84 protein-coding genes, 1 tRNA gene, 1 other RNA gene and 2 pseudogenes (1 of these 88 running past the window's edge) are annotated in these 88,709 nt (G+C 41.3%); 36 read left to right on the plus strand and 52 right to left on the minus strand.

Going from position 1 to position 88,709, the window contains the following annotated elements; all coding sequences use genetic code 11:
* Window positions 1-176 carry the end of a fimbrial protein gene (locus LG003_RS02585; protein WP_262980099.1) on the plus strand. The gene continues 817 nt to the left of window position 1, outside the view, so only the last 176 of its 993 coding nucleotides appear in the window; the start codon falls outside the window, past its left edge; it ends in the stop codon at window positions 174-176.
* A 158-nt stretch (window positions 177-334) separates the two neighbouring features.
* On the opposite strand, the gene LG003_RS02590 is transcribed toward LG003_RS02585, so the two are convergent.
* Window positions 335-562: a CcdB family protein gene (locus LG003_RS02590; protein WP_240000673.1), complete on the minus strand. Its 228-nt coding sequence runs from the start codon at window positions 560-562 to the stop codon at window positions 335-337.
* Window positions 537-785, minus strand: a complete 249-nt coding sequence (locus LG003_RS02595; protein WP_262980100.1) for a type II toxin-antitoxin system CcdA family antitoxin — start codon at window positions 783-785, stop codon at window positions 537-539. Before LG003_RS02595 ends, LG003_RS02590 begins: the two co-directional genes overlap by 26 nt.
* Window positions 786-1,083: 298 nt before the next feature.
* Between LG003_RS02595 and LG003_RS02600 the strand changes: the two genes are divergently transcribed.
* The 4 genes from LG003_RS02600 (at window position 1,084) to LG003_RS02615 (ending at window position 2,774) form a co-directional block, all read left to right on the plus strand.
* Window positions 1,084-1,446, plus strand: a complete 363-nt coding sequence (locus LG003_RS02600; RefSeq protein WP_262980101.1) for a DUF2778 domain-containing protein — start codon at window positions 1,084-1,086, stop codon at window positions 1,444-1,446.
* The gene (locus LG003_RS02605; protein ID WP_112876019.1) at window positions 1,443-1,970 is read left to right on the plus strand and encodes a hypothetical protein; all 528 of its coding nucleotides are present in this window, start codon (window positions 1,443-1,445) and stop codon (window positions 1,968-1,970) included. The genes LG003_RS02600 and LG003_RS02605 overlap by 4 nt, the downstream gene beginning before the upstream one ends.
* Before the next feature lie 2 nt (window positions 1,971-1,972).
* Window positions 1,973-2,458, plus strand: coding sequence for a type VI secretion system tube protein TssD (tssD, locus tag LG003_RS02610; RefSeq protein WP_112876020.1), 486 nt, complete (start codon window positions 1,973-1,975; stop codon window positions 2,456-2,458).
* A gap of 178 nt (window positions 2,459-2,636) precedes the next feature.
* Entirely contained in the window at window positions 2,637-2,774 is a 138-nt protein-coding gene (locus tag LG003_RS02615; RefSeq protein WP_158537745.1) for a hypothetical protein, read from the plus strand.
* A gap of 141 nt (window positions 2,775-2,915) precedes the next feature.
* On the opposite strand, the pseudogene hrpA reads toward LG003_RS02615, so the two are convergent.
* Window positions 2,916-6,647, minus strand: a pseudogene (hrpA, locus tag LG003_RS02620) (ATP-dependent RNA helicase HrpA); the annotation flags it as partial.
* Between the two features lie 429 nt (window positions 6,648-7,076).
* Here hrpA and LG003_RS02625 point away from each other — a divergent pair.
* Entirely contained in the window at window positions 7,077-7,679 is a 603-nt protein-coding gene (locus LG003_RS02625; protein ID WP_262980102.1) for an FMN-dependent NADH-azoreductase, read from the plus strand.
* A gap of 78 nt (window positions 7,680-7,757) precedes the next feature.
* On the opposite strand, the gene LG003_RS02630 is transcribed toward LG003_RS02625, so the two are convergent.
* The 3 genes from LG003_RS02630 to LG003_RS02640 are packed head-to-tail and all read right to left on the minus strand — an operon-like array spanning window position 7,758 to window position 10,915.
* Window positions 7,758-8,084 (minus strand): YdbL family protein, encoded by a 327-nt coding sequence (locus LG003_RS02630; protein ID WP_112876023.1) that lies wholly within the window; start codon window positions 8,082-8,084, stop codon window positions 7,758-7,760.
* 9 nt (window positions 8,085-8,093) lie between these two features.
* Window positions 8,094-8,291 (minus strand): YnbE family lipoprotein, encoded by a 198-nt coding sequence (locus LG003_RS02635; protein ID WP_112876024.1) that lies wholly within the window; start codon window positions 8,289-8,291, stop codon window positions 8,094-8,096.
* Window positions 8,288-10,915, minus strand: a complete 2,628-nt coding sequence (locus LG003_RS02640; RefSeq protein ID WP_262980103.1) for a YdbH family protein — start codon at window positions 10,913-10,915, stop codon at window positions 8,288-8,290. Before LG003_RS02640 ends, LG003_RS02635 begins: the two co-directional genes overlap by 4 nt.
* A 365-nt stretch (window positions 10,916-11,280) precedes the next feature.
* Between LG003_RS02640 and LG003_RS02645 the strand changes: the two genes are divergently transcribed.
* From LG003_RS02645 to LG003_RS02655, 3 genes are all read left to right on the plus strand, one after another.
* Window positions 11,281-12,285 carry a 2-hydroxyacid dehydrogenase gene (locus tag LG003_RS02645; protein ID WP_262980104.1) on the plus strand — a complete coding sequence of 335 codons (1,005 nt, stop codon included), beginning with the start codon at window positions 11,281-11,283 and terminating at the stop codon, window positions 12,283-12,285.
* Between the two features lie 21 nt (window positions 12,286-12,306).
* Window positions 12,307-12,720, plus strand: coding sequence for a heat shock protein HslJ (gene hslJ / locus LG003_RS02650; protein ID WP_112876026.1), 414 nt, complete (start codon window positions 12,307-12,309; stop codon window positions 12,718-12,720).
* A 323-nt stretch (window positions 12,721-13,043) separates the two neighbouring features.
* Window positions 13,044-13,664, plus strand: a complete 621-nt coding sequence (locus tag LG003_RS02655) for a hypothetical protein (RefSeq protein WP_112876027.1) — start codon at window positions 13,044-13,046, stop codon at window positions 13,662-13,664.
* A 69-nt stretch (window positions 13,665-13,733) separates the two neighbouring features.
* Here LG003_RS02655 and LG003_RS02660 read toward each other — a convergent pair whose 3' ends face one another.
* The 4 genes from LG003_RS02660 to LG003_RS02675 all read right to left on the minus strand — a co-directional run bounded on the left by LG003_RS02660 (window position 13,734) and on the right by LG003_RS02675 (window position 16,175).
* Entirely contained in the window at window positions 13,734-14,375 is a 642-nt protein-coding gene (locus LG003_RS02660) for a hypothetical protein (RefSeq protein WP_112876028.1), read from the minus strand.
* 189 nt (window positions 14,376-14,564) lie between these two features.
* Window positions 14,565-14,996, minus strand: coding sequence for a YcgN family cysteine cluster protein (locus LG003_RS02665; RefSeq protein ID WP_112876029.1), 432 nt, complete (start codon window positions 14,994-14,996; stop codon window positions 14,565-14,567).
* Window positions 14,997-15,019: 23 nt separating this feature from the next.
* On the minus strand, window positions 15,020-15,676 hold the full coding sequence (locus LG003_RS02670; protein WP_262980105.1) for a fumarylacetoacetate hydrolase family protein: 657 nt from the start codon (window positions 15,674-15,676) through the stop codon (window positions 15,020-15,022).
* Between the two features lie 226 nt (window positions 15,677-15,902).
* Window positions 15,903-16,175 carry a YcgL domain-containing protein gene (locus tag LG003_RS02675; RefSeq protein WP_112876032.1) on the minus strand — a complete coding sequence of 91 codons (273 nt, stop codon included), beginning with the start codon at window positions 16,173-16,175 and terminating at the stop codon, window positions 15,903-15,905.
* A gap of 144 nt (window positions 16,176-16,319) precedes the next feature.
* Here LG003_RS02675 and minC point away from each other — a divergent pair, with 144 nt between their 5' ends.
* The 3 genes from minC to minE are packed head-to-tail and all read left to right on the plus strand — an operon-like array spanning window position 16,320 to window position 18,112.
* Window positions 16,320-17,003: a septum site-determining protein MinC gene (gene minC, locus LG003_RS02680; protein ID WP_112876033.1), complete on the plus strand. Its 684-nt coding sequence runs from the start codon at window positions 16,320-16,322 to the stop codon at window positions 17,001-17,003.
* A gap of 23 nt (window positions 17,004-17,026) precedes the next feature.
* Entirely contained in the window at window positions 17,027-17,839 is an 813-nt protein-coding gene (gene minD, locus LG003_RS02685; protein ID WP_112876034.1) for a septum site-determining protein MinD, read from the plus strand.
* Between the two features lie 3 nt (window positions 17,840-17,842).
* A complete protein-coding gene (minE, locus tag LG003_RS02690; protein WP_112876035.1) occupies window positions 17,843-18,112 on the plus strand; it encodes a cell division topological specificity factor MinE in 270 nt (89 codons plus the stop codon).
* A 142-nt stretch (window positions 18,113-18,254) separates the two neighbouring features.
* Here minE and rnd read toward each other — a convergent pair whose 3' ends face one another.
* Window positions 18,255-19,382, minus strand: a complete 1,128-nt coding sequence (gene rnd / locus LG003_RS02695) for a ribonuclease D (protein WP_112876036.1) — start codon at window positions 19,380-19,382, stop codon at window positions 18,255-18,257.
* Between the two features lie 90 nt (window positions 19,383-19,472).
* Entirely contained in the window at window positions 19,473-21,161 is a 1,689-nt protein-coding gene (gene fadD, locus LG003_RS02700; protein WP_112876037.1) for a long-chain-fatty-acid--CoA ligase FadD, read from the minus strand.
* Between the two features lie 353 nt (window positions 21,162-21,514).
* Between fadD and LG003_RS02705 the strand changes: the two genes are divergently transcribed.
* Window positions 21,515-22,048, plus strand: coding sequence for a GNAT family N-acetyltransferase (locus LG003_RS02705; protein WP_112876038.1), 534 nt, complete (start codon window positions 21,515-21,517; stop codon window positions 22,046-22,048).
* 97 nt (window positions 22,049-22,145) lie between these two features.
* On the opposite strand, the gene LG003_RS02710 is transcribed toward LG003_RS02705, so the two are convergent.
* The 4 genes from LG003_RS02710 to LG003_RS02725 all read right to left on the minus strand — a co-directional run bounded on the left by LG003_RS02710 (window position 22,146) and on the right by LG003_RS02725 (window position 25,856).
* Window positions 22,146-22,727: a Slp family lipoprotein gene (locus tag LG003_RS02710; protein ID WP_112876039.1), complete on the minus strand. Its 582-nt coding sequence runs from the start codon at window positions 22,725-22,727 to the stop codon at window positions 22,146-22,148.
* Between the two features lie 95 nt (window positions 22,728-22,822).
* The gene (tsaB, locus tag LG003_RS02715) at window positions 22,823-23,518 is read right to left on the minus strand and encodes a tRNA (adenosine(37)-N6)-threonylcarbamoyltransferase complex dimerization subunit type 1 TsaB (RefSeq protein WP_262980106.1); all 696 of its coding nucleotides are present in this window, start codon (window positions 23,516-23,518) and stop codon (window positions 22,823-22,825) included.
* Between the two features lie 99 nt (window positions 23,519-23,617).
* Window positions 23,618-23,836: a hypothetical protein gene (locus LG003_RS02720; protein WP_262980107.1), complete on the minus strand. Its 219-nt coding sequence runs from the start codon at window positions 23,834-23,836 to the stop codon at window positions 23,618-23,620.
* A gap of 88 nt (window positions 23,837-23,924) precedes the next feature.
* Entirely contained in the window at window positions 23,925-25,856 is a 1,932-nt protein-coding gene (locus tag LG003_RS02725) for an ATP-dependent DNA helicase (protein WP_262980108.1), read from the minus strand.
* 99 nt (window positions 25,857-25,955) lie between these two features.
* On the opposite strand from LG003_RS02725, the gene LG003_RS02730 reads away from it, so the two are divergent.
* From LG003_RS02730 to LG003_RS02745, 4 genes are all read left to right on the plus strand, one after another.
* Window positions 25,956-26,300, plus strand: a complete 345-nt coding sequence (locus tag LG003_RS02730; protein WP_262980109.1) for a RidA family protein — start codon at window positions 25,956-25,958, stop codon at window positions 26,298-26,300.
* Between the two features lie 274 nt (window positions 26,301-26,574).
* Window positions 26,575-26,907, plus strand: a complete 333-nt coding sequence (locus LG003_RS02735; RefSeq protein WP_112876043.1) for a helix-turn-helix transcriptional regulator — start codon at window positions 26,575-26,577, stop codon at window positions 26,905-26,907.
* 266 nt (window positions 26,908-27,173) lie between these two features.
* Window positions 27,174-28,130 carry a type II toxin-antitoxin system HipA family toxin gene (locus LG003_RS02740; RefSeq protein WP_262980110.1) on the plus strand — a complete coding sequence of 319 codons (957 nt, stop codon included), beginning with the start codon at window positions 27,174-27,176 and terminating at the stop codon, window positions 28,128-28,130.
* A gap of 361 nt (window positions 28,131-28,491) precedes the next feature.
* Window positions 28,492-28,728 carry a hypothetical protein gene (locus LG003_RS02745; RefSeq protein WP_112876045.1) on the plus strand — a complete coding sequence of 79 codons (237 nt, stop codon included), beginning with the start codon at window positions 28,492-28,494 and terminating at the stop codon, window positions 28,726-28,728.
* Window positions 28,729-28,808: 80 nt separating this feature from the next.
* Here LG003_RS02745 and mdtI read toward each other — a convergent pair whose 3' ends face one another.
* The 3 genes from mdtI to zwf form a co-directional block, all read right to left on the minus strand.
* Window positions 28,809-29,141: a multidrug/spermidine efflux SMR transporter subunit MdtI gene (mdtI, locus tag LG003_RS02750; protein WP_049581746.1), complete on the minus strand. Its 333-nt coding sequence runs from the start codon at window positions 29,139-29,141 to the stop codon at window positions 28,809-28,811.
* Window position 29,142: 1 nt separating this feature from the next.
* The gene (mdtJ, locus tag LG003_RS02755) at window positions 29,143-29,559 is read right to left on the minus strand and encodes a multidrug/spermidine efflux SMR transporter subunit MdtJ (protein WP_088373063.1); all 417 of its coding nucleotides are present in this window, start codon (window positions 29,557-29,559) and stop codon (window positions 29,143-29,145) included.
* A 498-nt stretch (window positions 29,560-30,057) separates the two neighbouring features.
* Window positions 30,058-31,533, minus strand: a complete 1,476-nt coding sequence (gene zwf, locus LG003_RS02760; RefSeq protein WP_112876046.1) for a glucose-6-phosphate dehydrogenase — start codon at window positions 31,531-31,533, stop codon at window positions 30,058-30,060.
* A 344-nt stretch (window positions 31,534-31,877) separates the two neighbouring features.
* Here zwf and LG003_RS02765 point away from each other — a divergent pair, with 344 nt between their 5' ends.
* The 4 genes from LG003_RS02765 (at window position 31,878) to pyk (ending at window position 37,445) form a co-directional block, all read left to right on the plus strand.
* Window positions 31,878-32,738: a MurR/RpiR family transcriptional regulator gene (locus tag LG003_RS02765; protein WP_112876047.1), complete on the plus strand. Its 861-nt coding sequence runs from the start codon at window positions 31,878-31,880 to the stop codon at window positions 32,736-32,738.
* Between the two features lie 488 nt (window positions 32,739-33,226).
* Complete coding sequence (locus LG003_RS02770) at window positions 33,227-34,129, plus strand: phage tail protein (RefSeq protein WP_262980111.1); 903 nt, start codon at window positions 33,227-33,229, stop codon at window positions 34,127-34,129.
* 264 nt (window positions 34,130-34,393) lie between these two features.
* Window positions 34,394-35,410, plus strand: a complete 1,017-nt coding sequence (locus LG003_RS02775) for a tail fiber protein (protein ID WP_262980112.1) — start codon at window positions 34,394-34,396, stop codon at window positions 35,408-35,410.
* 592 nt (window positions 35,411-36,002) lie between these two features.
* Window positions 36,003-37,445, plus strand: a complete 1,443-nt coding sequence (gene pyk / locus LG003_RS02780) for a pyruvate kinase (RefSeq protein WP_262980113.1) — start codon at window positions 36,003-36,005, stop codon at window positions 37,443-37,445.
* A gap of 283 nt (window positions 37,446-37,728) precedes the next feature.
* On the opposite strand, the gene lpxM is transcribed toward pyk, so the two are convergent.
* From lpxM to znuA, 3 genes are all read right to left on the minus strand, one after another.
* Window positions 37,729-38,697 carry a lauroyl-Kdo(2)-lipid IV(A) myristoyltransferase gene (gene lpxM, locus LG003_RS02785; RefSeq protein ID WP_262980114.1) on the minus strand — a complete coding sequence of 323 codons (969 nt, stop codon included), beginning with the start codon at window positions 38,695-38,697 and terminating at the stop codon, window positions 37,729-37,731.
* A gap of 157 nt (window positions 38,698-38,854) precedes the next feature.
* Window positions 38,855-40,162, minus strand: a complete 1,308-nt coding sequence (mepM, locus tag LG003_RS02790) for a murein DD-endopeptidase MepM (protein WP_112876052.1) — start codon at window positions 40,160-40,162, stop codon at window positions 38,855-38,857.
* 20 nt (window positions 40,163-40,182) lie between these two features.
* Window positions 40,183-41,130, minus strand: a complete 948-nt coding sequence (gene znuA, locus LG003_RS02795) for a zinc ABC transporter substrate-binding protein ZnuA (protein WP_112876053.1) — start codon at window positions 41,128-41,130, stop codon at window positions 40,183-40,185.
* A gap of 76 nt (window positions 41,131-41,206) precedes the next feature.
* On the opposite strand from znuA, the gene znuC reads away from it, so the two are divergent.
* Window positions 41,207-41,965, plus strand: a complete 759-nt coding sequence (gene znuC / locus LG003_RS02800; RefSeq protein ID WP_262980115.1) for a zinc ABC transporter ATP-binding protein ZnuC — start codon at window positions 41,207-41,209, stop codon at window positions 41,963-41,965.
* The gene (znuB, locus tag LG003_RS02805; protein ID WP_112876055.1) at window positions 41,962-42,747 is read left to right on the plus strand and encodes a zinc ABC transporter permease subunit ZnuB; all 786 of its coding nucleotides are present in this window, start codon (window positions 41,962-41,964) and stop codon (window positions 42,745-42,747) included. Before znuC ends, znuB begins: the two co-directional genes overlap by 4 nt.
* Window positions 42,748-42,840: 93 nt before the next feature.
* On the opposite strand, the gene ruvB is transcribed toward znuB, so the two are convergent.
* The 6 genes from ruvB to aspS form a co-directional block, all read right to left on the minus strand.
* Window positions 42,841-43,848, minus strand: coding sequence for a Holliday junction branch migration DNA helicase RuvB (gene ruvB, locus LG003_RS02810; protein ID WP_112876056.1), 1,008 nt, complete (start codon window positions 43,846-43,848; stop codon window positions 42,841-42,843).
* Window positions 43,849-43,864: 16 nt separating this feature from the next.
* Entirely contained in the window at window positions 43,865-44,482 is a 618-nt protein-coding gene (ruvA, locus tag LG003_RS02815; RefSeq protein ID WP_112876057.1) for a Holliday junction branch migration protein RuvA, read from the minus strand.
* A 79-nt stretch (window positions 44,483-44,561) separates the two neighbouring features.
* Window positions 44,562-45,083, minus strand: coding sequence for a crossover junction endodeoxyribonuclease RuvC (gene ruvC / locus LG003_RS02820; protein ID WP_112876058.1), 522 nt, complete (start codon window positions 45,081-45,083; stop codon window positions 44,562-44,564).
* 111 nt (window positions 45,084-45,194) lie between these two features.
* On the minus strand, window positions 45,195-45,938 hold the full coding sequence (locus tag LG003_RS02825) for a YebC/PmpR family DNA-binding transcriptional regulator (protein ID WP_036806426.1): 744 nt from the start codon (window positions 45,936-45,938) through the stop codon (window positions 45,195-45,197).
* 29 nt (window positions 45,939-45,967) lie between these two features.
* Window positions 45,968-46,405 carry a dihydroneopterin triphosphate diphosphatase gene (gene nudB / locus LG003_RS02830; protein ID WP_112876059.1) on the minus strand — a complete coding sequence of 146 codons (438 nt, stop codon included), beginning with the start codon at window positions 46,403-46,405 and terminating at the stop codon, window positions 45,968-45,970.
* Window positions 46,405-48,177 (minus strand): aspartate--tRNA ligase, encoded by a 1,773-nt coding sequence (gene aspS / locus LG003_RS02835; protein WP_262980116.1) that lies wholly within the window; start codon window positions 48,175-48,177, stop codon window positions 46,405-46,407. Before aspS ends, nudB begins: the two co-directional genes overlap by 1 nt.
* Window positions 48,178-48,453: 276 nt before the next feature.
* Here aspS and LG003_RS02840 point away from each other — a divergent pair, with 276 nt between their 5' ends.
* From LG003_RS02840 to cmoB, 3 genes are all read left to right on the plus strand, one after another.
* Window positions 48,454-48,849, plus strand: coding sequence for an MAPEG family protein (locus LG003_RS02840; RefSeq protein ID WP_112876061.1), 396 nt, complete (start codon window positions 48,454-48,456; stop codon window positions 48,847-48,849).
* Window positions 48,850-48,984: 135 nt separating this feature from the next.
* The gene (cmoA, locus tag LG003_RS02845) at window positions 48,985-49,743 is read left to right on the plus strand and encodes a carboxy-S-adenosyl-L-methionine synthase CmoA (protein ID WP_112876062.1); all 759 of its coding nucleotides are present in this window, start codon (window positions 48,985-48,987) and stop codon (window positions 49,741-49,743) included.
* The gene (gene cmoB, locus LG003_RS02850; protein WP_112876063.1) at window positions 49,740-50,711 is read left to right on the plus strand and encodes a tRNA 5-methoxyuridine(34)/uridine 5-oxyacetic acid(34) synthase CmoB; all 972 of its coding nucleotides are present in this window, start codon (window positions 49,740-49,742) and stop codon (window positions 50,709-50,711) included. Before cmoA ends, cmoB begins: the two co-directional genes overlap by 4 nt.
* A 38-nt stretch (window positions 50,712-50,749) precedes the next feature.
* Here cmoB and cutC read toward each other — a convergent pair whose 3' ends face one another.
* Window positions 50,750-51,496, minus strand: coding sequence for a copper homeostasis protein CutC (gene cutC / locus LG003_RS02855; protein ID WP_262980117.1), 747 nt, complete (start codon window positions 51,494-51,496; stop codon window positions 50,750-50,752).
* 137 nt (window positions 51,497-51,633) lie between these two features.
* On the minus strand, window positions 51,634-52,218 hold the full coding sequence (locus LG003_RS02860; protein WP_112876065.1) for a VOC family protein: 585 nt from the start codon (window positions 52,216-52,218) through the stop codon (window positions 51,634-51,636).
* Window positions 52,219-52,866: 648 nt separating this feature from the next.
* Here LG003_RS02860 and LG003_RS02870 point away from each other — a divergent pair.
* Window positions 52,867-53,244 (plus strand): LecA/PA-IL family lectin, encoded by a 378-nt coding sequence (locus tag LG003_RS02870; protein ID WP_262980118.1) that lies wholly within the window; start codon window positions 52,867-52,869, stop codon window positions 53,242-53,244.
* Window positions 53,245-53,642: 398 nt separating this feature from the next.
* On the opposite strand, the gene LG003_RS02875 is transcribed toward LG003_RS02870, so the two are convergent.
* Window positions 53,643-54,221: a YceI family protein gene (locus LG003_RS02875; protein ID WP_112876067.1), complete on the minus strand. Its 579-nt coding sequence runs from the start codon at window positions 54,219-54,221 to the stop codon at window positions 53,643-53,645.
* A 26-nt stretch (window positions 54,222-54,247) separates the two neighbouring features.
* A complete protein-coding gene (locus LG003_RS02880) occupies window positions 54,248-54,802 on the minus strand; it encodes a cytochrome b (RefSeq protein WP_262980119.1) in 555 nt (184 codons plus the stop codon).
* Between the two features lie 545 nt (window positions 54,803-55,347).
* Here LG003_RS02880 and LG003_RS02885 point away from each other — a divergent pair.
* Window positions 55,348-56,085 carry a cyclase family protein gene (locus tag LG003_RS02885; RefSeq protein WP_112876069.1) on the plus strand — a complete coding sequence of 246 codons (738 nt, stop codon included), beginning with the start codon at window positions 55,348-55,350 and terminating at the stop codon, window positions 56,083-56,085.
* A 352-nt stretch (window positions 56,086-56,437) separates the two neighbouring features.
* The gene (argS, locus tag LG003_RS02890; RefSeq protein WP_112876070.1) at window positions 56,438-58,168 is read left to right on the plus strand and encodes an arginine--tRNA ligase; all 1,731 of its coding nucleotides are present in this window, start codon (window positions 56,438-56,440) and stop codon (window positions 58,166-58,168) included.
* Between the two features lie 219 nt (window positions 58,169-58,387).
* On the opposite strand, the gene LG003_RS02895 is transcribed toward argS, so the two are convergent.
* The 7 genes and pseudogenes from LG003_RS02895 to rimJ all read right to left on the minus strand — a co-directional run bounded on the left by LG003_RS02895 (window position 58,388) and on the right by rimJ (window position 68,677).
* Window positions 58,388-62,656, minus strand: a complete 4,269-nt coding sequence (locus LG003_RS02895; protein ID WP_262980120.1) for an amino acid adenylation domain-containing protein — start codon at window positions 62,654-62,656, stop codon at window positions 58,388-58,390.
* A 6-nt stretch (window positions 62,657-62,662) separates the two neighbouring features.
* Window positions 62,663-62,851 carry a hypothetical protein gene (locus LG003_RS02900; RefSeq protein ID WP_262980121.1) on the minus strand — a complete coding sequence of 63 codons (189 nt, stop codon included), beginning with the start codon at window positions 62,849-62,851 and terminating at the stop codon, window positions 62,663-62,665.
* A gap of 14 nt (window positions 62,852-62,865) precedes the next feature.
* Window positions 62,866-63,834 carry a diiron oxygenase gene (locus LG003_RS02905; protein ID WP_112876073.1) on the minus strand — a complete coding sequence of 323 codons (969 nt, stop codon included), beginning with the start codon at window positions 63,832-63,834 and terminating at the stop codon, window positions 62,866-62,868.
* A 360-nt stretch (window positions 63,835-64,194) separates the two neighbouring features.
* Window positions 64,195-64,443, minus strand: coding sequence for a hypothetical protein (locus tag LG003_RS02910; protein ID WP_112876074.1), 249 nt, complete (start codon window positions 64,441-64,443; stop codon window positions 64,195-64,197).
* A 681-nt stretch (window positions 64,444-65,124) separates the two neighbouring features.
* Complete coding sequence (murJ, locus tag LG003_RS02915; RefSeq protein WP_112876075.1) at window positions 65,125-66,663, minus strand: murein biosynthesis integral membrane protein MurJ; 1,539 nt, start codon at window positions 66,661-66,663, stop codon at window positions 65,125-65,127.
* A gap of 514 nt (window positions 66,664-67,177) precedes the next feature.
* Window positions 67,178-67,564: pseudogene (locus LG003_RS02920) on the minus strand (hypothetical protein); the annotation flags it as partial.
* 528 nt (window positions 67,565-68,092) lie between these two features.
* On the minus strand, window positions 68,093-68,677 hold the full coding sequence (rimJ, locus tag LG003_RS02925) for a ribosomal protein S5-alanine N-acetyltransferase (RefSeq protein ID WP_112876076.1): 585 nt from the start codon (window positions 68,675-68,677) through the stop codon (window positions 68,093-68,095).
* Between the two features lie 187 nt (window positions 68,678-68,864).
* On the opposite strand from rimJ, the gene mdtH reads away from it, so the two are divergent.
* Window positions 68,865-70,070: a multidrug efflux MFS transporter MdtH gene (gene mdtH, locus LG003_RS02930; RefSeq protein ID WP_112876077.1), complete on the plus strand. Its 1,206-nt coding sequence runs from the start codon at window positions 68,865-68,867 to the stop codon at window positions 70,068-70,070.
* 37 nt (window positions 70,071-70,107) lie between these two features.
* Window positions 70,108-70,671: a lipoprotein gene (locus LG003_RS02935; RefSeq protein ID WP_262980122.1), complete on the plus strand. Its 564-nt coding sequence runs from the start codon at window positions 70,108-70,110 to the stop codon at window positions 70,669-70,671.
* A 65-nt stretch (window positions 70,672-70,736) separates the two neighbouring features.
* On the opposite strand, the gene LG003_RS02940 is transcribed toward LG003_RS02935, so the two are convergent.
* Window positions 70,737-71,276, minus strand: a complete 540-nt coding sequence (locus tag LG003_RS02940) for a TorD/DmsD family molecular chaperone (protein WP_262980123.1) — start codon at window positions 71,274-71,276, stop codon at window positions 70,737-70,739.
* A gap of 72 nt (window positions 71,277-71,348) precedes the next feature.
* Window positions 71,349-72,290: a glyoxylate/hydroxypyruvate reductase GhrA gene (ghrA, locus tag LG003_RS02945; protein ID WP_262980124.1), complete on the minus strand. Its 942-nt coding sequence runs from the start codon at window positions 72,288-72,290 to the stop codon at window positions 71,349-71,351.
* A 323-nt stretch (window positions 72,291-72,613) separates the two neighbouring features.
* Here ghrA and LG003_RS02950 point away from each other — a divergent pair.
* From LG003_RS02950 to mazF, 4 genes are all read left to right on the plus strand, one after another.
* Window positions 72,614-72,703, plus strand: a tRNA-Ser gene (locus LG003_RS02950).
* A 48-nt stretch (window positions 72,704-72,751) separates the two neighbouring features.
* Window positions 72,752-72,875, plus strand: a non-coding RNA gene (locus LG003_RS02955) — RtT sRNA.
* A gap of 342 nt (window positions 72,876-73,217) precedes the next feature.
* Entirely contained in the window at window positions 73,218-73,463 is a 246-nt protein-coding gene (locus LG003_RS02960; protein ID WP_112876081.1) for an AbrB/MazE/SpoVT family DNA-binding domain-containing protein, read from the plus strand.
* On the plus strand, window positions 73,464-73,796 hold the full coding sequence (mazF, locus tag LG003_RS02965; protein WP_205068643.1) for an endoribonuclease MazF: 333 nt from the start codon (window positions 73,464-73,466) through the stop codon (window positions 73,794-73,796). It abuts the gene before it with no gap.
* A 360-nt stretch (window positions 73,797-74,156) separates the two neighbouring features.
* On the opposite strand, the gene luxE is transcribed toward mazF, so the two are convergent.
* The 9 genes from luxE to LG003_RS03010 form a co-directional block, all read right to left on the minus strand.
* Complete coding sequence (gene luxE, locus LG003_RS02970) at window positions 74,157-75,269, minus strand: long-chain-fatty-acid--protein ligase LuxE (protein ID WP_262980125.1); 1,113 nt, start codon at window positions 75,267-75,269, stop codon at window positions 74,157-74,159.
* Between the two features lie 62 nt (window positions 75,270-75,331).
* Complete coding sequence (gene luxB / locus LG003_RS02975) at window positions 75,332-76,306, minus strand: luciferase subunit beta (RefSeq protein WP_112876083.1); 975 nt, start codon at window positions 76,304-76,306, stop codon at window positions 75,332-75,334.
* A 14-nt stretch (window positions 76,307-76,320) separates the two neighbouring features.
* The gene (gene luxA / locus LG003_RS02980; protein ID WP_112876084.1) at window positions 76,321-77,403 is read right to left on the minus strand and encodes a luciferase subunit alpha; all 1,083 of its coding nucleotides are present in this window, start codon (window positions 77,401-77,403) and stop codon (window positions 76,321-76,323) included.
* Between the two features lie 182 nt (window positions 77,404-77,585).
* Window positions 77,586-78,509, minus strand: coding sequence for an acyl transferase (locus LG003_RS02985; RefSeq protein ID WP_112876085.1), 924 nt, complete (start codon window positions 78,507-78,509; stop codon window positions 77,586-77,588).
* Window positions 78,510-78,521: 12 nt separating this feature from the next.
* The gene (luxC, locus tag LG003_RS02990) at window positions 78,522-79,964 is read right to left on the minus strand and encodes a long-chain-fatty-acyl-CoA reductase LuxC (protein WP_112876086.1); all 1,443 of its coding nucleotides are present in this window, start codon (window positions 79,962-79,964) and stop codon (window positions 78,522-78,524) included.
* Between the two features lie 542 nt (window positions 79,965-80,506).
* Entirely contained in the window at window positions 80,507-80,971 is a 465-nt protein-coding gene (locus tag LG003_RS02995) for a type II toxin-antitoxin system PemK/MazF family toxin (RefSeq protein WP_240000676.1), read from the minus strand.
* Window positions 80,943-81,227 (minus strand): hypothetical protein, encoded by a 285-nt coding sequence (locus LG003_RS03000; protein ID WP_112876088.1) that lies wholly within the window; start codon window positions 81,225-81,227, stop codon window positions 80,943-80,945. Before LG003_RS03000 ends, LG003_RS02995 begins: the two co-directional genes overlap by 29 nt.
* Window positions 81,228-81,739: 512 nt before the next feature.
* Window positions 81,740-83,491, minus strand: a complete 1,752-nt coding sequence (locus LG003_RS03005) for a carbamoyltransferase family protein (RefSeq protein ID WP_262980126.1) — start codon at window positions 83,489-83,491, stop codon at window positions 81,740-81,742.
* Between the two features lie 485 nt (window positions 83,492-83,976).
* On the minus strand, window positions 83,977-84,669 hold the full coding sequence (locus LG003_RS03010) for an SDR family NAD(P)-dependent oxidoreductase (RefSeq protein WP_112876090.1): 693 nt from the start codon (window positions 84,667-84,669) through the stop codon (window positions 83,977-83,979).
* Window positions 84,670-85,368: 699 nt separating this feature from the next.
* Here LG003_RS03010 and dauA point away from each other — a divergent pair.
* Window positions 85,369-87,084: a C4-dicarboxylic acid transporter DauA gene (gene dauA / locus LG003_RS03015; protein WP_262980127.1), complete on the plus strand. Its 1,716-nt coding sequence runs from the start codon at window positions 85,369-85,371 to the stop codon at window positions 87,082-87,084.
* 149 nt (window positions 87,085-87,233) lie between these two features.
* Here dauA and kdsA read toward each other — a convergent pair whose 3' ends face one another.
* Together kdsA and LG003_RS03025 are read right to left on the minus strand one after the other, a co-directional pair.
* Window positions 87,234-88,088, minus strand: a complete 855-nt coding sequence (gene kdsA / locus LG003_RS03020; RefSeq protein WP_262980128.1) for a 3-deoxy-8-phosphooctulonate synthase — start codon at window positions 88,086-88,088, stop codon at window positions 87,234-87,236.
* Window positions 88,089-88,204: 116 nt separating this feature from the next.
* Window positions 88,205-88,709, minus strand: a 505-nt coding sequence (locus LG003_RS03025) for a tetratricopeptide repeat protein (RefSeq protein WP_262980129.1), incomplete at its 5' end; no start/stop codon positions are given.

Consider the following 88,709-nt stretch of genomic DNA (forward strand, 5'->3'; position numbering starts at 1 on the left):
TGCAAATTCTTTATAACAACCAACCTGTTATTATTCATTCACAAATAAATATTGGCAACAGCTATTCAGGTGGGAAGTTATCTATTCCTTTACACGCCCGCTATTTTCAGACCGATCGCAATATTACCCCCGGCCAAGCAAATGTAACCGCAACAATGACATTAACTTATCAGTAATAAATTTATCTGCATCAGTTATAGAAAGTTTATTTCTTGGCTGATGCGCTGTTATTTTATTATTTTCACCTGAAAAAATTTTGAGAAAATTCAGCAGATTATGCCCACTAATTCACATGTTATGTGTTAGTAATAATAGCATCAATTGCTGAGAGAATTTATCCTCGTGAAATGACAACATTACATATAAAATCTTTTTTCTTTATTTTATTAGGGTCAAGGAATGTAATAACCGGAGTAAATACACAATATTTATCACCATTGATATCAACTACCGGCGTAATACGTTTACGAGTTAGCTCCATTTCTCCTGTTGAAGTCAGTGGAACAATTAATTTTGTTGAAAAGTTACGATAAACATCAAAGGCCCCCAAAAAATTCATCATCCGTAATTATCCCTGCACGCTCCAAAAATGCGTTGATTGCCTGCATATCTTGTTTATCTTCTTTCTGACCGCGCTTTTTAGCTTCTACAGCCTGTGTCAGAAGCCCATCCAACATAGACAATAAGTTCATATTTAAGCTACGAGCCGCATCCACCAGATCAGCAGTGAGGTATACATTAGTATTTTTCTTGGTTCCAGCCCGTGTAGCAATTGTAGACCTCATAGTATTACACCCTATACGCAAAATTATGAGCGTAATTATAATCTAATGAACCTGCAAGAGATAAGAGATTCTCAATATAGAATTGAACTTCTTTCTCCAATAGAGCAAATTTATCTTATACAATTCTTTTATCGTTCATACCTACTTACCAAAATCAATAATCATTAAAATTACTCTTAACTCATTATCTTAAATACTTATATTTACAAAAATATTACTATTTTTACAAAATTATGCTTTTAAAAATGTTTATTAAGTTTAAAGTTAAATTTCTTAATATTTACTAATGGAAACAAGTATGACGTGGAAATATTCACAAAGCACTGGCGAGCTAACACATAACGGCTCTTTTATTGCAAAAGGTTATAGCGGTCACGGAACAGGGATAAATAACCCATCTATGGAACAGGTTGAAGGTGAAGGACCAATTCCCCGCGGTTATTACAGAATCAACGGTTACTCTAACTCAATAACCAGGGTCACCGTAATATTAGACCCTATTATGGGAACTAATACGTTTGGACGCTCTCTTTTCAGAACACATGGTGATAGACGGGATGGCACATACCGGCAAGCATCACATGGTTGCATCATTATAAATGGCTCTAATCTCAGAAAAGAGATAGCCAACTCTAGCGATACAATCCTGGTGGTCGAATGAAAAAACTGGTTTTGCTTTTAATACTGGTATCATTTAGCTCATTGGCCGTGGATCATCATATTACGGCTAAAAATCCATATCCGAATTTAACGCCAAAGCAATTGACCCTACAAATAAAACAGCAAGGTGCAAGAGCAGTAATTGCAAATATGCCAGAAGGAGACAACGGAGAATGGGATTATATAACAGATCATATTGCAAGTGGAGATATAGCGTGGCTCAAAGTAGCTCCTTTACTTGCAAAGGGAAGTGATGCCCATTCATCAGAAATGCTATCAACAGCGTTAGCTACTGCATTACCGAAAAACGTAAACGGAGTATTATCTATTCTTGATGATTCCAATGTTTCAATTAGCACTGACTCTGTCTGCTCACTGCCTTTTTATCAAGGAACAGAAGCAGAATTAAATCAGTATGTTGTTGATAGTATTCGTGTACTGTACAAAAGTAAAAGTGGTGAAAAATGCTTACAAAAGCTTATTTCTGCCACCGGTAATTCAAAATCGTTTTCTGAAGGAGATTAATAATGGCTATTCCTCTATATATGTATATAAAAGACGACGGTGGAGCAGATATTAAAGGTTCCGTTGATATCTATGGTAGAGAAGGCAGTATTGAGATTTTAGGTCTTCATCATAGCGTCAGTACCGCCACTGATGATAATACAGGAAAATTAACTGGAACGAGGAAACACCTTCCATTTATGATTGAGAAAGAAATTGATTCGTCATCCCCATATCTTTATAAGGCATTAACTACGGGGCAAACACTAAAATCAGCAGAGCTTAAATGGTATAAAATAGACGATCATGGTCAAGAAAAGGAATATTTTAATACCTTAATGGAAAATGTGAAAATAGTGAATATTGTTCCCGTTATGCTGGATATCAAGGATACATCAAAAGAGAAATTCAATCATATGGAAATCATTGAGCTTCGCTACGAAAAAATTACCTGGAAAAACAATGATGGAAATATAGTCCATTCTGATAGTTGGAATGAAAGGATATAACTACTTATCCCTATAACCGATAACATTAACAGGCTTGTATAATACAGGAAATCAGGGTATTGGAATTCCCAAATATCATTCTTGAAATGATATTTTTCGAAGGGTATCTTTACAATGATCAGAACAAAGATGATTATATTAAAGAATCCAGAGTATGAAGATTTAGGAGGAGGCGATTATGTTGTTAAAACGTGCTACAGCAACCAAGAAGAAGGCAACTCAGGCTGACTACGCTCGTAACCGCAAAAATAAAACCGCTATGGTTAATGCTTTCGTTGAGGCTAACAAAACCAAACATACGGAAAGTACCTGCTAACCAGTTCATTCGTTTCAGTCTAAGTAAAAAGCCACCTTTAGAATAGGTGACTTTCAGTTTGACGATTTAACTGACCGATAAAAAACTGCATCACAAATGTAAAACTTGATACGCAGTTTAGAATATGCTCTTCCTCTTTAATCAAGAAGCAATTTGCTCCATCGTTTGTAAAATTCTCTTATCAGAAACTGGATATGGCGTACCCAATTGCTGAGCAAACAAGCTGATCCGCAGTTCTTCAATCATCCAACGAATCTCTTGCACCTCAGGCAACTGTTTCTGTTGCAGTGATAATTTCGCCAGCCATTGTTGCCACTGTTGCTGAACATTTTCGACTCGCCCCATTTGCGCTCTATCTCTGTGCGGATCAATCGCCAATTTTTCAAGACGGCGCTCAATGCCTTGCAGATAACGCAGGACATCCGGCAAACGTTTCCAACCATTAGTGGTGACAAATCCTTTGAAAACCAGACCAGAAAGCTGCTCTTTGATATCCGATAATGCCAAGGCAAATGAAATATCCACTCTCCCCTTGAGACGTTTATTGATAGCAAAAATAGTGGTGAGTATCTGTTCCACCTGCTTGGCTATTTCCACAACAGTATCATTCAACTCAGCCCGAACCTTGTCCTGTAGCTGAATAAAATTCTGTTCATTCCAAGCCGGCCCACCATTCCCTGCCATCAATTTATCCACACCACATGAGATACAATCGTCAATCAAATCCAATACCTTGCCATAAGGGTTAAAATAGAGTCCCAATTTGGATTTATTCGGCAATTTCTCATGTAAGTATTTAATTGGTGAAGGAATATTGAGCAACAACAGACGACGGGTACCTTCCCACATGGCAATTTGTTGCTCCGGTTCGGTTTCAAACAATTTGATACCGATACTCTCTTTTTCATCCACCAGCGCTGGAAATGCTTTAACAGAGTAACCACCACGTTTCTGTTCATACCGTCCCGGTAATTCTCCGAAACTCCAAATATGCAGCCCACTCTGTTCAATCCCATCATCGGCAACAGAGGAAAGTGTCTCCTGAACTTTCTCTTTCAAGCGTAATTTCAGCGCAGATAAATCTTTACTTTCAGCGATAGTCCGGTTCTTCTCTCCTACCACTCGAAATGTCATTTTGAGGTGATCGGGTACTTGCTCTAACTGCCAATCATCACGTGACACCGTAACACCAGTCATCCGCCGTAACTCTTTCTCAAAGCTATCTAATAAGGTCGATTGTGGTTGAGGTACCCGCTCCATAAATGCCTGAGCATAGTTTGGTGCAGGGACAAAATTACGACGAACCGGTTTCGGCAATGATTTAATCAGCGCAACAACCAGATCATAACGAATACCGGGGATCTGCCAATCAAACCCTTCATCCTTAACCTGATTCAACACCGGCAGCGGAATATGAACTGTCACACCATCAGCTTGCGTGCCCGGTTCAAACTGGTAACTAAGCCGTAATTTCAATGCCCCCTGATACCAGTAATTAGGGTAATTCAGCGCACTGATTTTATCGGCATCGCCTTTGATCAACATATTTTTTTCAAAATTAAGCAAGTCCGGTTGCTCTTTACTTGTCTTCAACCACCAGCGATCAAAATGGCGAGCAGAAACCACATTCTGAGGTATCCGTTGATCATAGAAACTAAACAAGGTTTCATCATCCACCAAAATGTCGCGACGACGGGATTTATGTTCTAGCTCCTCAATTTCCTCACGTAATTTCAGATTCGCTCGGAAAAATGCATGTCGAGTTTGCCAATCGCCTTCCACCAGCGCATGGCGGATAAACAACTCACGGCAGAGCATTGGGTCAATTTTGCTGTAATTAACCAGACGACTAGCCACAATTGGCAAACCATATAAAGTGACTTTTTCCCTAGACATTACCGCACCCTGAGATTTCTGCCAGTGCGGCTCGCTATAATGATACTTCACCAGATGCCCGGCTAACGGTTCAACCCATTCAGGTTCGATTCGCGCAGCAATACGCCCCCACAAGCGACTGGTTTCAACCAATTCCGCCGCCATTGACCATTTAGGTGGCTTCTTGAATAAACCAGAACCAGGAAAAATAGCAAAACGGGCATTACGCGCACCGGTATATTCCTGTTTATCTGTATCTTTTTGGCCGATATGAGATAACAGCCCAGAAAGTAACGCAGTATGAATACCACGGTAATCTGCATCCTGACTATTTACCGACAGACCAATTTCTTTCACAACTTGTCGTAACTGGGTATATATATCCTGCCACTCTCTGACTCTCAGGTAGTTAAGATAATCTTGACGGCAAAGTTTGCGAAATTGCGAAGAGGAGAGTGCCTTTTGATGCTCTTTCAAAAAATCCCATAATTTCAGAAATGCAATAAAATCGGAGTCTTTATCAGCAAATCGACGGTGTTTCTCATCAGAAGCCTGCTGTTTCTCCAGTGGCCTCTCTCTTGGGTCCTGAATAGATAGCGCAGAAGTGATAACCATCACTTCACGTACACAACCATGATGACGAGCTTCCAATACCATACGCGCCAGCCGAGGATCAACCGGGAGCTGAGCAAGCTGTCGCCCTATTGATGTAAGACAGTAATTAGCCTTAACCGTTGTGCTCTGGTCAATAGCCCCAAGCTCTTCCAAAAGCCGAACACCATCCTGAATATTACGTTTATCAGGCGGTTGCACAAATGGAAATGCACTGACATCCCCAAGACCAATTGCCGTCATTTGCAGAATGACCGATGCCAAGTTAGTACGCAGGATTTCTGGATCAGTAAACTCTGGCCGAGAAAGGAAATCGTCTTCTGAATACAGCCGGATACAGATCCCGTCAGATACACGTCCGCAACGCCCTTTCCGCTGATTAGCCGACGCCTGTGATATGGGTTCAATCGGCAATCTCTGTACTTTCGTGCGATAACTGTAACGGCTGATACGTGCATACCCGGTATCAATCACATATTTAATTCCCGGTACCGTCAACGAGGTTTCTGCCACGTTAGTTGCCAGCACAATTCTCCGCCCCGTATGTGATTGGAAAATTCGATTCTGATCGCTGTTAGAAAGACGCGCAAATAATGGCAGTACGTCGGTATGACGCAGATTCTGTTTATTCAGCGCATCTGCTGTATCACGAATCTCCCTCTCTCCACTCATAAAGATCAGGATATCTCCAGGCCCTTCACGGTTGAGCTCATCAACAGCATCAATAATTGCCTCAAGCTGATCCCGCTCTCCATCATTATCTTCCCCCATGACAGGACGATAACGCACTTCTACCGGATAGGTTCGACCAGAAACTTCGATAATTGGCGCATGATTAAAATGACGAGAAAAGCGCTCAGGATCGATAGTCGCGGAGGTAATGATCACTTTCAAATCGGGACGTTTTGGCAGTAATTGGCGCAAATAACCCAGAATAAAATCAATATTCAGACTGCGTTCATGCGCCTCATCGATAATGAGCGTGTCATACTGTTTAAGTAACCTGTCATTTTGCAGTTCCGCCAGCAAAATACCATCGGTCATCAGTTTAACTAACGTGTTATCGCCCACATGATCACTAAAACGGACTTTATAACCAACAGCAGAACCCACTGAGGTTTCCAATTCTTCCGCCAGACGATTGGCAACCGCACGAGCAGCCAATCGACGGGGTTGAGTATGACCGATAAAGCCTTTTATTCCCCGGCCTAGTTCAAGACAAATTTTCGGGATCTGTGTTGTTTTACCCGAACCGGTTTCACCAGCAATAATGACAACCTGATGGTCACGAATAGCTTTGTAGATATCATCTTTCTTCTGGCTGACGGGCAAGTTTTCTGGATATTTGATCGTTGGACAAGCAGCCTGACGGTTAATGATTTTCTGAGACTCTTTCACTTATATTGATCCTTGTAACTTCTTAACTTTACTGATTAGCCAGCTTTTATTGATGACATAGTTCTTATTGGCAACACATTTTTATTAACAACATATAGTAGCACATCCCATCTATTGGCAATAATTTCGGCGGATATTTCCCCGCTACGCTATATCAACATAGGTAAAAGTTTTTCAATAAATTTGAATGCTAAGCTCTAAATATTGCTCTATTACCAGAAGATAATAACTCATAGAATCACTATACCCGTTATCTTTCAAGTTGCCTCTTTGTTGGCGGCACTCACTCACCCCGGTCACATAGTTACCTATGCTCCCGGGGATTCGCTCCTTTGCCGTCGCGATGCATCTTGAAATCCATAGGGTATATATCGTGATTAACAAGTAAATTACCAAGAGTTAATTTAAGGAATAAACATGAGTAAAGTTCTGGTTCTTAAATCCAGCATTATGGCGCAGCATTCACATACTAACCAAATGGCAGATTTCTTCATTGAAAAGTGGCAAACCAATCATGCTGATGACCGCATTAAGATACGTGATCTGGCCGCGCAACCCATTCCTGTTCTGGATAATGAACTGGTTCATGCATTACGCCCAAGTGGCAATGAAATGACTGTTCGCCAAAAAGAGGCGTTAGCATTATCTGACGAACTGATTGCGGAATTGCAGGATAATGACATTATTGTTATCACTGCGCCTATGTACAACTTCCACATTCCAACCCAACTGAAAAACTATTTTGACCTGATAGCCCGTGCTGGAGTGACTTTCCGTTATACCGAGAATGGCCCTGAAGGTCTGCTAAAAGGCAAACGAGTAATCATCCTGACCAGCCGGGGCGGCATCCATAAAGACGGCTCCAGTGATCTGTTAGTGCCTTATTTGCGTCTGTTCCTGAGTTTCATTGGGCTCACTGATATAGAGTTCGTATTTACCGAAGGTGTAGCATTAGGCCCTGATGCCGCAAATCAAGCGCAACAAACCGCCCGTGAAGTTTTGCAAGCAATAGCTTCCTGATAGCCACGTTTTTGTCCATAATTCATACATTGCCTATATTTTTATATTGTTGTCTTTTGCGCGTCATTCGACGCGCTTTTATTTCTTCAACCACTTACCATTAATACCAAGCACATACTCACCAAGTTCAGCTCTGTTCACCAATTTTTCGCCAGTAAGTTTAGCCACTTGCTTTGTAGAAATATTATTGCCAGCCGCAATTTCTGCGTATTTTTTCTCACGGGCTCGATTAATTTCTGCCACCAAAGCTTGTGCCTGACTATCTGTTTTCACTATAGCCAGATAACCACTGAAAGTTTCACCGACCAACCCTTTCTGCTTTGCCTCATTCAGGGTCATTCCTACAACGGAAGAGCTGAACAATACACTAGCCAATAACAATATTCCCGTACCTGTTCTCTTCATAATGCCCCCCTAGAATAAACCCGTGTTATTCTTAAGCATCTCTTCAACTTGCCTGTCTACTTTTATCTGAATTTCATGCTCAATTTTGACATTCATATTAATATTAATGGGCTTCTCCGGTGTTGCTACTTCAAGGCGTATACAACCTGACAGCATTAAAGACCCCATTGATAGTAAGAACAGCTTCATTCCAGTTTGTTTTGTCATTTATCACTCCCATTTAATACAGATATATTCTGCTGTAGCCAATCTTCAAGATTGTTGCCAAACCGTAAGCTACGCCATAAGTGAAAGATATTTTCTTCATGATGGTAATTCAGCTTGACTTGCCGTCTTTTATCCCTTAATGAATTAACACCTTGAATTTCGGCACTAAGTGTCAGAATCCCTAAATTATCAAGATTGACTTGCGCCCGTAAGCGACTGATTTCTAAATAGCGTAACCAATCCATAGCGGCACCGGCGGAAATATTATCTTTGTTAATGGAATCTATCGTGTCTTTATCCAGACGTAAGGTCATATGGTCGATATTGGTAATCTGACCTTGCTGAACTATCCAACGCTCATTATTAATAAACAACGGTAATTTTCCGCTGATTTTGCCAGACATCGCAAATTGTTTAACTTTCAACACGGTCAAAAAGCGACTTAGCTCCAATTTATCAAGCGTCAAAATGGCAGGATGCTGCTGAGGAAACCTTAATCTATCTAGGTTAATATGCCCATCCAACATACCTACATTCACATTAGTCAGTTCCAGCGGTTTTTGTTCCGATGGCGGATAAAATCCCTGCAAATCCGCCGTTAAGTTACGCATTTCAAACAGGTTATTTATTGTTTTCACTCGTAACTGAACCGGCGATTTAATACCAAATTGCCAGATACTATCTCTCAGTCGCCACGGTAAGATAAAATCAAGTCCACTGATTCCACCATCTTTAAGCCACATGCTGCCATTTTTTACCGCCCAGTGACCACCCGCAACAAAACCTTGCCCTTGTGTGGCAGAAAAAGCAGCCTGTGCATAAAGCTCACCTGCACGCAAGTTTATCCCTAAATCTTTAGGTATCAACGGCTGAAATGCGAGTAAGGATTGAATAGGCCAACGCGCTTCACCACGCAATCTGACGCCATCCCAACGACTGTAAAAAGGGATAGGACCAATATTTCTTGATGAAAGATCACCATTAACAATAAAGTTGTTCGGGCTTTCCCCTATCAATTTTGCTGTCAGTTCAGTGGGAGGCAAAAAGCCACCAGACCGAAACGATATTTTCTTCGTTGCCAGTCGTAACTCACCATTAAAGGCGAGAGATTTCTCTGAACGTTGCCATTCCAATGACTTTGTTAATTGTAAACGCGGCGTATCTACCCGGATCATGCCGTGTTTAATAACATTAAAGCCGGTAGTCATTTCGTTGACGCTGATCAATGTGTCACGCCAGCATCCTTTTCCGGCAATATCCCATTTAGCCTGTAGCGGCGGCAAATAACCATTCCCCCAATAGTTCCAACGCCAATAGCCTTTATCCGGCATAAAATCCTCAGCATGACCATCAAGATGCAAACGGAATTTTCCCCAGTCACGATGTTGTGCGTTAACAATTGCCTGTAACCGGCCAGTAAAACCTTCACGTGTCAGATAAGCTCCCGCTAACGGTGACCGGGCATCTTTAACAATAAACTCATCAGACAAACGCCCCCAAGCCCGAAACAACGAACCTGACTGGAAAGTCATTTTCAGATTAACCAACGGACCATTAATTATCGCAGGCAATGACATAGCCATAATCATATCCTGCACATTAATCTGACCTGTTAATTGAAAAGGAAGTTGCGTATTTAATGAGTTTATCCGGCCCGGTTTTATCGTTAATACAATATTCGCTTTACCACGTTCACCCTGAGTGACCAAATTTATACGGCCACTAATTAGCAGGTTATCCAACCCTTGTTGCCAATGAGCAATCTTAATATTCACGCCACCCGCAAGAGGTTGCCCCGCCCCAGTCCACCGCCATTTACCATCAGTAATATCAAGCTGTTCTTGGTTAAACTGCCAAGGTAATTCAGCCAAAGATAGTGTCGCCCCCTCTTCTCTGATAATAAGCTTGCCGGATTTCCCTCGCCAACCTAACTTGATATTTAGCGGGTGCGCATATTGCCTGGCAATAATTTTACCTTTTACTTCACCATGAGGAGGTAGTTTGTCCACATTAAGAGGTAAAGTCATTTCACCATTAAGGCTGATTTCCTGTTCTGGTAATTTAATTGCCAGTTGGTCAATAACTAGCGATTCCTTACCATAAATATGCGCTGACAATTTAACCTTCTTCCCCTGATAACTTAGTTTTTGCCCCTGAGAAGAGGAATTGAATTTTAGTCTTCCAGCAAAATCTTGCCAGGGATGAAAAGAAAGATTTTCCACGGACAAACTTCCTTGTGGAATATGAGCTAAAATATCAGCAACAGACAATGGAGCAAGACCTTGTGTAGATTCAGGTAACTGATTTAGGCAATTGATATCCCCACTAATATCTGCGGCATTTAATTGCCAATGATAACTGTTATCTATCTCTGAATATGGGTAACTAACAGATAATCGCGATACACGAATAAGCCTGCAATCCTTCACCTGCAATGAAATATCAGCCAGTTGCAAAACTCCATTTTTCCATTCTGGTTGTTTCAATGAAACCGTCATACCTGGAGGTAACCAATGACCGGTAACCTTAGGTAACCAATGAGGAATCGAAAACCATCCCGCCGCCATCAGTAATACCAACAGAATAGGTATGGTAATGAATATTTTTAACCCTTTGGTTATCAAATCCTTGCCTCTCCTTATTAAGCCTTAGATCGGTTACTTCTATACCCGTTATCTTTCAAGTTGCCTCTTTGTTGGCTGCGCTCGCTCACCCCGGTCACATAGTTACCTATGCTCCCGGGGATTCTCTCCCTTGCCGTCGCGATCCATCTTGAAATCCATAGGGTATATTGTTATTCCATAATTTAGCAGACACACCTTAAACTAAGACATTGATTATTAAGAAAATTATGTTGAACATATAGGGGAACAACAAGCAATACACTTATAGAGTTAATTAATTTATTGTTTATTTAACCCTTTACGTCAGCAATAATTTAAGCCCAAAACAATTTATTAGCTACTTAAATTATAGCGGAGATAATTCCATGAAATTAGTCGTTTACAGTACCAAACAGTATGACCATAAACATCTGGAGCAGGTCAATAAAAAGCTCGGATTTGGTTATGATTTCGAGTTTTTCGATTTCCCTCTTAGTTCAAAAACTGCCAAAAATGCTATTGGTGCAGATGCTGTTTGTATTTTCGTCAACGATAATGCTGACCGTAAAGTGCTCGAAGAATTGGCTGAAATGGATATAAAAATCCTCGCATTACGTTGCGCAGGTTTTAATAATGTCGATCTAGATGCAGCTGAAGAATTGGGTATTCAGGTTGTACGGGTTCCAGCCTATTCCCCTGAAGCTGTTGCTGAACATACCGTCGGATTAATGTTGTGCTTAAACCGCCGTATCCACCGAGCTTATCAACGTACCCGTGACGCCAATTTCTCTCTTGAAGGCTTAATTGGCTTCAATATGCACAACCGCACAGCAGGAATTATCGGAACCGGCAAGATTGGTATTGCTACCCTACGTATTCTTAAGGGATTTGGTATGCGTCTGCTAGCTCATGATCCCTACCCCAATCAAGCTGTTTTGAATCTCGGTGCTCAATATGTCGATCTGGATACGCTGTATGCTCAATCCGACGTCATATCTCTTCATTGCCCGTTAACACTAGAAAACCATCATCTGCTGAATGAAGTTGCTTTCAGCAAAATGAAAAACGGCGTAATGATCATCAATACCAGCCGAGGGACTCTAATTGATTCCATCGCAGCCATTGGCGCATTAAAACAACAAAAAATTGGCGCTCTGGGTATGGACGTTTACGAGAATGAACGCGATCTCTTCTTTGAAGATAAATCTAATGACGTAATTCAGGATGATATTTTTCGTCGCTTGTCTTCATGTCATAACGTGCTGTTTACCGGTCATCAGGCATTTCTGACAGAAGAAGCCTTAACCAGTATCAGTGAAACTACGCTGAGAAATATCCAGCAATTAATCAACGGGAAAAATTGCCCAAATATTGTTAGTAAGTACCCTTAAAATAATATATAGGAGATAAACATGAAAAAAATACTACCTTTGGCAACAGCAACTTTATTGTTAGCCACATTCCAAGCGTCTGCGGTAGAAAACGTGTCAGTTGATGATTTACAACGTCACAAATTTGTTCTGGTGAGCGTTAATGGCGAAGGCGTGAAAAATCAAGATGGTCGCGTACCAACCATTCAATTCGGGGAAAAAATGCACGTTTCTGGTTCCATGTGTAATCTCTTTATGGGTCAAGGTAAACTGAAAAATGGTGTACTGACCGTTAAAAACCTGGCCAGCACTCAGATGCTTTGCTCTGATGAAAAATTGAATAGATGGGATTACCTAATTGGTCAAGTGTTAGAAGATGGCGTTAAAGTGAAGTTGAAAGATCAAAAATTGACACTATCTCACCCCGACAATACATTGGTTTATAAAGTTCAGTAATCAAAAAAATCATTTATAAAGTTAGCATTAAACATTTAGCAGAGTGAAATTTCTTGAATGGACTCAAGATTAAACTCTGTTTATCCAAATGTTTTATGTTTTAGGTGCCGGAAATTATTCTCCGGCACTTCCAGATATAATACCTAAGCAATAAATTTACCGCCGACATTAAACTTTTAAACATTATAGGAGAACCAAAATAGACATAAATAAATATAGATAACATCACTTATTTTTAACTTATTCCCTCCAACTTAAATAAAGAGTTTTACACTTTTTACATTTAATAGATAGTTTACTAACTAAATAAAAGGAAATAATTTATGTCCAATATTGTACTGACTGATATTCAATTTATCGACCTCATGAACGAAATGCGCCAACACGCAAAACGGATGTTAAATGATTCTAAAATTGAACCATTTATGCCATCGACACCTGAACTCCAAGCATATGCAAATACGCTTGGGGAACAATATGAAAGTATAGATATTACCGAAAATAAGGAAATAGATGGTATTATTAATGAATTGAAAGATTCTGTGAAATCTGGTGCTAATTCAACAACAAACGTTTCTAAGGCAAGTGTAACTGATAGCACACAGAAATATCAGAAAGCGATTACCGCTGATCCAGACAACGCAGACCAAGACTGGATCGATAACATGAACAAATCTCGTCAAAGAACCAAAGATGAGAACAACAGACAAATTGATACAAGTTACGATAAAGCCATTCAATTCGGGTTACAATTTCCTAACTCTAGAGCAGCAATACAAAGTTTTATGGAAAAAACTAATGCATTCTTCTCCAGTTTATTTGGCAGACTTTCAAATTTTATACTTGATGCAGCCAGGCAACTCTCTGAATGGATAAGCAGAGCGTGGGAATCAATTAAATCGTTCTATGATAAAATTAATGTTTGGATTTCCGGTGCTTTGTAATTAATTGATAATGGTTCGAGTTAGTTCGAACCATTATATTCACCTCAGATATAACCTGGAAAAAATTAATTACTTATTAGGCAGTTTGATCCTGGAAATAATTGCCAGTCTATCCATATAATATTCCACATTACCCCACAACCAACACTGCTCTTTACTAACATCATCTTCAGCTAAAATATTTCTTAATTCACAAGTCATAACGTCATAGCCGTAAACATGAAGCCCAAACTGTAACGCCTCATACATTCTGGCTTGCCAAAAAGAGGTGCCTTCTATTATTTGACTCATATTTGAAGCAACAACATCATAGGTTTTAATCAGATAGTGGAAAAAGATTTTAGCGGCCAAATCACTTAATGCCGCTTTATGTTGTGGCTTCCTCGTTCGCCACACAAGTATCTGCGAAGCGAGGCGACAGTTAAGCACCAAGTCACTTAATATAATAACTTTGTTGTAATAAACTACTTCTTTTGTTTCGTCACTAAGTAGCGCTAATTCAAAATAGGGCTCATCTATATCATCCAAATCTAGCCTGTTATCAACCCTGATCAACCGGTAACCAGGTGGAAAAATGAGTTCATCCACATCATGCACAATATTAGTACCAGAGGAATCAAGAGCATCATACAGAACACGATTGAACTCTAACTCACTCAATTGGATGAAATCATTGGTAATCTTTTCTATGTTTCCCACATGTATTGGCATACTTTATGCCTCCTATAATAGACCACAGGTTCAATTACCTAATGGTAATAGTATAGATGCAATTATATACAATCAACCTTTAGTTCATTTTTGGTGGATATACCCACTGGTTAACTTAGCTCTAGAGCAAGCTCCCAACTTGGGAAACACAGAAAATAACTTATTAAATTACAGTTAGTTAAATCATTATCAAGGTTTATTAATAATATGGTCTTCCCATTCCACAACATCAATTTCCCGTACAGCGATATGCCTAACAGAAATTCTTTCGCTATGCATTGCTGATTTCGAACCTTTAATCAGAGGATGCCACGGTAATAATGGCTTCCCTTCTTCAAGCAAACGATATGCACAAGTTATTGGTAACCATGCAAAAGTCGGCAAATTATGACGGGTTAATTTGATACAATCCGGTTCATATCTGAAACGATCTTCGTAATTTTTGCATTGGCACGTTTTTATATTGAGTTGATTGCAAGCAACATTAGTAAAATAAATTTCATCGGTATCATCATCCATCAATTTATGTAAGCAACACTGCCCACAACCATCACATAATGACTCCCATTCTTCATCCGTCATCTGATCTAAGGTTTTTACCTGCCAGAAAGGCTGAGACATAACTCTACTATTCCTTATATTATTCAAATCACCCTGGTAGTGAGTGAATTATCATTCAGAGTAACCTTTAACACATCACCGGGTTTCAGTGCTCCAACACCTTCCGGTGTACCAGTGAGAATGACATCTCCCGGCCGCAAAGTGAAAAAGTGCGACATATGGCTGATCAGGGGAACAATGGGTGTCAACATATCGTTACTATTACCGTTCTGCCGTAGCTCATTATTGACTGTCAGTGAAAACTGGACATTCCGCGGATCACCAAAATGACTTATTCGAATAAACCCAGATATCGGGCAAGAGCCATCGAACGCCTTACTTTTTTCCCACGGTTGACCCGCTTTCTTGAATTTAGATTGCAAATCACGCAAGGTGAGATCCAATGCAACAGCAAAACCCGCGATAGCGGCGCCAACTCGCTCTTCATTTGCTTGTTTCAACGGCGTACCAATCAGTACAGCCAGTTCAACTTCATGATGAACAACACCAAAATCCTTTGGAATTGCAATTGGCTGATGTATATCACACAGTGCAGTTTCCGGCTTAATAAAAATGACTGGCTCTTCCGCTGGCTGAGACCCCATCTCTTTAATATGTTTAGCGTAATTACTACCAACGCAAACCACTTTATTGACAGGAAGATCCAGTAATGCCCCCAGCCAGTCTCTGTGTTGATACATATTCGTTTCTCACTCTGGTTTATTAGGCAACATACCCATAATTATAGCACTTATTGCCCATCTTATCGGCCACCACGCCAAAACTGATCGCAAAATAAGGAAACCTTTCCTTTGAGAGGCAAACCAGATTGTTTCCCTTATAAAAGCACAACTCATTGTGAATATTGTGGTGGTTAATAAAACCGCGCCGACGGTTAATTTTGCTCATCAAGCCCCTGGATTCTTCTTATTTTTCCATCTGGTTCAGATGTGCATTCATTAAGTTTTCAACCGGAGGGGGGATTTGTAGGTAAAAACCCTGTTCAATTAACGATATTTTTACCTTTTCGATATCAGCACCAGCCAAGTTTTTTCTGTCTACCAGAGAGATCGTCATTGTATATTGGGGCTGTCCAAAACTTTTCAGTAACTCTTCGGGAACGCGAGAGAAATTATCTCTTTTTTCAACATAAAGATATGTTTGCTCCCTTTTCGGACTTCTGTAGATCGCACAAATCATTATAATAAACTCTTTTAAATTCAGGTCACAACTTGCTTGAATAATTCAGTAATTATAACATGTTTATTGTATTTCTAAATATCGTATCCCAGAGGGTATTCTGGGGGGATCTCAAATTTGCTGAATCTGAGTCAGGCAGGATAGATGTCACAGTCGCCAATTGAGCTAAAAGGCAGTAATTTTACGCTTTCGGTTGTTCATTTACACAATGACCAACCAGAAATCATTCTACAGGCCCTACAGGAAAAAGTGGAACAAGCACCGGATTTCCTGAAAAATGCGCCTGTTGTCATTAATATCTCCGCTCTGCCGGCAAGCGCTGATCTGAAAGCACTGCATTACGCTATTGATTCAGCAGGATTCCGTATTGTCGGAATAAGTGGTTGTCGTGATGAGCAACAACGCAGGGCGGTAATAAAAGCATCCTTACCACTACTAAGTGAAGGAAAAAAACAAAAAACCTCGGCAAAGGAAGATAAACCGGCCGAACCCGCAATTAAAAAAACCCGTGTAATTAATTTACCTGTTCGCTCAGGTCAAAGGATTTATGCCCAAGGCAGTGATCTTATTGTTACCAGTAATGTAAGCGCCGGTGCCGAATTGATTGCAGACGGCAATATTCACATCTACGGTATGATGCGTGGTCGGGCATTAGCCGGTGCATCCGGTGATCAGGAGTGCCTGGTTTTTTGCACCCATTTAAATGCTGAACTTGTCTCTATCGCAGGGCAATATTGGCTCGGCGATAAAATCCCAACTGAATTAGCAGGAAAAGCCGCAAAACTTAGCCTGGTAAATAATGAATTAACTATTGAACCTTTAATCTAGCCCTTTTAATAAGGAATCACTTCATGGCACGCATTATTGTTGTTACATCAGGTAAAGGTGGCGTTGGCAAAACCACTTCAAGCGCGGCCATTGCTACCGGCCTTGCTCAAAGAGGTAAAAAGACCGTCGTTATCGATTTTGACATCGGCCTGCGTAACCTCGATCTGATTATGGGATGTGAACGCCGCGTAGTTTATGACTTCGTGAACGTTATCCAAGGAGACGTCTCGCTTAATCAGGCATTAATTAAAGATAAACGTACCGAGAATCTTTATATCCTACCAGCATCGCAAACCCGCGATAAAGACGCTCTCACTACTGAAGGCGTTGAGCAAGTTTTAGTTGATCTGGATAAACAAGGTTTCGAGTTTATTATCTGCGACTCCCCAGCAGGGATTGAAAGTGGCGCGTTGATAGCACTCTATTTTGCTGACGAAGCCATTATCACAACAAATCCTGAGGTCTCTTCCGTACGTGATTCAGACCGTATTCTGGGTATCCTGGCCTCAAAATCTCGACGAGCTGAACGGGGTGAAGATCCCATTAAAGAACATCTGCTATTAACCCGCTATAACCCAGGCCGTGTAAGTCGTGGTGATATGCTAAGTATGGAAGACGTTCTGGAAATTTTATGCATTCCTTTAATCGGTGTTATTCCGGAAGATCAATCTGTACTGCGTTCATCTAACCAAGGGGAACCGGTCATTCTGGATACAGAATCTGATGCAGGAAAAGCGTATACAGATACTGTTGAACGTTTATTAGGGGAAGAACGTCCTTTCCGCTTCATTGAAGAAGAGAAAAAAGGCTTCTTAAAACGCCTGTTTGGGGGATAAAACATGGCCTTGCTAGATTTCTTTCTGTCGAGAAAAAAAACGACAGCAAATATCGCTAAAGAACGGCTGCAAATCATCGTGGCAGAGCGTCGCCGCGGTGATTCTGAACCTGCTTATCTGCCTGATATGAAACGGGATATCTTGGCAGTAATCTGTAAGTATATACAGGTCGATCCAGATATGCTCTCTGTACAATTTGAGCAGAAAGGTGATGATATTTCCGTCCTAGAGCTGAATATAACATTACCTGAGGTAGAAGAACCTCAAAAATAACGCGGGTAAACAGTGCTGTTTTATCACTACCGCCATCAAAGTAACCACAAACGAATTATGTGGCAATCTGAGATGGGGAACCCCTAACCGGGAACCCCTTCTCATGCTTTAGACTGGCGTCAGGCTAAGGCTCTGATATGGGTTAATCAGGATAGTTCGCCAGAATCTCTGAGACTGGCTCAGCCAGCAACTCTCCCCGCCACCCACTAAGCAGTTCAGGTTTGCCATTTAATTGTTTCAATTTCCAGTGAACACTGAGTAATTGATTAATCTGACGACGAGATGCCAATAATTCAGAATTAAATCTATGCTGCTCACTTACCTGATGGATCAGCGCTTTAATATCCTTAAATGCTTTACGATAACCAGGTTGATCAATCAGGTTCGTCATTGGCGGCGGGCATTCACTTTCTGGAATATTTCCACTTTCAGCAACCATTGCCAATAGGCGACGACCATGACAACGAATCTCCTGCCCACTTAGCCCTAACGCATCCAACTCTGCCAAAGAAGTTGGCATATAACGCGCTACCTGCCATAGGTTTTCTTCACGAATGACGAAGTTCACGGCTAAATCGCGTTCTCTGGCCTGACTCAAACGCCATGCGGCCAGTTTTTTCAAACACGCAAGCTGTTGGGGACGTAATTGACAGATATTACCTATCTGTTTATAAGCACATTCCGGCGCCAAGATCTCTTTACGGCGTCGACAGATAAGTTGACACTCACCCGTCGCAGCCTCCATATATCCAGCCTGCTCTGTTGCAGTCATTAGGATATCCGCTAAAGGCAACAGATAATAAACATCTGCTGCTGCATATTCGCACTGTTTTTCACTTAACGGACGGGCAAGCCAATCAGTGCGGGATTCGCTTTTATCCAGCTCGACATGGATATATTCAGCCACCAGCGCGGCAAAGCCACATGAAAGCGGGTGCCCAATAAAAGCCGCCAAGACCTGAGTATCAATCATCGGTTCCGGCAAGCATTGAAAAGCATTCAGAAAAACTTCCAAATCTTCACTGCCAGCATGTAACAGCTTTAATATTTGAGGATGAGTAATTAACTCACGGAAAGGTTGCCAGTTGGTGATATTAAGTGGATCAATCAGAGAAAGTTGTTCGCCATCATACAGTTGTATCAAACCTAATTGTGGGTAATACGTCCGTGTGCGTACAAATTCAGTATCCAATGCTACTTTTGAGTATTTTTTTGCCCCTTCGCAAACTTGTTGCAACTGAGCATCTGTGGTGATCAACTGATAATTCAAAACATAGTTCTCTTAGCCATTCATGGAATAAGCACGACAACGCCGGCTAATACCGGCGTTGTCGTGCTTATCAATATTATGAAGAGGATCTCAGGCTATAGCTACATTCCTGACCTTTTCCTCTTCATCACGCAGTTCCCTACGAAGAATCTTACCTACATTAGACTTAGGTAATTCATCCCGGAACTCAATGATCTTTGGTACTTTATACCCTGTTAGATAACGACGACAATGGGTTTTAAGTTCATCCTCGGTCAAACTAGGATCTATCCGAACCACAAATACTTTGACAGTTTCACCGGAACTTTCGCTTGATACCCCTATTGCTGCTGACTCTAGCACTTTAGGGTGAGCTGATACAACATCTTCAACTTCATTAGGATACACATTGAAACCAGAAACCAAAATCATATCTTTTTTACGATCTACGATACGAATGAAACCTTGTTCATTAACATTCGCAATATCACCCGTTGCTACCCAACCATCTTTCAACACTTCTTCTGTTGCATCAGGACGATTCCAATAACCAACCATCACCTGTGGGCCACGTATCCACAATTCTCCCTGCTGGCCCATCTCTACCTCATTACCATCATCACCCATAAGTTTGATTTCCGTTGAAGAGACCGGGAAACCAATACTGCCAGTGTAATGTTTCGAATTATAAGGATTACAGGAAACCAAAGGTGAACATTCTGTTAGACCATAACCTTCAAGCAGGTTGGTGCCTGTCACTTTTGCCCATTTCTCAGCAACCGCTTTCTGTACCGGCATACCACCACCAACAACCAGACGCAGCGTAGAAAAATCAAGCTTCTTAAATTCTTCATTATTCAACCAGGCGTTAAACAATGTATTTACCCCGGTGACAGAAGTGAACGGATAACGACCTAATTCTTTAGCTGTACCCGTAATATCACGCGGGTTAGTGATCAGAAGATTGCACCCACCCAAGTAAATAAGTAACAAGCAATTTACCATTAACGCAAATATGTGATAGAGAGGCAACGCCGTAACAATCAGCTCTTGGCCTACACGTAATAATGGAGAATAAACCGCTTTTGCCTGTTCAAGATTTGCCAAAATATTACGGTGAGTCAGCATAGCCCCCTTAGCTACGCCAGTGGTGCCACCAGTATATTGCAGAAAAGCCAAATCATTACCGTTAATTTCTGGTTTTACATATTGCATGCGATAACCTTTCTGTATCGCACAACGAAATGAAATGGCATCAGGCAGATTATACTTCGGTACCAGCCGTTTAATATATTTCACCGCAAAATCAACCAACGTACCTTTAGGACGAGATAGTTGGTCCCCCATACGCGTCAAAATAACATGCTTAACTTTAGTATTAAAAACGATCTTTTCCAATGTATGGGCAAAATTGGAGACGATCACAATAGCGGAAGTGCCGCTGTCATTAAGCTGATGTTCAAGCTCACGTGGCGTATACAGCGGGTTTACATTTACGACAATCATACCTGCACGTAGAACACCAAACAGTGCAACGGGATATTGCAGCAGGTTTGGCATCATCAGCGCAACGCGATCTCCTTTACTTAATCCCAAGCCATTTTGCAAATATGCTGCAAATGCCCGACTACGCTCTTCCAACTTACGAAAGGTCATAATCTCACCCATATTGATAAATGCAGGTTGATCCGCATAGTGCGCTACGGCATTTTCAAACATTTCAACCAATGATGCATAACGATCCGGGTCAATTTCCGCAGGAACATCCGCCGGATAATGTTTTAGCCAGACTTTCTCCAAGGTAGTACTCCTGAAATTTTAATTGCTATGTTATCACTCGCCTAATAAATAACGCACGCTTTGATTTAACAAATTATTAACTCAGCGTACCAGTTTAAAAAAGAAACATTGTTCAGGTTGAGATACACATCACTAATTTCACGTTAATCCTGATACATAAAAACAAAGAGAATTGTGTTGTCTGTAAATTATTTTTATTTATCAGTATATTATTGCCACAATTAATATTTAACTTTGTAGCTATTGACTATACATTGACCTACTTATTTTTTGCTTAAGATAGCATTTTTGAAATAGCATTTATTGCTTTCGTCTATTCCAATGCATTATTAAAAAACCAATGGTAATAAAAAATGATTATAAATAACATTACGGTCAGAAGGGCAACCTATAAAGATAGTGCTACTATCAGCGACATAGAGCGCCAAGCTGCGTCCCTTTTTCCAGAAGAACTCTTACCAAAAGTACTCGGCGATCAAACCCTACCCGCGTATGAAATTGAATCAAGTATTCAGGAACAACGGCTTTGGGTCGCTGAAAGTGATCAAAAACTGGTTGGATTTGCGCTAATCCGCCGTTTAAATCAATTGATGCTGCTAGCTGAGATTGATGTGTTACCGAAATATCATGACCAAGGTATTGCCAGTACCCTGCTTAGCTTAATCATTGAGCAATTAGAACAAAACAAAGAAACCGCACTTTACCTCACAACTTTTCGTGATTTTCTACCAAGCCGCAAATTATATGACAAATTTGGTTTTGTCATACTGCATTCGAATGATATTCCTAATGAACTACAGAAAATTCTAGTAGAAGAGATGACTGCGGGTTTGGGTGCAAGAATTGCGATGAAATTAACGATCAATCCAAAGATAGATAGGAAATAACAGATAAATTACCGCCACATATTATTGCGGCGGCTCAAACTGGAAAGAAAGTTACAATGTCACAAAGTGTATATCAACAATCCCGATTAAAATAACTCTATCTGGTCAAAATAGTCTCAACAAGTGTGGAGTCGGGGTAATACCAATTCCATCCCCAACCTGAATAATATGGATAGCCATAATAATTCCAAGGCCCCGGGCCATAAGGCATCAATACTCGCTGAACAACTTTCCAGCGTTGATAACCCATCGCATTAATCACAACATAAGCATAATCCGCACAACCAATTTTTCCCTTTTTCAATCCCACTATCGGACCTACGACAGTGACGTAATTTCCTTTAAAATCGTCAGGATCAAGGAAATCATTAACATAAACATAGATACGGCCAAGGGAAGGCTCATCTAATTCTGGACTGGCATCCGATGCTAATGGCAATGACGATATTTCCAGACGAGTACGGTGATTTTCATTTACTACACCAAGTACCTTGCCGCCGAATCGCCCTTCCTGCCCGATAAACAGCTCAGGCGTACTCTTAACAGAAAGCAGATCTTGAACAGGCGTTGGTGACGTTCCTTTTATTGAATCAGGAACGGTGATACAGCCTGTAAGCATTACAGCACCTAATAAGATTAGCGCGTTAATACTCGTCCGGTAGTTTATTACTCTTAACATAACCACCTTCTCCTGAAAATTGTCCCAATCATGATGTTTAAAATAACTCTGTCTATTTGATACTTTCTTTTACTACAAGTTTCATCAATAGATACTTAACGGCCCGGTAATTTTTTCCAAGTAACTTCATTACGCAAGTATACCGGTTCAGCATGTTCTACGGCCGTCACTTCACCGTTTTGCCACATTTGTATCGCCAGAGGTAACATATCTTCAGCATGAGGTAATGTGATACTACTATCAGTTAACGTTAAATGACTTGCCATCAACTGAGGATAAGCCTGCCAGCCAGTACCAGCAACCACCCAATCGCCACTTAATGAAGCCATGAATGCCTGTACCTGTTCCGGTTTCAACACTGCTTCTGTTTCACTTCCTTGCCATTCACCTTGCTGATTACGGATATATTGCCCCCAATAAACTTCTCCCATCCGGGCATCAATGGCGGTTAATACCTGAGTTGCACCTAGCAGACGAAAAACACCTTGAGCCATTGCATTGAGCGTTGACACACCAATCACCGGCAGTTCAGCCCCCAAAGCCAAGCCCTGAGCAATACCAACACCAATACGCACACCAGTAAAACTCCCCGGCCCACGGCCAAAAGCTAGAGCATCAAGCTGCTGTAAACTAATCCCCGCTTCTGCCAGAACAGATTGAACCATAGGTAAAATACGTTGCGTGTGTTCACGTGGAGAGATTTCAAACTGCGCCAAAACGGCACCATCATTCCAAAGAGCAACAGAACAAGCTTCCGTTGCAGTATCAATAGCCAGAATTCGTACAGGCATGCCTTAAGCACCTCGGCAAGAAATATAATCCAAAATAAGGTGCTATTTTATCATAGCCTAGTCGATTTTACTCAGTTGGCAACCATACTCCATCACTTCCTAGCGTGATCTACTGTTACAAATATCGCGGGCAAAAACAGGCTGTGACAAATGCTCACGAAGAGAATGTATTTCCTCTGGAGATAATGATTCTATGGGAGTCAAACAAGCAGCATCAAACTCACGCATAGTTTGCTTACTGACATCCTCTATTTCGCTTAGTGCCTCCATCGTTTCGTGAATTGCAGCAAACTCATCACTACGATACTTTTTAACCATATTTAATCCCCCCGAAAAATGATCTTTTTCAATTAGCCTGGCTAATTGTTCATCCGATAACCCTAGAACGAGACCATATTTTCTACACTTAACCTTTTTTACCAGAAATGTTAGGAGATTGCCGAGCTTGAAGGAAAGCGACTGCTTTCGTTAAATCTCGGGTCCGTGGTGAAGGTGGCAAACTATTCAAAAACACTTCACCATATGGACGCATCACTAAACGATTATCACAAATGACAACGACGCCATAATCATCAATATCACGAATAAGCCGCCCGACACCTTGTTTCAGACTAATCACCGCATCCGGCAACTGAACTTCATTAAATGCATCACCACCTCTAAGTTGGCAATCTTCAATACGGGCTTTTAGCAGTGGATCATCCGGTGCCGTAAAGGGCAATTTATCGATAATGACACAGGAAAGCACCTCACCGCGCACATCGACACCTTCCCAAAAACTGCTGGTTGCCACCAATAAAGCGTTGCCGGCGGCAATAAATTGCGAAAGTAGCTGACCTTTGCTGGTTTCACCTTGAACCAAAACCGGCAATGTCATGTTGGCACGGAACGATTCAGCCAGACTGCGCATCATCTGGTGTGAAGTACATAAAAAGAAACATCGACCTTTATTGGCTTCAATGAGTGGTTTGAGCATCTCTGCCAACCATTTTGCACTACCAAGCTGATTTGGTGATGGTAGATGACGGGGAACACAAAGTAGCGTCTGGCTTTGATAATCAAATGGACTTGGCAGTAATAACGTTTTCGCCTCTTTTAAACCTAGTCGTTCAGTGAAATGGGAAAGTTGCTCGTTAACAGAGAGTGTCGCTGAGGTGAACACCCAACAACCGGATTGCTCATTAATTATCTCATTAAATTTATCGGCAACAGACAGCGGTGTAAGTGCTAAAAGAAAATGACGACCATAACTTTCAAACCAATAGCTATAACCGGGGATAGTCACCTCTTTCAAGCGTTTAAGACGATTACGATAAATTGTTGCCCTTTCAAATGCCGCATCCAACATGACTGAACGCCCTAAAGATAATTTTATCACGTCATAACAAAGCTCAAGCGCATCATCAAGCAATACTAATGCTCGCTGGACTTGCGGATTTTGCAATAACTCCCGCAAATTACCCCGATAACCATTCTCTCCCAACGCTAGCCGGAAATCTTGTGTACTCTGACTCAGACGATCTGCGCTCTTTTGTAACTGAACTTGATCTCGGACTTCCGTGCGATACGCCATAGTGATGTCTCTTGAGAGATCCATCAGTTGGCGGCTACTTAATTGCTGACCAAAATATTGACTAGCGATATCAGGGACTTGATGTGCCTCATCAAATATCTTGACTTCTGCTTGCGGGATCAACTCACCAAATCCCGTTTCTTTCACCACCATATCCGCCATAAACAGATGATGGTTAACAACGATAACATCTGCCTCCATTGCCCGACGGCGGGCTTTGAGTACAAAGCATTCCTGATAACGTGGGCAATCACTGCCAAGGCAGTTATCGTTCGTACTGGTGACCAACGGCCAAACCTGGCTATCTTCCGCCACTTGGTGACAAGTACTGATATCACCCTCTTCAGTTTGTGACGACCAGCCTCTTAGCCGAACAATATCTGACAGAATTTCTGCTTCCAATTGCCCGCCCCCAAAAGAGTGCTGCTCCAACCGTTCCAAGCACAGATAATTCGCACGACCTTTCAACAACGCCAATTTACCGGTGAAATTAATTGCTTCAGCGACTGTCGGTAAATCACGATTATAGAGCTGATCCTGTAATGCTTTAGAACCTGTGGAAATGATAACTTTCTGCCCAGAACGCAACGCGGGTGCTAAATAGGCAAATGTCTTACCTGTTCCCGTGCCTGCTTCTACGACCAATCGTTGATGGTTTTTAATCGCACACTCAATAGCCACTGCCATTTCTCTTTGAGCATCACGGGGTTTAAAACCTGTTATTGCTTTAGCAAGGGCACCATTTTTCGCAAAATCGTCTGACACAAACCGTCTCTTTCAATAGAATGGATGGAGATTATGCCAATAGTATGTTCTGATCACCACCCAAAATCAGGCAGATAATCATTCACAGGAAGAGTATCCATGACAATTGAACGTATTGATCCACAGGATCGCTGGTCTGAAGCGGTAGTTTACAATAAAACCATTTACTACACCGCCGTACCAGAAAATCTGGATGGTGATATTACTGAGCAAACAGCGAATACGTTGGCCGCTATTGATATCATGTTACAGCGTCTCGGTTCTAATAAAAGCAAAATTATCGACGCCACTATTTTTCTGGCGGATAGAAAAGAGTTTGCTGGCATGAATGCCGCCTGGGATGCATGGGTTGTTGCAGGAAGCGCACCTGTACGCTGCACAGTTGAAGCTAAACTAATGAATCCCAAATACAAAGTCGAGATAAAAGTTATCGCAGGTATTTAATATTAATTTGGGGATATTCTCTATCGCCTGCATTTATATTTTAATTATATGGAGGTTATTAAGAATATCCCAATAGGTGTTATTAATGTAAATAAGATATAATTTTATCCGTTAATTTAGTTGCAATAACATTTTAAAATAAAATATTAATCGATATTTTCATGAACTACATTATCCATTGTTCCAAGTGGAATATTATAAACCCAACGCTTCTAACCTTCCTCCTATGCCTTGAACTATAAGATGACCATTATAATGGTCATAAGGAGGGAGTATGCTAAAACATAGAGCCTATTCAAAATTCTCTAAAGAAGCAGTCATGTTACTCGGAGAACAAATCAAGTTAGGTAGAAAACGGCGCCATTGGTCAGAAAAGAATTTGGCAGAACGTGCTGGTATATCCAGAACCACACTGCAAAAAATTGAAAGCGGAGATATGGGTTGCTCTATAGGATTAGCATTTGAGCTAGCTAACCTTGTAGGTATCAACTTGTTTGATAGTGATAAGCTTCCTATCTCAGCACGTATAGAACAAACGAGAGATAAGCTAGTTTTGTTACCACAACGTATTCAGGAAGAAGAGAGAGAAATGTACGATGATTTCTAACAACAAAGAAGCTTATGTCTGGATATGGTTACCAGAACAAACTAAGCCAGTGATCTAACAATACCTGGCTGTATCCGCGACGCTTCTCCTGATGCGTGGGGTCGCAGAGTTATAATCAACAAAAAATTAGGACTAAAAGGAGCGGATACAGAAACTACTATACCCGTCATCTTTCAAGTTGCCTCTTTGTTGGCTGCACTCGCTCACCCCGGTCACATAGTTACCTATGCTCCCGGGGATTCACTCCCTTGCCGTCGCGATGCATCTTGAAATCCATAGGGTATATATTAAATGAAATAACTTACCTTCTTGAATCAGGATCTGACCGCATAGGTGCTTTAGATTTTCAACTATCTCCATCCGAATATACTCCACGATCTATAAAAAATGTCAGTTTAGAAGAATTAGTTCAATCTGCAGAACGAGTTGAAAATGGTCTATTATTAACGCCAGAATTAGACCAAGCACTTTTTCACGGTAGTTCAATCGGCGGGGCACGGCCTAAAGCACTAATTGAGGATAAAGGAAGAAAATATGTCGCTAAATTTTCTTCAAGTAGTGATCTTTACAGTGTAGTTAAAGCAGAGTTTATTGCCATGAAACTTGCTAAGCAAGTTGGTATTGATGTTGCACCAGTAAAATTAACAACATCCTCAAATAAAAATGTACTATTAATTGAAAGATTTGATCGAGAACATACCCAAAATGGTTGGTTACGGAAATCAATGGTCTCTGCTCTAACCCTATTTAATTTGGATGATATGATGGCTAGATATGCTAGTTATGAAAAATTTGCCGAGATTATACGATATCGTTTCACTAATCCTCAAAAAACATTAGAAGAATTATTTTCACGGTTAGTTTTTAATATATTGTGTGGTAACACAGATGATCACGCTCGAAATCATGCTGCATTTTGGGATGGAAAAAATTTAAGTTTAACCCCTGCTTATGATATATGTCCTCAAGGTAGATCGGGTAATGAAGCATCTCAAGCAATGCTAATAGTCGGAAATAAAAATCTAAGTCAATTACAAATTTGTTTGGAAACTGCGCATAACTTTAATATTTCAGAGAAAAAAGCAAAAGAAATCTTTAATAAACAAATATCAATAATCCAAGATAATTGGAACAGTATCTGTGAAGAAGCTGAATTAAGTGAAATAGATAAAAAGTTGCTCTGGCATAGACAATTTTTAAATCCATTTTCTATAGCTTTTTGAGAATTTTAGGAGCCTGTATATAAACTTATTATAAATCAATCTTACAGGCTAAAACACCTACTTTAGTAATGACCCATTTTAGGAATAATTTTAAATTAGACTATTTTTAATTCGTAGATAAAACTTCGATGATTAAGTGTAATAAAATAGTTTCCAATATTGCTTATCACAAATCGCGTTAATTTCATCTGACAGAGTTAACTCACCAAATGGATTTTCGACTATTTACCTTTTCAATGTTGAATTATACTTATACGTCGTCCATACTTTCTAATAAGCACATCAGTGTCTGGCCACTGTTTAGTGAATATAAACATGGCCTAATCTTCAATAACTTTTATCACTTGGTATGGAGCATGCTATGGATGTTTGTTCAGGTTGTCATGATTCCCTTCATGATTCCGTTGTTGCGGAAGTAGAAGGCAAGATCTATAAAAGTTGCCCATGTTGTTCCGCCTCAATGGGTCAACACGTTTTTTATCGCTATGAAGACTTCGGTATGAGGGATATGGGTGATGGCCGCTATATTGTTCATTCTTGGTGTCCTGGTTGTCGTTTGAAAGATGGTAATAAACCAGACATATGTTTTACCTGCTAGAAAGTCGTTTTACTCATATCTGCTGGTGACTATGCAAAATAGTTGCATGCCAGCAGATAATGATTGGATTACGCTACGGCTTAAGCCATCTTGATTATCACCATGCCCAACAGCAACAAGGCAATTCCACCCCAACCTTTACAATTCAAACGCTGATTAAACATAATCCAACCAGCAGCAACCGTCGCGATAATACCGAAAGCACCCCATAAGGCATAAGCAACAGAAAGCTCAATTCCCTTCACTGCCTGAGCAAGCGCACTGAACGCCCCAAGGACGGTAATAAGCGAGAGAATACCCATCCAAGGACGTCTAAAACCATTAGAAAGTTTCAGTAAAATATTCGCTAAAATATCCAAAGCGACAGCAAGGAATAAGAACGCCGCATGCCACCATTCAAATTGTTGCAACATGTTATGCCTCCTTTATTTTACTGTTTTTGGTTGTTGCGACACTGACAGCCTTATTTGCCATCTGTTTTACTACCTCTGCCGATTTTTTCACTGCCGCTTTTCTAGTGCCGGATTTAATCAACATAATTCCTGTTATCAGCAGAGCCAAACCACCTACTTTCATCAATGACAGTGATTCATCAAACCACATGACACTAAAAACAGTAATAAATAGAATGCCAACCCCTTCCCACAACGCATACGCAACGCCCAGTGCAACTTTTTTCACCGCCATTGCCAGCAAAATATAGGATGCGGCGATCATAATGTACATAACAGCCATGCCAACTACACCACCAGAAACGCTGGCATGTTTCATTGATAAGGTACCGATAACTTCGGTAACAATTGCCATTGCAAGGAATAACCAATAAATCATTTTCTTTCTCCTGACTACGCAAATACGCACATCAAGACGCAAGCTAATAAATGATCTAACCCACCTATGCATAAGATGAGAAATAATAACCTGACGTTTTGACGAAACAGAAATACCGGTTGAAAACCGGTCAACAGGAGTCAGACGCTATAATGAACTGCACCAGTAATGCTCACTGGATAAAATGGCAGAAAGGAAAAGCATGTGAGTGGAACTTTGAAACTTGACGCTTTTGGCGCTGTTCATGATATCTCATTCTTTCATCGCACCGATATTCTGCACGATATACTAAGAATCCTCATAAATAATGTTAATATTCCTATTACTTCTACCATACGAAATAATAGAAAGCAACCTCTCAATTTTACTTATTTTTTTATCTGATAAACAGAGTTGAATCAAAAAACAACATTGATATCAACACAAGCAGATACCTTGTTGATAATAACCCAAGCCGCTTACAACGCGGCTTGAGCTTCAACGGATAAGGTTTGCCAATTACTCAAACTCATTCCACGAACGACCATCGCGAGTGATCATAGCAACAGAAGCAACCGGCCCCCACGTCCCCGCCTGATAAGGCTTAGGCGCATCATTATCCGCCGCCCATGCATTCATAATAGAATCAACCCATTTCCAAGCTTCTTCCACCTCATCACGACGAACGAATAGCGCCTGAATACCCCGCATAGCTTCCAGCAACAATCTCTCATAAGCATCTGCCAATGGAATATGGTTAAACGTTTCAGAGAAACTGAGATCCAATTTAGTCGTTTGCAAACGATGCTTGTGTTCCAGCCCCGGGGCTTTGTTCAGCACTTCAATATCAATACCTTCATCCGGTTGCAGACGAATCGTCAGCTTGTTTTGTGGCAGTTGTTGATAAGATTCAGAGAACAAATTCAGCGCCGGCTTTTTGAAATAAACTACCACCTCGGAACATTTCGTTGGCAGACGTTTACCCGTTCTCAGATAGAAAGGAACCCCGGCCCAACGCCAGTCGTCAATATCGACGCGGATAGAGACAAAAGTTTCCGTCCGGCTGGACTGGTTCGCCCCCTCTTCTTCCAGATACCCCGGTACCTTATGCCCCTGAACAAAACCAGCGGTGTATTGACCACGCACTGTTTTCTCCCGCACATTCGTGTGATCAATACGGCGCAGAGAACGCAATACTTTTACTTTTTCATCTCGGATACGGTCTGTTGTCAGATCTGCCGGAGGAGACATCGCAATCATGGTCAATATTTGCAACAAGTGATTCTGAATCATATCGCGCATTTGCCCAGCTTGGTCAAAATAACCCCAACGGCCTTCAATACCGACTTCTTCAGCTACCGTAATTTGCACATGATCAATTGTCCGGTGATCCCAATTATTCACAAACAGAGAATTGGCAAACCGTAGCGCTAATAGATTCAATACAGTTTCTTTACCCAGATAATGATCGATACGATAAACCTGACGCTCATTGAAATATTTTGCCACTTCATCATTAATAGCTTTGGATGATTCAAGATCGGTGCCTAAAGGTTTTTCCATCACAACCCGGTTTGGCTCTTTATTTAACCCGGCAAGGCCCAACCCATGACAAACCGAACCAAAAGTGCTCGGTGGCATTGCAAAATAATGGATTGCAGGCTGGTGTTCCTGATTAAGAATTGCCTTCAGTTTAGCAAAGTCTTCCTTTTGATTAACATCCAGATTGCAGAACGCCAAACGTTCACTCAATGTCTTCCATAACTCTGGATCTAATTTTTCCGGCAAGAACGTATTTAAAGCTTCTTCAACAACCTTGGTATACGCCTTTTTATCCCAATCAGCCCGGCCAACACCGATAATCCGGGTTTCTGGGTGGATATAACCCGCTTTCTCAAGCTGATAAAGGGAAGGCAATAATTTCCGGCGTGCCAAATCCCCTTTAGCGCCAAAAATGACTAAATCACAAGCCTGAGCTGTAGAAGTAACCGCCATATGTCTCTCCTCGTTGCGGGATATTGTAATTTTGTTACAGCATTAACCAATAATGTACTCTTTTGACCATAGCGCGTAAACAGCGATAACGAATGACCATTACTTCGCGTTAACAATATGTTTCACCACTGATAAAAATGTGATAATTTTATGTAATTTTACAACGCTTATGAAAGATAATTACCAATATGAAAGTTAGACACTAGTCATACTTTTATGAAAAACATTAAATTATTGTGACTTCCTACTGCCAGCTTCAATTTGCTAATAGTATATTTTCATAAAATTTATTATAGATTTCTCCTCTGAATGAAATCGTCAAAAATCACAGGTAACTGCGTTTTATGAATACACTGGAACGAGTCCAAAACAGTATCGAATTCTTGAGTAAGTCAGAAAAAAAAGTGGCGCAGATAATCCTGGCTTCACCGCAAACTGCGATCCATGCCAGTATCGCAACGCTGGCGAAAATGGCGGAAGTCAGTGAGCCCACGGTTAATCGTTTTTGTCGCCGTCTGGATACTAAAGGTTTTCCCGATTTTAAACTCCATCTAGCCCAAAGTCTTGCCAATGGTACGCCTTACGTAAATCGCAATGTTGAAGAGAGCGATACAGTTAGTGCCTACACCAATAAGATATTTGAATCGGTAATGGCAACTCTGGATACCGTGAAAAACAATCTGGATATTACGTCTATTAACCGAGCTGTTGACTTACTAACACAAGCCCGGAAAATCTCATTTTTTGGTTTAGGGGCTTCTGCGGCCGTCGCCCATGACGCAATGAATAAATTTTTCCGGTTCAATATTCCGGTTATCTATTTTGATGACATTGTGATGCAACGGATGAGCTGTATTAACAGTGCCGAAGGTGATGTCGTCGTACTCATCTCCCATACCGGCAGAACTAAAAGTTTGGTTGAAGCAGCACAACTTGCGCGAGAAAATGATGCGACAGTTATCGCAATTACCTCCCAAGATTCTCCCCTCGCCCACGAAGCAACGCTCGCCATTCTTCTGGACGTCCCGGAAGATACAGACATTTATATGCCAATGGTCTCAAGAATCGCTCAATTAACTGTTATTGATGTTTTAGCTACGGGTTTTACCCTGCGCCGTGGTTCAAAATTCAGAGATAACTTGAAAAGAGTCAAAGAAGCGCTGCGGAATTCACGCCTTAATAAAATTGACTTTCCCTCAACCTGAAAGTAATCCTCTTGTTGTTAGGCTGACTCGCAGCAATCGCGTAGTCAGCAATCGTTTATGGATCATTGAGTGCCAGTAAATAATCTACATTGGTCAATATATGAGAAGAATCATATAATTATGGCAAGAAAATCCTATATCACTTAGTTAACTCAATAAAATAATGATAGTTTAAAAAATCAAAAATCAAACCAGAGGGTTATTATAAATAATTCCGAAAAAATCGAAACCGGAAGAAATAGAAAACAGTAATAGCAAAATAACTTTCAGATGTTGAATATAAATTACTTAAATATTTATCCAATCACACAGTTTCGCATTTTTATTCCTATCCATTATACAAAAACAATTAACCCTTTAACTTATAAGAATACTTTATCATGCTTTTTCCGAGCTAAACTACTATTAACATATATTGCGGAAAATGAATTTTACAATAATTCAATATGCTGCTTATAAAATCACATTATTCAATTTTAGGAAAATATATGATTCACCAGAATGATTTTAAAGCTTTTTCTATCAGTAATAATGCTAATGTAATCAGTCAAGAAGCCTATGAAAAAAACCGAAGTTTGAAAACTGGGTTTCCTCCAGGTGATATTACTATTCATTTGCTAAACAAAGTATTACGCCAATCGTCAACCATATCCTCTGTCGTCGCTAATTTTATCGCGACACAATCTGACAATGATATTCTGGATGACGGTGATATCGCTAAACTCATTACCCAATTAAATAGCGCGTTAGAACAAAAAATTACAACAACAGTACCAAGTGCCTCACTAACACAACAAGGCGTTATTCAACTCACAGACAATACAGGTAACAGTAATACCCTTGCGGCAACGCAGAAGCTTGTTTCTGATGTTAATCAGAATGCGAATAACCGGCTGGCAAAAGACCAAAACGGTGCCGACATTCCTGATAAAGATGCTTTTGTGAGAAACCTCAGTTTGTTTGAAAAATTGATCCCGGTAGGGGTACCACTTCCCTGGCCGACTACCACCCCACCAGAAGGATGGGCACAATGTAACGGCGCTCCTTTTGATAAAACAAAATATCCGAAATTAGCGCAAGCCTACCCTAATGGGATATTACCCGATTTACGTGGTGAATTTATTCGTGGTTGGGATAGTTGGCGTGGTATTGATAACGGACGTAATATATTGAGTTTTCAATATGATGCATTCAAAAGACATAATCATAATATTAATACCACTAACAGCGATAAAACCTCTCTTGAATATACAGACCCCATGCGTGGCAGTATGACTGGTGGTTCAAACGAACGAGGTAGCTTAGGGGAAAATAAATCCATTGGGATGAATGGTGATAATGAAACACGTCCAAGAAATGTAGCATTTAATTACATTATAAGGACCGCCTAATGAGTAAATCCGTACTGGACAAAAATAATATAGCCATCAGCATTTTTTCAGATATTGAATATAAACGGCTTAGATATTTATTTGATCACACAATTTCGGATTTTTATTTCTATCCATTATACAAAAACAATTAACTTCCTAAGTTACAAGGACAATTTATCATAATTTTTCCAAGCTAAACTATCATTAAAATATATTTATGGAAATTACTCCTATAATAATCTAATACCTTGATTATAAAATAATTTAATTTTAGGTGGAAACATGAACCCAAAAAATGATTTCAAAGCTTTTTCCATTAGTAATAATGCTAATGTAGTCAGCCAAGAAGCCTATGAAGAAAGCCCAAATTTGAAGACTGGATTCCCTCCAGGTGATATTACTATTCATTTGCTAAACAAAGTATTACGTCAGTCGTCAACCATATCCTCTGTCGTCGCTAATTTTATCATGACGCAATCTGGCAATGATATTTTGGATGATGGTAATACCGCCAACCTCACAACACTATTAAATAGAGCATTAGAACAAAAAATTGCAGCAGCAGTGCCAAGCGCCTCATTAACACAACAAGGCATTATTCAACTCACCGACAAAATAGGTAACAGTAATACCCTCGCAGCAACTCAGAAGCTTGTTGCTGATGTAAACGATAACGCTAATAACCGGCTAGCAAAAAACCAAAACGGTGCCGATATTCCTGATAAAAATGCATTTGTGAAAAATCTTGGCTTAATCGAAACCATTATCAACACTCAATATCCTGTAGGCATTGTGATTTGGTTCGCTCAAAATAAAAACCCCAATGTGCTATTTCCGGGTACTACCTGGGAATACATTGGTGAAAATAAAACAGTTCGGTTAGCTAACGCCAATGGTTCCGATCTTTTATCAACTGGCGGCAACGATTCGATAAGTCTGACAGCAGCACAAATGCCAGCACATAATCATACATTTTCTGGGACAACGAGCACATTTGATTATGGCACCAAAACCACTAATACCACTGGAGCTCACCATCATGATAGCGCTTGGGGTGAAGCTTGGGGGGGACGTTACGGCTATTACGACAATTCTAGAAACAATATAGGGTCAGCAAACGTGCCAGATAATGACAACTACAAATTCAACACCAGCACTGATGGCAACCACTCTCATACGGTATCAATAGGATCACACAACCATACAATTTCAGGTAATACCGGAGATACAGGTGCCAATGCAGCGATTACAATTACCAATTCATATATTAAGTTGATGGGATGGCATCGAAAAGCATAAGAACCCTGCATCCCCCAGATCGCTGACAAACCTCACGCAAATAACTGTCTCTTAATCATAAATCTGACTTAAGAGACAGTGTCAACTCGACATACTAAAGTAAAATTTATCATTTGCGTACTTTACAGCCCCTCATCCTGAACGTTTCGTCCCTTGTGACTACTCCTCGCCGTCAACGGCGAGACTACAACTTTTCATTATCAAAATCTCCAAGGCTATTAGATTATTGATAAATCGGGAACAAATCATGATAGGATAGAAATGCGGCAATAAATATCCGTTAAAAAAGGGTTAGCTGATTCGCTAGGGCATAGCGATTGTGTAAAACGTTCCCCCTGTCGTTCCTCTATAGTTGACAACGGTCAATAGGCACTACAGCGAAAAGTATCATGATAAGTTGATACGGGTCACAAAAAGCCCCACGGTAGTCGCTTGCGACTTTGCAACGGGGCAAGTTACAAGAGTAATCTATAAGCAGCCTTGATAGTTGGATTGCCGAAGAGTTTTTTTACTCGTTTTATAGGATAATTAATAGATTATTGATTATTTTTATATAACCAATACCAATACTCACAGGTCAACGGAGTAACACATGTCCAGACGGCTCAGAAGAACTAAGATTGTTACTACACTTGGTCCGGCTACCGACCGCGATAATAATCTTGAAAAGATTATTGCTGCGGGTGCAAACGTAGTCCGCCTTAACTTTTCCCACGGTACCGCCGAAGATCATCTCCAGCGAGCCAACAAAGTCCGCGAGATTGCAGCCCGACTCGGGTGCCATGTCGCTATTCTTGGCGATCTTCAAGGACCTAAAATTCGCGTATCAACGTTTAAAGAGGGCAAGATTTTCCTGAATGTCGGAGATAAATTTCTGCTTGATGCCAATCTTGGTAAAGGCGAAGGCGATAAGGAGAAAGTCGGTATCGACTACAAAGGATTACCCACAGATGTTGTACCGGGTGATACTTTGTTGCTGGATGATGGGCGTGTTCAACTCAAAGTATTAACAGTTCAGGGAATGAAAGTATTCACTGAAGTCACTGTAGGCGGCCCGCTATCTAACAATAAGGGCATCAACAAACTGGGCGGTGGATTATCCGCTGAAGCCCTGACCGAAAAAGATAGAGAAGACATTATTACGGCGGCCAGAATTGGCGTTGATTACCTTGCTGTCTCTTTCCCCCGTACCGGTGAAGATCTTAACTATGCTCGCCGCCTGGCACGAGACGCAGGCTGTGAAACGCAGATCGTGGCAAAAGTTGAACGTGCAGAAGCCGTTAGCAGTGATAAAACCATTGATGAAATCATTCTGGCTTCTGATGTCGTCATGGTCGCTCGTGGTGACCTTGGCGTAGAAATCGGCGATCCAGAGTTGGTTGGCGTTCAGAAAAAATTAATTCGCCGTGCCCGCCAACTGAATCGTGTAGTTATTACCGCGACTCAGATGATGGAGTCTATGATCACCAACCCAATGCCTACCCGCGCAGAAGTGATGGATGTGGCAAATGCCGTGCTTGATGGCACTGACGCCGTGATGCTCTCCGCTGAAACCGCCGCGGGCCAATACCCTGCCGAAACGGTTGCCGCAATGGCGCGAGTCTGTCTCGGAGCAGAAAAAATGCCCGGGCTAAACGTATCAAAACATCGGCTAGACACAACTTTTGACAGTATCGAAGAAGCCATTGCAATGTCTACCATGTACGCGGCAAACCACCTAAACGGGGTTAAAGCCATTATTGCAATGACCGAATCAGGCCGCACCACTCGTATCATGTCTCGCATCAGTTCTGGTCTCCCCATATTCTCTATGTCTCGTCATGAGAAAACCTTAAACCAAACTGCACTTTACCGTGGCGTTACACCGGTTTATTGCAGCAGTCATACTGACGGCATTACAGCGGCCAATGAAGCGGTTAATCGTCTACGTGACAAAGGTTATCTGGTTTCCGGTGACCTTGTTCTGGTGACTCAAGGTGATCAGATGGGGACAATTGGCAGTACTAACACCTGCCGTATTCTTGAAGTGGAATAAAACTTTATTACATTTAGCGCCAAGTTTTCGACAATCAGGTAAACCTAGAATACTGGCGCGTTTCGCTTATCCAACAACGACCCGACGGTAAAAATAGATTCTTACCGTCTCTATTTCACTCAACTAATACTGTATTTGAAAATATAGAACCACCATTCAACTAATATATCAAAGTACAAATAATATGTTTTTTCACAAAACCCCCTAACATGCCCAACATTAGGGGGACAATAAAAACTTTCAAACTGTGATTATGGTTTTCACATATATCTTGCGATTAGAATCACAGATCTTCTCTGTTATACGGCTCAATATCACCCTCTTTCCGCGTCTTAAGCAATTTAAGTATCCAAGTGTACTGCTCAGGATTTGGTCGCACTAATTGTTCTAATTCTTCATTCATCCGACGAGCAATAAAAGCATCATCTTTGCCATCAATATCATCCATTGGTGGACGAATATAAATATCAAGCTGATGGGTACGGTAATTATAAACCGGAAACAGGGGCACAATAGCGGCACGACAAACCTTCATCAATCGCCCAATGGCTGGCAATGTCGCTTTATAAGTTGCGAAAAAATCAACAAACTCACTGTGTTCTTCACCATGATCCTGATCAGGCAGATAATATCCCCAGAAACCCTGGCGAACAGTGGCGATAAAAGGTTTAATTCCAGCATCACGGGAATGTAAACGACCACCAAATTGACCGCGAGCTTTATTCCACAAATAATCTGATACTGGGTTTTTTTGATGATGAAACATAGCCGCTGCTTTTTGTCCACCCGCCGTCAGCAATATCGCAGGAATATCCACAGCCCAGCCATGAGGAACCATGAAAATAACATTCTTCCCTTGCTCTTTCAGTTGAAGAATAATCTCTTCGCCATGCCAATGAGTCCGGTTTAACGTTGATTTTGTACCACGTAAACAAAGTTCAGCCAACATAACAAAAGGTTGAGGTGCGGTAGAAAACATCTTATCAATCAATGCCTCACGCTGTTGCTCTGTTAGTTCCGGCATACAGTAACACAGATTTATTCTTGCTCTACGACGAGCCCCTTTCGCAAACTTACCCGCCAGCCAGCCTATTTTAGCCAGCAGAGGATCACGCACTTTAACCGGCAGGTAAGCCAGCCCGGCCAACACACCAATGCCCAGCCATAATCCCCAGTAACGAGGATGCAAGTAAGATTTATGAAATGTCGGCACATAACCAACTTTACTGTCTGTATCTGTTTCTTTATACATGAGCTATCTCTTTTAAAACAAAAAGATCATTGTTCATTTCACATGTACAGGGGGTTATATCAACGATATCAACACACATTTTTCTGAACATAAATAAAACGACAGCGGATGATAGCAATCATCCGCTTTAAAGTCTGTTACTAATGAACAATTAAACTCAATCTAACAGAAGCTGAGGCGTTACCTCTTTTATCGTTGCCAGGAATTCTGTGCGTTCTTTACCACTCAAACCTCCAGAACGCGGTAATTTCGCCGTTAATGGGTTTACCGCCTGCTGATTGATCCAGAATTCATAATGCAAATGTGGGCCCGTAGAACGACCAGTGCTACCGGACAACGCAATACGATCACCCCGTTTTACCTTCTGCCCTGATTTCACCAGCAGCTTTCTCAAGTGCATATAACGCGTGGTATATTGGCGTCCATGGCGAATGGCAATAAAGTTACCTGCTGCTCCATTATATTTGGAGACAATCACCTCACCGTCACCCACCGCCAAAACAGGCGTTCCCACCGGCATGGCAAAATCCACACCTTTATGCGGCGCAACCCGACCAGTAACTGGATTCACACGCCGAGGATTAAATTGGGAAGATACCCGAAATTGCTTGGTGGTTGGAAAACGCAAAAAACCGCGCTCCAGACCGGAACCTTGACGATCATAAAAACGCCCATCTTCCGCCCGGATAGCATAATAATCTTTACCACCACTATTTAGGCGAACACCAAGTAATTGGCTCTGTTCACTGTGACCATCCAACATTTCACGGGACAGCAATACAGAGAAACGATCACCTTCATGTAATTTACGCAAATCAATTTGCCATTGCAGTGCCTTAGTGACTTCACGTGCTTCACTGCTGGTTAAGCCGGCATTTAAAGCACTGCTGGTAAAGTTACTATCAACAACACCAACGACGACGCTGTTTTTCCACTCCCCTTTCTGAAACTCTTTTGTTTCTTTAAACAGATCGCCTTCACGGGTATAAATGCGCATTTCACGGCGGGAAACACCCCAAGTCAGCGTTTGCAAGTCACCCGCTTCATTGACTGTCCATGACAATGGCTGACCAATGTTCAATCCCCGTAACGCTTTATGCTGACTCGCGAGTAACGCTACATCAGAAGAGTCGATACCAAATTGGGTCAGAATATTACTGAGGGTGTCACCGTCGGAGACAATATATTCATGCGGAGTTTGAGCCGTGACCTCTGAGTTCGTCTCTTCATCAGGAATACCCTCGTCCGGTAGCTGTTCACTGCTATCTGCAATAATTTCATCACTATCGACGGGAAGGTTGATGGCGATGCTGCCGACTGTTGTTTCTTCTTGTTCATGATGATAAGCAATAGGTTGCCACATAGTGACAACCAATGTTGCTACAGTCAGCGAACCCAACATAATTTTATGCGGTCGCGGTAACTCCTTATACACCAGAACGATAGTTTTAACTATCTGTTGCACTCATTGAATTCCTTATTACTTTAATTCAGGCAACCCGCGTACTGTTCCGACAACTGAGTTATAAATTTCATATAGCTGTCCTTATCCAATACGATGCGGCCTCCTAACGGATCTAAAGTGCCCATACGCACTCCCGTATCCTTTGCCACAGCATTAATAACGGTCGGCCTGAATTGTGGCTCAGCAAAAATGCAGGTTGCTTTCTGCTCAACCAATTGTGTTCGTATATGATGTAATTTTTGTGCGCCAGGTTGTATTTCAGGATTAATCGTAAAATGTCCTAATGGCGTCAGGCCATAATGCTGCTCGAAATAGCCATAAGCATCGTGAAAAACAAAATACCCCTTACCACGCACCAGCTTAAGAATATTAGCAATATTTTTGTCAGTTTGCGCAAGCTGAGTATTGAATTTACGTAGGTTTACGTCCAGCGCTGCTTTTTTATGCGGATAACGCGCTTGTAATTGGTCATAAATCCCCTGTGCGACCTGTTTTGCTATTTCTGGTGATAACCAGATGTGCATATTATATTCACCATGAGAATGATGTTCATGACCATCTTCATGTTTATGTTGATCCGATTTGGGTAAATCTTCATTATTTTTCAGCAATAATGGCCTAATCGTTGGCAATTGCGCTAAAACTAACTGTTTATTTTGTGGAACTTTGGCTAACGGTTTAGACAAAAAGATTTCCATCTCAGGTCCAACCCACACAACTAAATCTGCCTGATTAACTTTCTTAAGATCAGACGGTTTCAATGCATAATCATGCGGTGATGCCCCATCAGGTAACAGTACCTGCGTATCAGTTACACCCTCAGTTATTGCCGCAGCAATAAAACCCAACGGACGGATTGATGTCACAACATCGGCATTAACCGATTGTATCGTTCCTGACATGAAAACAGCAGTAATCGCAGTCTTGCAGAGAAACTTGTGCGCTAGTTTATATGATTTGTGTAACATAATGTAAATATCTCGTGGACAGAAACCAGAATTGTTATATTATAACATCTCAATATTCACGCAAGATATATTTAACATGTCGACACTCATCACTTTAAAAAATATTGCTGTTAATTTCGGCGATCGTCGGGTATTAAACAATATCTCTCTACATTTGCAACGAGGAAATATTCTGACGTTGCTAGGTCCTAATGGTGCCGGTAAATCAACTTTAGTCCGCGTTGTTTTAGGGCTTATTGAGCCATCATCCGGCACTATTGAACATACCGATGGATTGAAAATCGGCTATGTTCCACAGAAGTTGCATCTTGACCCCACCCTGCCATTGACAGTTAAACGCTTCATGATGCTAAAACCCGAGGTAAAATCTGGCGATATATTGCCGGCACTTGAACGAGTAAATGCTGCTCATCTATTGCAACAGCCCATGCAAAAATTATCCGGTGGGGAAAGCCAACGGGTTTTATTAGCCAGAGCACTATTAAATCAACCTCAATTACTCGTCCTTGATGAACCAACACAAGGGGTCGATGTTAATGGTCAATTAGCACTTTATGATTTAATCAATCAAATCAGGACCGAATTACATTGCGCTGTACTGATGGTTTCCCATGATTTGCATCTGGTCATGGCGAAAACAGACGAAGTTTTATGCCTTAATCAACATATTTGTTGTTCCGGCACACCTGAAGTTGTTTCAACTCACCCTGAATTTATCGCGATGTTTGGTCATCATGGTGCTGAACAATTGGCAATATACCGCCACCAACACGACCATCACCATGATCTGAAAGGGAAAATTAGCTTGGAAAATAACAGGGAATGCCACTCATGATCGAATTATTATTCCCCGGTTGGTTGGCCGGCGTATTATTGGCTATTGCTGCCGGGCCATTAGGCTCATTTGTTGTCTGGCGCAGAATGTCCTATTTTGGCGATACTCTGGCTCATGCTTCATTACTGGGCGTTGCTTTCGGATTATTGCTAAATATTAGCCCTTTTTACACAATTATCGCCGTCACTTTGATACTGGCAATTATTTTAGTTTGGCTGGAGAAACGTCCTCAACTGGCAATCGATACTTTGTTGGGGATTATGGCTCACAGCGCATTATCATTAGGGCTAGTGGTTGTCAGTTTAATGTCTAATGTGCGAGTTGATTTGATGGCTTATCTGTTTGGTGATTTGTTATCAGTCACCTATGAAGATATTTGGTTGATTGCCATCGGTGTCACCATGGTCACCACGCTCCTGTTCTGGCAATGGAACGCCTTGCTCTCTATCACCGTCAGTCAAGAAATGGCTTTTGTGGATGGAATTAAAATACAGCGGTTAAGAGTGCTGTTAATGCTGGTAACCGCGTTGACAATCGGCTTGGCAATGAAGTTTGTCGGCGCACTGATTATCACCTCCCTGCTCATTATCCCGGCCGCCACTGCTCGCCGTTTTGCCCGTACACCGGAGCAAATGGCCGGTATTGCTATTGCGGTTGGTACGCTTGCCGTCACCGGTGGATTAGCTTTCTCCGCCGTTTACGACACACCAGCTGGGCCTTCTGTCGTGCTATGTGCTGCGGTGATGTTTATTATCAGCCTGATCAGTAAAGCAAAAAATTGATCCACTGAGTGGGGATAACCCAGTTATCAGGAGAACGGGATAGGTTTCCCTTGCAGGGAGTACCCATCCCGATTTTTCAGGTAATTAAACAAGTCATTCCTGATCTCTGACCATACCAAAATGGCGATAAGCATGTTCGGTGGCAATTCGTCCACGGGAAGTGCGTTGAATAAAACCCTGTTGAATCAAAAAGGGTTCCAGCACATCTTCAATCGTTTCCCGCTCTTCACCAATAGCAGCGGCAAGATTATCTACCCCAACCGGCCCGCCCATAAATTTATCAATGATGGCAATCAGTAATTTACGATCCAGATAATCAAAACCGGCAGCATCTACGCTCAACATATCCAGCGCTCTGGTGGCAATATTGCCATCAATCGCACCATTCCCTTTTACTTGAGCAAAATCACGTACCCGGCGCAGTAAACGATTTGTAATCCGCGGCGTTCCACGAGAACGCATGGCAACTTGCCGGGCGCCCTCGTCAGTGATCGCCACCCCCATAAAACGAGCGCTGCGAGAAACGATACTTTGCAAATCGTCCACGTTATAAAACTCAAGGCGCTGCACGATACCGAACCGATCACGCAGTGGAGAAGTTAAAGAGCCTGCGCGAGTAGTAGCACCAATCAAGGTAAAAGGTGGCAAATCAATTTTAATCGAACGGGCTGCCGGCCCCTCGCCAATCATAATATCCAGCTGGTAATCTTCCATTGCTGGATAAAGAATTTCTTCCACTACCGGCGATAAGCGGTGAATTTCATCGATAAACAACACATCGTGCGGTTCAAGATTGGTCAGCATTGCCGCCAAATCACCCGCTTTTTCCAACACCGGGCCTGAAGTTGTGCGAAGATTAACACCCATCTCATTGGCAACAATATTCGCCAGCGTTGTTTTCCCCAATCCCGGCGGACCAAAAATCAGTAGATGGTCAAGAGCATCACCACGCTGTCTGGCAGCCTGAATAAAAATCTCCATCTGCTCACAGACCTGCGGTTGTCCGACATATTCAGACAACAATTTAGGTCTGATGGCACGGTCAACGGCTTCATCATCTGGCAAAACTTCCGCAGAAACCAGACGGTCAGCTTCAATCATGGCTTACCCCTGTAACTTAGAGAACAGCGCGAAGCGCTTCGCGGATAAGTGTTTCACAATCCGCGCCCGGTTTAGCAACTTTACTTACCATGCGGCTAGCCTCTTGCGGTTTGTAACCCAGAGAGACTAATGCCGCAGCAGCTTCCGCTTCGCTATCAACGTCAGAAGTTGTCTGTTTGGCCGTTGCCGGCAAATTAATATCACTGCTCTGATTGAAGAGATCGCCATTCAGCCCTTTAAAGCGATCTTTCATTTCAACCACCAGCCGTTCAGCGGTTTTCTTACCCACACCCGGTAGTTTAACCAGAGAAGCGATCGCCTCTTGTTCAATAGCAGAAACAAATTGCTGCGCAGACATGCCCGAAAGAATAGCCAACGCCAATTTAGGCCCTACGCCATTCACTTTAATTAATTCTCGGAATAGTGCCCGCTCCTGCTTATCATTAAAACCATAAAGTAATTGCGCATCTTCACGCACAACAAAGTGAGTAAACAGAACAGTCTCCTGTCCGGCATCAGGCAATTCATAAAAACAGGTCATTGGCATATGGACTTCATAACCAACGCCATTCGTTTCCAGTAAAACCAAGGGTGGTTGTTTTTCCAGCACAATTCCTCTGAGACGCCCTATCACTCGTTTACCCCCTAAAAAATAAAACTGATTGTTCTACTTATGGTTATAACATAAAAAAAGCTGGATGCATATCCAGCCGTTATCTTAAACGTCCACGTGCCAAGATTAATCTGGGATCACCAACCCGCAAAAGATTCTGATTAAAGTGACAATGGGTTATCGCAACGGCCAATGCATCTGCCGCATCGGATTGCGGATTAGCAGACAATTTCAGCACCGAGCGTACCATGTGTTGAACTTGGCTTTTTTCAGCCGCCCCGGTTCCGACAACCGTTTGTTTCACCTGCCGAGCAGCATATTCAAAAACCGGTACCGATTGATTAACGGCAGCAAGAATCGCAACTCCCCGCGCTTGCCCTAATTTCAGCGCTGAATCGGCGTTTTTTGCCATAAAGACCTGCTCGATGGCAAAAGCATCTGGTTGAAACTGCGTAATAATTTCAAAGATACCCGCATAAATACGCTGTAATCGGTTAGGCAGATCATCAACTTTTGTTCGGATACAACCACTACCAAGATAGCTCAAATGACGTCCCTGCTGACGGATCACACCATAGCCAGTGACGCGGGAACCCGGGTCGATACCTAAGATAATCGCCATATTTTATTTATTCGCCTTTGATTATCACCTTTAATATAAGGAGATAAAAACGTTAGAGAAAGTGTCCTGTACCACAGCACACTTTCTCTACGCTATACAACCCGATTGAAATTACAGCAAAGCAGCAACTTCATCAGAGATTTCGCCGTTATGGTAAACCTCTTGTACGTCGTCTGAATCTTCCAACATATCAATCAAGCGCAATAATTTAGGTGCGGTTTCCGCATCCAATTCCGCTTTAGTAGAAGGGATCATCGAAACTTCCGCTGATTCAGCCACAAAACCGGCGGCATCTAACGCATCTTTCACGTCACCAAACGTTTCTGGTGTAGTGTAAACATCAATCGCGCCATCATCATAGGTTTCTACATCATCAGCGCCGGCTTCCAACGCCGCTTCCATAACCGCATCTTCATCCAATCCTGGCGCGTAAGAAATCACCCCTTTCTTGGTGAACAGATAAGCCACCGAGCCATCAGTGCCCAAATTACCACCGGTTTTAGTGAAAGCATGACGAACGTCGGAAACAGTACGATTACGGTTGTCACTCAGACACTCAACCATCACCGCCGTTCCCCCCGGACCATAACCTTCATAAATGATGGTTTCCATGTTATCCGCGTCATCGTTGCCGACACCACGAGCGATAGCACGGTTCAGAGTATCGCGGGTCATGTTGTTGGACAGTGCTTTATCAATTGCAGCGCGCAGACGTGGGTTAGATGCCGGATCTCCACCACCCAAACGGGCTGCCGTTACTAGCTCCCGGATAATTTTGGTGAAAATCTTACCGCGTTTCGCATCCTGCGCAGCTTTGCGGTGCTTGGTGTTGGCCCATTTACTATGACCTGCCATAAGGTTCTCCGATAAAACGTCTAATAAACTTATTCAATAACAAACTCTTCAATCGCCTGCCGATTGCTCCACGACTTAGTGAGCTTTACTGCTTTATCCGCATCCAGCCACTGATAAGCTTGATGTTCAGTCAACAGGCATTCTCGCTCTTCCGGCAATGCCAGACAGAACCAGTACTCTTTATTGCGGGTGACTCCTGGAGCATAGCGATGGCGCAAGTGGGTAAAAATCTCATAATAAAGAGAACGCCGGCAATCTATCAGTTCAAGATTTTCACCTATAATATCAATACCGACTTCTTCTTGCACTTCACGTAATGCTGTCTCCCACGGCGTTTCATCTCCATCAAGGCTGCCAGTGACAGACTGCCAAAAATCAGGATCGTCCCGCCGCTGTAACATTAGCACCCGTCGGCTGGAAAACGCATAAATAACCACCAGTACAGACTCGGGGCGCTTATAAGCCATTATTGACTCTCTTTTCTAGCAACAACAGAGATTGATAACTCTTCAAGGGCCGCCGAATTGGCATAACTTGGCGCTTCCGTCATTAAACAAGCGGCAGCGGTAGTTTTAGGGAATGCGATAACATCACGGATGTTATCCGTTCCTGTCAGCAACATCACCAAACGGTCAAGACCAAATGCCAAACCTGCATGGGGAGGCGTACCAAATTTCAGTGCATCCAGCAAGAAGCCAAATTTCTCCTGCTGTTCCTGCTCATTAATGCCCAAAATACGGAACACCGCTTGTTGCATTTCATTACGGTGAATACGTACTGAGCCACCACCCACTTCGTAGCCGTTAATCACCATATCGTAAGCATTGGCAATAGCCGAAACCGGATCTTGCTCCAACTCCGCCGCTGACATATTACACGGTGAAGTAAACGGATGGTGCATAGCGGTCAGGCCACCTTCCCCATCATTTTCGAACATGGGGAAGTCGATAACCCACAGTGGCCGCCAGCTATCCAATTTTGTCAGGCTCAGATCGCGCCCTAATTTCAGACGCAACGCTCCCAAAGCATCAGTGACCACTTTTACATTACCAGCACCGAAGAACAAAATATCGCCATCCTGTGCATCGGTACGGGAAAGCAGACCTTCAATCACCTCTGCATTCAGGAACTTAGCTATCGGACTTTGAACCCCTTCCAGACCGGCAGCACGCGCATTGACTTTTATCCACGCCAGCCCTTTTGCGCCATAAATCCCAACGAATTTGCCATATTCATCAATCTGCTTACGGCTCAGTTCAGAGCCACCTGGTACCCGAATTACGGCTACGCGGCCTTTACTGTCATTCGCCGGTTCAGCAAAAACACTAAATTCCACATCTTTAACCAGATCAGCAACATCAACCAACTCCAATGGGTTACGCAGATCAGGTTTATCAGAACCGAAACGACGCATCACTTCGGCAAACGTCATCACCGGGAAATGCCCCAGATCAACACCTTCAATTTCAAGCCACAATTCGCGGATCATTTTTTCCATCATTTCCCTTACCTGCTCAGCAGTCATAAAGGAAGTTTCCACATCGATCTGGGTGAATTCTGGCTGACGATCCGCACGCAAATCTTCATCACGGAAGCATTTAACAATTTGATAATAACGGTCAAAACCAGACATCATCAGCAATTGTTTAAATAACTGTGGGGATTGAGGCAGGGCATAAAATTTGCCTTTATGAACACGACTCGGCACCAAATAATCACGAGCACCTTCGGGGGTTGCTTTCGTCAGCATCGGCGTTTCAATATCCAGGAAACCCTGATTATCCATGAAACGACGAACAAAACTGGTGATTTTAGCACGTGCTTTCAGACGATTTGCCATTTCAGGCCGGCGCAGATCAATATAACGATATTTCAGACGCTGCTCTTCACTGTTCGTCTGATTGCTATCCAAAGGCAAAGGTTCGGAGCGGTTGATAATATTTAAACTTTCCGCAAAAACCTCTATTTCACCGGTAGCCATATCTTTATTGATTTGACTGTCAGGACGGGCGCGTACAGTACCGGTGATTTGAATACAGAATTCATTACGCAGTTCAGCAGCCTGAGAAAATGCGGCTTGCTGATCTGGGTCAAAAAACACCTGAACAATCCCTTCACGATCACGCATATCAATAAAAATCAAGCCACCCAGATCACGGCGGCGGTTTACCCAACCACAAAGAGTCACCTTCTGGCCTTCATGGGTCAGATTCAACTGCCCACAATAATCAGTACGCATACAATATCCTTTTACTCGGCTGTTGTGCTGTTGCTGCGGAAATTTTGGCATCGTTCTTGAACTTGAAAAATGTCATGAAGTGTCAAAAAAGGTCGCCATTATAATGGAAATTCTGCTCAGAGATAAGGGCAGGTAATATTCCGATGCTATACCATTGCTTGATGTCTGATAATCGGGCAATTTATTTTCAATTCCCATCTATTTATAGCGACAGTTTTATTTTTGGGGTTTATCATAACTTAATTGGCCAATTTCGGTTAGGCAATGGAGTTAAAAATGGTTAGCTCGCTTTATGTTGTGTTGGGCGCACTATTATTGATTAAGCTGTCTTTTGATGTGGTTAAGTTAAGAACACAATATCGTGTCTCATATGGAGACGGTGGTTTTTACGAATTACAAACAGCGATCCGCATCCACGGTAATGCTGTGGAATATATTCCTATCTCTATGTTATTGCTAGTCATGATGGAGATGAACGGCTCAAATGTCTGGATGATACATGTCTGTGGTTTGATTCTGCTCACCGGCAGAGTCTTGCATTATTATGGTCTGCACCACCGTGAACTCCGCTGGCGACGTTCAGGCATGGTAGCAACTTATCTCTCAATCGTATTAATGGTGATGACAAATATTTACTACTTGCCTTGGGAACAGATATTTTCTCTCTACTAATCTAATAGTACTAGCGCTGAAATAACAGGCAGCAAACTCTGCTGCCTGGAATTATTGCGCTGATTACCCTTGCAGCCTTTTTGTGAATTTCTGTTAGAATGCCACCTTCTATTTTTTCTGATAATTAATGCTGTTATGTCAAATCAAGATCCTTACCATCAAAGGGATAGCCTGTTTGCCACGCCCATTGCCAATCTGGGAGACTGGCGTTTCGATGAACGGGTAGCCGAAGTTTTCCCTGATATGATCCAACGCTCCGTGCCAGGTTATTCAAATATTGTTTCCATGATTGGTATGCTGGCCTGTCGTTTCGTGACATCAAACAGTCAAATTTATGACCTGGGTTGTTCTCTGGGCGCATCAACCTTGGCAATGCGCCGCAATATTGCCGCTGAAAACTGCAAAATTATCGCCGTTGATAATTCCCCGGCAATGGTGGAACGCTGTCGTCGCCATATCGATGCTTTCCGGGCGCAAACACCGGTTGAAGTCATTGAAGCCGATATTCTTAATATCGATATTCAAAATGCTTCGATGGTCGTACTGAATTTCACCTTACAATTCCTCAACCCGCAAGATCGACAAGGTTTACTTAACCGGATTTATCAGGGATTACGTCCGGGGGGTGTTTTAGTTTTATCAGAGAAATTCAGCTTTGAAGATCAACAGATTGGTGAGTTACTGTTTAATATGCACCACGATTTTAAGCGTGCTAACGGATATAGCGAACTGGAAATCAGCCAGAAACGCAGCATGCTTGAAAATGTCATGTTGACTGATTCTGTAGAAACACACAAATCCCGTCTCCACCAATCCGGTTTTAACCACGTTGAAGTCTGGTTTCAGTGTTTTAACTTTGGTTCACTGCTAGCGATAAAAGGAGCCGATAAATGATCGATTTCGGTAATTTTTATCAACTTATTGCAAAAAATAACCTCCAGCATTGGCTTAATTGCCTTCCTGCTCAACTGCAAGAATGGCAAAAAGCGGCCCTGCACGGTAATTTTAAACCATGGGTAAAAACCCTGGAAAACCTACCCGAAATTTCACCGACCCAATTAGATCTGAAAAATGGCGTGATCGCAGAACGCGATCCGCCCCTATCCGAAGGTGAAAAAATTTGCCTTACCAATATATTGCGAGTATTCATGCCGTGGCGCAAAGGCCCATTCTCTCTTTATAGCGTAAATATTGATACTGAATGGCGTTCAGATTGGAAGTGGGATCGGGTACTGCCCCATATTTCTCCATTAACCGGCCGGACAATTCTTGATGTTGGTTGCGGCAGTGGTTATCACCTGTGGAGGATGGTGGGTGAAGGGGCTGAACTTGCCGTTGGTATCGATCCAACTCAGCTCTTCCTCTGCCAATTTGAAGCTGTCAGAAAGTTACTTGGCAATGATCAACGTGCCCATCTTTTACCTCTGGGCATTGAACAATTACCGGCACTAGCCGCTTTCGATACGGTTTTCTCGATGGGCGTTCTCTATCACCGCCGCTCTCCTCTTGACCATCTCTGGCAATTGAAAAACCAACTGGTATCTGAGGGTGAGTTAGTACTGGAAAGTCTGGTTGTTGAAGGAGATAAACATACCTGTTTAATCCCCGGTGAACGTTATGCTCAAATGCGCAACGTCTATTTCATCCCTTCGGCAAAAATGTTAAAAATTTGGCTGGAGAAGTGCGGTTTTGTCGATGTAAAAATTGTCGATCAGGCAGTCACAACGACGGAAGAACAACGTCGTACAGATTGGATGAAAACTGAATCGCTATCTGACTTCCTCGATCCTGCGGATAGCCGTAAAACCATTGAGGGTTATCCCGCTCCTCTGCGGGCGGTACTCATCGCCCGTAAGCCCTAACTTTAAGAACTGGCCCAACAGGGCCAGTTCACAATAGATTATTCAAATAAAGTCAAACTCAGCATCCCTTTCATCACCTCTACCACGCCACCATCAACACAATAATGTGAAAACTCATCCACTTCATTATCCGCGCTCATCGTCACCCCTGCTTTGCGGTAGGTCATGGTAGAGGGCATAATCCGGCTTGCCGAACTGTGAACTTCCGTTAACCCGATATCGATAAATTTATGAATATTACTCATACGAACACCCGCACCCGCCATAATAATTGGCCCCTGACTGGCTTGATGCAGCTCTTTCAATAAGGGTAATCCCAATTCGGCATTCTGTTGCTGACCGGAAGTCAATATTCGTTTAATACCAAGTTGAGTAAGTTGATCCAATGCCACATAAGGATTAAAACACATATCAAATGCACGGTGAAAAGTGACGGCCATATTGCCAGACAGTACCATCAATTGTTGCATACGGGGCAAATCAATATGTCCTTCTTCATCTAATACACCAAAAACGACGCCCATAAATCCCATATCACGGATCTGAGCAACATCATTTTTCATCACCTCAAAATCTGAGTGACTGTAGCAAAAATCACCACCTCTTGGACGTACAATGGGATGTACAGGAATAGTTAATTGCTCAATAGCCTGCTTCAACGTACCAAAACTCGGTGTTAATCCCCCTTCCGCCTGACTGGCGCAAAGCTCTATCCGGTCAGCACCCGCCTGTTGTGCGATTAATGCGCAACCCACGCTAAAACAACAAATTTCTAACTTTGTCATCAGAAGTTCCTTGGACACCCAGTTATTAACGAGCAATCAATGAATCTACGCGATTCAGTAGTTCAACTCACTAACTATGACACCTAATTATTGCCGATGATTTGTAGGAAATCACAAGGTCAGAATTTTTATCTGGATCACAAGGACGAAAAAGTTAATTTTGCCGACTGGTGCTCATTTTTAACAATTTCACGCAATGTAAATGGGTGAAACTTGACGGTGATCTCACCATCAGTGACAGCTAAAGTAGGATTAGGCAACCGCTCTTGTTCCCCTTTGGGTTGATTCTCTTTGACAAAAAAACCTGTCGGCAAAGGTTGCGGTAATAATGCTTTTGCTGCTGTTGATAAAAGCTCAGGTGCCACGGGCAACACCAGTTCCACATGTTCCCATCCCTGATGCAAGTAAGTTTTCTTACCAGGATAGGGCAGTTCAACACAATCGATTTGCCAATTAAGCACTATGATTGGTTGTTCTAAATCAAACAAACAGATTGGACGCCCATTAATGAGACTTTCTGACATCAAACTGCCACATTGCAAAAAACCTTTACGCCAGCGCTCGGCTACAGCGATGTCGTGACAACGCAGGGAGATATGATCGGCTTGATATTGCTCAACATCCAAATTAAGCCGCTGTTTGAACTGTGCCAATTTTTGCACAAACATTGCCAAATCAGCCACTAGATCCTGTAATTCAATAATAGAAGAAAAATGTGCCATATTATCCCAGTTAAGATGCGAAGATTAATATTCCCTTTGGCTCCTAACAGCCTAAGCGTTTTAAAGGTTTGCCGCCGTTTCAAACCTCGAATGATACTCTCGATTTGTAATAATTGAAATTTTATAGCACCAACACAAGCACTTTTTCAATAACCTTCATGAATTTTCATTACCCTATTTCACTCACAAAAAACCGCAATTAAGCGAAAAAACTTCTCTTGAAACGAGGTTTAATACCTTAACAAACAATTTATTATCCATCTTTACCACCTCACATTTAGATCTCTCAGGATTTTCTTCTCTAATTCACTCAGAGCGTCCTGTATACCTTTTTTATAAATCAACAATAATCTGATGTGTGAAACGTACACTTTGTAGTAATAAATAACTGCTCCATGCAAAAAATACTATCTATCAATAAATTACTGTAACCATTCTATTTTAACGATTCAGGACAACTATTTAAAATAAAAAACAATTATAACATTAAATTAATCATCGCTCTAAAAATTGTTATTAACGCAAGTCACAACCTATGATGTTTTTCATTGTTCCTGACATCATAAAAATATAAATTTTCTTTCAGTCAAATATGTAAACATCTTTGACAAAACTATTTCTATAAAACATAATTTCAGAGGTAATACTATGTATAATTGGTCAGGAAGTGTTCCAGCTAATGCTGAAAATGGTAAACCTACAGGACTTATTCTCAAACAAGGAGATATAATCTCTGTTGTTGCACATGGATGGGTGAAATATGGCCATGATAATGTTGAATGGGCATCACCTGATGGCCCTGTACCTAATAATCCACAGCCCCCACAAATAGCCACACTCATCGCTAAAATCGCCAACAGAAAGTTTAAAATTGGCAATGGAGGACTCCATAAAACAGTTCCTGTAGATGGAGAATTAATACTTTTATTCAATGATATACCGGGTACTTTTGGTGATAATTCACATGAATTTCTTGTCGATGTCATAATAGAATCTCGGTATTCCCCTCTAGAGGAAATAAAATAAAAACCACGTAAGCATGTATTACCAATAAAGTAATAAACATTTTCATTGATATAATGCCAAGTGAAAAATCACATCATTTCACTTGGCAGATAAGAAAAAGACCGCATTAAACAGCAGCCTCATCATCATTATTATTACTGTTCTCTACAAATGGATGCTTACTATGTCTTTCTCCAAACGATATATACCCGTCATCTTTCAAGTTGCCTCTTTGTTGGCTGCACTCGCTTACCCCGGTCACCAAAAACCACATACAATCAATCAACTGCAATAAACTGTATATAAAAACAGCACTATCCATCATACCAACTGAAAAGAAGGTTTTGCCTATCAATAAAACAGGCCACGCAATGCGCAGCCCTTAATAAATTGCACTAACGAGCTAAGTCATCAGCGTATTACTTTTCCCGAACACCTTCGATAGAAATCAATAAATCCGCTTCCTGTGATTTAGGCCCTAAATCTTTTTGGAAATTAAAGTCTTTCAGTTTGATTTTGCCGTAAGCATCAAAACCTGCGCGGTAGCCACCCCACGGATCTTTACCTTCACCCAATAGTTCTGCATTCAGTACTACTGGCTTTGTCACACCATTTAAAGTCAGATCACCTGTAACAACATATTTCTCCCCCTCTTTTTTCACTTCAGTTGACGTGAATTTTGCTTCAGGGTATTTCTCTGTATTAAAGTAATCTTTACTACGCAGGTGTTTATCACGTTCGGCGTGGTTAGTGTCCAAACTGGCTATTTTGATCGTCACATTAACTTTATTTGCAGCCGGATTTTGCTCATCAAATGTGAAAGAGCCATCAAAATCTTTAAATGTCCCATATAGCCAGCTATACCCCAAATGCTGAATGCGAAATCCAATAAAGGCGTGCTGGCCGGGTATATCAATTTTATAATTGGCAGCTAATGCAGAACTTGCATTTAGTAACAATGCACCCGCAGTCAGGCCAAGTAACGTCTTCTTCAACATATTCTTCTCCATAATCGTCTTTTATATTATTCAGGACGGAAACCCAGTATCCGCTTTAAGGTTGCATCACGGTCAATAAAATGGTGTTTTAATGCTGCAACAGCATGTAATAACGATAAAATTACCACTGCCCAAGCAAGGTAAAGATGAATCATTCCGGCAGTATCCGCTTGTTCGCCCTGACCGATTAATGTGGCCGGAACAATAAACCAGTCAAAAACAGAAATCGGCTGCCCATCAGCGGTCGAAATTAAATAACCACTAATCAAAATGCCAAACAATAAGATATACAACAAAATATGCATTAAAACAGCACTGATTCTAATCAAGCGGCTATAACTGGCTAATGGCTTGGGTGGTGGAGAAATAAAACGCCAGATAACACGCACAGCCATCATGATAAACAGCAACATCCCGATGCTTTTATGAATTTCAGGTGCTTTGTGATACCACGTATCGTAATACCCTAATGTCACCATCCACAGTCCTAGCGCAAACATGCCATATACGACCAATGCAACCAGCCAATGTAAAAGGACAGATAAGTGACCAAACTGGTTGGAAGTATTCTTCCAAAGCATAACAGTTCCTTTTTTAGGTAAATGTAGACTAGCCATTTTTTGAACTAATTCAATTATGAATGATATTAATCTCTTTTTTATTAAAAATCCCAACAAATAATTTGCAAAAGATTTTCAATTTTAATCAATGAAAACCAATTAAGGCAAAAAACCATTAGATAACAATAAGATAGAAATACATCACATTAATAATAATGCCGAAAAATATATAATATATATTTTTTTATTATATTTGATTTTAAATTTTAACTAATGTAAAAATCAATTATCTTATTTTCTATTATTTCTTTATAATTTTCCGCTTATAAGAATCATAACCTGATGTGCTCGTATCTGACGAGTCTAACACAAGCCTCAGTAGTCAGAAATGACGAGTCCGGCCGCCTTTAAATCTATTATGCCTTTATTTCGTATGTTCATTACTGGAACAATAAAAGTGAATAAAACATGAGGAACATCACTATTTACGGTAAAAAATCTTACAGCATTAATCATGCAATAGTGGTAAAAATAACATCAATAAATTATCAAAAATGAGGTTTTTTATGTCAAATAGCATTTTACAAGCGCTCACTTTATTGAAGTCAAAAAAATGGGTCGATTTGACGCATAGCTTCGATAAAGATTCTCCACATTTTTTTATGCTTGATTCAGCAGAGTTTAAAACACTTTTTGATTACAAAGATGGCTTTTTTGTTCAGCAATTTTCTTTTCCCGGCCAATATGGAACTCACATTGATGCTCCCTGCCATTTTGTTCCTAATACCCGTTATGTTGATGAACTGGAATTAAAAGAATTAGTTTTACCTTTAATCGTGCTTGATCAATCAGAAAGAGCAAAACAGGACCCCAACTTTTCACTTTCTAAAGAAGATATTCTTAAATTTGAAGAAGAATATGGAATTATTGAGGCAGGTACTTTCGTTGCGCTCAGAACTGACTGGAGTAAACGCTGGCCATCTCAGGAAAAAATGGACAATAAAGATGATTCTGGCAATAACCAAATACCTGGGTGGGGAATAGATGCCCTTAAATTTTTATTTGAGGAGCGTCATATTAAAGCCATCGGACATGAAACATTTGATACCGACGCCGCTAAAGATTTTAGAAAGAATAATGCCTTGTTGGGCGAAGATTATGTATTAAAGCAAGATACTTATCAGATAGAACTTTTGGCTAATTTGGACCAAGTACCTGTACGTGGCGCAGTTATTTTCAATATTGTGGCCAAACCTAAAAAAGCCTCTGGTTTTCCTGTTCGTTCGTTTGCCATACTGCCATGACTACTCCATCCTTGTGCCGTATATTCATTACGGCATTATATACCCGTTATCTTTCAAGCTGCCTCTTTGTTGGCTGCACTCGCTCACCCCGGTCACATAGTTACCTATGCTCCCGGGGATTCACTCCCTTGCCGTCGCGATCCATCTTGAAATCCATAGGGTATAATCACCATCATGATTTTTCGAGGAAATGCGTTTTTTATCTTCGTAACTTGGCACAAAGCAACAGTAAAGTGGTATGTCATGTGTTGAATATGGTATAAAACCCGCCGTTTTTTCTTATGAACCATTTTGCAAAGGATATTGTTTGCTACAATATACCTATTTCTTGTTCGTCATTTAAGGTAACCAGGTGAATATTCAGGCGATTCTTTCAGAAAAAGTCAGCCAAGCGCTGATTGCAGCAGGTGCTCCAGCCGACAGCGAAGCTCACATCCGCCAATCCGCGAAAGCGCAATTTGGCGACTATCAGGCCAATGGTGTTATGGCCGCCGCGAAAAAAGTGGGTATGCCTCCCCGACAACTGGCAGAAAAAGTTGTTAACCTGCTAAATCTGCAAGGTATCGCCAGTAAAGTTGAAATCGCTGGCCCCGGCTTTATCAATATTTTCCTTGATAAGGCGTGGATTGCAGCCAATATCGAAACTGCCCTGAAAGATGAAAAGCTGGGCGTTACGCCAGCCAAACCACAAACTATTGTTGTCGATTATTCCGCCCCCAATGTTGCGAAACAGATGCACGTTGGTCATTTGCGCTCCACGATTATTGGTGATGCCGCCGTCCGTACACTTGAATTCCTCGGTCATAAGATTATCCGCGCTAACCATGTGGGTGACTGGGGAACCCAGTTCGGTATGCTAATTGCCTATTTGGAAAAAGTGCAAAACGAAAATGCCAGCGATATGGCATTGTCCGATCTGGAAGCTTTCTATCGCGAAGCCAAAAAGCATTACGATGAAGATGAAGCGTTTGCCATCCGTGCCCGTAGCTATGTCGTAAAACTACAAGGCGGTGATGAATATTGCCGTACCATGTGGCGCAAGCTAGTGGATATCACGATGGCCCAAAATCAGCAAACCTATGATCGTCTGAATGTCACGCTGACTAAAGATTCTGTCATGGGTGAAAGTCTGTACAACGATCTGCTACCCAGTATTGTCGCTGATCTGAAACAGCAAGGGTTGGCAGTGGAAAGCGATGGTGCAACCGTAGTTTACCTTGATGAGTATAAAAACAAAGAAGGTGAACCGATGGGCGTTATTATCCAGAAGAAGGATGGGGGTTATCTTTACACCACAACCGATATCGCCTGCGCAAAATACCGTTATGAAACCCTGCACGCGGACCGCGTTCTTTACTACATCGATTCCCGTCAACATCAACATTTGATGCAAGCCTGGACCATCGTTCGTAAAGCTGGTTATGTATCAGAATCCGTGTCACTGGAACACCATATGTTCGGCATGATGTTGGGCAAAGATGGCAAACCATTTAAAACTCGCGCCGGCGGTACTGTCAGATTGACCGATCTATTGGATGAAGCTATTGAACGTGCCAACACCCTTATCCGTGAAAAGAACCCGGATATGCCAGAAGATGAATTAAAAAAAGTGGTTGAAGCTGTCGGTATCGGTGCCGTGAAATACGCAGATCTCTCCAAAAGCCGTACCACAGATTACATCTTCGATTGGGATAATATGCTCGCCTTTGAAGGCAATACCGCGCCTTATATGCAATATGCTTACACCCGTGTTGCTTCCATCTTTAAACGTGCCGAAATCGATGAAAGCAGTCTGACCCTACCGGTTATCCTAAATGAAGATCGTGAACAAACATTGGCCACCCATTTGTTACAATTTGAAGAGGCCATTACCACCGTCGCCCGTGAAGGTACACCACATGTGATGTGTGCTTACCTGTACGATTTGGCTGGTCTATTCTCCTGTTTCTATGAACACTGCCAAATCCTCAATGCGGAAAGCGAAGAGTTGCGTCAAAGTCGCCTGAAACTGGCGCTCCTGACCGCTAAGACATTGAAGCAAGGTCTGAATACATTGGGTATTGAGACGGTAGAGCGGATGTAACAGGATAATCGCTGTTTTTCTGAAAAATTGGCGTGATTGGGCATATCTATTATCGCCTTATCACGCCTGTCACAATAGGCACTGCCACTCTTCATAATCCCCAACGCGACCACCACTCGCTGAGCGAATCCCGCTTGTTACAATTAATGTTCATATAAGCTACTCAGCGTCTGACGTGGATATTCAACCTGAGTGTCATTCCAACGTTGGATTGCATCATTATTGTGCTACTGGCAAAGCTGGAGTAGGAAAAGCCACCTGTTGCCAATCACGCTCAGCAACTAATCGAATCAATTGACAATAGCTGTCATGCATGGCCTTGATGGTATCGGCTGCAAACAGTTGTTCGACATAATCCCATTCAGCAACAAATCCTTCATCAGTTTCGTAAGCCTTATGATTCAGCCAGACCTGTGAAGTTTGGGAAATGGAATATTGCATCCCCTGATAGCTTTCATCCAACGGTAACTCAAACATGCTGGCTTTGCTATTCATCCCCAATACACTGGTTAACATAACCGGAGCAATAACGGTATTGGCTGATAGCTCTCTCTGCTGTTTCAACATACGTTGTACATCAACCCCATCAAACAGATTATGTTCAATATCCTGCAACAGTGCGCCATGAACCTGTTCAAGTTGCTGACAAATCGAAATATCCGTACGGTTTTGGTAAGCGAAGAGACTTAAGACGGTAAAATCACCAATAATCTGATTAACCTGCGGATGAAGTGGCAAGCGATTAAACCGTGTCAAATTGAGGCAAATCTGCTCTTGTCCGGCCCAATAGCAAAGGGTTCGGCTATAAAGTTCAACAATCAACGCCGTTGGGCTAATACTGTAATGTTGACATTTATCCAATAATTTCTGCCATATCGATTGTGGAATAACGCCACTGATACGTTGGAAATGCGGTTTACCCATTGTATCAGGACATATTGCCAAAGGCAGATTCATCTCAAGTGATATGGAGCTGGCTTTCTGTCGCCAATAATTCTCAGCTTGCGTGAACAACGCACTGTTCCGTGCCCGCTCATACTTCAAATGATAATCACGATAAGTAATATCCAGCACCGGTAACGGCAATTCTGGCTGTTGATAGAGCTGAATCCATTCTGAAAACAGAATTTCAAAGCTGGTCATATCAATGATGATTGCATCAAAGCTGATATGCAGAATGTATTTGCCTGCGTACTCACTTAACAGAATGTCGAATAACGGATAACGTTCCGGCGCATAAACTTTATGTGAAAATTGTTCGCGCAGGGCCATAAATTCGGTATCCGTTGCGATCTGCCGATATGAGATATTGTAGTAAGGCACACTGTTTAAATAACGCTGTCCACCATTTTCAAATATCGTGCATAACGAAGGATGACGTGAAATAAGTTGGTTGAATGTCAGTTCTAAATGCCGATGATCCAATTGTCCAAAGACAAATTCACTGTAGATATGGGTTGATACCTCATTCAGTTCAAAACTCTTGAAGCGACCCAAATAGTAAGTTTGTTGAACATTATTCAGTGGGAACGGATGATAACGGTGTTCCAAATCAGTACGTTTAATCAGGTAATCCCGATACATGAATTCGCCACGGCCCACCTCCACTAACGGAACTAAGCGAGAGATCATTTTCTGCTGGAAAATATCTCTAATTTTCAGATTACAATTCAACTCACTATTTATCTGATTAACCAGATGAATCGCTGATAAGCTACTTCCTCCCAAACTAAAAAAGTCGTCAGTAATGCCAATTTGGGTTTGCCCATCCCCTAATACCTGACTAAAGATCCGACACAATATCCGCTGGCACTCCGTGTAAGGCGCAACATAGTGTTGCTGCTCATGTAACTGAATAGCTGGCAGCGCTTTGCGATCCACCTTGCCGTTGGCATTTAACGGAATATTTGCCAGGAACATATAGGTACTGGGCAACATATAATCAGGCAGTAACGGCGCGAAAAAATCTGTCAGCAGTTGGCGATCCAAAGGCGCATTAGCCTGATAATAAGCAGCAAGGAAAGGTTCCCCGCCCGGAGTAACGGATTGCTGTAAAGCCACCACCGCACGCTGGATACCCGGATATTGCTGTAATACCGACTCTATTTCCCCCAATTCAATCCGGTGCCCACGCAATTTAATCTGATTGTCAACCCGACTGATATATTCCAGATTACCGCAAGGTAAATAACGAACCCGATCACCGGTTTTATACATAATTGGCCCAGGCCAGTTTTTCCCTGTGCAATAGAATGGATTAGGTATAAATTGACTACGGGTCAACTGTGGATTACCAAAATACCCACGTGCCACACCGGCCCCTGAAATATGCAGCTCACCAATCACACCAGGAGGAACCGGACGACCTGACTCATCTAAAACATAACACTGGGTATTAGCTATCGGTTTACCGATTAGCACCTGTGACTGTTCAACATTCAATAAGCAACCCGTTGACCAGACACACGTTTCCGTCGGGCCATACATATTCCATGTCTGAATGGTCATCTTCGCTAACCGCCGTGCCAAATCATTGGAGACCGCTTCCCCGCCACATATCGCCCGAACTGGCAGAAATTGCCCATCCATCTGTAAAATAATCTGTTGCCAGAATGAAGGAGTTCCTTGCATCAAGCTGACACGGTACGTTTCCAGATAATGTTTTAGCCTATTCGTTTCGAGTAATTGACGTTGATCCGCTAATACCACGGTGGCGCCAAACATTAGCGGCATAAAAATTTCCAATTTGCATATATCAAACGCCAACGTCGTGATAGCCAAAAAGCGATCCTGAGCTGTCAATGCAATACGCCGCTGCACATCATTAAACACATTCAGAAGATTGCCGTGTTCGATGGCGACACCTTTCGGCTTACCCGTTGTACCGGAAGTATAGGTAACATAGGCTAAATCATGAGGTTGCACTGTTAATTCAGGGTTGCTGGTCGGTTCATCAGAGAAAATATCACTGCCCGCCTGACTATTGAGATATAAATGCTGCACGCCCTGAGGTAAAAAACCTGTAGGAACAGGCTGCGAAGTGAGTAGCAACACCGGTTGGGCGTCTTCAAGAATCGAATAAGTTCTGATCGCCGGTGACTGGGTATCAATGGGAACGTAAGCGCATCCCAATTTAAGTATCGCCAACAATGCGACGAACAAATCGGCTTCACGGGACATCATGATCGCCACCCGATCACCAATTTCCAGACAATAGTGCCGCATCATATAGCTCGCAAGCTGATTGGCTCGCTGATTCAGTTCGCCGTAACTCATCGCAACTTGTTCAGTCAATACCGCCGGATGGTCTGGCGCCAAATTGACTTGCTGTTCAAACAGCGCGGGGATGGTGGTGTGCGGATAATCGCATTGTGTTTGATTATTCTGATAATAATAACGTTGCAACAAGTTTTCCGGTAACTGCGCCAATGCCATAAAACTGACTTTTCCCTGCTTAAAATCAGGCAAGCGACGCATAAATTCGGCAATATAATCGGCAACCGCACTGAAAAAAGGTATCCCCTGACGGAAGTTCAGCGTCAAGCTTTGGCTAACACTGTGCCAATTCAGACTCAGATTAAGATTCTCTTGGTCCCAATTCGGCTGGCAATCCACAAACACCGCGACACCCGGTACAGGCAGTGCAGATGAAACGCTTAAAGGATCATAAAAGGGGTTATCCAATTCACCGGACCAAAGGCAATCTATCTCATTTCGCAAACCGACATATTTCTCAACGCCTGTTAGTAACTGATAGTGATTCAACCAACGCTGATCATGATTCCAATCGAAACTGTAAAGTGCAGAGCGGCGGGCATTAAATAAGAACTGTAGCAACAACGCCAATAACGCAACATCTTCCTGTTGGAAAATCCCCGTAACCGGCAATGTGACAATTTCTCTTTCACTTTGCTCAAGGTTAATTTCATCTTGCAGAACAAAACAGGTGTAATGTTGGCTCTGCTCGGCCAACACCCATTGCCGGTTACGCATCTGTTCCTGCGCCTGATACCATAGCGATATATCATTTTTACTGGGATACCACTGGGGTGTATGCTCCAAATCGTAACGGCAAAAAGTAATCAAACCGTCAATAAAAAGTTCCGCCAACAATTCATGAGCCTGTACTGATCGATGCGCTTCCCAAGCCAATTTTTTTTCTGCCAATATCTGCCAGCTTCCACCATGCTCACCCACAACCTGAAATAAAGCGGCCTCTTCTTGGTTAAAAGCCACTAACTTAATCGCAGTCGCCGCAGAAATCGCGGGCATCATGCCGTAACAAAACTCGCAATCAATAGCATAATCTGCAATATGCTCATGTGAAATCAGCATGAAATTATGCTTAAATGCGGCTTGCCAGGCTGCTTGCTGCTCTACATCATCGGCTACTACATAAACAAAGTGTCCCGCGTCCAATAGATAACGGACAACATGAGAGCTTAGCTGATCCAAATGAGCGCCAGTGAGTATGTTAAGTATTCTCATAACGTATCACTCCCTCACCGAGCTGACATGATGAGGCTTAACGGCAACCAGAACAGGTACCCCCCCATTTTCGTTATAATTAACTTCCTGTATCAAAATTAAGCTTTGACGATTAATCAAACGGGTTTTAATTTCTTTTACCACACTCTTGAGTTCTGCCATTGATACGGTTTGATGAGACATTACATTACTCATTTCCTCGGCTCCTCTCATGAAATAACCCATCCGATATTTTCAAAACCACGCCGAACCGCTTGATGTTCAAGCACCCCCGCTCTCTTTAATGCCAATAAAACATTTTTTACAATAGGGACATCGGGCGTTACCTCAAATCCCTGATATATTCGCTGTACTGACTTCTCACTATAAGCCCGATCATTCGTAATACTGCTTAGGAGTTCGGTATTAAACTGTTTCTCTGATTCAATATTAAGATAAAGTTTAACGAAGTCAGCAATATGCTGACCAATTCCATAAGTTTCATCATCACTCATATGATGCCAGGTATATTGTAATAATTCATGGAAATATAGATAATGCCTGGATTCATCATTCATGTGGTCATTAACATAATATTTTATTGAAGGATGAACATTTTCACTGTTGAAAAACTCCACCAACTCTTTCACCAGCGTTGTTTCAAAAATACAGACTGCAATTATTTCAAACAAATCATGGTAACGAGGAGAAAGACGCGACATTATCTCTGAAACCGCAACATAAGCATCTGATATAGGATAAGATAACTCTTTTATATCAGGAAATTTAGCTTTCAACTGGTTCATCATATTTCTGGCAATATAAACATGATAATATTCATCAATCACAATCGTATAAGCATTGATTTTCATCTGCTCATGATATTTCACTGATAAATCATTATAGATGATTTTATTACAGGCTGAATTAATGAGTTTAATTTCAAGATTAATAATATCATTCAAATATTTAAAAAATGCTTGTATCAAAATCTCATTTTTAACTTCATAACTAATATGTTGTAAACTCTCATCAAGTAACAAAGGCTGTTTTTCTTCAGGAAAGAAAAAACCGGGTATATCAAAGTCAATATACTTCTCTGGCCGGGTTCTTATTGAAGCCCGTTGTTCCCATTTAGCGGTATAAGAGGACAATAATCCCCCTTTTGACAATACATTGCCAATCAGTTCTGAACTCATGTGTCGTTCCTTATTTTAGGATAAAGCTGCTCCTCAATGTACATTCCAGTATCTGAACACTATTCATGCCCATTATTTTGACAATAATGGTCTACACATCAATAACGCCTACTGGAATAAGCTCTCGATGTTATATAAGGTAAGATATTCACCCCAACTTAATAGAGAATACTATTCATAATTCATACCAACGGCTCCGTTAATTTCCATAATTAAAAAGACTAAGACTGATTACCCCTGATAAAACAATCTACAGAGAAAAAATTGACAAGTTGAGAGTGGTTAGCAACCTATTTCATTAGGTGACGTTATCTACCCATTTTCCTCCTATGTTACCCAGAAATTTTAACATCATCTATCTCATAATTTCCTATTTTCACCCATAGGAACATTGATTAATAATAACATAAATATCAATATGATAGATAAAGAAACATACAATTCAGTTTCTAAAGAATTAGAGATAACAATCTGCTGAATAACCCCGCCAGCAACACTAAAATTAACTGTCTTATCAGCAAAGCCAATAACAGGTCTATCAACTTCGACATCTCCAAGCAGTAAAGAGATATTTGAGATTATTGATGATGAGAAAAATTTATAACACATAGTTCCATATATTCCTTAGAAATAGTTTACTAGTATTACAAATATCTAATTAATATCACATAACGAATATAGTCTATATGATAACTATGTTCCAGAACAGCATTCCTTATAATATTTATAGAAGAAATACGACCTGACACACATAATTAATTTTTCAATAAAATACTATTCAATCGAGTGACTATAATAGTCTAGTTACCACTGATTTATAAAAACTTATAACAATTAAATATATTACTTTTCATTCATAAATCGGATAAAAAAATCAAATTGAACAATTGAGCATGTCAATAATTTCAACACAGAGAAATATAAATATAGCAAAATAACTTACCTGACAGATATAAATAACCAATAGATATATACCCGTTATCTTTCAAGTTGCCCTTTGTTGGCTGCACTCGCTCACCCCGATCACATAGTTAGCTATGCTCCCAAGGATTCACTCCCTTGCCGTCGCGATGCATCTTGAAATCCATTGGGTAAGTAAATTTTATAAAAATCATTAATAAATGTATTATTTGAGCAAACAAATAAAATAATCCCTATCTGCCATTCAATGTTTTCCCTAAAATACGCCTATATTATCTCACCAATATAACACTCATTAGCTGATATCCCGGTAACCTCAGAAAACTCAAGCTCAGCCTAAGCTAGCAATAACTACCGGGATATCTCAATTTATTGAAAACCGCGGTGGGCAAAATCTTTTAGCCGAAAACCCATTAGCGCTAACGCAGCAAAATAGCTGCTGGCCCCGGCGATAACCACCACCATCAATCGCAACAGGCGCATAGCCATATTCCCCTGCTCCCATGCTGGCATCAACCACAAAGTAACAGCCAATATTGCAATCATTACTGCAATTGCCACTACCAGCTTAAATAAGAACATACCCCAACCTGCTAACGGCTTAAAAATATTTTTCTTACGTAATTGCCAGTAAAGCATGCCAGCATTGAAACAAGATGCCAAACCGATAGAAAGGGCCAACCCGGCGTGTTTTAATGGGCCAACAAAAGCAAGGTTCATTAGCTGAGTCAGAATCAAAGTGACAATCGCAATTTTTACCGGGGTTTTAATATCTCGACGAGAATAAAAACCCGGTACCAGCACCTTGACAATAATTAGCCCCATCAATCCAAAACAGTAAGCAATTAACGCTTTTTGGGTCATTACTGCATCAAATGCCGTAAAATTACCGTATTGAAACAGAGAAACTATTAAAGGTTCTGCCAGCATACCTAAAGCAACAGCACAAGGCAGTGCTAACAAAAAACAGAGCCTCAGTCCCCAATCCATTAATTTGGTGTACTCCTCATGATTTCCGCTGGAAAAACTTTTCGCCAGTGAAGGCAAAAGAATAGTCCCAAGCGCAACACCTAATACACCAGAAGGTAATTCCATTAAACGGTCAGCGTAATACATCCAGGAGACAGAACCGGACACCAGAAATGAAGCGAAAATCGTATTAATAATTAATGAAATCTGGCCGACTGACACCCCAAGAAGTGCTGGTCCCATCTGCCGCATCACCCGCCATACGCCGCTGTCACGGAAAGAAATACGCGGTAACACCAGCATGCCAATCTTTTTTAAATGAGGAAGCTGATATAAGAGCTGTAAAATTCCTCCTACAACCACCGCCCAACCCAACGCCATCACCGGCGGATTACAATAAGGGGCAACAAATAACGCAAACACAATCATGCTGATATTAAGTAACGTCGGAGCGAAGGCAGGAACAGAAAATCGATTCCAGGTATTTAATATCGCGCCTACCAACGAGGCCAGTGATATCAGAAAAATATAGGGGAAAGTAATTCTTAACAGATTTGTTGTCAGCGTAAATTTATCAGCGGTATCGGTAAAACCTGGTGCAGTAACATAGATCACCCAAGGTGCGCTTAAAATCCCCAGCACAGTAACAATTGCCAGAATTAACGTCAGCATCCCGGAAACATAAGCAATAAACGTCCGAGTCTCTTCATCACCTTGCTGGTTCTTATATTCTGCCAAAATAGGCACAAATGCCTGAGAAAAAGCGCCTTCGGCAAAAATACGACGCAGTAAATTAGGCAGTTTAAACGCAACAAAAAAAGCGTCCGCTGCAACACCGGCCCCAAATATGCGGGCAATAATGGCATCCCGGATAAAGCCCAAAACCCGAGAGAACATGGTCATAGAGCTAACCGCAGCCAGCGATTTCAATAAATTCATCGTATTTATCTCAAAATCATGTTAGTTGATTTCCGAACTGCCTGTACGACAGTGCAAAAATGGAAAATGAATTATACACGACTGAGATACTTGTAAGCTGTCTATACTTTTTAAACCGCCTGTATGCTAGTACAAAAAAAAACCAAATTACACCATCTTAATCCAGCTTGCTAAACTACCTATACCCAATGGATTTCAAGATGCATCGCGACGGCAAGGGAGTGAATCCCCGGGAGCATAGGTAACTATGTGACCGGGGTGAGCGAGTGCAGCCAACAAAGAGGTAACTTGAAAGATAACGGGTATATACCTACCAGATTGTCCAACTGGGTATTTTGACTTAACCTAACGGTGTTACCTGTTTATTAGAGTCTAATATCTTATTAGGGTCTACCGCCTTATTAGGGTCTAACATCAAAATAATTGTATTTGTTACTTGATTCTGCGATGACCCAGCATTCACTGGTTTCTGAGGCAATTCAGTACTCACTGGTTTCTGAGGTAACTGAGCATTTACTACTTTTGGATGCAGCGTATACATCCCGCCATTAAATGGATCAACTAAGAGCCAACCAATTAAACTACCAAATATAAAATTACCCCCAATGTACCAACCATTGGCGCTCGCCTTAATTGGTAACGTTACAGACTCAGAATTCTCTTTAGTAAAAGTAACCAGATAGTCTTTTTTACCAAAATAACTTCCATCTGACTTTTCTAAAATCACATCCTGAGGCGTTTTCCCTTGAGCAACAACCCTACCTAATTCATCTTTGATAGAGAATGTGGACCCTGATGGATTACTATCAACCTGAACATGCTGAGTTTTATCACCCACAATCGTAGCGCAACCGCTAGTAAACATTACAGCAGCCAAGGACAAGGCAGCAATATTATTCATGGTTAATTATTCACTTTGTTAACAAAAGCGGCGAGTATACATAAATTCATGCTTATGCACTAGAAATCATTAACCTTTATAAGCCGCCAGTGCAACATTGTATTTGGCCTAGATGATGGCACCTTGCAACTAGCCTTATTACAAAAACCACTTTAAAAAGCGCAACAACCGAAGTCAGTGCGTCAAATAAGTCAACTCATTGAAGCTTACTCATTTCTAAACTGCCTGTGCGGCAGTGTACCGTCGTGGTTCAAGTTGGCAACGAACTATCAATTTCTAAGCTGCCTGTACGGCAGTGAACTGTTACATATTAACTTTAAGCTACTGACAGTTAAAGCATATATTAATAAAACAATGAAAAAACCCTTTTTTTCAAGAGAACCAATATTTCCTTTAAAATCAATAAATTAAAATTGAGCACAAAAAAAGGGTCAAAATAAGGTATAGGCTTGGCAGATTTTCAACAGTAATTTAATTCATCATTACCAACTTGTTTTACTCTCATTAGGTGGTAATACAGCTCAACAATCAACTTTTTCCACTCCATTTTTCATCTGTCAATGCGGTTAATACGTGATCCTGCCAAACTCCATTGATCATCAGGTATTTCTTGGCATAGCCTTCACGCTCAAAACCCAATCGTTCCAATAACTTCCCACTACGATGATTATCCGGCATATAATTAGCCATAATCCGATGCATCCCCTGTTGACGTTGCATATAACGGATAGCGGGTTGTAAAGCTTCATACATCAACCCTTTTCCCTGCCACTTTTCACCAAGCGAATATCCCAAATAACAGGCATGAAAAGCACCACGCAGAATATTACTGAAATTGGCAACACCAATAACTTCACTCTCATTTGAATCAAGCAGCAGAAAATGAAAAGCCACCCCCTGTCTTTGCATTTCTATGATTAAATTCAATCGATTTATCCAACCGGAAGGCTGACAATGACTGCTATCTCTGGTCGGCTCCCAAGGTTTAAGAAACTCGTAATTTTCTGAATAGTACTCAGCCAAACGATAAGTATCCCGCTCGTACACTAAACGCACCACCATTCGTTCCGTGATCAGACGAACTTTCGGTAAAGTGGAACGATAACCAAACATTATTTCTCCCTAGCTATGTTAATTTATCCGTTAAAAATTTAAACCATTTATCTGTAAAAAACAGCTTCCAGTCATTACCTTACGACAAAAAAATATTATCCATGATTCACTATCCTAATGTCCGAATTAAGTACAGAATATATAAAGAACTATATTTCCTCTCTTCTTACTACTCCAATGGTGAGCAATGTCACTGGTTTCACAAGCACGTAGCCTGGGTAAGTACTTCCTGTTATTCGATAACATGCTGGTCGTTCTGGGTTTCTTCGTCGTTTTTCCTTTAATATCAATACATTTCGTTGAGCAACTGGGTTGGGCGGCGCTGGTTGTCGGTTTTGCGCTTGGTTTACGTCAGTTTGTACAACAAGGTTTAGGCATTTTTGGTGGCGCAATTGCAGACCGTTTTGGCGCGAAGCCGATGATCGTCACCGGCATGCTGTTACGCGCTCTTGGTTTTGCTTTAATCGCTTTAGCCACCGAACCGTGGATACTGTGGCTTGCCTGCATATTATCCGCACTGGGGGGGACCTTATTTGATCCTCCCCGGACCGCACTGGTCATCAAACTAACCCGACCACACGAGCGTGGCCGTTTCTTCTCGCTGCTGTTAATGCAGGATAGCGCCGGCGCGGTTATTGGCGCACTGATTGGTAGCTGGCTGCTGCAATACGATTTCCAACTTGTCTGCTGGACAGGTGCCGGTGTTTTCGTTCTGGCAGCCATCTGGAATGCATTATTTCTCCCTGCCTACCGGATTTCTACTACCCGCACTCCCATCTGGGAAGGGATGGAGCGCGTTATTAAAGATCGTCGCTTCTTCACCTATGTGTTGACGTTGACCGGCTACTTTATGCTGTCTGTCCAGGTGATGTTAATGTTCCCGATTATCGTCAACGAAATCGCCGGAACACCCGCTGCGGTAAAATGGATGTACGCAATTGAAGCAACCCTATCGCTCACTTTGCTGTATCCGATCGCCCGTTGGAGCGAAAAACGATTCCGGCTAGAACAGCGTCTAATGGCCGGGCTTTTCCTGATGAGCCTGAGTATGTTCCCTGTCGGTTTGATTGGTGAAATAAATACCTTGTTTGGCCTTATTTGCCTGTTCTATCTCGGCACCATCACCGCTGAACCTGCCCGTGAGACATTAAGTGCTTCACTAGCTGATCCACGCGCGCGTGGTAGTTATATGGGATTCAGCCGTCTTGGTCTGGCATTGGGTGGCGCCTTGGGTTATACCGGCGGTGGTTGGTTATATGATACCGGCCATGCGCTGAACATTCCGCAATTGCCTTGGTTTCTGCTTGGGATTATTGGCTTGATAACGCTGTATGCCCTGCACCGTCAATTTAACCAACGTAAAATTGAATCTGCCATGCTGAGTGGCAATTAATGAGGTAAAATCTGCCCTCCAAAATAAAGGAGTCGATATGAGAAAATTTTTCTTGGGGGCAGTCTTGCTGCTAGCGGGGTTAATCAGTGGTTGTGATCAGTTCAAAGATGTCAGTATCAGCGAAGAGTTAATTAATGGTTATCTAGCAAAACACGTCCATTACCAGAAACAGATCGAATTACATGGTATTGCCAATGCGGATATTGAATTGACAGAACTATCCAGCCAAATTGGTCGAACAGAACCAAACAAAATAGCGTTAACTGGCCGTGCAAACGTAAATATTACATCCTTGCTTGGCCCAGCTAAAGCCGATATGAAACTCACCCTGAAAGCACAACCTGTTTTTGAGCAGGAAAAAGGGGCTATTTTTCTGAAAGAATTAGAAGTCGTTGATTACCAAATCACACCGGAAAAAATGGAAAAACCGATTAACGCATTACTTCCTTATCTGAATAAATCACTCAGTGCTTTCTTTGATATTCATCCTATTTATGTAATAAAAGCAGATCATAGTAAAGCTGAAGCCGCAGCTAAAACATTAGCAAAAAGGTTAGAAGTGAAACCTGGCAAATTAGTTATTATGCTGACCGATAAATAATTTTCATCAAAATATAGTAAAAAGGCAAATAATTCGACATTATTTGCCTTTTTATCATTTAAAAATTAAGAATCCAGTTCTTCTCTTAACGCCTGTAACGCTTCACGGGTAATCATTGCTAATGTCCGGTAGAAACCGGTTATTGCATGGGCTTCCACTTTCCCCAGAAATTGCCCACACCATGGCAGCAAATATTCATCAAACAGCACAATTTGCCCCTGAACCTCATCTTCTGCTGCCTGATCTTCCAGCCATGAAGCCCCTAATAACAGAGAACCAAACTGATCGACTGGCCCATCGGACAATGGCATTCCTCGTTCAGTCAAAAATTGACGAATATCGTTTTCACTCTCCCCGGTATAGTCAGAACGGCGGCCTGGTACGCTAGCATTATCGCCATAAAACAGTGCCACATAATCAGCTTGCATTGCGGATAGATCGCAGCTTTGTTGCAAGCGATCCAACAATGCATCTTGCTCCAATGGCCATGATTGCTTCAATTTACCTTCGACAATCATCGTCAGAAGTGGTTTCAGAATCGGGTCTTGCGGTTGACGATTAAATAAAGTCCCTAAAATACGGCAGACTATTGAAAATTCATTCATCTCAGTTTCCAAATAAATAGCAATTTTGCCGTTATTGTCTCCAATAGCCGCCCCTATTGTAAAGAGACGTTATTAATACCCTAGTTTTATATCCACAACGCCGGTTGATAATTCCCCTTGTTCAATTCGTCGAATATTTTCACTAATCGTATCCATAGCAATATCGGGAATAGTAATAGCCGCAATATGTGGCGTCACCGTTATACGGGGGTGAGTCCAGAATGGGTGCATCTCTGGTAGCGGTTCCTCAACAAACACATCCAATGAAGCCCCGGCGATATAACCTTTATCAATCGCCACCAACAGATCATATTCTACTAAATGGGCACCTCGTGCGATATTAATCAGATATGACTTTGGTTTTAGCTGGCTAAACAGCGATAAATTCAGAATACCACGGGTTTTTGGTGTATCGGGCAGCAAATTGATAAGCACCTTGCTACCGGAGAGAAAATCTCCCAATTGATCTTCACCGTGAAAGCTAACTACGTTATTAACCTGTTTTGGAGTACGGCTCCAACAACGCACAATAAAGCCCCATTCAACTAACGCCTGTGCAACACGGCTGCCCAGAACACCGGCGCCCAACACACCCACAACAAAATCCTTACGATCATGAGGTTCGAGTTGTTTCCACATCCTCTGCCCTTGTTGCAGCTTATACTCATCCATGCGTCGCAAATAATGTAAAACCGTTGCTACCGCATACTCCTGCATTTGCAGCCCCATGCCTGCATCTTCAAGCCGCATCAGTGGCACACCGGCGGGTAACATCCCTGGTTTTTGCTGTTCCTGCTTTAAAATCGCCTCTACTCCTGCTCCTAAAATAAAAATCCCCTTCAATCCAGAGCGATTTTCCAACATCTCATAGGGGGGAGCCCAAACCATTGCATAATCCGCATGCTTATTATCGCCGCGTTTCCATTGGCGGATATTGACATTGGGCAATCGTTGCTGCATGCCTTGAATCCACTGAGCAGCATCAAAAAAGGGGTGGTAAAAGATAATATCCACGATTAGTTATCCTCATCTTATTTTTTCACAAGGGTTATCTGATTGAGTGTAGGTTGCAAGTCCCTTTGTTAATCATCGTTACGAAAATTTTGAGAATGTTAAGTAGTTAACGAATTCATTTTTTTCTTATCAAAGGACTTGTACATTTTCTATTTCAGCGGCATCAGGTGGATATCAATTCACCGAATTGACTCTTATTTAGCTAACCAATCAAAAAACCAAAGAAAAATATCAGAAGAGTGTTGACGCTTGTAACGCTTTTCCCTATAGTAGCGCCCCGTTGCAGCGACAATGTTAGACAAAGTTGCTGGGATGAAAAGAATGGTGAGGTGTCCGAGAGGCTGAAGGAGCACGCCTGGAAAGTGTGTATACGTGAAAACGTATCGAGGGTTCGAATCCCTCCCTCACCGCCAGAATTGAAAGAAAGCTCAGGTTAAATACCTGGGCTTTTTTGCTTGCATATACCCCTGATGCAGGGAGGGTCGAGAACCCTCGACCAGGGTTCGACAAAACGGCTTGCCGTTTTGGACCGCCAACGGCGGCCCGTAGGGTGAGCGCAGCGAATCCATCCCTCCCTCACCGCCAGAATTGAAGAGAAGCTCAGGTTTACCACCTGGGCTTTTTTCTTGTATATACCCTTGAGTTAGACACCAAGTCATACATAGGAGTGCAGTTTTTTATAGGATATTTGTTGGAACTCAAATTAGCCGCTGTTCACTATCATTGGGCTGGATGAATTAACTCTCTAAATCTAACTGTTATAGGGATTTTTCGACTGAAGCCCAACCTTATGAAAACACACGCTAACCACATTATTACCCTGAATCACTATCATTCATCTTACATATTGTATCAACAATGTTGATTTTTTATCCAGAAATGTACATTATATACATTGAAGATACATACTTATGGAGAGAATAAATCATGCCTCAAGTGACTATTAAAAAATGGGGAAATAGCCCATCAGTAAGGCTGCCCATAGCTGTTATGAAAATGGCGTCTTTAAGTGTTGATGATACCGTTAATATTTCTGTAGAAGATGGAAAAGTAGTTATTGTTCCTGTCAAAGCAAAAGAATATAACCTTGATGCGTTATTGGCTGGCGTAAAAGATGAAAATATTCATACTGAGGTAGATTTCGGCGCACCCGTAGGAAAGGAAATATTATAAGTGATTAATCGCTATATTCCTGATATGGGAGATATTATTTGGCTTGATTTTGACCCGCAAACGGGGCGTGAACATGCCGGACATCGCCCCGCTCTTGTACTAAGTCCTGCGGCTTATAACGGTCGAATAGGGCTGATGCTATGTTGCCCTATGACAACAAAAATTAAAGATTATCCCTTTGAGGTTGTAATTAGTAGAAACCCCGACAGTGTTGTGCTTTCCGATCAAGTAAAAAGCCTTGACTGGAGGAAACGTAACGCCATAAAGAAAGGTAAAGTTTCTGATGATGTTTTAGCCGAGGTCAGAGCAAAAGCTAAAGCATTAATAGGGTGAATACCCATAAGTTCAGTTCAAAATAGGTACGGGGATTGAGACTGTAATTTAATTCTTCTCAACTAAAAACAAAATGGTACGCTTCGTAACATTTTGTTTTATATTTATGAGGACATTATCTTTACACCAATATTCATCATGCCAATATTCGTCAAAATATTTTTCAAAATCCATACTTTCAACATATTTTGATAAGGGTCGGCTACCGTGCTGTCATTTTTATCCAGTGTTTGGGGTTAGCTCATAAATATCCGGCCTTTTTACTTGTATATACCCCCAACGCCGGGAAAGTCGAGAACCCTAGAACAGGGTTCGACAAAACAGCAATATATTTACCTCGAAAGCATTGGGCAAAGGACATTAACTATCAAATGCTTCGGTTAAGCTTAAAGCACACCCTTTCTGTGCCCTCGTATTGACACGACGTAAAATTTCAACGAGCACGCCGGGATACTTACCATATTCTCTGCTAATTATCCCGACATCATCGGTAACAATAAATGCTGGGTAACTCGTTGATGACGCATCCATATAACTCATCAAACCCGGCGTTCCATCAGGTACAGGTTTCAATGTTTCAGGATCAAGCGCTCGCGCATATACCCACGGCGGAACACGTTTACGTTGCATCTCATCTTCAAAGAAACACGTGTTGAGTTCAACTTGATTAAATATATCGCGAATCTGACTAATATCACTGAGATTGAAAGTGTCGAATAAAAGATGATTAAAGTCGTTGCGTTTCAGGGATTCTTTTTCGTAACTTTTCCAGCCGCCCCCCGTTATGATATACAGACTTTTATCCCCAGAAAATGAGATATTTTTATCTTTCATATACTGGCAGAGCAAATAAATAAAGTATGGTGAACCGATAAGACAAATATCTTTCCCTTGATTTTTTATTCGTTCAAGACTATTCAATGTCTTAACAAAATCTATTCGCTCTTCTATTACGGTAAATGTCGTGGGATATAATAATTCTACCAAGCTCATAACATATTTAAACCAAATGTTATGAGCATTAAATCTATCTGGCCCCAAGTTGACCAACTCCATTTGATGATCAAACCAACTACCAACATATTTCATGCCATAACTCACAGAGCCTAAGAGTCTCTCAATACTTAGTCTGTCACGCGCCACCTGACTTTTTAAACCACTCGTGCCACTACTGGTAAACCAACTTTCAATCTCGTTCTCCTGAGAAGTTAATAAGCGAGTAAACTTAAAAACTGATGTTGGGAATACAGGTATGTCATCAATTTCCGTAATATTATCATCTACTTTGTGTGCCTGACAGTAGTGACGGTATTCTTGACAATGTTTATAGTGATTACGAAATGCATCAAGCACAAGTTTGTTTCTGATTTTTTCCTGCTCATCGTAAGACCAGACTAATGGATCACTCGAAAAAATCAAATCATCAATTTCTGAGCTTGCTGTGATTTCTTGTTTATCAATATATGAAGTCATACCTGTTTTACCCCTCCCGATAATTTAGAGAGTATGGCAACATACGCTGCCATACTCTTTTACTACATGTGGTACTTTTTAATATTATCATTAACAATATTGATTACGTTTTTTTGGCGCATCAAGTCATTCATTGGTTCAAAGGATAGCAATACACCTTTTGCACCACACTTTTCAATTGCCAGCTTAGCCGCAGCTATACATTCCGTATAATCTCCGACAGCGTTTTCTGTGATTATCTCTTCAAGTTTATTTTCGAGATTTTCATTAGGATACATTTCAAGAACATAATCACGGATAAATTCCCGTGTCTCTTGTTTAGCTTTCTTACTATCTTCGTTATAGTTAACCAATACCATTAACTGATGATCTATCACTGATAAGTCAATGCCATATTTATCAGCAACGGCTTTATACCTCTCAGCATATTCATATCTAACATCATTGGAGTCATCCCACTTAAAGATGAGAGGAATGCCTTTTTTAGCAGCCCACTCAACAATATGATGACTGGTTGCTGTGACATATCTCCGAGGCCCGCCTTGGGTATAAGCATGGGGGTTTACAGATATTTTAGGGAAACTATAAAAATCGTTATCGGGATTACAATAGCCTGTTGTTAAAGCATCATTAATGATTTCATAACACTCTTCAAACAGTTGCTGTTGATATTCAACAGGGCGATTAAAAAGACGCATTTCATCTTTTTTTTCACAATCACTAAACCCTAAAATAAATCTCCCTTCGCTCAATTGATCCAATAAACAAGCCTCCTCCGCTATTCGGACAGGATGATGAGTTGTAATGATGTGATTCAATGAGCCAATTTTAATTTTTTCTGTTAAACCGAGCAAAAAACCAGAAACAGTCAGAGGAGCACCGACAATACCATTACCTGAAAAATGATTTTCATACACCAAAATCTGTTCAAAATTCAACGTGTCAACATGCTCCGTTATTTCCTGCATGCGAACTATACTTTGTTCTTGAGCAGTTGTTGAATTGATGAAGTTAAGGAAGAACAATCCAAATTTCATTTCTTTTTCCTTAGCTAATATAATAGCGATCGTTGTTTTTCTTTAAGAAACGGCATGACATCAGACTGGAAGAGCTTCATGGAGGCAATAATTTCGTCTACTGTTCCATTAGCTTCAAACCCACAACAGATATTTGATATTCCTGTGGCATCAATGTCTTTTTGAATTATGTCAATGCATTCCTGCGGGGTTCCCACGGGATTGATTTCATAACTGTAATCAATGCGGCGATTAGTATCTTTATGTCCTTTTAATACAAAGTCACGCCACTGCCCTTTATTGAAATCATAACCTCTTGTTTTGTCTGAATCATCAAAAATAGTCGTGGCATTCACATAAGAGTCATACCAATACCCTAGAAAATTCCGACAAATCTCTTTCGCTTTATTTGAGTCATGATCTACAGATGTTATATATGATAAGCAATGGTCGATATTATGAATATCGTGCCCATATTCTTGAGCCACCTCGTTATAGAGCTCAAGTTGTGCTTTCTTTTCGTTAGTATTTATAATCCAACTTAATATCATCGGTAAACCAAATTGAGCGGCCCATTCAGTAGTCGAGGCTGATTCAGCAACCACATAAACAGGTGCTCCACCTTTACTATATGCTGTCGGGTTTACTTTTACCTTATGGAACTTGATATGTTCATTATCAGCTTCCATATATCCCTCTGTCATTCCATTTTTTATCAACCCGTACCAGCATTCCGCTAAAGCGCGACTGTTATTCATATCTGTGCCAAATACGCGAAAGTCTTTGTTGTAAAGCCCCCGACAAATACCAAACCGAAATCGTCCTTTTGACATTTGATCCAATAAATTCACATCTTCAAGTTGGCGCACTGGATGAGCTGTGGGAAGAACAATAGCCGCAGTCCCTACATTCAATTTTTTGGTTGCACCAAGTAAATACGCAGCAGCGACATAAGGGTTACCAAGCAAACCAAACTCCGTGAAATGGTGCTCCAGTAACCATACAGTATCAAAACCACACTCCTCAGAAATACGACCTAATTTAACCAAACGTTTCATTACTTCTGTTTGAGAAAATTGGGGGGGTTGGTATGTAAGCAAAAAGTTTCCAAATTTCATAGTGAGTCCTTATATTGCTATTTGAGTGATAGTATTAACCATACCCGTTATCTTTCAAGTTGCCTCTTTGTTGGCTGCACTCACTCACCCCGGTCACATCGTTATCTATGCTCCCGGGGATTCGCTCCCTTGCCGTCGCGATACACCTTGAAATCCATAGGGTATATCTATCCCAATAGGTTTTAAGACAGCGAAATCGCTTGATTTTCAATCTCAATTTTCATTCGACGTTCATTGACTGTCGCAATAGTTAGATGTTCAAATGATGGTTCAATAATATCAACATCAATATCCAGACGATCATTATCCATCGCGATAGCGGCCTTCGTAACCGATTGATAAAAATTGCGTAAGACCACTAAGTTTTCACCCAAGTCATGAGAGCTTCCCAGCAAAGAATATATCTTGCATCGATTACTACGAATATTTGATAACAATGTGATAACTTCATCTTGCTTTACCCAATTGTCATTATTTGCAGTAAAAGCAATAAACGGTATATCAAGATACATCATGCTATTGATTGTAGAAGTTAAATCTTCCCAGCCAAAATCAAAGCAATCTCTCGCAAAGACTTCAGCACCCAATTTATGGCCTTCAAAATCCAGATTATTCGGCAGTTCATCAATGGGTAAACTGAGATAATCAAATCCTAAAGCTCTTTCAAGCGTATATCTTAAGTTAACAACACCGACCGCGGTGATTAAAAACGAAACATTAATTTCAGATAGACTTGCATAAACTATCCGTGCAGACAAGCTTGAAGCCAAAACACCACGGTTATTTATTTTTCGTGTATTTAACCAATCAACAACTGCTAATAGGCTCTGTTTTCCTATAGACATTGTAAATTCATCAATTGTCCCTGAACTCAACCCAACGTGGTGAAGTGAATCATAGCGAATCACATGAAACCCATTCTGCGATAAATATTCCGCCAGGCCAGCAAAATGATCCATCCTTCGGGCAAAGCCCGACGCAATAATAATGGTATTCTTTCTCTTTGAGCTGTTTTCTTCTGGCAGCGTTTCCCAAACATGAATTTTTTTATTTCCTTCAACACAAAGAACATGGTCGATGGTTTTATATTTGGATTTATTTTCCATACTTTTTACCTATTATGGGACAAATACAAGGAATTTATCTTCTTCCAGGAATCGAGTCTGTTCTATTTCAACAGCAACATCCTTAGCAGTATAGTTAGATGGCCTTTCATGAGAAATATATGTCACTAATCGTTGTAACGGTCTCATTCCATCATGAGATCCACCAACGCGAAATATGTTATTCATCCCTGCTTCTACAATCCTTTCTGCACCTTTTAGTGCTAATGCGTCTCGATATTTAAATGCTGATTCCCAAGGAAAAATAGATATGGTTTGCGTCTTATTTTTTTGAACATAAGGCAATATTTGCTCAATATTATCGACGTGATGAAGATACACACATCTGCCAAGTGGTTGATTAAATTCCACACCTGCATTTGATTCAATAATCATCCAACGTTGATGAATATCCACCTCTACTTTTAATCCAGCAAACAAGCTCTCTTTTTGGACTAAAGAATAGGCCGCCTTTTCATCAAAATCTTTTTTGGCGTTTGGTAATATATGCGCATATAGATTAAGTTTTTCTATCAACGCTAGCTTAAATTCTTCATAATGACTTCCCATGTAGTATATGTTTTGGGTGGAAAAACAAGCTCGCTGATCGTAAAAACAAATATCATGAGCCGCACCGGTAGCTGCTGATGTCAAGTCAACTGGGTCATCAATAATGCAAAAACTCTTCTTAGAACCAAATTTAATCACGTCAACATAAGGTGGCGCCTGTTCTACAGCCCAATTAATCGCATCTTCTCCTCCCCAAGCAACAATGACATCCGCATGTTGCATAATTTCTTTTGCGAGTGATGTATCCCCTTGATGTTGCCAATATACAACAGACAAAGAGCGCGTTATCGGGTGATTAGGGTCTACATCGATAAAGCTTAACGCTAATGCATGAGCTGTAAAAGGATCGGTTGATGATGTTTTTATAATACACTGATTCTTGGTTAAAATTGCGCGCAATATAGACATGATCCCAGATAATGGAACATTACCTGCCAACAGATGTACAGACTTACCTTTTGGGAAAGCCCTAATATAACTCTCATCCTGAGGTAGCCACTCATCCATGATATGGCGAGAACCAAGCTCATTATTTACAACATCATAAAGGCCACCTTTAGAACATAAAATCATAGATATCCAGTTGGCCTCTAGCTTTGCCATTTCTTCTGAATATCCCATATATTTTTTTAAGTCACGTATATATGTCCTGCGTCTTGAATATTCTTCATTTTTCCATCTTTGCCCTACCGTATAGAGAAAATTGACAATGTTATGCAACCGTAATTTATTATTTTCATTATAATCAATAATGTTTTTTACATGAGAATCATTCAATATTGGCAGGTAAACACTATTATCACCAAAGTCAATGGATTGCACTAAATCATCACTTTCAGGAAAGATTTCGACCTGGCCGTTAATAATGAATGAAATTTTTTTAGTCATATTTACCATCCATTTAATAGGGTAATTTCAACTTAAATTGTTGTTTAACCATCTTTGCAAACTGGTCGTACCAACTCTTACTTCTTGTATTTTTATATTAAGATAATGCAAGTAACAAAATATCCATAAAATTCAGATTCTGACTACCGGACTCCTGAGCTGTAAATTTCGTTAGGATTATGATAATAATATGAATTTTCTGCTCAAGGCTGTTAATGTGAATGAGTGGATCGTCAATATAATTTCTGCTCCAGTTTTAATACCTGTTAAAATAGCAAAGTAAAATTTTCATATCAACAAGATTTGTTAATGAAAAGTTTAAATTAAAAAAGTCACGCTCTTCTCTAATGTATGATAATACTTATGTAAATTATTAGCCTGAGTATTATTTCACAAATACCGATAGAAATAGATTGAATAGCAATCTAATTTTCACCGGCAGATTTTTAAAGAAGAGCTTAAATTCAAAATACTTGAGCTTTTTATTTGTATACGCCTACGATGGAGGGTTTATAACCCTCCAATTAAAACAATAAATCTAGCTACTTTTTGAGGCATGCTGCGGCTTGTCGCACAACATCGTAGTAGCTGGCTGGTAACGTCCCCATACGTGGCGTAACAGGGATTGGCAACGCACGCCAAGCTGGCGCGACTTCAAACCAGTTAGAATCATAAAACAGTTTTATTTCGTGGTTTAGATTGAATTTTGTGTCGTAAGCAAGACCTGTCAGTTCAAAATCTATGTCCGTTGTCTGAATAAGAAATTCGCCAGGGTAAATCTGATGGGTTTTCTGCGAGGTGCCGTAGACCACAATCACCGCGTGATCAGTCGGAGATACAGCAATTACTAACGCCGGTCGAGATTTCGGTCCCGGCGTCCCGAAGCTTTCAGGAAACCGACACCACACAATGCTGCCGATAGTGGCAAGGGGGATAAACCTGATCGTTTTGTGCTGCTGTGCCATCATTGCCTCTCGATCAGAACAGGCGTTGAGTAAAGTTATCATCCGCAATGTCGCTAGCGGCGCTCGCCTCACGGATGGCACAGATCTGCTCATTGCTCAATGGTCCGTCATCTTTCTCGTAGTGCGGTAGATACCGATCTGCAAAGTTGCGCAAGGCAAGGTGTGCGATCTCAGTTTTACTCATACCAGTGACTTTAACCAGTTCATCAAGCGTCCCGGCGCTGATCCCTGTGGGCGTATCCTGACTACGCAAGCGGATCAAGAAACTGGCTGTGGTTTTTCCTTGGGTATTGTGCATGGTGCGTTCTCCGAGTCATGTCAAAATAATGTATATCAATTCTATATCATGATAGCATATTGATATACCATTACCAAATCCCCATCACTTAATCAATTACCCTTCATTTTCCCAACTCTGGTGTAAGAATTTTTTTGCAAAAATAGACTCCCCGCTCATCCTTTCCAGAATTGAGTAAAATTGGATAGGACAAAAAAGCGAAAATGCTACCTCTGCACCAAAAAATGAAATCTCCGCAAAATATTAATTAACAACATTTCCCAACACCGATACAAGAGATTCAAACACAGATATTCCCTCACTCAAAACTTACAAAAGTGTCTCATCAAGAAACTCAGCAGCTGCATATAAACGGTCAGAAAGCCGCCAGTAAAACAATCTTTGTTTTGCAAATAGACAGGATGTGTTTCTACATCATCAAATATCATCTCCAGATATTTTTTAAAATGACAAAGAAACACATTTGATCCCAAAATCAATTAACTGACATTTTAATCAGAAAGCCATCAGGGTTATTCTTTCCAGACAACAAACCCCTCAATATAAAGTTTTTCCAGTGAAGTTTTCAAAAACGTTTCTATTGCAATTTCCGGTGACATAATAAGCGGCTGCCCCTGAATGTTAAATGAAGTATTCACCAGACAGCCATAACCGGTTATCTTCTGTACCTCTTTCAATAATCGCCAAAAAGTTGCGTTAAAAGTACGTTCAACAAGCTGAATACGCGCCGTTCCATCAGCATGAACAATACCAGACACCGGCCCCATCATTTCTGGTTTTACTTTGGCGGTGCAAAGCATATATCGAGTCGGCATTAAATTACGCGTCTCAAAAATAGTGTCGCAATCCTCATCCAAAATTGCCGGGGCAAATGGTCGGAAAGCCTCACGGAATTTCACTGTACTATTAATCCTATCCTTTATTCTTTCACCTGTTGGCAAAGCTAGAATCGAACGGTTGCCAAGTGCCCTCGGACCAAATTCCATTCGACCATGGAACCAGGCAATGATTTTATCTTCTGCGATATCTTTAGCCGCAGAAACAAAATAATCATCATTCAATCCCAAATAACGCCATTTCATTCCCGCATTGCCACCATGTCGGAATAATACATTGCGGACTTCATCGGTGGAGAAGCGTGGGCCAAGATAAGGATTAAAGCAAGGATCTACATCATTGTGGTAGCCACCAGCCACAAAAAGCGCAGCCCCCAAGGCCGAACCATCATCACCCGATGCCGGTTGGATAAAGACGTTTTCCACCCCATCAAGTTGACAAAGAACTTGGTTTGCTTTGCAGTTTAAGAATGATCCTCCAGCAAAACAGAGTGACGTTTCACCGGTTTTTTGCAGCCAATAGGTCACTAACTGTTTCAGCAACAGTGTAAATTTCTCCTGTAATCCAGCAGCAAAATCCTGATGAACATCCAGCAAAATGTTATCTTCACTTCTCGGTGTAAAACCAAACATATCGCTAAGTTGTGCCATTGCACCGGGAAAACCATATTCCGCATTGTCAAATGCTTGCGGTAACCAGTTTATCTGTATCGTTCCGCTCTCTGCATCGAATTGCGCTAATTCATTAAAAATATCGCGGTATCGCTCAGGGTTACCATACGCAGCAAGTCCCATGACTTTATATTCATCACTATTAAATACAAAACCAAGGAATCGGGTACAGATAGAATAAAATATTCCTAATGAAGAACTAGTTGGCTGACTGTACAATTTCTGGAATTGCTGGCCTTTAGCAAGATAAACACTTAAAGATTCTATTTCGCCCATACCGTCTGAAATGACACACAGCGCAGACGGGAAGCCACTGGGATAAAAGGCTGATGCCGCATGAGCTAGATGGTGATCTACCCCCTGAAAACGTGATTCAATATTCTGCCATCCCTTATCAGCTAATGCATTAATCACGGTTTTTCCACTAAAAACCTCCTCGAATAACGCTTCATTAGACATGAAAAATCGGCGATAATTATCATAATTAAAACCGTGAGCAATAACCTGTATATCATCTTGCATAAGACCTGCTTCCGCTAAACAATAATTAATGGCATTAGCAGGAAACCGCCCTGTTCCTTTCTCTCCCGTAAAGCGCTCTTCCGCCGCCGCTGCAACAATTTTTCCATCAATAATCACACAGGCCGCACTATCGACTCCCTGGCAAATACGTTCGTCTAATTTACTTACCTCTGGATTATTCTCTCGCAGAAAACGTTGAGCATTAGGAAGGCCACTGATACCTAATATAACCATTTTCTTCACCTCCAAATTGTTATTTTTCTTTCATAAAAATTAAACGCTCCCGGGAATTCGCTCCATTTCCGTCGCGATGCATCTTGAAATTGCCTGCAACAATTACGCCTATTGGGATAGACTCTCATTTACCCAAAAAAATAACTCATAAACGATATAAAATAAAGATATCTGATAATCAGTTTCAGCTTCTATTCCAAATAGCGTAACCAACATTGAAATAATAACCAATAACCTTTTCTCATTAAAGCGATTGGCAATATTAGGCCAGGTAAAGAAATACATTTATTATAAATCCAACCCGCTATTCCAGCTAATTGATGAACGCATGCTTGCGGATCACGATTTATACCCGTCATCTTTCAAGTTGCCTCTTTGTTGGCGGCACTCACTCACCCCGGTCACATAGTTCGCTATGCTCCCGGGGATTCGTTCCCTTGCCGTCGCGATGCATCTTGAAATCCATAGGGTATATAATATTGTTATTAACCACTTAATCCCCCATCAATGCAAAGAGATGTTCCTGTGATATAGGTTGATGTACTCAACGTCCCCACACAAAAACTGGCAATTTCATTAACACCTGCCATTCGTTTTAATGCAGTGCTTCTAGCGAATTCCATCTTCTTTTCTGGAGAAATATGACGCAACATACCACCATCAACATATCCCGGCATTACAGTGTAGGCCCTAACATTAAAACGACCGTAGTCATTAGAGATGTTTTTTACCAATGCATTCATGGCTGCTTTCGAACAAGAATAAGCGATGGCGCCTGTCTCTACACGTAAACTTGCCGTAGAAGAAATAAATTGCATCACGCCATTACGATTCTTCATAAAATGTGGCAGCAAATATTTTGCTACTCTTGCTGCACCAAATAAGTTGACATTAAAAACATCATGCCAACCCTCAATATCTTGAGCATGTAATAAGCCATCCAATGACATTGCCGGCGTATAAATAACCGCATCAATACATTTTATTTTTTCAATGGCAATGCTAATGGCTTCTCTAACACTGTTATCCGACATAACATCTAAATAAATTTCTTCATTACGCGGTTTACGTGAAGTGCCTAATACCTGATAACCACTTGCAACCGCATGCTGGCAAATTGCATTCCCAATTTCACTTGATGAACCAATAATAAGTATTTTGCTATCATATTTGTGCATTTAAACATTCCCACCTTATCTAAAAGATATTTTCCAACAGTAATCCCTACTTTAAATAAAGCATTCAGAATAAATATTATCTAAACAAAAAAACATTTTTAATTTATATATTATTAACGTATATATTTTTAGCTTACCTATTTTCAATTCACTTGTTCAATCTAATTCTATGAGTCACCCTAAATAATAGGGTGAGTTCTTATATCTGTCAAATTATTAATCTAATATTTAAGAGATATCAAAGCATTGGTTAAATTACACCCAAAAATTAAATAAAAAAATATTATGCGTAAAAACATTCAATACAGCTAGTTTAATTCAGTCATAATCAATACTTGTGGTGAATGCATAATTAATTATTTAACTTTCTAACAATAACAATTAAAAATTACAATCAATTATGTGAATCCAAATAGCTTCAATTTTAAAAATATTAATTAAATTCTTTATGAAGTTAATTCAATAATATTCACCAATAAGAATAGACACTTAATAGAATCGGTTTCAGCCTATTTTATGGTGATAAGAACACTATTCTCCCTTTTACTTTTCACTTTCCTGACGTTAAGCTATTAACATTAAGTTTGATCTATAGCGCTATCGCTTTGAACTAAAAGCACTATTTTTACAATTCGGTCTTGCAATTTGGTTGTAACAACCTTATTGCTTTTTCCCTCTATATTTTTGGTTTATGCACAGATGAAAACTCGTAGAATGAACGGTATACGGCCGTTTAGTGCTGTAATTGATGCTTGTTGGAAGGAATCTTACTCTTTTGCTCGTTTAACTAAAGATATTATTGCCGGTATTACTGTCGGTATTATCGCCATCCCGCTCGCGATGGCGCTAGCCATCGGGAGTGGTGTCGCGCCACAATATGGGCTTTACACCGCCGCAATTGCCGGGATAGTTATCGCGATAACCGGCGGTTCACGCTATAGTGTTTCCGGCCCTACCGCCGCTTTCGTTGTCATTCTCTATCCGGTCTCTCAACAATTTGGTCTGAGTGGTTTGCTCATTGCAACATTAATGTCAGGCATTATTTTGCTGGTGATGGGGTTAGCCCGCGTTGGTAAATTGATCGAGTATATTCCGCTACCCGTAACACTCGGTTTTACTTCTGGGATCGCGATAACTATCGCAACCATGCAAGTAAAAGATTTTTTTGGTCTGCAATTGGAACATATGCCAGAGAATTATATCAATAAGGTTGCGGTTCTGTTTCAAGCTCTGCCAACGCTGTATTTGAGTGATACGCTGATTGGCCTGACGACACTTGCCGTTCTGATTTATTGGCCTAAGCTTGGGCTGAAATTACCCGGGCATCTTCCTGCTCTCATTGCAGGAACTGCTGTAATGGGGATCATGAACTTATTCGATCAACATGTTGCTACTATTGGTTCTGAATTTAGTTATATATTGAATGACGGTACACAAGGACAAGGCATCCCACCCATCCTACCGCAATTTGTTTTACCGTGGCATTTACCTGATATGGATGCTCATCAGGTTAATATCAGTTGGGCAACAATTTCAGCCCTATTACCCGCCGCCTTTTCAATGGCAATGTTAGGCGCGATTGAATCACTGCTTTGTGCCGTGGTTTTAGATGGTATGACCGGTAAGAAGCATCACTCAAACAGTGAATTGATTGGCCAAGGATTGGGAAATATTGTCGTGCCATTCTTCGGTGGTATTACAGCTACCGCCGCAATCGCCCGCTCAGCCGCAAATATCAGGGCCGGCGCGACATCACCGGTTTCAGCCATTGTTCACTCTCTGCTCGTCTTATTGACTTTACTGGCATTGGCCCCCATGCTCTCCTATCTTCCTCTGGCCGCTATGTCCGCCTTGTTGCTCATGGTCGCCTGGAATATGAGCGAAATACATAAAGTTATCGATCTGATCCGCCGTGCACCAAGGGATGACATTATTGTGCTGGTACTTTGTATGTCGCTCACAGTACTGTTTGACATGGTTATCGCTATTACGATTGGTATCGTATTAGCTTCACTGCTGTTTATGCGTCGGATAGCCAATATGACTCGCATCAGTCAATTGCCACAAACAAATGTCGATAAAGCTCTGCTGGTTGTTCGTATCAATGGCCCGCTATTCTTTGCCGCCGCTGAACGTATCTTCACAGAATTAAAGGAAGAAAGCGCCAATTATCAGACAATCCTCATGCAATGGGATGCCGTGCCAGTACTGGATGCGGGTGGGCTGCATGCTTTCCAACGTTTTATTGATGAAGTGGGTAAGGATAAATATATTGCTGTTTGTGATATTCCATTTCAGCCGTTAAAAACATTGGCCAGAGCCAGAATCCAGTTGGTTGAAAATCACCTTAGCTTCCATGCGACATTACCACGAGCAATGGAAGAGTTGAATTTCAATGGCAAAATGGATAGCTGAAATTGCCAGATAAAAGTTTGCTAGCTCTGTTTCCAATAACTCTTTTTTCAATAACTCTTTTTTTAAAATCATGGCGCTGTAAACCAGCGCCAAATCTATTCATCACCAAATCTCGTCATCATTTGATGTCATGGCATCAAAAAGCCACTTTATTTACTGGTATCCAGTTGAGGGAAGCTTTTCACCACATCATCAATTGCTTTCATCTGGCTCAAAAATGGTTCAAGTTTTGCCAACGGCAATGCTGATGGACCATCACACCTCGCATTCGCAGGATCAGGATGAGCTTCAAGGAACAGGCCAGCAATGCCGACTGCCATTCCCGCACGCGCCAGTTCAGCAACCTGAGCACGACGACCACCAGACGCAGCACCAAATGGATCGCGGCATTGGAGTGAATGGGTGACATCAAAAATGACCGGATGCCCCCCCGTCGCCTGAGCCATAACATTGAAGCCCAACATATCCACCACCAAATTGTCATAACCAAAGTTGCTGCCACGGTCACATAAGATCACCTGATCGTTGCCGCCTTCTTTGAATTTATCCACAATATTTCCCATCTGACCCGGGCTAATAAACTGGGGTTTTTTAACGTTGATTACCGCGCCGGTACGCGCCATCGCCTCAACTAAATCAGTCTGACGCGCCAGAAATGCTGGCAGTTGGATAACATCAACCACTTCCGCCACTGGCTGGGCCTGTGCCGACTCATGCACGTCAGTGATGATTTTCACACCGAAAGTTTGTTTCAATTCCTGAAAAATCTTCATTCCCTCTTCCAGACCGGGGCCGCGGTAAGAGTGAATTGATGATCGGTTTGCTTTATCAAAGGAGGCTTTGAAAACATAAGGAATGCCCAATTTTTGTGTCACTGTCACATAGTGCTCACAAATACTCATGGCCAAATCCCGTGACTCAAGGACATTCATACCACCAAAGAGAACAAACGGTAGATCATTCGCGACCTTGATATCACCAATATGAACCACTTTCTGTTGCATACTTATACCTTCCGTTAGGGACCAATAAATTAATGAGATAAATCAGTGCAGTGCGCTATTCATCAGTGCAAAACAATATTTCAATACAAAACAATATTTCAATACAAAACAATATTTCAATGTAAAACAAGGCATTGCTGCTGAATGGAGTATATCTGCATTCTGACCATTTCTGCCACCGGGTCCTCCGGGCAGTGCTCCACAAAATAATTTAAATCAGAAACCGCAATATGATTACAATCAAGTTCCGCATAAATCAGCCCCCTATCACGTATTTCATAGGGGTTATCGGGATCAAATATCAGCACAGCTTCACTCGTTCTCAGTGCCAGTTCCATTTGCCCTTCGTCCATTAACGCGACTTTTATTGTATCCAGCACTTTACGTACAATGCTGGCGTTATCAGCTCCTTGCAAATCATCGGCTGCTAATTTAGCTGTCTGACTAATGTTACCTTTAAGCCACACATCAAGCACATATTCACTTAACGCTTCACCATTGAGTGGATTAATAAACCTCGCCGTGTTATCTGGATAATCAACACGCAAAATCAACTGTGTTGGAAAAACAACCGGCATAAACGGTAGCTCTAAAGCCTGAGCAATATGGATAAGAATTACC

This window comes from Photorhabdus kleinii (assembly GCF_025384885.1).
Classification (GTDB): Bacteria; Pseudomonadota; Gammaproteobacteria; order Enterobacterales; family Enterobacteriaceae; genus Photorhabdus; species Photorhabdus kayaii.

Excerpts from the sequence above, each read along its gene's own strand:
- LG003_RS02885 (WP_112876069.1), top strand. The coding sequence starts at position 55,348 with ATGTCAAATAGCATTTTACAAGCGCTCACTTTATTGAAGTCAAAAAAA.
- LG003_RS02880 (WP_262980119.1), bottom strand. The coding sequence starts at position 54,802 with ATGCTTTGGAAGAATACTTCCAACCAGTTTGGTCACTTATCTGTCCTT.
- LG003_RS02910 (WP_112876074.1), bottom strand. The coding sequence starts at position 64,443 with ATGTGTTATAAATTTTTCTCATCATCAATAATCTCAAATATCTCTTTA.
- cutC (WP_262980117.1), bottom strand. The coding sequence starts at position 51,496 with ATGACAAAGTTAGAAATTTGTTGTTTTAGCGTGGGTTGCGCATTAATC.
- zwf (WP_112876046.1), bottom strand. The coding sequence starts at position 31,533 with ATGGCGGTTACTTCTACAGCTCAGGCTTGTGATTTAGTCATTTTTGGC.
- LG003_RS02935 (WP_262980122.1), top strand. The coding sequence starts at position 70,108 with ATGAGAAAATTTTTCTTGGGGGCAGTCTTGCTGCTAGCGGGGTTAATC.
- LG003_RS02735 (WP_112876043.1), top strand. The coding sequence starts at position 26,575 with ATGCTAAAACATAGAGCCTATTCAAAATTCTCTAAAGAAGCAGTCATG.
- LG003_RS02660 (WP_112876028.1), bottom strand. The coding sequence starts at position 14,375 with ATGCCAATACATGTGGGAAACATAGAAAAGATTACCAATGATTTCATC.
- minE (WP_112876035.1), top strand. The coding sequence starts at position 17,843 with ATGGCCTTGCTAGATTTCTTTCTGTCGAGAAAAAAAACGACAGCAAAT.
- LG003_RS03000 (WP_112876088.1), bottom strand. The coding sequence starts at position 81,227 with ATGCACAATACCCAAGGAAAAACCACAGCCAGTTTCTTGATCCGCTTG.
- LG003_RS02635 (WP_112876024.1), bottom strand. The coding sequence starts at position 8,291 with ATGACAAAACAAACTGGAATGAAGCTGTTCTTACTATCAATGGGGTCT.
- dauA (WP_262980127.1), top strand. The coding sequence starts at position 85,369 with ATGAAAACTCGTAGAATGAACGGTATACGGCCGTTTAGTGCTGTAATT.
- cmoA (WP_112876062.1), top strand. The coding sequence starts at position 48,985 with ATGTCAAATCAAGATCCTTACCATCAAAGGGATAGCCTGTTTGCCACG.
- LG003_RS02645 (WP_262980104.1), top strand. The coding sequence starts at position 11,281 with ATGAAATTAGTCGTTTACAGTACCAAACAGTATGACCATAAACATCTG.
- LG003_RS02710 (WP_112876039.1), bottom strand. The coding sequence starts at position 22,727 with ATGTTAAGAGTAATAAACTACCGGACGAGTATTAACGCGCTAATCTTA.
- LG003_RS02860 (WP_112876065.1), bottom strand. The coding sequence starts at position 52,218 with ATGGCACATTTTTCTTCTATTATTGAATTACAGGATCTAGTGGCTGAT.
- rimJ (WP_112876076.1), bottom strand. The coding sequence starts at position 68,677 with ATGTTTGGTTATCGTTCCACTTTACCGAAAGTTCGTCTGATCACGGAA.
- LG003_RS02670 (WP_262980105.1), bottom strand. The coding sequence starts at position 15,676 with ATGTATCAACACAGAGACTGGCTGGGGGCATTACTGGATCTTCCTGTC.
- aspS (WP_262980116.1), bottom strand. The coding sequence starts at position 48,177 with ATGCGTACTGATTATTGTGGGCAGTTGAATCTGACCCATGAAGGCCAG.
- LG003_RS02595 (WP_262980100.1), bottom strand. The coding sequence starts at position 785 with ATGAGGTCTACAATTGCTACACGGGCTGGAACCAAGAAAAATACTAAT.
- LG003_RS03005 (WP_262980126.1), bottom strand. The coding sequence starts at position 83,491 with ATGGTTATATTAGGTATCAGTGGCCTTCCTAATGCTCAACGTTTTCTG.
- mdtI (WP_049581746.1), bottom strand. The coding sequence starts at position 29,141 with ATGTTGCAACAATTTGAATGGTGGCATGCGGCGTTCTTATTCCTTGCT.
- nudB (WP_112876059.1), bottom strand. The coding sequence starts at position 46,405 with ATGGCTTATAAGCGCCCCGAGTCTGTACTGGTGGTTATTTATGCGTTT.
- znuB (WP_112876055.1), top strand. The coding sequence starts at position 41,962 with ATGATCGAATTATTATTCCCCGGTTGGTTGGCCGGCGTATTATTGGCT.
- LG003_RS03010 (WP_112876090.1), bottom strand. The coding sequence starts at position 84,669 with ATGCACAAATATGATAGCAAAATACTTATTATTGGTTCATCAAGTGAA.
- LG003_RS02840 (WP_112876061.1), top strand. The coding sequence starts at position 48,454 with ATGGTTAGCTCGCTTTATGTTGTGTTGGGCGCACTATTATTGATTAAG.
- LG003_RS02770 (WP_262980111.1), top strand. The coding sequence starts at position 33,227 with ATGATTCACCAGAATGATTTTAAAGCTTTTTCTATCAGTAATAATGCT.
- luxE (WP_262980125.1), bottom strand. The coding sequence starts at position 75,269 with ATGACTTCATATATTGATAAACAAGAAATCACAGCAAGCTCAGAAATT.
- LG003_RS02730 (WP_262980109.1), top strand. The coding sequence starts at position 25,956 with ATGACAATTGAACGTATTGATCCACAGGATCGCTGGTCTGAAGCGGTA.
- LG003_RS02905 (WP_112876073.1), bottom strand. The coding sequence starts at position 63,834 with ATGAGTTCAGAACTGATTGGCAATGTATTGTCAAAAGGGGGATTATTG.
- kdsA (WP_262980128.1), bottom strand. The coding sequence starts at position 88,088 with ATGCAACAGAAAGTGGTTCATATTGGTGATATCAAGGTCGCGAATGAT.
- LG003_RS02765 (WP_112876047.1), top strand. The coding sequence starts at position 31,878 with ATGAATACACTGGAACGAGTCCAAAACAGTATCGAATTCTTGAGTAAG.
- minC (WP_112876033.1), top strand. The coding sequence starts at position 16,320 with ATGTCACAGTCGCCAATTGAGCTAAAAGGCAGTAATTTTACGCTTTCG.
- murJ (WP_112876075.1), bottom strand. The coding sequence starts at position 66,663 with ATGAATTTATTGAAATCGCTGGCTGCGGTTAGCTCTATGACCATGTTC.
- LG003_RS02590 (WP_240000673.1), bottom strand. The coding sequence starts at position 562 with ATGATGAATTTTTTGGGGGCCTTTGATGTTTATCGTAACTTTTCAACA.
- LG003_RS02630 (WP_112876023.1), bottom strand. The coding sequence starts at position 8,084 with ATGAAGAGAACAGGTACGGGAATATTGTTATTGGCTAGTGTATTGTTC.
- LG003_RS02675 (WP_112876032.1), bottom strand. The coding sequence starts at position 16,175 with ATGATTTGTGCGATCTACAGAAGTCCGAAAAGGGAGCAAACATATCTT.
- LG003_RS02960 (WP_112876081.1), top strand. The coding sequence starts at position 73,218 with ATGCCTCAAGTGACTATTAAAAAATGGGGAAATAGCCCATCAGTAAGG.
- LG003_RS02720 (WP_262980107.1), bottom strand. The coding sequence starts at position 23,836 with ATGGTTAAAAAGTATCGTAGTGATGAGTTTGCTGCAATTCACGAAACG.
- LG003_RS02775 (WP_262980112.1), top strand. The coding sequence starts at position 34,394 with ATGAACCCAAAAAATGATTTCAAAGCTTTTTCCATTAGTAATAATGCT.
- hslJ (WP_112876026.1), top strand. The coding sequence starts at position 12,307 with ATGAAAAAAATACTACCTTTGGCAACAGCAACTTTATTGTTAGCCACA.
- mdtH (WP_112876077.1), top strand. The coding sequence starts at position 68,865 with ATGTCACTGGTTTCACAAGCACGTAGCCTGGGTAAGTACTTCCTGTTA.
- LG003_RS02605 (WP_112876019.1), top strand. The coding sequence starts at position 1,443 with ATGAAAAAACTGGTTTTGCTTTTAATACTGGTATCATTTAGCTCATTG.
- LG003_RS02900 (WP_262980121.1), bottom strand. The coding sequence starts at position 62,851 with ATGAGTAATGTAATGTCTCATCAAACCGTATCAATGGCAGAACTCAAG.
- ruvB (WP_112876056.1), bottom strand. The coding sequence starts at position 43,848 with ATGATTGAAGCTGACCGTCTGGTTTCTGCGGAAGTTTTGCCAGATGAT.
- LG003_RS02705 (WP_112876038.1), top strand. The coding sequence starts at position 21,515 with ATGATTATAAATAACATTACGGTCAGAAGGGCAACCTATAAAGATAGT.
- luxB (WP_112876083.1), bottom strand. The coding sequence starts at position 76,306 with ATGAAATTTGGATTGTTCTTCCTTAACTTCATCAATTCAACAACTGCT.
- LG003_RS02625 (WP_262980102.1), top strand. The coding sequence starts at position 7,077 with ATGAGTAAAGTTCTGGTTCTTAAATCCAGCATTATGGCGCAGCATTCA.
- LG003_RS02745 (WP_112876045.1), top strand. The coding sequence starts at position 28,492 with ATGGATGTTTGTTCAGGTTGTCATGATTCCCTTCATGATTCCGTTGTT.
- pyk (WP_262980113.1), top strand. The coding sequence starts at position 36,003 with ATGTCCAGACGGCTCAGAAGAACTAAGATTGTTACTACACTTGGTCCG.
- LG003_RS02875 (WP_112876067.1), bottom strand. The coding sequence starts at position 54,221 with ATGTTGAAGAAGACGTTACTTGGCCTGACTGCGGGTGCATTGTTACTA.
- luxA (WP_112876084.1), bottom strand. The coding sequence starts at position 77,403 with ATGAAATTTGGAAACTTTTTGCTTACATACCAACCCCCCCAATTTTCT.
- LG003_RS02825 (WP_036806426.1), bottom strand. The coding sequence starts at position 45,938 with ATGGCAGGTCATAGTAAATGGGCCAACACCAAGCACCGCAAAGCTGCG.
- lpxM (WP_262980114.1), bottom strand. The coding sequence starts at position 38,697 with ATGTATAAAGAAACAGATACAGACAGTAAAGTTGGTTATGTGCCGACA.
- tsaB (WP_262980106.1), bottom strand. The coding sequence starts at position 23,518 with ATGCCTGTACGAATTCTGGCTATTGATACTGCAACGGAAGCTTGTTCT.
- LG003_RS02665 (WP_112876029.1), bottom strand. The coding sequence starts at position 14,996 with ATGTCTCAGCCTTTCTGGCAGGTAAAAACCTTAGATCAGATGACGGAT.
- LG003_RS02600 (WP_262980101.1), top strand. The coding sequence starts at position 1,084 with ATGACGTGGAAATATTCACAAAGCACTGGCGAGCTAACACATAACGGC.
- minD (WP_112876034.1), top strand. The coding sequence starts at position 17,027 with ATGGCACGCATTATTGTTGTTACATCAGGTAAAGGTGGCGTTGGCAAA.
- ruvC (WP_112876058.1), bottom strand. The coding sequence starts at position 45,083 with ATGGCGATTATCTTAGGTATCGACCCGGGTTCCCGCGTCACTGGCTAT.
- LG003_RS02895 (WP_262980120.1), bottom strand. The coding sequence starts at position 62,656 with ATGAGAATACTTAACATACTCACTGGCGCTCATTTGGATCAGCTAAGC.
- cmoB (WP_112876063.1), top strand. The coding sequence starts at position 49,740 with ATGATCGATTTCGGTAATTTTTATCAACTTATTGCAAAAAATAACCTC.
- znuC (WP_262980115.1), top strand. The coding sequence starts at position 41,207 with ATGTCGACACTCATCACTTTAAAAAATATTGCTGTTAATTTCGGCGAT.
- LG003_RS02985 (WP_112876085.1), bottom strand. The coding sequence starts at position 78,509 with ATGGAAAATAAATCCAAATATAAAACCATCGACCATGTTCTTTGTGTT.
- LG003_RS02995 (WP_240000676.1), bottom strand. The coding sequence starts at position 80,971 with ATGATAACTTTACTCAACGCCTGTTCTGATCGAGAGGCAATGATGGCA.
- LG003_RS02615 (WP_158537745.1), top strand. The coding sequence starts at position 2,637 with ATGTTGTTAAAACGTGCTACAGCAACCAAGAAGAAGGCAACTCAGGCT.
- LG003_RS02870 (WP_262980118.1), top strand. The coding sequence starts at position 52,867 with ATGTATAATTGGTCAGGAAGTGTTCCAGCTAATGCTGAAAATGGTAAA.
- znuA (WP_112876053.1), bottom strand. The coding sequence starts at position 41,130 with ATGTTACACAAATCATATAAACTAGCGCACAAGTTTCTCTGCAAGACT.
- luxC (WP_112876086.1), bottom strand. The coding sequence starts at position 79,964 with ATGACTAAAAAAATTTCATTCATTATTAACGGCCAGGTCGAAATCTTT.
- mdtJ (WP_088373063.1), bottom strand. The coding sequence starts at position 29,559 with ATGATTTATTGGTTATTCCTTGCAATGGCAATTGTTACCGAAGTTATC.
- LG003_RS02940 (WP_262980123.1), bottom strand. The coding sequence starts at position 71,276 with ATGAATGAATTTTCAATAGTCTGCCGTATTTTAGGGACTTTATTTAAT.
- tssD (WP_112876020.1), top strand. The coding sequence starts at position 1,973 with ATGGCTATTCCTCTATATATGTATATAAAAGACGACGGTGGAGCAGAT.
- LG003_RS02655 (WP_112876027.1), top strand. The coding sequence starts at position 13,044 with ATGTCCAATATTGTACTGACTGATATTCAATTTATCGACCTCATGAAC.